Below are 115,343 nucleotides of genomic sequence, written 5' to 3' on the forward strand. Positions count from 1 at the left end.
CGCATCGGACGACACGCCAGGTGGTGCCGGCACCGCTGCGTTCTTCGTGGAGAGTTGCGCCAGTGCCTCGAACTCTAGTTTCAACTTCTCGCGCTGCTGAGGCGATAAGCCACCACTTTGTGGCTGCGGTGTGTCCTGTGACTTGGGCGGCAACGGAGTAGATGAGCCTTGGATATCGCGTTGTGATAAATCGTCCAGCTGCCCATATCTCCTGGCAAGCGCTATCGCGGAGTCCAAATGATGTGTTCGAATTAATTGATCGACTAAAGCCTTGACCTGTTCCGGACTTAGCCGACCACTAGCTGTACTAGCGGATGGCTTACTCCCGTATGAGCGAGCAGGTGGCGTGGCGGTGTCTGGACTGGCTGTCGACATGGGCTGAATATTAGGCGCGCCAGGGCATGGGCTGTCCTGAAAGGCTGGAGTCCCGTCCTTCTGAACGCATTTATAAATCGCTTGCCCGTGAGCCGTGAACGTCAACAGGCTCAGCATCACGCATAGATACCGGCGCATTCCCTCTCCCCCGAGTTCGATGTGACGTGACTTTACAGACGACCATATCCCACTGGCAACGTGCGGACCACAAAGGCACGAAGGACGCTGCGTAAAAGGACCGCCGCCGGATCCAAGTCCGGATCGCGGGCGGACATCATGCGATTGAGTGTTCTCGGCAGTTCTTTATGAGGCCATCCGCGGTGACGGATTGTCGCTCAATCCGGTAAAACCGTATTCCAATGTTCGTTGATGACAAAGGCGCACAAGCCATCATCCGTCCGCAACCTCTTGGGCGAACCAAAACGTGCACAAAAGACGGTTTCGGTTGCAGCGTCGCTTTCACGAATAATTTTAAGCAGTTGCAGGTCCGTGAAATCTTCGCGAACTATCCAATAGGTTTTCCCACCACTATCGATGTGCGAGGCAGACACCTTCGATGGAACCGCATCATCGCCAAGAGGCGCTTCACCCAAACTCTTTGTCACTTGATCTCGCTCAGTGAGATACCGCTTCAGCAATTGAGGATCAACCGTGCTGTGCGGATCTTGGCCTTGATAGACCGACTTCGTGATTCCGTTTACATACGCCTCGTAGCCGGCATCGTCCCCGGTAACCTCGCGCGCGGCCAACCCAGGGGATTGTTTCGTTCTGTCGATTCCTCGCGCCTCATACTGGCAATCCAATGGGTCGATGTATTTGGCTGAGAACATGCAATTGTAAAAACTGCGGTTGTAAAAGTTTTTCCCCTGCACGCAAGACGCTATAAAGGAAGCATCCATCGGCGAGCTCTCTGAGAACGGGAAATTGAAGAACTCGCGACGAACCAGCCGCACACACTCATCGTGCGTGAGCAGAGTTTGGGGATCACCTGCAGACACGGGGCTAAAGAGGCAAACGTTTGCAACCAGGCATTCGAAAAAAATGCACAAGACTAAAAGCGAACGACGCATTTTTCTTCCCTCCCTGTAATGCTATGCGGTTACTGCAAATAGCCGAATTTACTCTGCATTTCACCTGACCTGATGTCAGCCATGGATCTCCGGCAGAGTGGACATGGACATCTACCGTTCGCACGCCCGTGGAAGCTCCGACGAAGTCAGCTCCGGGTCAAGAGGCGACAACCACACACAAAATCTAATCCGAAGTCTTGCTGTGATGAAGTGCCTTGGCGACAAGTTTTTGCAACGCGAGGCATTCGTTATCGCTCAATCCGCCAAATGAATCGGCAAGGACATCCAGCACGACTTGCCTGCCTTCCTTAAGAAGCCGCTCGCCTTTGGGGGTGAGACTTAGCGCGAAGGCACGCCCTACTGTTGGTGTGCGGCGAACAAGTGACGCCCGCTCCATCCGTGTCACCAATGCTCCAAATGCTTGAGCGGAGTTGAACGTGAGCTCGGCCAATCTTAATTGGGAGCTTTCCGGGTGGCGCGCGATTTCGCGTAAGGCATGCCATTGCACCAGGCTGACACCAAGCGCCGTCAACCTGGTATCCAGGGTTCTGTGATGTTGATCCTGCAGGCGTTTAATCGATAAGCCCAAGTTTTCGAGGGGCGTCATGGCCACTGCGGATTCGGTTGGCTTGTTTGACATATAAATGTGTTTATATAAACATCGTTATATACTAACCCCTTCGGAGCCAAAAGTGGATATCTCCTCGCCCCAGCTGCTGTTCGCTGAAACGTTGGAACTCTCCTTTTTCGACCACGGCAGCGGTCGCCCCTACCTCTTGTTACACGGCGGAGCCGGCCCGCAGTCGATGAACGGTCTGGCTGCGGCCTTGCAAACGAGCCATCGCAGCATCGCTCCCACCCACCCCGGCTTCGACGGCAAACCGCGGCCCGACTGGTTCGGCCGTATCAACGATCTGGCGCTCGCCTACTTGGCTCTGTTGGAGCGCCTGGCCTTGCAAGACGTGGTGATCGTTGGCAATTCCATCGGTGGTTGGATCGCTGCCGAGATGGCTTTGCGCAATTCGCCACGTATCGCGGGAATCGTGTTGCTCAATGCGTGCGGCATTGATACCGGTTCTTCGGCCAAGCAAATCGTTGACCCGATGAAGCTCTCTCCGGCCGATCGCGCAGCGCTCGCTTTTCACGATCCGGCTCGTTACGCCATCGCTCCGACCTCTCCCGCGGCGTTGGCGCAGATGGCCGAGAATCAGGGCACCCTGCGCGTCTATTCCGGCGAACACTTTATGCACGACCCTTCCTTGTACGGCCGCCTGTCGCGCATGCCCGTTCCTTCGCTAGTGGCTTGGGGGGAGAGCGACGGTATTGTCGATGTCGCGTACGGGCAACGATTTGCAGGCGCCATGCCCTATTCGCGCTTGGAGCTTGTGCCGCAGGCAGGACATTTCCCCCATATCGAGCAGCTTGGCAAAGTCGTGGCATTGATCGAAGCCTTCGAAAATCGCGCGTAGCGCTCACCGCTACGCGCCTAGTTCGTAGATAGACGCCCAATTTACCGATCGGGCCAGTACCATGCCGGCTCATCCAGCTCGCGCAATCCTGCAATACGCGTTTGGCTGAGTTCTTTTTCCAGAGAAATGACGTTGCACAATGGAATGTCTTCGAGTGCCGCGATAAGGCGTGCAGCATGCGACACCACCCACACCTGGCTTCGCAAAGCCGCATGCGCGATCAATCGCGCCAAGGCCGGCAGAAGGTCGGGGTGCAGGCTGGTCTCGGGCTCATTCAGCACCATCAGCGGTGGTGGCCGCGGTGTATGCAAGGCAGCGATCCATAGCAGATAGCGCAGCGTTCCGTCCGAGAGTTCGGCGGCCGACAGCGAGCGCAACAGGCCATGCTGCGTGAACATCACGCTGAAGCGACCATCACTTACGGCCACATCGACGGACGCACCCGGAAAGGCATCCTGGACCGCGGCATCGAGCGCCTGGCGATCGCCAATCTCGCAAATGGTCTGCCAGGCTGCCGCGAGATCGCCGCCGTCATGATTGAGGACTGGCGTGCGCGTGCCAAGCTGCGTCAAGCGTGCCGGTGCCGCCGCATCTGAGCGGAAGTGGTCGTAGAAGCGCCAGGCGCGTATCGACTCGCGCATCGTCATCACTTCCGGCGCACGTTCCGGGTCCGCCATCTGCGTGAAGACGCTTTCGAACGCGTTGAGATGCTCGGCCACGACGCGCCAGCTTCGCCCGACCTTGATGCGGGCCATGGCGCCGCGGCGATCCACCAAAACATTGGACGCGCGCAGGAACGGACCGGACCAGATCGCTTCGCACTTGATCTCCGGATCGAGCGCGAAGGCGCCACCCGGGGGTGATGGAAACCCCAGATCGATCGCGTAACCAAAGTCTTCGCCGGCAAACCCCAGCTTGAGCGCCACCGGTTCTTGTCGCGGGCCGCCCTGTATCGGCACCTCGCCTTGCCGCATTCGCCGTGTGATGTGTTCCGGCCCGGCCCATAGCGTTGACGGCAAGCCCCCTTCGCGTGCCAGCGCATTCACCACGCCGCCATGTGCCGTTTCCGCCAGCAATCGCAGAGCGCGATAGAGGTTCGATTTACCGCTACCGTTGGCACCTGTAATCAGATTCAATTGACCCAGAGGAAGGGTGATGGATCTGAGTGAGCGGTAGTTGGCGATGGCTAGCGTATTGAGCATGTCCGGTGCTGCGATAGGCTGGGTGACTGACGATCAACTCAGCGCCATGATCTGATGCGCCACGTAGACGATGAGAAATAGCGCCATCGCGATCAGCGCGGCAGCCATCAGGCGCTCGAATAGCCTTCCGCCGTAGGCAAAGGTTTCATCACTGCTGATGAGCTTCCTGTTTCGATAGAACCGAAAGGTGGCGAACAAAACGATCAGGGCGCCAAAGAGCAGAAGCATCAGGCCTAGCCATTCGGATGCGCGGGTGTGCAGGTTGGAAATGGGCTGGCCGCCCGCACGACTGGCGTAGGAGAGGAAGATATCGAATCGCTCCAGCAGGAATCCAAACGCCATGACGGTGATGGCCGTACGAACCCAGGCCAGATAGGTGCGCTCATTCGCAGCGTGGTCAGTGAAACGCGGAATCATGGTGTGTATCTCATAACGCGCAGTTGAACAGCGTTTGACGGCGTTGCATCGTGACGTGCGTTCCTTGCGTGAGCTTAGTAAGCACGTAACGTCATGCGCACTGTATCCGCTCAGCAGTAGCCGCGACTTTCGTTACCTCAACTATCCATCACGACGCCGACCGCTTCCTTACCTTTTCTACCACTTCAGTAATGGCCTGCACGACCACATCCGGCTTCGCCAGCTGGAGATATTCGGTAGAGCTGTCGATCAAAATCTGCCGACCTTCGCTGGAACGCGCGGCTAGTTCCGCCTGATTGGCCAGCATGGCCTGGTTGACCTTGGTGCGCTCCGCCAGTGGCAGGCCTGATTGCTCGTTGGTACCGCTTAGTATCACGAATGGCTTGTCGCCAAAATCGAAATGCGTTGCCTGAAAGACCTTTTCCGCCGGAGACAGCGTGTTGTTGGCCGCTGGCGTGGTATCGACATCTTGCGTGTAAATGGCCGACTGCTCGGTTGGACGAGATAGTTGGGTATCGAGCAAGTGATGCAGTGCTGCATCGTGATGGGGCGGGTCATCCAGGCACGTTGCGTACTGCGACGGTTTGGCGATAAGCGCGCCACGCCGGGCCAGGGTAAGGCAGTCGCGTGCTTGCGCAATATCGCGCTGCTCATCGCTGCGCCATGTAGTCAACCAGGGTTGGTCGAGCACGCTCAGCGCTGATTGGTCCAAGCCGGGGCTGTCCGGATCGATCAACACCATGCCGCCGACTTGTTGGCCATAGGTGGCGGCATAAAAAGCCGCGTAGAGCCCGCCATCCGAATGTCCGACCAGCACGATCGGTCGGCCGATATGCGCGCGATCAAGCAGGCCGTGCAGGTCAGCGATCACATGCATGAGGGTCGTTGGATAAGGCGAAGGATCGCTAAAGCCCATGCCCGCCCGGTCGTAACTGCAAACACGGGTAACGTTGGCAACGCGCGCCTGCACCGCCTGAAAACTGAGGCTGTCATCACCCCCACCCGCCTCCATGACCACCGTTGGCGAGCCGCTGCCCAGGCAGAACAGGTTCAGGCGACGACCATCAGCAAGCGTCACCAAGGTCTGCGGATGCTCGTAGGCTGAGGTGGGCACCTCGCCTGGCGAAGCGGCGTGCGCATGACCCATGGCGGGGGCGCCCGCGAGAAAGCAACCCAGTACCAGGGCGTTTGCACGCTTCAAGCTTACGGACATAGTCCCCTTTCCTTTGGCGTGAAAAGTCCCGCCTGTCGGTATGACCATTATCTCCGCGCCGGGCTGCGGGCGTTCACCCGTGCTGTCGCTTCGACCCAGGTCCCAAGCCCAGGCCCCAAGGGCATCAAACTCCATTTCGCCCATGGAGCCTGCCTGCACTTAGTGAAGTGCCTGGCGCTGGCTGCCCCAGGTGGATATCCCGGCATTTCTGCAGGGCCCCAAAAACGGGTAACCGCCCTACCAACGCGTCCTGGAAAGCCGTACAGCGGTACGGATCGGCCGGATCGGACGACCGGATCGCTTCGGACCGGCATTCTGCGGCCATCTTTGTACTGGAGGTCGCCCTGTGAAGCTCGTTCGATACATCCTGTCTGGACTGTGTGTGCTCGCCCTCGCCGGTTGCGTTCTTGTGTGGCATTACCGAGAGGCCTTACATGTCGCGGCCGGCTCGGTCAGCCAGTCGTTGTGCGCGGCGGCATTCGTGTCACATGTCGATCCGGACCGCGTCTACGCGGAGGAACAACGGCCGCTTATGGGTGGCATCGCCTGGGCGGTGCGCTACACCGTAGACCGTTCCCACGATGAGGTGCGAAGCAGCGTGCTGGGCTTATTCGGTGGCCTATCAAGATACCGCGAAGGCTTGGGCTGTGTGCTCTTGCTGGGTGACGATCTGGCCGCACAAGCGGAAGAACTCACGCAGGACCCGACGCCGGATGCGTTTGGCCCGCGCGTGGTCGCGCCGGCTGATCCGGCCCTGGAGGCGGCGCTGACGCTCGCGTTTGCCGAACCGGATCCCTCCCATCCACGTTCGACCAAGGCGGTCGTGGTGCTGCACGATGGCCAGCTGATCGCCGAACGCTACGCGCCGGGTTACGGGCCGGAAACGCCGATCTGGGCGCATTCGATCACCAAGTCGATCACGCAAGCGCTCATTGGCATTCTCGTGCGTCAGGGCCGCTTGCAGGTGAATCAGCCAGCGCCGCTCGCGGCGTGGGCCTCGGCCGCCGACCCGCATCACGCGATTACGGTCGATCAACTGCTACGCATGGATAGCGGCCTGCCTTTTGACGAAACCGATGGGCCGGTGAACCTTGCCACGCATATGTGGTTTCTGGAGCCGGACACAGCCGCCTTTGCCTCACATGCGGCACTCACCCACGCACCGGGTACTGTATGGGGCTACAGCAATCTTAGCTATGCGTTGCTATCGAAATTGATTGGCGATGCCACGGGCCATACGGCGGCAGGCGCAGAGAACTTCGCGCGCAGAGAATTGTTCGCGCCAGTGGGGATGAATCACACCGTGATCGAAACGGATGCGCATGGAACGTTGCTCGGTTCGGGCTTTATGTATGCGTCCGCGCGTGATCTTGCCCGCTTCGGCCAGCTCTATCTGGATGAAGGTGTCGTGGACGGCAAGCGCATTCTTCCCGAAGGCTGGTCTGCATACGCCCATTCCCAGACATTGGACACCGGCTACGGCGCGGGCTTTTGGACCAATCTGGTCAATACGGGCAGCGTACCGATATGGAATGCGCCATGGGGTATACCGCAGTTACCCAAAGACATGTTCTACGCACGCGGTGCGTTCGGCCAATACATCATCATCGTGCCGTCCGAACATTTGGTCGTCGTGCGCATGGGGCTTAGCGTATACAACAAAGGTACCGGCATCGGCGATGCCACCGCTGCAATCATCGCCGCGCTGCATCACGAAGCACCGAGCGCTTTGGCCATCAGTCAATCGGCCCGGCACTAGCGTGATAGCGGCGGTAGTTGCTGGGCGTGTCGCCGACATGACGTTTGAATGCGGCATTGAAGGTTGACTTCGATGTAAAGCCGCACGCATAGGCAAGGTCGAGGATCGTGCGCGGTTCTGCTGCATCAGCCAGCCGTTCGCGCACGGCCTCGACGCGCAATCGATTGATGTAATCGCAGAAGCTGCCACCCAGGCGTCGATTGATCACCGTCGACACCAGATATTCCGGATAGCCACTGCTCTTGGCAACCCGGCCGATGGTCAGCGCCGGCTCACGATAAAGCGCCATGTCGCCGCTCATCAGTTGCGTCAGGCGAGCTTCCACGTCCTTATAACGCGTGGTGTCCGCTGTGGTATCCGTTTCAGCTTCCTCGCGCGCCGAACGCATCAATGGTTCTGCGGGCACGGGCGGTTGCTCCAGACTGAACCAGCCAACCATGCATACCCATGCTGCAACCAGCCCGAACAACAAGCCGTAGTTGAACACCGGCAGATAGGTCACGGCCTGCACGATGGCCACGCTCCAGATCGCTATCTGGAAACCGCCCATGGCATCGATCCAACGCAACGACAGGCGATCGGCATCCGATCGGCGCTCGCGCAACCGGTGTCGATATCCGCGCATCAGCCACAGTGCGGCGACAACGTAGGAAAGGCTGTAGAGGAACAATGGCACATCGAACCAGGCACCGATGGCGCGTTCACCGGCAATCCAACGTTGTGATAACGCTTGCACTTGCGCGTCAGTGGCGACAAAAACGTAGCCATTGAGTACAAGCATGACGATGAAGCCGGCCAGGTGAACGACATCGCGTGCGCGAAATCCCTGGCCCTCGACCATGGCTCGCACGTAGAGATAGAACAAGCTTCCATAAAGAAACGGAAACAACGCGACGAAACGGTATGCGCGAAACCATTCCGACGAAAGCAAATGCCAGTAAACCGCCTTCACCGCCAAATCCAGTCCCGTCAAACCCAACCAGACCGCCAACAGGCGATTGGCAGGGCGATTCGCCGGCCGCCGCCACAAAGTCATCGCCAATAAGGCAGCCTGAACGGCTCCGGCAATGTAAACGAATATCCAAAAGTTCATAGGGCACCGGCGAGCAAATACCTTCGTCTTATGACGCGCGCGGCTATCTTAGCCAAGTGCGATGCGAGACCGGTGCTTGTCATCTGCGCAAGGAATCCCCATGGGTACTTCGTATATGACCGGGAAGAGCCAACTGCGACCGCGTAAGTTATAGAGCTGTCACCTATGGAGTGACCGGTGCGATCTTCAACAAGGTACCGTTGCGGTCTTCGGTTACCAACACGCTGCCATCCTGCATTTCCGCCACTGCCACAGGCGCCCCCATCGGATGATCGCCCGGTGCATTGTTCCAGCCCCATACCAGATCCTGCGGTTCGCCGCGCGGGTGAAACTTCTCGTCGAGGTCCAGGCTAACTATACGGTGCCCTAGATCGCGATAGCCGTGGTAGCCGATGATCAGATGGTGATGCTGCCCCGGCAAGGCACGACCGCGGTAGATGAGCATGCCAAGCGGTGCAGCATGAGGCGGCAATAGGCGTGTTGGTGCCGTTTTCTTACTGCAATCGTATTGGGGGTTTTCGGGGCTAGGCCGATTGTTGTCGAAACAATAGGGCCAACCGTAATCGGCGCCGGCAACCAGATAGTCAAGCGTATCGTGTGGAAGATCGTCATCGGAAAGCTTGGGATCTATTGCATTGATCGCATCGCGTGCGTTGACGGCATCGATGACCTGATTGCCCGGACTCACCACCAGTGCCATGCTGTTTCGAAGGCCCCGCGCAAATACCGGCAGCTGCGTTGCATCAAGTGGCTTATCCGGTCCTAACTTGGCGCGAAGCACTGACCCGCGTGGCGGTGTTTCCTGCGTTTCGGGGCATATCGTTGGCCGCGATGGATGTCCGATGTCCTGGTCACAATTGTCGCTGGCACTTCCCACATTGATATATAGCGAACCGTCGAGCGCTAGCGCCATCGCGGGAAGCGGGTGGCGGCCGGTAGTGGGAAGGTTCACCACCACATCCCGCGACGTTGCAGCCGGGTCGTCTGCATTGGGGTCGACGCTGACAATGCTACCGGCCACGCCAATTAACAGCCGCTTGTTTGGCATCGCGATAATCGCGTTGGGCCGGTCGAGTCCGGTGAGTATTACCTGAGGACGCTGGTTACCACGTAACCTAAAAAGACGACCTTTGCCGGCCACCCAATCCCCATTGTCGACGACGTAAATATCGCTACCAAGCGTCGCCACGCCGCGTGGGAACCCGAGATGTTGCGCCACCAGGCCAACGCAGGTTCCCGGGGCGCTCTGAAGGTTCACGCGTGGATAGCCGCCGCACACGCCCGAAGTCTGATAATTCTCGTGCGCATGCGCGGGAGGCGCAGTACCAAGCGCGAAGGCAGCGCACGCAACAAGACCACCAAGAAAGTGACGCCAACCATCGATAGTATGACGATTCAAACCAACCCCCTGTCCACTCTAAAAATGTATTCATCGCTCACCGACAGTTTCGGGTCGGCAAGTTACCGTGACGCGTACTTCTTCCAGCCAAGACGCGCCGCACGCGGAAAATCCGGCTGAGGACAAATTTGCCCGAACTTGTTGGCCCATGGCACGTACGCGCCATGCTTGATATAGAGGCGATACGTATAGGCAAACGCCGCAGTGGGATCATGATCGTCGACCGCCGGCGCCTGATGCATCCAGTGAGCAGCGTGGCAGAGAATGGCGGCATAGGCTTGCGATCTGGGCGGAACGAGCTGTGACGCCTTGAGTGCTTCGTTATAAGCCGCGTACCAATGCCGATCGCGCAGATATTGCACATGGCTCAGTGCCGTCACGCGTGCAGCCTCCGCGGGCGACACGCCGGGAAACTGATACGTCGGTTCGCCTCGATGGGTCAGGTCCGGATCGCCGCCGAAAATGCCGTAGTAATGGACGCGCGTCAACAACGCAATCGTATACCACGCCTGCGCGCGTGCGACGCGCGAGGTGCTGTTCGCGATCTCGTCTTTCGCACTTACATACGCTTGCATTAACTGCAATTGGGTACGCGATTTTTCGGGACCGTCTTGCGAAAGGTCTTCCACGTAATCGCCACCTTTCGGGTTGGCATACCGAAGTGCCAAATGAATACGCCCTTCGCGAATAAGTCGTCTGGCTAACGTCGACCTTAAATCGTTGCCGTACGCGTCGTTGGTTTTGCCCGTGGCATGTGAATCGACAAAAGCAATCAACTCCGGCGTTGTCAAAATGCCATCGGCGATATAGTCGAGCTCGCCTTGGTTGTCTACGAAAAGACCTTGCCGTTCGCACGCAAGGATATTACTCATCGCCAACTCAAACTCGCCTCGCGCTCGTTCCAGTTGTGTCAGCTCCTTGCAAACACCTTCGACGTTGAACTCCGACAGCCCGCTGGGAGCAGCCTTCCAGGTGTCGGTGCCGGTCAGCTTGCGTGCGTTCACCAGCGCTTGTTCTGCGGACTCCAATTTGCCGTCAGCGAGATCAAGTTTTGCGCGGAGCCGCCAGGCCAATGCGCTCATTTGTCCGGCCAGCAGTTTACGCGCAAAAGCGAGATCGTTGACCCGATAAGCCAAGGCAGCCAGATGATCGGGAGCTGCGATCTCGTTGGCGGGCCAAGTCCTGGCGGTGTCCAGAATCGGCTTGATGCCCGATATGCTGTAGAGCGCTGGAGACGATGGCCGATTCGTAGCGGCGTCCGTGTAATTGGTATAGACCAGCTGACTGATGTCGCCGTTGTCATTGATGGCGAGTGCGTAGTCCACAAGGAGCTTCTGCACCAGGGGTTGATGCTCGGCATTGGACATGGAATTCGCTTCGCCGTAGAGCGCCTGTGCAACCCACTTCAGCGATGCCACGGCTTGCGTCGATCCGTGGCTCGCTTGTTCGGCATAAAGCTCGACAGCTCCTGGAACGTCGCCACGTGCCCGCACCAGACGAGCCTGCTCACCGAAACTCGACACGGCCAGCCCCTGCGGATCAGGCATGCCTTCTTTGGCCAAGGTACGCGTCAACACAAACGCGTCTTCCGCCTTGGCTTCGTCTCCAGTCGCCCCACGAAGCGCCAAAGACCTACCCAGCATATAGGCCGCATCGACGCCTCTAAAACGCTTCGGGTCGTCGGGCAACTTCAACAGGGCTTCAAAACGGGAGATAGCGCGATCGAGCGCCACCTTCTTTTCAGCAGGCGTGGCATCGCCGGCCGGAACCGACGAGCCGGGTACAGGGCCTTTATATGGATCGACCACATTGGGATGCGCGAGGCGAAAATCCATCGCACCGGCGATGTACGTACGAATCGCGATTGGCAAATCTTTTCCTGCCGCATACGCCGCATCCCCGTCTGGAGCAGATCGCATGGCTTGGACTTCCGAACGCAGGTTGGACGGAACGCCGTCGTAATCCGCTTCAGCCGTCTTTTTCTCAAAGTCGGGATAGGACACCCCAGGGAAAAATTGACTGGCATTCCTCATGTCGCCGTCTTGAAGTTCGACATCAACCAGCCCATCGCGGGGAGCTGGCAGAAGGTTTATCGCTTCAAAATCAAACCCATTGTAGGGCGGATATCGTAAAAAGCCTTCCGGCAGATACGGCTTTTTCGATGCCGCACACGCGCCGGAACACCAGGCCAAAAACAACAAAAGGACGGCACCACGCCACACGCTGCTCGTCCTTGAGGACACGTAACCGTTCAAAGTTTTCCCCTTGAGCGCTGCCCTCGCCGACAGCGCTACATCATGAAAATGATGTATGTCGCCAAATCCGAATATATGCCGCCATCCATTAGGCGCTTCAAATATAGCAATTTAAAGTCCCTGTCGAGGCATCTCGCAGGCCCGTTCGGATGCGGTATCTGCCACAGACCGAAAGCGATGTTCACTTTGGGTTGCGACTCCATGCGGTCGATGCAACACCTTGTTGAAGTCGTTCGGCTGAAGTCGCCGCCAAGAGCGGGCTCTCTACGTTTATAGACGCGTGCTTATCGCTCGATGACCCAATAGCGTCTACCCACCATTGCCACATGCCTTCTTGATTCCACCGTCACTCGTTCTCCTGGCATCAGTGGTTGCCCGATATCGACTGCGGAAGTGATTAAGAACATCGGTCGATACGTCCCTGATATCACTGGTGTCGACTTTCGATGGATTCCGGTCGCTTACTTGGGCTGTCGGATCAATTGTCCTGCTTCACAATATAGATGCGGCAGCGTTGAAGTCCGCGATGGCAAGGATCCATGAACGTGGGGTAGGGTGTCGCCGGCTGCTTCGGGAAGCTCGGTGCAAGTAGGCCGAGCCGAGTTGCGAGATCGGCATGGAGCGGTATGGTGGTGCCCGCCACTGCGCGAGGCAACTGCAGGCGCTAAATTATTGCGTGAAGCTGGTCGCGCTGCAGTTCGTGAAGCCCTAGGTAAAGAGCAACACAAACGACGCCATGTTTAGCTCGGCTTGACCCACGTCGATTCAATATCGTCCTTTACGGCTTCGTCAATGTCCGTCACGGGGATACCTTTAAGTTCGTCAATGCGGCCATGCCGCATCCCGTAGAAATGACCGCCGAGCCTGTAGGTGGCCGTCCATGTGACCCGATCGGGGTTTGCATGTTGGTAGTCGCCTTCATACGTAAACCCATTCTTTGTCTTCCCAGAAACGACGGCCATTGTGTTGCCCTCAGTTAGCTCACCAATCAGCTTATTCCTTTATCGAGACCAAAGGGATGCTGGCAAGCGATCTAAGGTTCGACTTGCATTGACGTGCGCAGTTCTTCCTAAAAATCACGCCATCACGTTACGCCGAGCTAACAACTGTAAGCGCATGCTGGCAAAGCGCCGGGAAAGTAGACCTTCTCCTTGGCAGGCGTCTCAGCCGAGCGGTTCTCTCCCCTAACGCCAACTGAGTGCTGCCCCGATTTCTACTTTGGGGCTGCGGTTTTGCGCGCTAAAAATCCGCCATGCGGATTACGTGTTGGACACGGTTCGGTAAACTTCAGTTTGAGACACTGGTCAACGTCGGCTGCCTCGGGGCCTCAAGCGGACTATTTTCGCAGGAGAGGTCATGATTACCCAGGTGAACAACCACAAATCGCATTACACCCTTGTTGATCTGATTGACTCAAGCGGCCCATTCACCATATTGAGAAGGGCGCTGGATATCGCAGGGCTTAGCGTAATGCTGAGTGCCTCCGGCCCCTACACATTATTTGCTCCGAACGACAGAGCATTCGCCAAGCTGCCAAAGGGAACCGTTGAGCATTGGCTAAGAGCGGAAAACAGGAGCGACTTACTTTCCGTACTCAAATATCACATCTTTCCCGGCCTCGCCTCTTCCGCGGACGTTGGCACCATGTCACACCCTAAAATGTTGCAGGGTCAAGCCACCTTCATCACCAAGGAAGGAGACAGGATCAGGATCGATGGTTCGAATCTGATCGGGGTGGATATGGTGTCCAGCAATGGCGTCATTCATATGATCGACACCGTCATGCAGCCCTGGCATGAGTGATCTGCGACTAACTAAAGAAATGGCCCTGCTCCACCATCTGGCAGGGAAGGCAGGCATCCCACGTTGCCCAAGGAAAAGTACGCTTCCCAAAGGCGATCATCCGGCAACGTCGGCGGAAATGTTCCGATAAATGCTGGGACAAATTGACGGGTCCGCTATCTGCGTCTGCGCAAAACAAGCACCGGAGAGTACCGCTACTGCAGCATTCGGCCACTGCCGTGCCAGGCCGCTTGATGTGCCCATGCCGATCTTCTATCGTGCCGTGCTGAACAGGGTGATGGCCGGGTGGAACCGTCGGCGATCGGATCATGTAACTCAGGCAGCAGCGGTGTATACCGCTGGCCGCCGTCGATGCATGCGCTACGGTTTTTCGCCGCCACCTCGGACGCATGGATAGCCGTCTAACTTCCCTCTCCAGATTACCTGCCGTGCGCTTTTTGGCTCGAACCGCGCGTCGTGCGTTGGGGGTCGACCGAAAATCGGCGTGCCGGCCGGTCATCATTTCTCGACGGATCCATCCACCGCAGTACCTGGCTTACGAATGGGCATCCGCATGACGATGTGTAACGGGCGGTAACCATTCAAGGCACCTTGGCGCTGTCTCTGTCGCGACCGTCGTTCGCGAATTTAAGGCCATGACGGCCAGCAGCCGATAACCCATCCAATCAAAGCCCTTGACGCGCAACTATGACCGGTGGACGAAACACGATTGTTCGCATTGAGATCCTGACGGGCTTCGTGCTGCTATTGATCGCCGGCGTGCTGGCGATCCTTGCCGCATTCAACAGTGCTCACGCCTTTGATCTTGCAAGCCAGTCGCTTAGAGCCCGCCACGACATCGACCAGCTCTTCGGCGAAATCAAAGATGCCGAGACGGGCCAGCGTGGTTATCTGCTGACCGGAAAATCGGATTACCTCGCTCCTTACCATGAGGCACGCAACGAACTGGACCAGACCCGTTCGGCACTGCGAACCTTGGTCTGGGCGGCCGCTCAACGTCGGCTGGTGAACCAGCTGGATACCGCCATCGACCAGAAGATGGCGGAGCTGGAACATACGATCCAGCTCTACGACACCTCCGGTCCCGCCAGTGCTCTGGCCATCGTCAATGACGATCGTGGCCTGACCCTGATGGGACAAATCCGCACGCTTACCCGTCAATTGGATAATGAACAGAGCGATCAGCAACAGGCTCGCTTGCATCAGTTCCGGCTTCAACAGCAAGTGCTGCTGGGAGCCATCATTGCCGCCACGCTGGTTGCATTCGTCCTGGCCCTGCTCGTACTGCGCCAGGGAGAACGGCAACAAACCGAGCTCGCCTTGAAGAACGCCGCGCTCAGAGAGCAAATGCACCAACAGGCAGGTACCGAAGCGCAGCTGCGGCATGTGCAGAAGATGGACACCCTCGGGCAACTGACGGGCGGCATAGCGCATGACTTCAACAACATGCTGGCGGTGATCGTCGGTAACCTGGAAATTGCGCAACTGCGCTTAGAACGAGGCAGCGGCGACGTGGAAAAGTTCATGCAGAACGCACTTCTGGGCGCAGGCAAGGCAAGCGGCCTGACCAAGCGCCTGCTCGCGTTTTCACGGCGGCAGGCACTTCGCCCGATTGCCGTCGACGTCAACGCGTGCGTGCATGAGATGTCGGCCATTCTCGCCCGTACCCTGGGCGAAAACATTGCCATCAGGCTCAGCCTTGATGATGCGCTTTGGCCTGCGTATGTCGATCGGCCTCAGCTTGAAAGCACGCTGCTCAATCTGGCGGTGAACAGTCGCGACGCCATGGAGAGCGGCGGTCAACTCACCATATTGACCGCCAACGCAAACTTCGATGAGCACCCTTGCGATCAAAACGAAGACACGCTGTCGGGCGACTACGTGATGATGGCGGTGTCCGATACAGGCCACGGCATGACGCCCGAGGTCATGCAACGCGCCTTCGAACCCTTCTTTACCACCAAGGCGGTCGGCCGCGGCACGGGCTTGGGATTGAGCCAAATCCACGGCTTCGTGCTGCAATCCAACGGTCACATCAAAATCGACAGTACCCCGGGCCTTGGTACCACCATCCGGCTCTATTTGCCGCGCGCACCACGGCTGAGCGCGCGCAACGAGCAACATCAAACCCAGGTATCGGCGCTCCCGCACGTCGTGCTCGTCGTGGAAGACGACCCGGATGTGCGCGAGTTGGCCAAGGGTGCGCTGGAAGAGCTGGGCTACACCGCTCTTCTGGCCGATGGTGCGGAAGCGGCCGAGGCGCTATTGAGCGAGCATCCGGAAATTTCGATCCTGCTGACCGATGTCGTGATGCCAGGTCCCAGCGGCGTATCGCTGGCCCGCGAAATGACTCGACGCTATCCGGAACTTCGCGCGCTTCTGATGAGCGGCTATCCGCGCGACATTGTCGATCGCGCACAACCCCATGACGATCGCACACGCCTATTGGCCAAACCATTCACGATGCGTGACCTGGCCGAGGCGCTGCGAGCGGCCTTGAACGATGAATGAGACATCGCGCGGCATCGAGTGACGCACGCGGCCGCTTGGCCATGCCTCGATGTTGAAGACCGCGTGCAGCGGGTACGGCCCACGGGTGAATGCCGCACGCAACATGCATGGCGCGATGACCTATGCCATGACGCGCGACAGCTCGCATATGAAAAATCCGCGTTAGACACCGGCCGATTGCTGCACCTGCGTCGGACTTATGCCGCCGCCGCGCACATCCGCGCGTGCCGCATGGAGAGATCGCGTGAGAACGGGTGATTTATACGCGAGACACGGCGATTTCGGTTGCGTGCCAAGCGCAGAGTCGACTCCTATATTTCGGAGCGGGCTGTAGGAGCGCACAGCCATGCATGTCACGGGGAGGAGACCTTTGGATCAAGGTCCCGGCGCTGCTTTCGGCGCGTGGCATTCGTTTGAACGCGGGGACTTCACATGTTGAATGACAAACATCGGCCGTGGCTTGCGGTCGCGGGTTTGGCCCTGGTCATCGGGGTGCCGGCCGCAGCAAGCGCAAGCAACTCGACCCAAAGCCCTGGTTACCTGCCGCCCATTACGCAAGATCAGGCGCGCATTCAAGGTTCCGTCGACGATAACCAGAAGGTCGCTCTTACCAACACACACTCCTCTTATGCCGTGGCCGCCTACGACAAAGGCGCGCTCCCCGCTACGCAAACGTTCTCGGATCTTTCGCTGGTGCTGAAGCGCAGTCCGACCAAGCAGCAAGAGTTCGACAACCTGCTCAACGCGCAGGCCAATCCGAGCTCGCCCTACTTCCATCATTGGTTGACTGCAGCACAAATCGGCCTGTTCGCGCCCAATCCATCGGACGTGGCCAAAGTGACGCAGTGGATGAAATCGCATGGACTGAAGGTCACGTACGTGAGCCCGGACGGCCTGATCATCCATTTCTCGGGCAACGCGGCCGAGTTGAACAGTGCGTTCAACGCGTCGATGCACAACTACCAGATCAATGGCGAAAAGCATTTCGCCAACGCGAACGCCGCGCAAATTCCAACCGCGTTGTCATCGATCGTCCAATATGTCCGCCTGCACAACTTCTTCCCCAAACCGCAGCACGTGGACGTGGGCGTGGTGAGCAAGGACAAGGCGAACGGTCACTGGAAAATGCTGGCAAAAGCCAGTGCGACGGCAAACGGCAAGCCTGTCGCACAATTCACCGTACCGGGCGGCAACGTGGATACGCAGACCACGTACGACGTCGCTCCCGCGGATTTCAACACGATCTACAACGTCACTCCGCTATGGAACGAGGGGACGCGCGGCGCCGGGCAGACCATCGTGGTGCTTGAACGCACCGACGTGAATCCGGCCGACATCCAGACCTTCCGCAAGGCCTTTTTGCCGGCCAATGCCAAGGGCACGATCACCTACGTACATCCCAACAACTGCACGGATCCGGGCATCAACGGCGATGAGAGCGAAGCGGCGCTCGATGCCGAATGGGCCGGTGCCGCTGCGCCCGATGCGAACATCGTATTTGCGTCGTGCGCGGACACCAGCAGCGACTTCGGCGCATTCCAGGCCGGCTTCGGCATGGCCGACAGCTCCGCCACCGCCTCGCCGGGCAATGTATGGAGCTTGAGCTACGGCGAATGCGAATCGGCCGCTGGCGGCGACACGACGGCATCACTGTTGTGGTCGGATGCGGAAGCCGAAGGCGTCACCGTGTTCGTGTCGACCGGCGATGCCGGTTCGGCCGCGTGCGATCAGAACGCCATTGGCGCGGCATCGGGTGGCGCGCAGGTCAACATCATGGCGTCCACACCTTATAACGTTGCCGTGGGCGGCACGGATTTCAACGACCTCAACAATTACGCCGCGTATTGGACCTCCACCAACCTGGCGTTGAACGGATCGGCCATCAGCTACGTGCCGGAACAAACCTGGAACGATTCCTGCGCCAGCAGCGAGCTCGATACATTGATGGGCTACAAGAACGGCCTCGATGCGTGCAATGACGGCACTGGCCCCGGCAGCAATTACTTGAACACCGCCGGCGGTGGCGGCGGCGCCAGCATCGTTTTCCCGCAACCGGCATGGCAGACGGGCGTCTACGGACAAACCAATTTCAGCTCGCGCACCTTGCCCGATGTGTCGCTGTTCGCCGCTAACGGCCTGTACGGCCATGCGCTGGTGTATTGCATGTCCGACGCCAACGAAAACGGCACGGCGTGCAACTACACCGACTCCGACGATGTGTACTACAACAGCGCCGGCGGTACCTCGTTCGCCGCACCGGCGATGGCCGGCGTGCAGGCGTTGATCAACCAAGCCACCGGCGATACCAGCGGAAACATCCTGCCGGCCCTGTACAACATCGGCACCAAGGAATACGGCACCAACGCATCGCCGAACAAAGCCACGGTAACCCGCTGCGATGCATCCAATGGCGCCTCGATCGGCAGCACCTGCGTGTTCAACAACATCACCGTCGGCAACATCGACGTGCCATGCTGGGCCGGTACGGCCAATTGCTATCTCGGCCCGAGCAACAATTCGCTGCAGTCGTTCGGGGTGGTGTATGCGACGCCGAGCCAAAGCTCGCTCACGCTCGTGCCTGCATGGTCGGCCGGCTCCGGCTACAACATGGCCACGGGTCTGGGTTCGGTCAACGTGACCAACCTCGTCAACGCGGTGGTCGACTTCGAGAAACCGTTCAATCGCACCAACAAGTATGCGGCGCCCTACGACTTCATGTCGTCGAACGTCACCAACACCGATTGGTTCAGCAATGACGGCTTCAGCGATATCGCCGTGGTCGATCCGGTCAAGGGCAGCATCACCACGCTCGCGATGAAAGGCAGCGTAATCCGCGGTCAAGTCACGCAGGCGTCCACCCCGGGTGAAACCGTCGCCAACGCGGCGGATTACTTCCCCGCGCTGGATGCCCTGGGCCTGGATTCGGCGCACCTGGCATGGACCGGTCCGGACGGCCAGCTTTACGTGTGGATCTCCGATGACATCGGCGATTTCTTCAAATACGACGTTGCGCCGTTTGCGGCCGGATGGAAGCTGCTGGGTTCGGAAGTGATCGACAGCAGCGGCGCGCCGCAACTGCTGTGGTACGACGCCAGCACGTCGCAATACGAGTGGTGGACGCTGGGTACGGACCCGAGCACGGCTGCGCCCACGCTGGCCTCCAACTCCGGTCCGCTCTCTGCAACGAACAAGGGCGATGTGCCGACCATGGCCGACCTCAACGGCGACGGTTACGGCGACCTGGTGTGGACCAACCCCGCCAACGACACCGTCACCGCCTGGATCAACAACCTGCAGGGCGGCTATGCCACGCACACCATCGCCAACCGTCCAGACGGCTATACGCTGGTGGGCGCGGGCGACTTCACCGGCAACGGCATTACCGATCTGGTGTGGATGAATACCGCCAAGCACGATCTGCAGATCTGGACGATGAATGGCTTCACCGTCACCAAGAAGACGACGGTCAGCTACAACGCGGGCTATACGCTGGCGGCGATTGCCGACTATGACGGCGACGGCCTGGCCGACCTGCTGTTCGTCAACGCCAAGGGTGCCGTGTTCGATTGGCAGAGCGACGGCAGCGGCGGCTTCCAGAAGCTGCAGGTCGCAACGCCTGACGGCACGCCGTTCAAGGTACCGGCCGGCTCGAGCATTCAGCCGAACTGGCTGCAGGGTTCAGCCACGGGCGGTGTCGCCAACCCGCCGGCGCTGGCCAGCCACTAAGGCGGCCCTTGTAACAAAACAATGGGTCACACCCTTGAAGCCGGGCAGCAATGCCCGGCTTTTTTATGCTGCATCACAGATTGGAGACCGGTTAATGCCTACCTTATGATGGTTTGCGTTGGCGCTCTAAGGCCGGCCGCGTGGTTTCACCGTAGCACTGGCGATACCGATACCCAAGTGAGTTCGCAATCTCCGCTCCATGTGCTGATTCTTGAGGACGACGATCTGCTGCGCGATCGCGTGCTCGTCCCGCACTTGCGGCAGTTTGGTTTTCATGTGGAAGCGATCGGCCGCGCGTCGGAGCTTGACGCCAGGCTGCATCAGCCACTGCCGGATATCGTGGTGCTGGACATCGGCCTGCCCGACCTGGATGGCTTCGAAGTCGCACGCATGTTGCGCGCGAAGGTCGCCGAAATCGGCATCGTCATGCTTACTGCGCGCGCCGAACCGCATTATCAGGTGCGCGGTTTGTCGGAAGGCGCCGATGCCTATCTGGCCAAGCCGGTGGATATCGATGTGCTGGCGGCAACGCTTTACAGTCTCGCCCGACGACTGCACCCGGCATCGCCCGCGTCCATCGATCACAGCTGGCGCCTGGGCGCCGAGGGCTGGTGTTTACTGTCTCCCGAAGGGCAACCGGTGGCGCTCAGCCAGCTCGAAAGCCGCCTGCTGGCGCCGTTGATCGAGAACCCCAATCGCGTCATCTCGCGTGAAGCATTGATCCAGGCGGTGACGACCAACATCCACGCGTACGATCCGCATCGCCTGGATACGCTGGTGCATCGCATCCGCAAGAAAGTGATGCGCGTGCTGGGCACGCCCTTTCCGCTGAACGCGGTGCCGGGCCAGGGTTATGTGCTGGTCTTTCACTGAAGCCGGATCGTCTCATCGCGCTGTCGTGCAGGATGGCGACGCGCGACCTGCTGCACACGGGTCAATAACGTTTCGGGTGCAAACGGTTTGGGCAATCTTTCATTGAGCGCGTGACTGCCCTCACCTGCATCCGCGTCTCGCTCCAGGTAAGCGGAAATCAAAATCGCCGGCACGGACGGATACCGCTCGCGGATACGCGCCAGCAACGTCGAACCGTCGATGTCCGGCATGCGGTGATCGCAGATCAGCACCTGCGGCGCCGATGACGATTCGGCCAAATGCCGCATCGCCTCAGCACCATTGGCCGCTTCGTCCACCACACAACCGCCTTGCGTCAACGCGGAACTCAGCAATGTGCGCAGATCGTCATCATCGTCAATCAACCATACACGCAGCGACGCGAGATCGGGTTCCGGTATGCGCGCCGACAGCGTATCCGTTCGGGGTAGGCGCATCCTGATCGCGGTGCCGATACCTGGCGTACTGTCGATTGCGACGGTTCCACCAGCACGATGGATGAGGTCATACACCACGCTCAACCCCAGCCCCGTGCCGAGGCCGACCGGCTTGGTGGTAAAGAACGGTTCGAACGCGTGCTGCACGGCCTCGGCGGACATACCGGCACCGGTATCGCGGATCGTGATGGCGATCTGCCCATCGCCGTCATCCGCCGCGCTGACCACGCATACGCCACCGTGTTCCTGCATCGCGTCGCGTGCGTTGGTGACCAGGTTGAGCAAGGCGAGCTCGAATTGGTTTCGATCAAAATGGATCAACAGCGGCAACGCCGGTGTGGCGATCTCCAGCTTGATGTCCGGCGGCAACAATTGCTGCAGCAGGGGACGCAGTTCGCGCAGTGCCTGAGCGACATCGAACGTCTCCGTCAGGGTGACGCTTCGACGGCTGAAGTTCAGCAGTTTCCTGCACACCGCCGCGCCACGGCGCGCGGCAAGCTCGGTACCTTCGAGCGCGTCCGCCAGCTCGCGGGCGACCGGTGCCATATCCTCGTGCGGCTCGTCCAACCGTTGCCGTGTGCGGGCAAAACCCAGCACGATGCCGAGCACGTTGTGAATATCGTGCGCGATGCCGCTGGCAAGCTTGCCCACGGCATCCATCTTCTGCGCATGCAGCAGCTGTTCCCTGGCGTGCTCTCGCTCGGTGATTTCCTGCTGCAGTTGCTGGTGCTGGCGATGGACCTGCTCGTAGCTTTTGCGCAACGACTGCACGCTCCGATCCAGCACGATCGCTACCGCAAGGTACGCCCACATCGTTCCCGGCAATCCGGCATACAAACCCACCAGGACTTGCGGCAGCGCTGGCGGAAAGAGCGTCTCCACCGTCATGCCGGCAAAGTAGGCAAGCAAGGTGCCCCCATACACGTACCACAGCGCGGACCTGCCCAGCATCAGGCCCGCAATGATCATGGCGACAAAGAAAATCGAATCGTCGCGCGTATCGGTAATGCCGGTCACCCCGAAAAAGACCACGGCCGAAACAATGATGACGCTGAGAAATTGTTTTACCGCCCGCCGAAACAAACCGCGACGAATGAGATAAACGCCGACCCATGCCGACGCGGACATGGCCACATCCGTCGCCAGGTCGACAATGAAGGGAATGCTCGTGCCTCGGAGCTCATGGCTGTGAGCGGTGATAAGCAGATGCAGATTCGCGTGCGAAAGAATGTACAGCTTGTTCAACGGCTGCATGCAGCCGTAAAACGCGAAAAAGAACTGCATGAAAAAGGCGTTGCTGCGATCGACCGGATCGTCGACCGGCACCTTCGCCAACCACGCCAACGCGCGCTTCAACAGACCGCGCCCCGCACCCACCACTGCGCTGTGTGACATCACTTATCGCCCCGACCCATCACCGGCATGAACAACCAACAGGTAATGCGGCCCCCTTCCGCCACGCCGGCATACTACTCCAGCATCACCATCAAGCGATGGCCATGGCTTGGCGCTGAGACGCAAGGCACGGAACGTGCCTGACGGGCAGAGCGAGACCAAAACGCGTCCCTATTTCGAATTTCCTTGTGCCGCAACGATTTAGACGTCTAAATGTGGCCGTGAGCGGATACGAGCCGCACCGCTACGCGTGCCATGACGCGTATGCACCCAGCGCTGCCGCGCGCGACGCTTGCAGATTGAGCATGGGCGGTAGATAACCGGTGCGCTGGGCGACAGACGCATCCTTCCAGGGTTCGTGCAGGAGATCGTTCGGCAGTTGCGCCAACTCCGGCAGCCAGCGGCGCAGATAGGTACCGTCCGGGTCGAACTTCTGCGCCTGGCTGACCGGATTGAAGATGCGAAAGTAAGGCGCGGCATCGGCGCCGCACCCGGCCACCCATTGCCACCCCAACGTATTGTTGGCCAGATCCGCATCCACCAAGGTATCCCAGAACCAGCGCGCGCCATGCAGCCAGTGCTGCCGCAGATTCTTGGTGAGCAGGCTCGCGACCACCATGCGCACCCGGTTGTGCATCCAACCCGTCTGCCAGAGCTCGCGCATGCCGGCATCCACCAGCGGAATGCCCGTGCGTCCTTGCTGCCATCGACGCAATAGCGCGTCATCATCGGGCGCCCAGGGGAAGTCGGCAAAGCGCGGGTTGAAGCTCTCCACGGGTGTGCGGGGGAAGTGATAGAGCAGATGGTAGGCAAACTCGCGCCATCCCAGCTCGCGCAAGTAGGGCTCGATGTCGGGACGTCGACGCGTATCGATGCGTTGCGCGTGACGATGCAGCGCATGAAAAATCTGCTGCGGTGAAATCTCTCCAAAATGCAGATGTGGAGATAGTCGGGACGTGCCATGCCGGGCGGGACGATCTCGCGCTGCCGCGTAATCGCGCAAGGCGTCGTCGCAGAACAGCTCCAGCATGTCCCAGGCGCCCCGTTCACCCGGACACCAGGATTCGCCGAAGGCTTTGTACCAAGGGATGCGCGGCAGAAGTTCGAAGGCTTCCAATGGCGCGCTTCCGGGAATGTCCGCCCATTCCACGCCCGTCGGTTCCGGCAAAGGCTCTACAACGCTGAGCGTGGGACGGACGCTGCGCCAATACGGCGTAAAGACCCGATAGGGTGCATCTTGTTTGGTTTGCACTTGCCAGGGTTCGCGCCACAGCGTGGCCGAATAGCTGTGCACCTCGATACCCTGCTCCCGCAGCGCTTGCTTGACATGCGTATCGCGCGCGATGGCGGCCGGTTCGTAACGGCGATTCCAGTAAACCGCCCTGGTACCGCTGTGCTCGATGACATCGCGCAAGGATGGCAGTGTGTTGCCCTTGCAAAGATGCAGTTGACCGCCGCGCTCGCGCAACTGCTCATGCAACGCGCGAAGAGAATGATGCAGCCACCATCGACTGGCACCGCCCAGTTGCCAGGGTGCATCCTCATTCTCCGTATGAATATACAAGGGCAGAACACGCGAATGGGATGCGTACGCTGCGGAAAGCGCGGGATTATCGTTCAACCGCAAATCGCGGCGAAACAACACGATTGCGGTAGTCATGCCGGACGTTATTCCATCAGGTGCGCCAGAGAACTACGAGGGCGGGATGACGCAGGCAACGTTGTAGCCCCACTTCTGCGATTTCTCAAACGAGCCGTGCCTCGTTCGCCGATCCGATGCCTGCAATCACGATAGCACTATCGTTTGTCGAACGCCGATGAGGGCCACCCCAAGGCAAGCGCGTTTTTCACCAACGCGCGCACTACCAATGCAGGTGTTGGCTCAACCAGGCGTCGAAGAGTTCAAAGCGCAAGGCCTTCACGTGATTGGACTGCGGTACCCACGCCGTTCCGATACCGCAGACATCGAGGATCGGCTTGAACGGTGTGCCTCTTACCGCAAACACGGGACCACCGCTCATGCCACGCGCACCGTCAGGAAGTGCCCATTGGGTCGGTTTCAGGTCAGAGGTATGCAATCTGTCCGGTTCGACCGGAAAGTACACAAAGGGACTCGCATCGTCTATTGATTCCAGCGAATGTTTCGCAAAGGTGGCTATCCGCTGGTGAGGGCGTATTTCGCGCCCCGTATAGGTCTTGTTTTTAGTCCATGGAAATCCGGTGAATGCATAGAGCCTGTCTTCCGGAAAATTCGGGCACACCTGCTTTTCATCGAAGAAAGTAACGTGCGCGTAGGTCTGCGAGGGTTGTTTCCACAGTGGCGCAACCGCGATATCCAACTCCTTTTGGTGGAAGAATTCCAATTTGGATAGATGGATCATCGCCTTGCGTCCACGCGTCAAAAGACCGGCACCACGACCCCGTTGAATGCTGTCAATGACATCCTCAAGCACATGCCCCGCCGTAACAAGGAACGGCCATCCGTGCCGGGAATAGAAGAAAGCCGTGCCAAAGCCCTCGATTCGCTGCCCTGGCATCACGCGCACGGCCATCGCCACGGAGCTACTACATGCGTCTATCGCCGCATCAATCTGCCGATACCATTGCTGGAGTAGCGCGTCTGCGCCCGCGGGCAAAGCCGATTCATCCGTCCCAATGCGCGTAAGCTTCATAAGTGGATCCCTCGTCACTGTGACTGGCTATGTCGAGGGTATTAACCTCGTTGCCGACATCTGCGATAGCTTTAAGATGCCACAGGAGGCGCTGGATGCGGTACGACGTACATGCGATTATTTCATGGCATGTATGACGGCGTAGCTGAAGTCTTCGCCTGCTGACCTCCACGTGAGCGAGGTCCACGGCTGAAGTGCCTGTGCAGCTGAGGGGTTCGAATCTCGTACTTTCTCTAGGCGCCGCTTTCTTTATCCATCGCTCACTTGAAAAGTCTTCGAGAACCTCTTGCGCGCACGGGCGTGAGCTATTCGCCGGAGACGCCCGTGAAAGCCATGAACGCGAGAGCACACACCGACATGTGCAAGGAGCTCGCAGAGAGTCGTCGGTGCCTGGAGATTCACCATTATGTATACACCGCGCTTCATTCGATGCTCGCCTTTGTGGAACGATGAGCAGGGCGCCAAGCTGTACACCATTTCAGTGATGAACGCGCCCGTCGACATGGGGCCGTTCCTCGACCGCCTGGTGGTCGTCAAGGCCGATCGCGACATTGATTGGGCTGGAACCGCTCATTTCGCAATCTTCCACCAGGGCATTGCGTTTCCTTACTGCGTGCTGTGTTGGTGGGGCAACGACAACGAGCTATTTACTTCCGTATCCGTGCGTGTCGGCAAGGGGTGGGTAGAGCGGCCCGAGCGCTATTCGTTCTGCTTATACGACATGGAGGTTTTTTGGGTCGAGCGAACCGTGTATATCGAAACCATGTATGGCGAGCATCCTGACCTGCTGGCCTATCGGCAGGCACTGAGGCAGGATTGGTTATCTCCATCTCAACCGGACAGCGTGCCCGGCAAGCACATGACCTGATCCTTTGCTCGCACCTGCATGCAGACGAAACAAATAAACAAAACCCTGCAACACGCCGAAGGGTTTTGTTTATTTGTGCCAGCCCGCGCCATCGCGGTTTCGGCTGGCCGTGGTCAATCGTGAATTTCGGCCGGAGAGGCCAAGGTGCTCAATCCGTCGGGCGTTACGTTGCTTGGCGCCTAATATTGGGTGTTCAAGTCGACTGTCGCGTGACTGCCGCATCGATCGTTGTCTGCTTCCCACCCAGAACGACTTTTAAACAAAGCGTAACGACTTCAGAGGTATTTGAATGTACGAGGACAAATGGCGCCGTTTACGGGCATGGACTTATGTATCGAGGGCAATCTTTATTCTCGGCATTCCAGTCGCCTTTCTCTTTAGTTCTCCTCTTCTTAAAGCATTCGACGGCTATTTTTTTCTGTGCTGGTTTGTAGCCTTCGCCGGCGCGAGCTCGGTCGCGGCATCATTCCGATGCCCTCGGTGCGGAAATCCTTTTTTTAAGCCCAACTTTCTCGCTTATAGCGGGTTTTCACGGAAATGCGTGCATTGCGGCTTGCCCCAATGGTCGGATGGCGGCCATGGTAGTGCCCGTGCTTGATCGATCTTAGAAGGTGTTTGAGCGATTTCGAACGGAATCGTCGACGCGAAGATAGGGAGTGAACGCGGCGGCCCTCTCAATGCTTCGATGAAACATCCGCACCCCTCTTGCTTCGACAAACCTCCTCCAGCACACCGCGAAGCTGGAAGCTCATCTCTCCAAAAAGCTGCCCTAGCAACACACGGCGGATAAGCAGCATGGCGCTGTCCTCGTCGACGGTTGGCGCGGTGCCGGCCAGTTGGGCCATCAGCAGAAGCTTGTCGCAGATGACGCAGAGGTCGTCGAAGTGGTCTTGGGATAGCGCGTAGGTTTTGGGGTTTAGCACGTCGTGCAGGGTGCTGGTCATGGGCGTACTCCATTGCGTTAAGTCACGCCACGTATTGCGCGTGGCGTGAAGGGTTTGCAGGAAAAATCCTGCATGTAGGCGCGGAAGGATCCGATTCCGTTTCTACGAAAACCCTGAGTGGCCCGACGCCGCGCAGCATGCAGGGCGGTGAAGTGGTGTAAATCTCGGCGTGGTGGGAGCACGCGGGTGCGTGCGTGCCGTATGATCGGGAGTAACCATTATCGACTGCTCTCTAGTTGGTTGTGGCCAGCGGGTCGTTTGAGTTGCTGCTCAGGCGATCCGCGCACTTCACTCATGTCGGGCGTGTCGGTGTCATCCACGCGGATGGACACGCCCGACTTTCGCACCATCGCACATTTGCGACATGCTTATCTGTCAGTGCAAGCAGACTGGTGTTGACGGTATCGCTGACGATGTTTGGTTGTTACGTGGAAGACACCGCCAACCGCGTGGCATCAATGCATGAATTTTTCGAGCGTGAGTTGCGCTGCCTGCTCAAATGATTGAGCGACGCGGTCCACATCCGGGCCGGCTTCGGCTGGCTCTTGAATCTCCAGGATGTGCGGAAGCAGTACGGCGATAAGGGTCACGTCGGTAAAGCGCCGCCGCATTTCCTGCGCCATGGCCTCTGACGATTCGCGCCCTTTGGGTCCTGGCGCGTTGACGATGTGGAGCATGGACACTGCATTGGGCGTGGCTTCCGGATGGCTTTCCGCGGCGAAGTCTTCAACATCTTTCATGGAGATGTGGCGCGCGTCGATGCTGAGATGGCGCAGGATGCGCACAAGTATTTCGGTGGCGACATCGTCGTAGCTGCTGCCGCTGCCCAGGCATAGCACGATGGAACCCGGAGCCACGGCGAGCGGCCCCTGCCAACGGCCGGCGGAGTGCTCGCGCTGCTGGCGCAGGTAACGGCCGAGGTTGTCTTCATCCAACACGGAGGTGGAACGGCGCCAGCGCGGTTGTGAGGATGATTCCCTGCCCAGCGTTTCGATCACGCGCACGACGGCGGTCCGTGCTTTAAGCAACTGTTGCGGGCCGATGGCTTTTTGCGCCAGATCCATCTGCGCCAGTTGCAACGCGGGCAGCAGTACGGCGTCGCAATAGCGGGCAAACGAGCGTTGTCTCAAAAAGATGCGGGCGGACGCGATGATTTCGTCGGCATCGCCGGACAATGCGCGTTGGTAGAAGCGCTGCGGCAGCGTCAATGCGGGTGCATCGCCGAGCAGAATGCCGAGCACGTTGAACGCTTTGACATGTCGCCCCATCACCACCAGGCAGAGTGTCAACGGCGTGGACAGCACCAGGCCCATCGGCCCCCACAGCCAGCTCCAGAAAATCGCCGCAATCACCACGGCAAGCGGTGACAGGCCGGTCGCGTGGCCATAGAGCTGCGGCTCCACCCATTGGCTCACCACCACTTCGACCACGGCGAAGAGTGCGAGCGTCATGAACAGCAGCGACCACCCCGGCGTCACGGCCGCCGCAAGCAAGCCGGCCAGCAGCGCGGCGAGCCACACGCCCACATACGGCACAAAGCGCAGCACCGCGGTGAGCGCGCCCCATAGCAAGGCGTTGGGAAGCCCAATGGCGGCCAGGCCCAGCCATATCAGCAAGCCCACGCCCACATTCACCGCAAACTGCGAGACGAAGAAGCGCGAAAGACGCTCGCCGCCGTCGTTGATCGCCACGGTGGTGGCGCGCAGATCCGCGCCGCCAATGACGCGGATAAAGCGATCGCGCAACGATTCGTATTCGAGCAGCACGAAGACCAGCACCACCAGCACGATGCCGGCGGTCTCCAGCGGGCTCCACAACGAGGACAGCACCCGCTTTACCGCGTCCCACGGGCTGGACAGCACCGGCGTGGAGGGGACATAGGCCGGCACGGCTGTCTCCTGCGCTTGCCCGGCGCTGCTTGCACTCAGCGCGTTGATCACTCTGCCCGCTTCCCCGCGCATCGCCTGCACGTGCGCCACGGTGACGTCATGCAAGAACTGCAGCTTGGCTTGTACGGTGCGTTCGTACTGGGGAAGGCTTTCGGCCAGATGCACGATCTGCGAGCCGATCACCGTCATGAGCCCGGCGGCGACGGTAGCCAGCAGCAGCACGGCAACGAGTACGGCGTAGGCATGCCCTATCCGCAATTTCTGCAGCAGGCGCACGAACGGCGCCATCAGCAGGCCCAGGATCAAGGCCAGGATGACCGGCACCAGCACGTCTTTGCCGAAATACAACAAGGCGAGCACCACGCCGATGGCGACCACGTTCAAGGCGCGCTGGCTTGTTGGTGTGACCGGCTGCGTATCTAACATGAGTGCCTTGGCCTTGAAGGTAGCTGACGTGGCAGATGGTAAAGCCGCGAACAAAGCTTCGCATGGCTTATCGCCTGAGCGCGGCAGCGTTTGGGTCGCTGCGCCGCATAAGCGCGCATGCGCTGGCACGGATTTTCGTGCACGCACGCATGGCACCAAGCTTGCTTATTTACCTCATTGGGATGCTCACGCGACGGAAAACCGTCGCCAGCCACGTCTTTTTGACGCGGTACCACCCGCCATGAGGAGTGCGATGATGTCATCGACCGCCATGCAACAACGTGCCCGCCGCATCGGTTTGGCCATGCCGGCCATGCTCGTGCCTGTGGACGGCCGCGCATGAACGCGATCAGCCGCATTCCGTTGCTGGTGGCGCAGCTGCCCGACACCGACGCGTTGCTGCCGTATCTGCGGGAGATCGACGCCAATCGCTGGTACACCAATTTTGGCCCACTGGTCACACGGCTGGAGCAGCGTTTTGCGGCCAGCTTTGCGCCGCCGCCCGGCGCGCCCTCCGCCATTACAGCCGCCAGCGGCACCGCCGGGCTGGAGCTGGTGCTCGGCGCGTTGGAACTGCCGACCGATGCGAAGGTGTTGCTGCCCGCACTGACTTTCGTCGCGACGGCCACGGCGGTGATCCGCTCGGGCTATCGCCCGTTGATCGGTGATGTGGATGCATCGAGCTGGTTACTCACGCCGGAGACCGCGCGCGAGTATGCCGCGCGCCATCGCGTGGATGCGGTGATGCCGGTGGCCACGTTCGGCAATCCGCAGGATGTGGAAGCGTGGGATGCGTTTGTCGCCGACACCGGCATACCGGTGGTGATCGACGCTGCAGGCGCCTACGGCAATCAACGCGTGGGGCGTCGCTGCCATGTGGTTTTCAGCCTCCACGCGACCAAGGCGCTGGCGGCCGGGGAAGGTGGCGTGGTGGTGAGTTATGACCATGCGCTGGCCAAGCGCGTGCGCCGGCTCAGCAATTTCGGCATCGACCTGGAACAAGGCAGCCAGGTGTTCGTGGCGGGCGAAAACGGCAAGCTCAGCGAATACCATGCGGCCGTTGCGCATGCCGCACTGGATCAATGGCCGGTGGTTGCCGCGCGGCGACGTGCGGTGCAGGCGCGCTATCAGCATCTGTTGAATCTGCACTGCCCCGATCTGCGTTTGCAGCGCCGGGCGGCGGATGGCATCTACCCGATTCTGGTGGTGCTGCTCCCAGAAGGTTTGCACGCACGCGATCTGCAACCGGAATTGCTTTGGCGCGGCATCGAAACACGCCAGTGGTACTGCCCTACGCTCGACCAGCACCCGGCGTTTTCCGCCTATGTCGGCGGTCCGTTGCCGGTGGCGCATGATCTGGCCGAACGCCTGCTCGGTTTGCCGTTTTTCGTGGATATCGATGAGCTGCAGATGCATCGCGTCTGCCAGGCGATGGCCGAACTCACCCATCAGGTGCACGCATGAGCCTGCTCGATGCGGGACAGCTCGGCTTTCGGCAGCGCGGCCGCAATGTGCGCATTTATGCCGGCGCCAGGATCATCGGTGCGGAATTCATCACGCTGGGCGACAACATCATCATCGATGATTTTGTTTTTATCTATGCAAGCGGGCCGACGGTCATCGGAAGCCACGTGCACATCGCCTCGTTTTGTTCGCTGGTCGGTGGCGGCGAATTACGCGTGGGTGATTTCTGTTCGTTGTCATCGGGCGTGCGCGTGCTCACCGGCTCGGATGATTTTCACGGCGGTGGTTTGACTAATTCGACCATTCCGGCTGAGTTTCGGCATGTGTCGCGCTCGTTCGTGCATATTGGCCGACACAGCATGGTCGGTACCAATACAGTAGTGCTACCCGGCACGCGCATCGGCGAGGGCGCAGCGATTGGCGCCGGCAGCCTGGTCAACCGCGATCTTGCACCATGGGGAATCTATATCGGCAGCCCGGCGCGGCGGATTCGCGAGCGGCCGAGCGAGCCGATCCTGGCGCAGGAAGCTTTATTGCAGGCTGCGCATCCCTTTCAGTGCGTGGCGTGAATGCTGTGCGTGGTGACGCTGATGTCTCCCTTGTTTGCGCACGCGTGCGCGGCGGTCCCTATGGACACGGAATACCGCAATGATTGACGACACGTCCATCGAAAAAAATCACGCCACCTTTCGGCAAATGGTCGCCGATGTGGAAGCGGCCATTGCGTGCGCTGACTGGAATCAAGCGATCTATCTGTCCGGCGTGGCCGCGCGATGGGCATGGCTCAACAGTTGCGGCATCTTCGCATCGCCGGAACTGGAAGCACTGCTGACACGCATTGGCAGCGCGCTGCCCGATCATGACGCGTGCCGTCGTGGCGAAGGCAAGCGCCATGTCGTCACGGTGATGAGCAGTGCGCATGATTCCGGTGGCCATACGCGTTTGGCAACGCGCTGGATGGCATTGGATAAAGCGTCACGTCATACGCTGGTGTTGATCCTGCAGGATGGGATTGAGCTGCCCTCCCTGGTGACCGATCTGGTCGCCGAGGGCACGGTCGAGCTGGTGGTGCTCGACGACGATTCCTACGTCGATCGCGTACTGCATCTGCGAAAACTGCTTGCGCAAAGCGACTACGCGGTGTTGCACATCCGCCCGAATGACGCGATTGCGGTCGCCGCGCTTGCGGGCATGGCGGAGCCGCCGCCGGTGCTTTTGGAGGATCACGCCAATCATTGTTTCTGGATCGGTGCAAGCGTCGCCAATGTCGTGGTCTCGCTACACGAATCCGGCATCCGGGTCGCCACCGATCGACGCGGCGTGCCGCGCGCGCATATCAACTGGGTGCCGATGCCGCTGGACTACGCCAAGCTGGATCGCGCCGGTTCGAATGATGTTCGCGCGCGTCGTGGCATCCCGCATGACGCCGTGCTGCTGATGTCCTCGGGCGCGCCCTATAAATTCATTCCCATCGACGACATATCGCTATCGGATCTGCTGGAACCTATCCTGACGGCGCGGCCAGACGTGCATCTTCTGGTGGTCGGTCCAGACGCCGATCCGGCCAACACGCATCTTGCCCAACGCTATCCGCAGCGCGTGCACATGGTCGGCTTTCTCAACGAAGCCGCGCTGACGGATTGCTATAACGCCTGCGACATTTATTTGGAGTCGGCACCCTTCCCCTCCGGCACTGCGTTGGCGGAAGCGGCAGCGGTGGGTCGACCCATCCTGAAGTTTTCTCCTGCCCAATGGCGTCGCTGCAGTTTTGCGGTGGATATCGATGCGGTACCCGCGCCTGCCTACATATGGTCGGACAAGGAGGGTTATCGCCAAGACCTGCTGTATCTGATCGATCATCCCGAGCAACGCGTGGTGCGCGGGCACTTCGCACGCGCATCGGTGCGCGCGTGCCACGGTGATGCGATGTTCCTGTCGACGCTCGAAGCGGCCTACGCATGCGCGACGCACTTGCCGCGCATCACGCTCGACGCCGCGGCCTGCGCGCAACGCACGGAACTGCTCGATACGCTTCTGCTCAAGATGGCGAAGAACGCCGAGGAGCCAAAAAACGAAGCATTGGCGTTATTTAGCACGATGCGCGCTTCGACACCGCAGGAGCGATACACCAATTGGCTGGCCATGCAGCGCCTGCACGCATCGCAAATCAAGCTGTTGCAGCCGACGCTACGCGAACACGATCGGGTGCACGTCGTTGTACTGGACCTCGACGACGATACAGCGGCGCTGGCCGAGACCTCGCGCAGTCTTGGCGAACAGTCGCTCGCAGCCTGCGATATACACGTGCTGAAGCGCGGTGATTGTGCGCCGGTGCACGAGGGCACCGAACCTGACTGGATTACACCTTTCAACGTGCTGGCAAGCGCCAGCCGCGCGGAGGTTCTGCTTACGTTGCGCGCAGGCGACACGTTGAGTGCTGATGCATTGCTGTTGCTGGCCATGCGGTTTATGGAGCAGCCTTCCATCGCGTGTTGCTACATGGATGAGGATGCTCACGTCGAGGATGGCCTCTTTCATCCGGTCTTCAAACCTGACCTCAACCTCGATCTGCTGCGCAGCTATCCGTACATCGGACGTGCACTGGCCGTTCGGGGCACGGCGCTGCTTTTGCTGGGCGGCCTAGCCACAGCGCACCCTGCGCTGAGTCATTACGATTTCGTCCTCCGTGTCATCGAGCAGTGTGGGCTTGAAGCGGTCGGGCATCTGGCGGAGGTAACGGTGCATGCGCGGCTTTCCTACGCCGCATGGCTGGGCAGCCCTGCCGTCACCGCGCATGCGGCCACGGTCGTGTCCGCACATCTTCAACGCCTTGGCATCGCCCACGCGATGCAGCCGGGTGTGTTGCCAGGCTTCAATCGCGTGCGCTATCTGCATCATCGAACGCCGCCGGTGTCGATCATCATACCGACGCGCGATCAACTGCCCCTTTTGAATGGCCTGATCGATAGCCTGTTGAACAAGACCGGCTATGCCAACTACGAACTGCTGATCGTCGATAACGACAGCCGCGATCCTGCGGCGCGCGCGTTCCTGGATGGCATTGAACGGCTCAATAGCCCGCAGTTGCGGGTGCTGCGCTATCCGCATCCGTTCAACTATTCGGCCATCAACAATTTCGCCGCTGCGCAGGCGCGCGGCGAATATTTGATCCTGCTCAACAACGATGCGGCGGTGCTGCACAGCGACTGGATCGATGCGTTGCTCAATCACGCGCAGCGGCCGGAAGTGGGCATCGTCGGGGCGAAACTGCATTTTCCCGATGGTCGCATTCAGCATGGCGGTGTTGTGCTGGGGCTGCGTGGCGCGGCCGATCACCCGTTCATCGGTCAGCCGATGGAAGCGCACGGCTACATGCAGCGACTCCAGGTGGATCAGAATTACAGTGCCGTCAGCGCGGCGTGCTTGATGATCCGCAAGTCGATCTACGACCAGGTCGGCGGGCTGGATGAGCACGACTTCAAGCTGGCTTACAACGACATTGACCTATGCCTGAAGGTACGCCAGGCGGGCTATCTCACGGTGTGGACGCCTTATGCGCGTCTCATGCATGTGGGGGGCGCCAGCCGGTCCCATGGCGATGCGCTTGAACAGCCGGGCCCGCAGGAAGCGATGTATCGCAAATGGCTGCCTTTGCTCGCGAATGATCCGGCGTATAACCACAACCTCGATCTGGATGATCAGGGCTTCGATCTCGATCGGCGCCGCATCGTCGCATGGCAGCCTTTTGCCAAGCCGATCAGCCCACGTATGTATTGCGTGGCGGCGGATGCCCATCATCGCGGGCACTATCGCGTGCGCCAACCGTTTCTTTCCATGCAGCGCGCGAGCATCGCCGAAGGCGCCATCGCGGATAAGCCACTCACACCGATCACGATGGAGCGGTTCGGTGCGGACACCATCGTGCTACAGCGACAACTGAGTGATGCGCAGCTCGATAGTATGCGCAGCTACACGGCGTTCAGTCGCGCCTTCAAGGTCTATGAGCTTGACGAATACGTCGCGCAGGCGCCGCTCGATGGCCTCGACGATGCCACGCCCGAAGACATGCGCAGGGCCTTGCACAAAGCCGTGGCACTGACCGATCGCCTGGTCGTTTCCACCGATCGGCTGGCCGAACAGTTCGGCGATCTGCACACCGACATTCGCGTGGTGCCTACGCGACTACCGGTGCATTGGTGGGAAGGTGTTCGCAGCGAGCGGCGCGTCGGTAAAAAGCCGCGTGTCGGCTGGAGCGGCGACGCAGGCGATCGACGCAACCTGGAAGTGATCGCCGATGTCGTGCGCGATCTTGCCGATGAGGTGGAGTGGGTGTTCCTCGGCGCCTGTCCCGACGCGCTTCGTCCGTATATCCACGAATTCCACGAAGGTGTTTCGGCTGCAAGCCATCCAAAGAAACTGGCCTCGCTCAACCTCGACCTTGCGCTCGCGCCACTGGACGAAACGCTATTCAACGAATGCAAGGGCAGCACGCCCCTGCTCGAATACGGCGCATGCGCGATTCCCGTCGTGTGCACCGACATCGTCAGCTACCAGGGACCGTTGCCCGTCACACGCGTCACCAACCGCGACAGCAACTGGCTGGAGGCCATTCGCATGCATCTGGATGATCCGGCTGCCTCCGGCAACGCGGGCGACGCACTGCGCGATGCCGTCGTGAAGGATTGGCTGCTGACGGACGATAAGGCGCTGGCATGGCGAGATGCCTGGTTGCCAGATTGATGATGCGACGTAAAAGCCCCGCCGCATGGGACGGGGCTTGATGCACTACGCAACGTAGAACGAATCAAAACACCTCAAAACGGTGGCGTTAAACCAGTGAAGTCGCCGATCTGCTTGGCATCGTACGGGCCGTTGAGCTGGTTGAAGCCATCGCCTGCCACGTTGAGCTCGCCTTGCTGGAAAACAATCTTCTTTGCTTTGGTGATCTGGATGACGCGATTGTTGAATTGATCGCTGATCAAGGTGTCGCCGTTGCGCAGGCGTACCGCGCGCGTCGGTGCCGGTGACGGATTGCTGCCTGGCTGCGTGTTGGTGGCGTACTGCCAGACGATATGGTCGTTGCCATTGACCTCTACGATGCGGTTGTTGTTGGCGTCGCTGATCAAGGTGTCGCCATTGGGAAGGCGGCTTGCAAAGGCCGCGCCGCTGATCGTTCCGCCAGCGGTAAATTGCTTGACGAGCTTGTGGTCCGTGGTGACCTCGATCACGCGGTTGTTGCTTTCATCGGCAATGAGAATGTGTCCGTTAGCGAGCACCTCCCCACTGTTGGGGCTGTTGAGCTGGTTCGGTCCGTTGCCACTCACGCCGGTGGTGCCATATTGCCAGTCGATGTGGTGATGGGCGCCCACCAGTATCACGCGCTGGTTGCCTTGGTCGGCAATCAGTACATGCGGCCCGGGATGGTGCGGAAAGCTGATGAGAAACAGCGCTTGCACGGGCGTATTCAATTGATTGGGGCCTGCCCCCGTCACGCCGGCCTGGCCGTATTGCCAGATGATGTTGCCGTGCGGGTCGACGATGAACACGCGGTTGTCCGGGCAACCGTTGACGGTATCGGAGCAGCCGGGAAAACCCGGCGGCGTGCCGGTGCCGGAAATCAGCGTGAACGGCCCGAAGCGTTCCGCATCATTGACGCCCACCACGCTGTGCGGGCCGGGCAGATCCGAGCCGTTGCCGAAATGCCAAATCACTTTGTGCGTGGCGCGATCCACTTCGATCACACGATTGTTGAATTGATCGGCGATCAGGATGTGACCGTTATCATCCTGCGCAATGGCTGCCTGCGCATATAAACTGCCGATCGCCGTGCCACCAACGGCCACGGCAACCGCCATGGCATGAACGAGCTTCCTCTTGAGCGGACTGTGTGTCATAGCAAATCCCTCCTTCAAGGGATGTAACGATGCAAGTCGAAGGCGCAAAGGCCTCCGCTCCCCACGAAGCTCATGGGAAGTGCGTGCCGCATGTGCAGCGCGTTCAGGTCAGCGAAACGTAAGCCTCATGGCATCGCCCATCGCCACGCATGCGGAATACTTCAGAACCTGGCATTGCGCGTGGCATTCGTATGCAGCCGGACAAACCCCTGCGGCGGCCAATGCGAATGTGTTCCCACTCCGCTCGAGGATGGACGCCTGCACAGCGATATCGGTGCCTGCCCAATCCGCTCGCTTCGTGCGCATGTCCTTCTTCCTCGCCTGGTACCTCTTTGTACGTACCATGCAAAGGCATTTGGGTTTACATCGTTGCGCAAAAGGCGATTGCCGCGGCGTGAGCGTTCTGTCAACGCCGCGACTGAAACGATGGCCTGGTGTGCGTATGCAGCCACACACACGTTGGCTTATCCTGATCTAACGGAATAGGCGGACGGCTTACTTGATGGCTTCATGCCCGTAACTGAAGATCCGGGTGATTTTCCAGCCATCGGCCGTTTGATGCCAGACAACTAAAAACTTCGCCTGCCCGAAGCATTTGCCGGATGTGAGATCGCAGAATGTGTGATGTCCCTCTTCCAGCGCGCCATATCCCTCGATCGGAAAAACCTCCAAGCTGCCCGCGGTAAGTACGCGGCGGAAGTGACCGCATACGTTTTCGCGCGTCTTGTCGATATAGTCTTTTCGCGTCCAGGTGACGCCGCCTTTGTCGTGGTAGAACTCGACGTTTGGATCCAAAAAGCTTGCATGCTTTTTGAGCTGGTCGGGCGCGCTGCAGTGATTGAATGCGTCGAAGAACGCATTATCCAGCTTTGTTATGGTGCTGACCAAGGCGTCATTCTGGGTGGACGGTTGCGGGTTGGTGGTTGCAGGTGTTGCAGCGCCCGCGTTCGATGCAAGCAGGGCAACGGCAAGGCTCGTTAACAAGCTAATCCCCTTCATTTCTATCTCCATGGTCTCGGCAAGCCGCTATCAGATGTTCTCACTGATACGCTCAGGCTGCTATCGGTTGCAGGTGATGTGCCTCAAACAGCGCTACAGCCGCTGGCACGATGCATGCGGGCCTTTTTCTGTCGAGGTGTTCAGCCAACCACTGGACGAATGAACCGTGCCGGATTGCCTCCGACGAGGCTATGGGGTGGAACATCCTTTGTGACCACTGCGCCGGCAGCGACAACGGCATTCTCTCCCACCGTCACGCCGCCTATGACGGTGGCACCAGCGGCAATCCAGACGTTTCGCTCGATGACGATGCGCTTTCCGATGGTGACGGATCGGCGCTGCGACGGATCCAGCGGGTGGCCCGAGGTGATGATGCTCACGTTCGGCCCGATCATCACATCGTCCGCTATATGCAGGCCGCCAAGATCATAGAAGGTGCAGTTCTGGTTGATGAAGACATTGCGCCCTACGCGGATTTCGTCGCCGCCGGAGGTATAGAACGGCGGGATCAGCATAAAGCTAGGGTCCACCGGTTGACCGATCAACGCGCTAAATAACGCGCGGATTTCATCCGCGTCGTTGAACGTCAAGCGATTGAGTGCAGCCATGATCGTGCCCGCGCGTTTGACATTGGCCACCATCTGCGCCGATTCGGGTGTTCTCCCGTGGATTATCTTGGTGCGATCGTCATTTGGCATTTTTTGTAGACACGCTGGCTGCAGGCTTGGACGGGTTTCATAGTGTCCGCTTCGAGCGCGGATATGCGGAACTCAGTTTTTCGCGCCTTCGGCAGCAAGCACATCGGCAATCTGCTCGGCCAGCAACCAGTGTTGCGACGGCCCTTCGTTGCTGGTCAGCGCCACCGCCGCACCGGTTTCCCAAACCATCTCCAGGTTTGCCGTGGTGCCTTCGATGCCGCCTTGATGGCCGCGGATGTGGCGGCCATGCGAGAGCCGTTCGTCGATGCCGGCTCCCATGGCACCAGGGCCGGCAGGCACTTCGCCACCGAACATCCTCGTCAGCGTTGCTGACTTGAGCAGCTTGCCTGCGTGCAAGGCGTTAGCGAATCGCAGCAGATCGGCATTGGTGGAATAACCGCCACCAGCGGGACTGCCCTTGTAGATGCCCTGCACCCAGTTTGCCTTCCACGTGCGGGAGAACACGCCGTCATCGTGGTAGTAGCCGACCGCAAGCCCGGGCACGATTTCGTCTTCGCTGTCGAAGCCGCTGGATGTCATCTGCGCGGGTTCGAAGACGTGATGCTGGATATAGTCGAAGTAGCTTTCGCCGGAGACGTTCTCGATGATGCGGCCGAGCAGAATGTAGCCGGCGTTGCTGTAGCTCGCCCCCTTACCCGGCTCGCCCACTTTGGGCTGGCGGGCGATCAGCTCCAGATAGTCCGCCGGGTTGACGTAGCGTTCGGCATGCTCGAAATAGTCGGGCACCATGAAATCACCCAGGCCCGCCGTGTGGTGCAGGAGTTCCCATACAGTGATCTTCTTCGCCATCGCCGGGTCGGGATAGTCTGGAACGAGCTTCGCCAGCGTGTCGTTCCACGACAGCTTGCCGGCCTCGACCAGTTGCGCGATGGCGACGGCGGTGAACATCTTGCCGACCGAGCCGACGTGGAATTTCGTCTGGTGATCGATCGGTACATTGAAGCTACGTTCGGCAAGGCCACGGCACTCGTCGAACACGGTTTCGCGGCCATCGAAAACGGTCACGCAACCGGAGAAGTCGGACAGGCTCACCAGTTTGTCCAGTACGGTGCGTATCCGTTTTCCCAGCTCTGCATGCGACACCGGCCCCGTGGGCCAGTCGGCATAAAGCGGATTGTCCATCCCGACCAGGTGCGCATCCGCGAGCTGGTTGGGATGCACCGGATCGGCAGCCAGCCAGAACAGGGCGGCTTGCGCGTTGCGTCGTCCCTTGACGGCGACTTCGAGCAGCCCCGGCTGGTGCGGGTCGGTACGCACGTCGAACACGTCCACGCCACCTTCGTCGCGCACGGCCGACATCAGGCTAGCCATGAAATCCGCCTTGTCGTCGGGGGCGATGGACGCCGCCATGATGGTAGGCACCCATTGCTGCATCCTTGTGGCGTCGTCCCTGTTGATATGGCGGATCAGCGCGCCAGCGATCCTGCCCACCGGTGTATCGGGTAGCTGCGAATGCATCGGTGCAGCGGCCATTGACCGCGATGCGATACAAAGCAGCGTGATGGCTGCACATAACGGGGCGAGCCGGCGCGTGTGAATCGTGGTCCTGACGATAGAGCTGCGGTTGATCATGGAGGATGCTCTCTGGGTCACCGGCCGAGATGGCGGTAGTGATCCCTTCGATGCAACAACTCCACGGATTGGATTCAGCGCGTTGCAGGGCGAACGTACGCCGGCTCTTTGGATCTGGCCGACGTGGACGTGCAACCGGTCAGCGTCACGTCCACGAACCAAAGCAGATTGCGATACGTCGACTCGCTCGACACACGGCCGCAGCAGCCGATTTGTATGGATGGGATAATTTCGCGCGAAACGTTGAGCGCTGTATCAGTGATCGTGCATGTCCATCGGCGTTCCGTCGGACCACGTGGGTGCCGGAATCAAGAACACGAGTATGGGTGGCAGTCCTTTGGTTTGGGATGGTGCCGTCGGCGAGAAGAACCAATAGGGACTGGACATAACCGGCGAGCCCGCAGCGCCAGAACCCCAATCTTTAGCGTCTGTGAGTTGCGTGTAGAACATGAGATGCGGCATGTCGTGGCTCCCCTGGTCGGTGAGGTACGACGATTTCGACATCATGTAATCCATGGCGCCGTTTTCGAGCTCGGGCAATTGTTTATGTTCGTACGCCGCTTTGAGTGCCGACACCATCTGTTCTTTGGAACGACCGGCCATCACCATCTTGGCGCGCAGTTCCATGATGGGTACCATCGCACGCGCCGCCTGGGGGTTCAGACAATCGGCGGCCCTCACCTTCGGGTTCCAGAATTCGGGCCAGTCAAACGGTCCCGACCAGCCTCTGGCCACGATGCAGACAAACCCGTTCTTGCCTTCGACCGCGGTCTCGTAGCCCTTGCGTCCCAACACCAGGACGGTCGCATCACTGGAAATGGAGGCCGGCGCCGCACTGCGCGCCAGGGCTATTTCCGCTGCGCGATCGGTCATGAGGTATTGGTCGACCGGTGCCATCCTCGGATACGGTGTCGGGGCATCCTGTGCTATTGCTTGTTGCGTTGTGCCGAGCCCGACAAGCCATACGAAGCTGGTGATGGCGATTGCGCCAATCGTGTTTTTACGCATGATCCTCTCCTGAAGCATCCGTCGTTTTACGCAAAACCGCCCAAGCGTGCGGTGCGCCTGTCGTCACTGTTCATGGTTTTTTTCGGGGCTGCCGCGGTGGCGTTGCGACAACGCCGTGATGCGGCATCCACTCGCTGTTGCCGTGTTGCTCAGTCTTCGGCAGGGGCCGGGTTGAAGAAAATCTCCCGCACCTCGACCACGCCCGGAAACACCTTGGCACCTTTGCGCACCCACGCCATCAGCTCATCCATATTCTCGGTTTCCAGTATCGAAAGACCACCCACATACTCTTTCGCTTCCTGATACGGCCCGTCGGTAACAACCAGCTCACCGTTAGGCTGCGCCCGCATCGTCACCGCCTTCGGGCTCAGGCCACACGCGAACTTCCTTACACCGGCAGCGACCAGTTCCCGATTGAGCGCGTGGATGGCTTCGACGGTCTCTTCGGTTACGAGCGACGGGTCGAAGTCCTCGGGAATGTAGGTCGAGATGAGATATTGCGGCATTGTCGCCTCCGGATAGGGTCATCAGCCGGGCCAGTTGCCCGCCATTACTTTAGCGACGAACGGCCCGATTGGAATTCGACAGCCTGCCCGAAAAAAGTTGGCGCTTTTTCGCATTGGGTATGGGTTGACCTAAGCGGCAATGACCAGCGCGAGCCTGCAAATGGCCAGGACATGTTGCCGTCGCGCGCTGCATGCAGACACCGGGCCGATCCATTTTAGGTTGGATGCGGACATTAGGTTCGACCACCCGACAATTGGACTTGATCCCGCTTCGGCGGACGACTTGACCGTTGTCTGTCGAATTCACCCCAATCCGAATTTGGTTGACTGCCCGAATTCGACCGAACACTAAGCCCCATCAAAACGCCTAGCAAAAAGATTCCTGGGAAAATCATTCCCGGTAGGCCGAGAGTTCTATGATAGCTTTGAGAATGATCGATTCAAAAAATGTCGTCGTTGAAGTTCAGCGCCGACATTTGTGGATGGTCAACTTCATAGGCGATTGGGACACGCTGATTTGTGCGGGCGTAAACGAGGTTGGGGTCATTTGGACGATCGCTTGTCCCGAGCTCAGCATAGCCATGTATAGGTTGCGATCCTCCCGCTTCAGACGTCGGCGTAAACGCATATTCCACGTTTATGCTGCAAGAGCGTTTCCCGCATGCCCCCGTATAAATGCGAACGACATCCGCCATCACTCGCTGACCATTGGTCTGGATTTTTGCCTCGGCATGTTCTTGGCTTCGTAGCCAAATTGCCGAGAGGAAAAAAAGTCCCACAAAATAGCGCAAAAAGTTTGACAAAAAAAGCAAATCGGGACGACGGATTATTAGCGCCGATATTCGCGCTTAAACGTCTCGCGACGACAACTATCCCCAAGAGCGCAAGAAGAACAATGCACGTCTTTACAGCGTCGCCGTGTAACAGAATTGCGAAGGCTGACGAGGGATTGCTGAGGATTGGGATACCCCAAACAAATAAGATTCCCAAAATGGCGCCAAATACCCAGCCATATTTAATATTTGGCTTCCCTGGCTTGTTGAACGCAAGGCCGCTTGGCTCCTGCTGGTAGGCAGGCCCTTCGTTCAATCTGTTACCTGACTCATAGGGGAAACTTGAAGTGACATCCGAAAGTAAACCGTGTGGATCATGCAAGGTCTTTACGTACGCTTTGCCACAAGAGGGGCATTCCCAATCGGGTGCTTGATCCGTTGGTTTTCTTTCGTAGCCACATGCGTGACAAACGGTCCCCATATCCACCCCTGTCGGGATTGAGCTGATTGTGAATGAATTTACTCGCTACCTAAAGCCGTCCGCTACGAGTCGAAAGCCGACGTGGGTCGGAAGCAGGCATTTCGGCATCGCCTCGTGACCACCACTCATCTTAGTCTGATCTATTCAATGAAGATAATTCGTTATTCAACCGTCCGGTGATGACCAGTCTTCAACTGGTATGAGTTACTCAGATTCAGATGTTTTTCAAACGCACTCCCAACAGGCGAATCCAAGAGTGAATAATGCTCAGATCGTAGTTGGCAATCGTGTTGACGTCATGAATCGCATGATTCTTCGGACCACTCTTCTCCTCACCATGTCCGAACCCAGATAGGAGCTTGATTAGCGCAGCTGGCGGTCGCTCTCAGGAATCCGGTAGCATTCAAAGCATAAGGGGAATCCGGGGCCGGGCAATGACAAGGGACGAATTGCGCCTCCGTTGGGGCGTACTGGGTGCACGCCTTAAAGCCGACTGGTGGGCATTCTTGATGCTAGGGGTGTTCGCTGCGTTGACGCCGCTCACGGGGCATGCCGCCGAATACACCATCGGCCCAGCTCCGGCCTGGGTCATTCCTATTACGCCCGGCGCCGCCAGTTCGGCCGCAGCCAGCCAGGACAGCTTTGGCGAAGTGTACTTGCTGGTGGATACGCAGGTTCTGGCCAGGGATCAGCAACACGTAACGTATCGTCGGCTGGTCATTAACGCAGTCAACGCCAGTGGCGTTAATTCGGTTGCGAATATTCAAATACGGTTCGACCCGTCCTATCAGTCTCTCGTGTTGCATTCGATCGACATCGTGCGCAATGGTCATATCATCCCCAAGCTGGCCACGGCTCGGATTCAGGTGCTGCAGCGAGAAGCCGAGCTGGAGGCGCAGATCTATGACGGCACCAAGACTGTCAACGTCTTTTTGGACGATGTGCGCGAAGGCGATACGGTTGACTACTCCTACAGTACGAGTGGGCGCAACCCGGTGTTCAAGGGCTTAGACTTTGGGGCGGCGCTTTTGCAGTTTTCCAGCCCTGTGGCACGCGTTTATTCACGGCTGCTTGTGTCCAGCAGCAAGCACATCAGTTTCGCCGCGCGAAATACGTCTCTAAAGCCCGCGATAAGCCACCACAACGGACTGCTCGACTACGTATGGGACGTGGTCAACCCGCCTGTGCTGAAGGTCGAGAACGATGCGCCCTTTTGGTATATGCCGTATGCAGAGGTTACGTGGAGCGAGTTTGCCGACTGGCAGACCGTGGCGCGTTGGGCTCAGCCGCTTTATCAGGTGCCAGAGGCCCTAAGTCCTGAGCTGCAAGCGCAGGTCGACCGCATCGCAAAGACCGAGCAGACATCCGTTGGACGCATGCTTGCGGCACTGCGGCTGGTCCAGGGCGACGTGCGCTACCTAGGCGTGGAGATCGGCCAGAACTCGCACGCACCTAATCCGCCGGCCTTGGTGTATGCGCGTCGCTTCGGCGACTGCAAGGACAAAACGCTGCTTCTGTTGACGTTGCTTGAACACCTTGGGATCGACGCGCACGCGGCGTTGGTCAATACCGTCTTGCAGCGCGGCTTGGCGGACGTACTACCCTCTCCAGGTGTGTTCGACCACGTGCTTGTCCAGGCGCAGATCGATGGCCGGGTGTGGTGGATCGATCCGGCACGGTACCTCCAGAAGGCGAATCTGGCGGACCTTTACCAGCCAGATTATGGCCTGGCACTCATCGTAGACCCGCATACACAAGGGCTGACCGCCATGCCACGGGCCGCCGCAGGGTCTTCAGCGCGCCATCTGGACGTTCTGTTCGATGCGCGTGCTGGTTTCGATAAGCCCGTTCGCTACACATTGGAGACCACAACAACAGGTATGTACGCTGAGGCGATACGCGCCAGGTTGTCGTCGACAAATATCACGGATGTCGAAAAGAGCTACTTGAACTTCCGCGCCACGCATTATGCCCATATCAAGTTGGCGGCACCGTTGCAGGTAAGAGATGACGAAGCGGCAAACCATATCATCACGAAGGAAACCTACACCATTCCCGATATGTTGCAGCCCTCGAGCGATGCTAAACAACGCGTGGCGGACTTCCTTCTGCCTGACATTTCGCAGGTACTGCGCGAGCCGCCGGATACGATACGTAAATCGCCGTTGCGGTTGATTTATCCGCACGACGTGAGCCAACGCACCGAAGTTCTGCTGCCGGCCAACTGGCCCCTCAAGCCGCGCTCCACCGTAATCGACGACCCTGCATTCCATTTCGAACAATCGACGATCATCGATGGCTCGCGCTTGGTCATACTCGATCATTTTCAAGCATTGACCGACGAGGTGTCCGCACAGGACATGTCCCGCTACGTAGGCAATCTGGCGCGGGCACGAGCTATCGTCGGTTATGAATTGGCATGGAGCAATCAGGCAGCGGCCAGCAGGGCCACCACTGTCGCGCCTTCCGGGTTCGACCGCATGAACTGGCCGCTGGTATTGCTGGCATTGGCATCATTTGGTTTCTGGACCTGGCTGGCCATCACCACCTACAGGTACGACCCCGCGCCGAGCAGTGACTGCGACAAACGCTGGGTCGGTATTGGTGGCTGGTTATTGCTGCCGACCTTGGCGTTTGCGCTCAGGCCGCTGTTGTACGGAAAAAATCTGGCAAATCTGGCCGTTATTATGGACATTGACCGTTGGTCTCAGCTGACCACCTATGGTCATCACGCCTATAACGCCATGTGGGCACCTTTGCTTTTGCTTGAGCTGATCAACGACTCGGCGCAATTTGTATTCTCCCTGTTGCTGCTTCTGCTGTTATTTAAGCACCGCAGCAATTTCCCCCGCATCGCCGTATGGATACTAATAAGCGGCGCGGCTGCATACATGGTGGTCTTGGGCTTAGAAGGCCTGATTCCTAACATCAAGGCCGATCCACAAGCGTCGACTCGAGCCGTGTCGAACTTGATCGGTTCGGCTCTCTGGTCAGTCTATCTGCTTCGATCTCAGCGCGTGAAAGCGACCTTTGTGAGGCGATATCACGCGAGCACGCCGCAGGCGCTATCGCGACCGGCACAGGAAGTTTCGTCGTAGCTGGAAAATCGGGGCTTTTCAGTGTGATCGATCCAAAAAATGCGTACTCACCCCGTTCCCGCTGGCATCGGCGTTTGGTTAGGTGTTCAGTTGCGTGTCTGGTGCTTTGCGGAGCGATTTTGGCCTAAAGCAAATACGGCCGAGCTTCACTAACGACAAGGCTCGCATTCGACCCGAAGGGACATATCGGCGCACGCTCTGCCATAGGCAGCGCAAAGATGCATCGTGTATGGTCATGACTTTTGTCCACTTGCCGCGGCGATAACGGCATGTATACAGTGTATACATGCCGTTATCCACCACCGCCGACAAAATCGCCTGCGCCGCCCGCGAGCTGCTGGAAAAGGAAGGTGCGGAGGCGGTAAGCATGCGTCGTGTGGCCGGCATGATCGGCATGACACCAATGGCGATCTATCGCCACTATCCCGACCGCGAAGCGCTATTGAACGCCGTGGCGAATACGGGTTTCGAAGAGTTGACCCGGTCGCTGAAGCGCCGGCGCTTCCGCGGCACGCTGGAAACACGCCTGGTTCATATGGCGAACGTATACCTCGACCACGCGCTGGAAAATCCACGGCTTTTTGAATTGATGTTTCTGCGAAAGCGCGAAGGCGCGCGCGTCTATCCGCAGGATTTCAAGTCACGCCTGTCGCCTACCGCCAATCAGATGGCCGACCTTGTCGAGGAAGGCATGGCGTGCGGTGAACTGCGTCAGGACGACCTGTGGGAAATCGTCTTCGAGATGGGCGCCATGTCGCATGGGCTCATCATGCTTTACCTTGGCGGCCGCGTGGCGCTGTCACCCGATCAATTCCGTGCTTTCTACCAACGATCGTTCCGGAGATATATCCATGGCATCCTCGCTTGACCTCAAGCGCGTTGGCACTAGCGCAACCGCTATCGTCCTCACGGCGCTGCTTCTCTGGTTTGGAACCGGCATGGAGCCGCTATGGCCGTTGATGTGGCTGGCGCCTTTGCCGGTGCTGCTGGTCGCCATGCGCGCGTCGGCATGGCGGTCTGCGATCGTGGCTTTCGCTGCATGGTTCATCGGCATGTGTAATCTCTTGAGTTACCTGCACGGGCTTATCGAACTACCCATCCCAGGTTTGCTGGTGAATTTCAGCATCATGGCGCTGGTGTTTGTCGTGGCCGTGCTGCTTTTCCGGGCCTTGTTGCGCCGTGGCGCCTATGCCAGTGCGCTGTTGGCATTGCCCGCGACATGGGTGTCGTTCGAATTCATCGTCAATCTGTCGAGTTCCTCGGGCACCGCCATCAGTCTTGCGTATTCCCAGCTGCGCTTTCTCTCTTTTCTGCAGTTGGCATCGCTGACCGGTCCCTGGGGCATGAGCTTTGTGCTGTTGCTGTTTCCGGCGCTGGTGGCGGTCGGCGTCTATCTGTATCGCGACGCGCCCAAGCAGGCGCTGCGCGTGCTGGCCCCGGGCGTCGTGGTGATTGCAGCCGTACTGATTTTTGGTGCCGTGCGCTTGATGCTGCCCATTGATGCCCCGTCGTTGAAAGTGGGATTAGTGGCGTCCGATGCGCCGGGTAACGATGATGTGGCGCACAAAGGCTTACCGACGCAGCACCTGCTGCAGGCGTATGCGGATGAAGCGGCCGCGCTCGCGGCACGCGGTGCCACGGTGGTGGTGATGCCGGAGAAGATCGGCAGCGTGGCAGATGGCGAATCACCCGCCTCGGATGCCGTGCTGCAGACCACCGCCGATCGCAGCAACGTGATAGTGGTTGCGGGCCTGGATCGCATGGCAACAAACGCCGAATACAACGCCGCTCGCGTGTACATCCCGCATGCGGCGCCGATGGAATACCACAAGGAGCACATGCTCCCGCCGTTCGAACTGAAGTTCACCTCCGGCAAGGCCATCACCGTGATGTCGCAGCCCACCGGGATATGGGGTGTGGCGATCTGCAAGGATATGGATTTCACCGGTTTGTCGCGCCGTTATGGCAAAGCGGGCGCGGGGCTCATGCTTGTACCGGCGTGGGATTTCAACGTGGACTGGTTGTTCCACGGTCATATCGCGCTGATGCGCGGCGTCGAGAATGGCTTCAGCATGGTTCGCGCTGCGAAAAACGGCAGCCTGTATGTGAGCGACAGCCGTGGGCGCATTCTCGCGGAAGTGCGCACCAACACAGCACCGTTCGTCACGCTCGTCGCGGAGGTGCCCGTCGCGCACGCGATGACGCTCTATCAGCTGCTCGGCAACTGGTTTGCGTGGATCACCTTGGCCGTATTGTTGTGGGTGATCGTGCAAGTGCTTCGACTGCGCAAGCCGCCGTTGGATATCACGCAACCGATACGGTGAGTCGGGCGACGCGTATCGCCGCGCGCCCAGGTAGCAAACCTGGGCGCCAGGGCTGACCGCGCATCGCCGATATTAGCGCCCGCGGCCCCCGCCACCGGACGAGATAGGGGTGCTGGTCGTCCCGCCGTTGATCATGTTGGAGCCAGCGTTGAAGGGCCGCATGGTGCTCAAATTGTCCTGGCTGGACAGCACCAACTGGCCGTTAGGGTCATGCGCCCAATACCACGAGCCGGCCGGAACCGGTCTGGCCGAGACATAGGCGAAATGAGCCGCGTACTCGCCCGAGGTGGTCTGCTCGGACTTCAAGGCCACTTCGATAATGAACTGACTGGGGATCGGCTTGCCCTGCTTGTCGGTCGCAGGCTTATGGATCATCTGGTCGAGATTCGCGCGCAGCACGCGCATGAGCGAGTGCGAAAGCGGATAGGCGGGTGAGACATCGGTAACCTTGCCCTGGGTATCCACGCGCACCAGCACCGGTTCGATATTGCCCTTGGTTTGGTCGGTAGTCGCCGGCTCGCCGGCCATGCCGCTGGTACTGCTCAGCAACGCAACGATCAGGGTGGAAAGCAGTACTGCTCGCATGCCCATCTCCTTGTGACAGTTCGGCAGTCAGCTTCTTACGCCTTGCGATTTGCCGAGTCAAGGAACGGGTCCGGGGCGGCCGCGTCGCGCTGGCCGCCCATTCGCCCAGGTAGCTGTCAGAGTTGCTCGGGGCCCTTTTTCAACCAGCGGTCGATGAGCAGTTTTTCGTAGCGCAGGCTGTCGATATCCCACTCGGAGGCAGCATCGGCGCGGAAGAACGGATCGCGCAGCTTGCGCGCACCCTCGCGGATGACCTGGCCATGGGTGTCGAGCAGACGGAAACGCAGGTCGATGTGCGGTGGATACATGCTCTTGATCACACGCACGTTGCGCAGTTCGGGCCCGCGCCACGGTTCGAAGGTACCGGCGCGCTCGACGTCGGTCACCACGATGTCCAGGTGATCACCCGCGGGCACGATCTTGCTGGCACGATCATCAATGTAGCGCTTGAGCGTTTGCAGGTAATCGTCGTGGGCGAGGCTGGGTGCCAAGGCGAGAACCTTGCGGGTCTCGGTGAATTGCTCCGGGTGGTCATAGCTGACCGAGACATTCGGCGGCGGTGCGGTCGTGGCCATGGCCGGCAGCTGGAGCAGGGCCAGGGTGGCGAGCAGGGCGTGCAGGACGATTCGTCGATTCATGACAGTCTTCCTCCGGGTTGGGGTGACATCATCCGATGGTCGGACGATAACAAGACAACGCGCCAGGACACCGAAGGTGGACCGCGCCGGTTCGCACGCGGCGATTTCGAACGTCGATGGTGACTGAAGCAATCAGGCTATCGGCGCAGCCATATAACGACGCTCGCGCCGCGCCCACCTCCTTCGCACAGGTTCGCGCAGTCGCAGGCATGGACGCTCCACCAGATAATGGAGCGCTGCGCCGGCAACGAGTACGGCCGCCATATAGATCCATACAGTCCAAAGGCCGCGCCCATCGACCCACGGCGCGAAACGCCCGTGCAGTTGTCCGTAAACCATCTTGTGAGTCAGATAGAAACTGTAGGAGCTGGCTGCAAGCCATGGCGCGCCCGGGATCGACATGCTGGCCAGAACACTGCGTTGACTCGCCGCTCCGGCCACGAGTGCGGTCATGGCCAAGGCGAGCACGGGATAACCGAATACGTTGGCGCTCAATGCAAAGCGTTGCTGTCCGTTGAACATCCACATGCACAGGCCCGTGAGCAACACACCCGCCACCCACGCCGCGTTGGCGTTGCGTTCGATCCAGGCCCAAGCTCGTGTGCGATAACTGCGTGCGGCGGCCAAGGCGACACCGCCGAGCAAATCGTCCAGCCGCGCATAGGTGGGGTAGTAAAGGCGCTCCAGGTACGTCGTATCCCCATCACCGCCGTTGGCCTCCATGGGTCCAACAACGTGGATCCAGAGCCACGCACGAAGCGCCATTCCGCCCACGACCAGCGCAGCAATAACGGCCACACCGCGCCCAAGCCGTCCTGTGCGTACCAACAGGAGCGCCAGTAGCGGAAATAGCAGGTAGAACTGTTCTTCCACACACAGCGACCATGCATGCGAAAAGGCGCCGCGGTTGGGATCGATGAACAGATTCAGCGTGTAGGTGAGGAACTGCCACAGCGGCATCATGCGTGGCTCTTCGCGCAGGGAAGGCCATGCGAGATAGACGGCCAAAACCACAACGTAGGCGGGTAAGGTTCTAAAGCTCCGCCGCAGATAAAAGTCGACAAAGTCCAGGCCACCGCGGGACGCGAGCGTATTGAAAACCTGCGAGCCGATCAGGAATCCGGACAAGGCAAAGAACAAATCCACACCCATCCAGCCGCTCCAGCGCAATACGCCGCCGCCCATGTATCCGGCGATATAGGAATGAAATGGCATCACCCACAGGATGGCAATCGCCCGCAGCAGGTCCAGCCCCGGCTTTCGTTCCATGATTTCCCCTGTTGAACAGACTGGTGGCCCGTGCATGCACCTGCGACACGCGTCCGACACGCTACCGTGCCAAGCGATCGCGGCCGCCTAATTTAGGTCACGTTTCTGGCTTTGTTCTGACGCAAAGAAAGCCGCGCAATGACTGCCAGGCCGGGCGATGCACGTTAGCGGCGCGCCTGGAACTTGCTGCGTTCACCGCAGGATCGACGAATTCCTCAATCCGCCTATTCAGCGGTAGCGGAAGCGGTGCCGGTCGCTCCTGCTGGCTTTCCCTTGGAGCCGCCTTCACGCGAAACCACCGTCGGGCTAGCACTACTATGTGATACATAACGCATGTAGGTAGGATGTCCCGGTGGCAGAGGGTGGCTGCCGCCGCCACCAGATGGGGTCATGGAGCGGGTGCCGTCGAACACAGTCGGGGCCGGGTCGGTCGACCTGCGGCTTCGGCGAGGGGAGCCGAGCGTGCTGCTGCGGATCAACCTGATACTGCTTGTCGCATTCGCGCTCGGCATGGTCGCGCTTTCCGTGGTCGTGACATCGACGCTGCAGCAGAACGCGACGCGCGAAGTGCTCGCCCAGGCCGGTTTGATGATGGACAGCGCCGCGGCGATCCGCTCCTACACCGAAACCGAGATCGGGCCGTTGCTCGAAGACAAGATGGCCAGCGCATTCCGCCCGCAAAGCGTGCCGTTCTATGCCGCGACGCAGAACTTTCTCACGCTGCATAAAGAGCATCCCGACTACGCCTATAAAGAAGCCACACTCAATCCAACCAATCCACGCGACCGCGCGACGGACTGGGAAGCGGACATCGTGCAGCGCTTTCGCAATGACAGCAGCGTCAAGGAAGTGAGTGGAACGCGCGACACCCCGATGGGCAGGACCCTTTACCTGGCACGCCCGATCCACGTCGATGCCGGCTGTTTGAGTTGTCACAGCCTGCCGTCGGCGGCACCCGCGACGATGCTCGCACGCTACGGCAGTGACAATGGATTTGGCTGGCAGCCCAACGAAGTCGTCGGTGCGCAAATTGTGTCGGTGCCCTTCTCCAGTGCCGAGGCAAGCGCCGGACGCGTGCGTCGCGACGTGCTGATCGCCATCGCCGCGGTGCTTGTCAGCGTATGGCTGGTGGTCAATGTCTCGCTCTATCTGCTGGTCATCCGACCGGTGCGCCGCATTGCGCGGATCGCCGACCAGGTCAGTCTGGGCAATACCGCCGCAGAGGCCTTCCCACATGGCGGAGGGCCGGAAGTTGCGGCGCTGTCGGCCGCCTTCAACCGCATGCGCAAGAGCTTGGACAAGGCGCTGCAGATGCTGGGCGGCTAAGTCATGGCACACGACCTGTTCGTCAGCTATTCGCAGCCGGACCGCGAGGCGGCGTTCGCGCTGGTGCGGCGCCTGGAGGCGCACGGCATCCGCGTATGGATCGCGCCGCGCGACGTATCGCCCGCCGCCGATTGGGCCGCCGAAATCATCGACGCGATTTCCCATGCGCGGCTCATGATTCTGGTGTTCTCCGCCAGCAGCAACGATTCGAGCCAGGTGCGGCGCGAAGTGGAACGGGCCGTGCACAAGCAGTTGCCGATTCTTCCGTTTCGGCTCGAGGATGTGCTGCCATCAAAGAGCCTGGAATATTTTCTCAGCGCGCAGCACTGGATGGATGCCTTTCCGCCACCGCTCGAAGCGCACATCGATCGCCTGTGCGACTACCTCGAGACAGCCCTCGGCGGGCATCCCGCAAACGATCTCCATACCGAGCACCGGCCATCGTGGAGCACTGCGCCGAGCGATGCGGTCCACACGACCGTCGCCGTCGATGCGGCGCACTTGCGCCTGCTGGAGGTGGAACTGGCCAGGCGCATCGGGCCGGTGGCCGGACACCTGGTGCGTCGAGCCGCGCAATGCGGCGGCGACCTGGATGCCCTTGCGCGGCGTCTTGCATCGGAGCTCGACGGCGAGCAGGAGCGGCGGCTTTTCCTCGAAGCCTGCTGGCGGATCGGCAAGAGCACATAGCGAGGCGATTGCGCACGCCTTGCATCACTCGTGAGACCCGCGAAGAGCATGCTGGATTGCTGCAGATCGTCACCGTCGCGTGAAATCCGCGTACCGTCCGCGTGACAAGCGCCGTCAGTGGGTTTCTTCAACCTCTTGCTCGCCGCTCCATACATCCGTAGCAGGCGTCCCTTTGAACCCATCGGGAAGCGCGATGATGAAGCTATAAAAGTCTGGCGTAATCGTATCGGTCACCACGATCCTTGTTTGTTCACCGAAGACAATGCGGAGCAACGGCGTAACGACAAATTTGAGAAACGAAGGCAGTGGCCTGGGATACCTTCGAATAATCGCAAAATCTTTGTATCCGAATTCCTTCAACAGCGACAAGACCGGCGATATGCCATTTTTGAAGTCATCGATGTGATGCTCGAACAGGATAATCGGCTTGTGTTGTTGAATGACCTTCTTTGCGCCCGATAACGCTTTATATTCATGCCCCTCAACGTCTATCTTTAATAACCTGACGTTTTCGAATTCGCCAAACGTATCGAGCCTTACCAGCTTGATGTCGACCGACTTAGGCCCTCTCGCGGTGCTTATGGTGGATTTGCCAAAATTGTTCGCAGGGCCGGACAAAATGGCGATCCCGTCCTCATCGGACAGGCCGACATTGTGGCAAATAACGTTATTGCTTAGCTCAGAGTTCAGGGAGAGAACTTTGAATGTCCGCGGATGCGGTTCAAAGCTTATGACGCGCTTGAAATAATCGGAAAAATAAAGACTGTGATTGCCGATATTCGCCCCGATATCAAGCGCCGTGGCGTCCTTGAAATCGATGCCGAGTGACGTGATCCACTCGAAAAATATATCCAGATCGTCCTTTTCGTATACACCATTAAGATTAATGTTATGCGCGATAAAATCGAAGGAGTACACCACAAGCTGCTTTCGTTGTTCGGAAATGTGCTTGGCCGATTGCCGGCGAAGCAGCTGGATCATCGTCCAGCGAAAGCATTCGTCAAGGAACGCCAACCGGCTGCGTCTCTTTTCAAACGTTGGCGCCGCTGCATTCGCCAGTGCCATGATCGAATCCCTCCGAAACTGATTCGGTTTGTCATCGAAGACTGAGTCGCTCAGAGACGGTAGCGCAAATTTTGATGAATGTCGCAGTCCTCCACGCACTTTGCGAATTTCTTATCCCTTTTTCCGTTCAGCCAGTCAGACCGGCGCACCGCGACGCCATCGCCAATCTTTACGGTGCCGCGACGGCGCGTGCTTGAGTTTCGATGCGTCGCTTTCGGTGCTTGCTTGGCGTTTCATCGCAGCGTGTAGCCGCTGACACGCCACACGTGATCGTTATCCAGGTGGAACGAGATCAGTTCGCGTACCGGCTGCTTTTCATTCGCAAAACGCGTGGCAAACACCACATTGGCGAAAATGCCGGGCGGAAGCGTTCTCCCGTCGGACTGGGTGTAGCTGAGGCCGGCCAGGTCGCGTGCCGTGGGCGTGCCCACGGTCTTGCGATCGGTGTCCACGCCGCGCACAAACGCATCGCGGCTGACGATCGGCTTGATCACACTGGAAGCGCCGTCCCATATCTGGGCGACCTGATGGCGGTCGACCATCTGCGCCACCTGCAAAGCGGCCTGCTCCATCTTGAGGTTCTGGCGCTGCTGTTCGGGTGTTGGCGTTGGCGCCGAGGGCGCGGGCGACTGCGCGCCGGCGGCACATGCGACAAGCAGGAGTGCAGCGAACGGGAGGTTTCTTTTCAACATGGTGTCACCTGTCGATCACGGGTTGCCGCGCAACGTCACGCGCACCACCACGCGCCGGTTGGGTGCGAGGCAGGCGATCAGTGCGTGGCGTGAGGAGCCGTCGGGGCATTGCACCACCGGGTCGGCGTTGCCGCGGCCTTCCGCATGGAGCAGATCCGATGGCACGTGCTTCGCTATCAGATAGGCCACCACCGTATCGGCGCGCCGCTGCGATAGCGTCTGGTTGTAGGCATCGCTGCCGAGTCGGTCGGTGTAACCGACCACCTGCACATGCACGATGCGCGGTTGTTCGGCGAGCAATGAAGCCGCCAGATGATCGAGCTGCGCATGGCCGCCATCGGTAATGTCCGCGCGCGCGTAGCGGTCGAACTTGAACAGCGCGTCGGTTGAAAGCGTGGTAATCTGATCGTGCGGCACAACGGCTGGCGTGTGCGCGGACTCGGGCGGCGTGACGAAACGCGCGCAGTCGTCGGGCTTCCAGTAGACGCTGCGCGCCAGCTTCTTGTCGTCGAACAGGATCTTGAACTGGCACACGGTGACCTGACCGGATCCGGCATCGCGGAAGTTGAAGACGTAGTTCCACTCACGCACGCCCCAAACACCTTCTTCGAAGTGCGGATAGCCGATCAGTTGCGCGATCTGCTGCTTGTTCATGCCGCCCTGCACGGCGCGCACGGCGGCAGGTGCCGGGAAGGTGCCGCCATGATGCATGGGCGTCACGGCATCGGGCGCTGGCCATACCAGTTGTTGCGCTCCGGAACCGTCCTTGGCCACGCCATGGCTGACATTGCCGCATCCGGCCAGCGATAGCAGGCCGGCGAGCAGGAGCATCCAGGGCAGCATGGCATGCCGGCACGGCACGGCAGGTTTGAAATGTTTGGTCATCATGGTTCGCTCCTTCCTCACCACATCACTGCCGCGCCGACTGCCACGCCCGCATCACCGCGCGTGTTGTCGCTGAAATTGAGTTTGTAGACCCAGCGCCCGCTTTCGGTCACCGTGGACAAACCCACGGCGATACCCGCCTGGCCGTGGAACGAACCGAGCGCGACCGCCGCACCGTTTTGATTGGGCTGATAGGCCTGGGGCAAGCCCGCCATCGCCATCGCCGAGGCCACGCCAGCGTTGGCGCGCGCGGCAACGGTGTTGAGGTTGCGGTTGATGCTGTTCAACTGCTGATCGGTGTAGTTCTGCGCCCAGTTCTCCGCGGTCTGCACACCGGCATCCACCTGCCCCACGTTCGCCGCATCGGTGGCGGCCGTGCCCGCCGCCACATTGGTGATCTGCCGCTGCTGCGTGGCCGAACCGACCGACACCACGTTCGATTGGCCGTCATCGGTGGACCCGGCACCCAAAGCTACGGAGTTGTTGCCGCTCGACGATGCGCCATTGCCGACCGCGACGCTGTTGTTGCCCGAGGCGGATGACGACGGGCCTTCCGATACGGCATTGGTGCCGGTGGCGGACGACGCGTTGCCGGATGAATCCACCGAGTAATACTTGCTGCTGGAACCGCTGGTGATATTGGTGACGGTGTTGTCCAGATTGCTGATCGCGCTGGTGTTGGCGTTCACCTGCTGGTTGGTGGCGTACAGCTCGGAGCCGTTCACCGCGTCCGTGCTGGTGGCGGTCACCTGGCCTGCCGCCACATTGGTAACGGTGCGTTCGCTACCTGCGGCGCCCACGCTCACCGTGCTGGTGGGTGCGGTGCCCGCTACGGCATAGGTGTTGCCACCCACCGTCACGCTGCGGGTCGCCACCACGGCCGATGTTTTCGAATTGGCGCCCAGTGCGACATCACCCGCTTGCGCGGCAGCGGTTGCGCCAGCGCCCAACGCCACGTTGGTGGGATCGGACGTCGTCGCGCCCGCACCGATCGAAACCGCTTGAATGCCATTGGCCGTGGCGTTCGTGCCCATGGCGATCGAGTCCTGCAGATTCGACGTGGCGTTCTCGCCGATGGCCACGCCGCCCGGCGCGTTTTGCGCCACCAGCGCGCCATTGCCCATGCCCACGCCGTTGTCGCCATTGACCACGGTGTTGGGGCCAACCGCAATGGCGTTGTTGCCGACCGCCAGCGAATCGGGATCGGTGGAGTTGGCGTGAAAATACTTGGTGGTCGTGGTGGCGAACGACGTCAGCGCACCGGTGAGCTGACGCACCGTGACCGCATCGTTCGACTGGGTGCCGTCGGCCACGTTGGTGATCTGCCGATACGTGGTTGCGCTGCCGACCGATACGGCGCCGAGCAGCGTGCGATCGGTCGTGTTGTAGGGAATGATCGTGCCGCCGATGGTGCCGCTGGCCGGCGTCAACGCGCGATTGGAGACTGACTGCGAACCCAGCGCCACGCTGTCGGTAACGCTGGCTTGCGAATTGAAGCCAATCGCGGTGGCATCGGTCGCCGTGGACGAGGCCGCCACGCCCGCGGCGAGCGCATCCGTCGCCGTCGCACCACTGTTGTTGTAGTTGGCTTGCTGCGTGCCACCGTCATTGCTGCTGTAGTAATGCGTCAATCCATTGCTGACGGCGGTGCTGAGGCTGTCGATCGCCTGGTTGGTCGCGTACAACTCCGAGCCGTTGATCGCATCCGTGCTGGTGGCGCCGATCTCGCCGGCCGCCACGTTGGTGATGGTGCGATCGTTGCCCGTACTGCCCACGCTCACCGTGCTGGTTGGATTGCTGCCGGCAAACGTGTAGTGGATGCCGGCGATGGTCGCGCCTGCGGTAGGCACGACGGTCGCGGTGACCGAGCCCGCACCCAGTGCCACATCGCCCGGGTTGGCACCCGCGCTGGCACCATTACCGATCGCTACAGCATTGCTGATGCTTGCCGCGGAAGCCGCGCCCAGCGCGACGCTGCCGGTACCGCTCGCGTTGGCGCCATCGCCCAATGCGGACGCATCGGTTTGCGACGCGTTGGCATCCACGCCCGCCGCCACCGCATTCGCACCGGTTGCACCGGCATTGCCGTAATTGGTGTCGGTACCGGTGGCGGTGCTGTTGACGCTGTAGTCGTGCGTGGTGGCAGCGGTGATATCGCCGGTCAGCGTATTGGCCACGCTGTACAGCTGCGAGCCGTTGATCGCATCGGTGCTGGTCGTGCTGATGCGGCCTGCCGCCACGTTGGTGAGCGTGCGTTCGCCACCCACCGTGCCCACGCTCACGGTGGACGTCGGCGTGGTGCCGGCAAAGCCCGCATAGGTGAGGCCATTGACGGTAGCGCTGGTGGTCGCCACCACCGTCGCCGTGGTCGAAGCTGCGCCGAGCGCAACATCACCCGCTTGCGCGCCTGCACTCGCGCCGGCACCTAGCGCAATGGCATTCGCCCGGCTGGCGGTGGCCGTGTCGCCCAATGCCAGCGCGCTGGCCGCGCTGGCTGTGGAGCCATTGCCGAGCGCCACCGCGCCTTGTCCGGTCGCGCTGTTGGTGTCGCCGATGGCCACCGCACCTTGACCGTTCGCCGTATTGTCCGCGCCCATCGCGACGGCGCCGTTGCCGGTGGCCGAATTGGGATCGCCGATCGCTACAGCACCGTTGCCATTTGCGATTTGTTGCTGACCCAGCGCTACGGCACCGGTACCGCCGAGCACTTTCGAACTGTCGCCAGCGGCAATCGAACCGGTTCCTGCCGCCGCCGCTACCGAGCTGCTGTCGCCCAAGGCAATGGTCGACGCGGCAAGCGCGCTCGCATTCGCACCGATCGCCACGGCATTGGTCTGCGACGCACTGGCGTTATTGGCAATGGCCACGGCGCTGGCACCCGCAGCATTCGCATTGACGCCCATCGCCAACGCGTTGGCGCCGCTGGCAAAGGTGTTGTTGCCCAGCGCGATGGCATTGGTGCTGGAGGCGCCGGAAATGTCGCCCAGCACGATGGCACCCGCGCCGGTGGCATTGGCTTGCGGGCCGATGGCAATGGAGCTGCCGCCGCTTGCACTGGCTTGCGTACCGACAGCGATGTCATTGACGGTCTGCGCGCTCGCGCTGTTGCCCAGTCCGATCGAATCGGAGCCGGCCGCCGCCGCACCGGTGCCGACGGCCAAGGCACTTTCATCGGTGGCGCTGGAGCGAGCGCCGAACGCGATCGCTTCGGTACCCGATGCACTGGCGTCTCCGGTGGAGTCGCCGCCGATCGCAATGGAACCGGCGCCCGTGGCCTGCGTGGTGTAACCGATGGCGATCGCTTGTGACTGACTCGCATTGGCCTGCAAGCCCATGCCAATGGCATAGGTGCCTGACGATTGCACATCCGTGCCGATGGCAATGGCCGATTGCGCCGAAGCACCCGTGCCGACGGAGCGCGGCCCCAGGTAAATCGCGTTGAGCGCAGTGGCATACGCCTGCCAGCCAATCGCTGTCGTGTGTGTGTTCGTGGCTTGGGCCGAAAGCCCCGCCGCCACCGCACCGTTGCCGTTGGCGATCGTCTGCGCGCCCAAGGCGGTGGCACCGATCGTGGCCTGTCCCTGCAGGCCCAGAACCACCGCTTCATTACCGCTGGCCGTGCTCTGCCCACCGATGGCGATGGCCGAAGTGCCCGACACCGTTACATCGGTGCCGATGCCGATCGCGTTGTCGGCCAGGGTGCCCGAGCCGGGCGCGGAACGCGCGCCCAGGTAGATGGAATTGGCGCCCGTCACGTACGCCTGAAAACCGACGGCGACCGAATTTTCATTCTGGCTGCTGGCGGCGTAACCCACTGCAAGCGCACCCAGCACCGGCGCCGTGGCCGTCGCGCCGATGGCGGTAGCACCCGTGCCACTGGCATTGGACCCATAGCCCATGCATGAGGCGGTGCTGTTGTAGGCGTTATAGGGCGCCGCGGTGCAATTCACCGATTGGGCCCGCGCGACGCCGGTCCATCCGCATGCCATCAGTACGGCAAGGATGCCTGCGCTGAGGCGTTCTGCCGGCAGAACGCGTGCCGCACGGTGTGCTTGCGCGCCGCCGCGACGGCGTGTGGCCAGTTCGGAGACCGCCACCAGCTGCTTCAACGATGCATTCCAGACTTTGCTGTAAATCCTGTTCATGGTTTTCTCCGAAGCCTGACCGGCCCGGTGGCGGAAGACGGTGGTTGATCCCTGCGCTGGCCCGGCAGCGACGAATGCGATGACTTACGAGTACACGCCGCGCAGGCGCGGGCGCTCTATCCCCATGCGGTGCGTGATCGCATCGACGCTGGCCACGCATGCATGCCGTTGCTCGCCCTGACGCGTGAGAGCGATGCCGGCGCCAGGACACGCAACCTGCGCACCCGCACGGGCGTCGACACGATGGATATCGCTCATGATGGCCTCTTCTTTCCCTGTGCCTGCGCGGTGACAACGCTTCGCGAAGCTTGTCCGGCATGTGTTGGCATTGAAGCGGATGTGCGCGCGGCGTAATGCGCGAATTCGGCAAGCAAGCCATGCGAACTTGGCAATGGCTATGCAAATTCGGCAAAGTGAGATGCAGCGCACATCGCGGTTCAGTGGGCTGGTGCGGGTTGCGCGTGCGCCTGCTTCGCCGGCATGTGTTTCGCCGCTGTGGCCAACCAATCTTTGTGCAATGACGAAGAGGGACGCGCTTAGCGCATCAGTTGGCGACGCTGCATGCGCGCGACAGCGTGTCGCTGGGATGCTCGCCGAAGGCGCGCCGATAGTTGGCGGCGAAGCGCGAGAGATCCCACCAGCCGCAGCTCATCGCCACCGACTTCACCGAAACGCGGCCCGCGCCTGCGGCAGAAAGCCTGCGGCTGGCTTCATGCAACCGAAGCAAGGCGAGGTAACGCGTGGGCGATACGCCGAGCAAGTCGGCGAACGCATAGCGCAGGCCACGGTCGCTGACCCTGGCGGCACGCGCCAATTCATCCAGGTAGATATCGCGATGCAAATGGGTGCGCATGAAATCGACCGCGCGCCGGAACGGAGCGTACTGCACCTGATAGCCTTGCGGATAAGGCGGCTGACCATGCTGGAGCGCGACCAGGTCTTCCAGCAGACGCGGATCGAGCAGGGCCGCGAACACGTCGTCCTCGAGCGTCATGCTTTGCGGTTCGCGCGTGCCGACCAGCGCGTGAAAGGCCGATTCGCAGCGAAACCGCCATGCCGTGCCGTCAAGATATTCCGATTCGAACAAGACGAACTTGCGCGCCGCCAGGCCAAACGACGCGGGGCTTCGTTCCAGCGTCCGCGCGACGCTGTCGTACAGCGGGGCCATCAGCACGCTGACTTGCGAATGCGGACCCAGCATCATCTCGCAGGCATTGCCGCGCAACATGATCAAGCTTGTGCCCGAGCGCAGCGGCATGCCCGCGCACCAGCTTCCCGCTCCGGCCTGATGGATGTGACACAGCAGATAGTGACCGTTGGGCACCGGAAAGCGCCCATGACAGGGAAAATCGAAGACGAAACCGCACAGCGTTGCCTCGGCCTGCGCGCGGCTGCCGAACCGGCCACGCAGGCCCCCTTCCCGGAGGGCAACAGCCTCCAATTTGCAGGCATCGAATAACTGATTCATGGCACCCAGGCCGGGCCATGGCATGAACGATCCGTTCGGCTTCGAAAACATGGGGCGTGCTTTGGTCATTCCGTGGCGCTGCACACGACAGCGCGATGCAAGGTTTGCGTCGCGTGCGTGGATGGTGCTGCCGGAGGCAGCCAGGTGCGTTCGGTGCGAAATCGCAATCCGCGCCTTACGCAAAATGAAGCGTTTAGCGGATCTTTTGCCGGGCGTCTGCCAGGCCCGCACACACGCCGCGACGATGAGTTGGACGACTGCTGCTCACACGTTTTCCCCCTGCATTGGAAACATCCGCCACGAACGAGTGGGCGTGGCGGATGAAGCGCAAATCCGATGACGCATTTCGGGGCGAGCGTATTGAGAAGGGGGAGCGGGCTGAATAAGAATCTTCTTAATGTTCGTCAAGGAAATGTATAGAACCCCTCTGGGCTATGACAGCCCGCTGGTGCGCACGTAGTCGAACAGCTGTTGATCATTGGCAATGCCCAGTTTCGCCATCGCGCTGTGTTTTTGCAGGCTGATGGTCTTGACGCTGCGATGGGTGGTGCGCGCCACTTCGGAAACGGTCAGGCCCTGCGCCAGCAGGCGCATGACCTCCACTTCGCGCCCGGACAGCGTTTGCACCGGTTTGCGCTCGGCCCGCGATGCGTCGCTGGCGGACATGCTGGGCGGCATCAGCTGCTCGCGAATCTGCTTGCTCACATAAGTGCGTCCGGCGCGGACGGTGCGCAGCGCGAACAGCAGTTCCTGTACCGCGGCGACTTTTTCCACCACGGCATCCGCGCCTTCCTGGTACATCGCTCGCAGAAAGGCGGCATTGCGCAGCACCGTCAGCACGACCACGCGCAAGCGCGGATGACGCCGGCGCACTTCGCGCAGCAGCACCATGCCATCCAGGCCGGCCGTATCCTCAGGCATTTGAAAGTCCACGATCGCGGCATCGCAAGGAATATAGGCGAGCACCGCCAGCAGTTCGCTTCCATTGGATGCCTCGCCAACCACCTCGTAGCTTTCACCGTCGCGCTGCAAGACCGAACGCAAACCGATGCGTACCACTTCGTGATTATCCGCGATGACGACGCGCACTACGTTTTCCACTTGCCATAAAGCGTGTCTTTGTTTTTCCGATTGCACATGCAACGAGGTGTGCTCACCGCGGTAAGCACCGTTTGTTTGGTCCGACTATATGACAATGCAATCGGGAACGCCTGTTTGCGAAGCAGCCGACACTGTTGAAGTGTGATGTGTAAACAATTGCCGTTTTCGTGGCGGCGGCAACTATGTTGGATGCTTCATTGCGCGGTGACGCACGTGGTATTGCAGTTTGAGTCGGCGTGCTGCTCGTCGATCGAAGGGCGAAAGGCATGACGCGCAGCGTCAGCCCATGCGTGCTCCAGCCGCGTGAAATCGCGTAATGCCCGGGCGACGCGCGCCGACACGGAGGCGGTTGTCTCTTCCAGGAACGTCTCGCTGTCATCTCTTTCGTAGCTATCTGGCCACGCCGCGGCGCACCTGATGTCCAGGCGCCAATACGCTATCCTGATCCGGCCGCATCCACACCCGCCCGCTCGGCCCGCGTAGGCATGCGTTGAAACCGAGCGGATTATGCGACACCGGTCGGACCGTGGTTGACAGTCATCCGGGATTCCCATGACCCGCATCACGCACTTCGTTCGCAATGTCTACGAGAAGTGGAAGCGCGAGACGCTCAGTCAGAGCGATTTTCGCCCCAGCGTCAGCATCCTGAAACTTTCCCTGATGGCGGTGTTCGTCGGCATCGCCGCGGCGCTGGTGGCGTTCGTGCTGTATCGCATGATCGGCCTGGTGACCAACCTGGCGTTTCTGCAACGGTTTTCGTTCGACTTCATATCGCCTTCACTCAGCCATTCGACCTGGGCGATCCTGATCGCGCCCATCGTGGGTGGTCTGATCGTCGGGCTGATGGCGCGTTTCGGTTCCGATCGCATCCGTGGCCACGGGATTCCTGAGGCGCTGGAAGCGATTCTGTTTCGCAAGAGCAAGATGATGCTGAAGGTGGCAATCCTGAAGCCGTTGTCGGCGGCGATCGCAATCGGCACCGGTGGGCCGTTCGGTGCCGAGGGGCCGATCATCATGACCGGCGGCGCGGTCGGTTCGTTGTTCGGCCAGATGTTCTATCTCACCTCGATCGAACGACGCACGTTGCTGGTCGCCGGCGCCTGCGCCGGCATGGCCGCCACGTTCAGCACGCCGATTGCCGCCACCTTGCTGGCGGTGGAGCTGCTACTGTTCGAATGGCGCCCGCGCAGCATCATTCCGGTGGCGATCGCCTGCTTCGTGGCGGACGCGCTGCGACCCTTTTTGCTGGGTGCCGGTCCGCTGTTCCCGTTGCCGGTGGAATTTCATCTGCAACTGACGGATTTATGTCTGGCCGTGGTGTGCGGGTTTCTCGCCGGCCTGCTGGCGACGGCACTCACCGCGGCCATCTACCGGGTCGAGGATGGTTTCACCAAATTGCCGATGCATTGGATGTGGTGGCCGGCCATGGGCGCCGTCGCGGTAAGTATCGGCGGCTTGATCGAGCCGCAGGCATTGGGCGTGGGCTACGGCGTGATCGACCAGTTGTTGACCGGCAAGCTTGTCGGCAGCGCCATTGTGCTGTTCATGATCGTCAAATCGCTGATGTGGGTGATCTATCTGGGCTCCGGCACGTCCGGCGGTGTATTGGCGCCCTTGTTGGCGCTGGGCGCAGGCCTGGGTGCACTGGAATCGTTCGTCTTTCCCGGCCACCAGCCGTTGCTGTGGCCGCTGCTGGGCATGGGCGCGATGCTGGCCGGCGTGATGCGCCTGCCGTTTACGTCGATCCTGTTCGCATTGGAGCTCACGCGCAACGCCAGCGCGTTGCCGGCGCTGCTGGTGGCATGCACGACGGCGTATGGCGTGAGCGTGTTCCTGATGAAGCGCTCCATTCTCACCGAGAAAGTCGCGCGCCGCGGCTACGATATTTTTCGCGAATACACGGTGGACCGGCTCGAACACATGGCGGTGAAGGACGTGATGAGCACGGACGTCATGACCATTCCGGGCGACATCAGCGTGCGCGAAGCGACGCAGACCTATTTCGGCGCCGATCAGAAATACCGTGCCTATCCGGTGGTCGATACGGAAGGCCGGTTGCTCAATGTCATCAACCGCAGCGAGCTGGCGCGTTTGTGGCAGGAGGATCCGGAAGGTAACTGCCGACTGGCCGACATACTCGGCAAGGACCCGGTCGTTTCCTATCCCGACGAGAGCTGCAAGAGCGTGGCGATCCGCGCGGCGGTGGAAAAGCTCGATCGCATGCCGGTGGTCAGCGCCGATCGGCAATTGCTATTGGGCATGGTGACTCGCTACGACCTGCTGAAGCCCTATACCCATCATCACGAGGAAGAAGGGATTCGCGAGCGCTTCTTCCGCAACGTGAAATAGCACCGCCGCATGCCTGTCGACCTGTTCTCGTAAGCTTGATGAGCGACACTATGGCCTGTCTGCCATGGGAGGGAACCTGGCAGACGCACACCAACACTGGGGAGCAAAGCAATGAAGACGCGTTTGGTTGGAACGACCTTGCCGGTTCTGGAGATCGGCCTGGAACAGGGCGACCGGATTATCTCAGAGCCGGGCCGGTTTTCCTGGATGACACGCAATATCACGCTGCAGACGACGGCGCGCACGGCGGGTGTATCGAGCTTCCTGGGCGTCATCGGGCGCGCGCTTTCCGGCGGCGGCATATTCATGAACGAGTACCAGACCTCAGGCCCGCAGGGCATGGTCGCATTCGCGGCAAAAGTGCCGGGGTCGATCGTCGAAGTCCAAGTAAACGCGGGACAGACGTACTTCATTCATCGCCACGGTTTTCTGTGCGGCACCGAAGGCGTCGAGCTGACCATCGGCTTTCAGCGTTCTCTGGGCGCGGGCATTTTTGGCGGCGATGGCTTTGTGCTGGAAAAGCTCAGCGGCAATGCGCGTGCCTGGGTGGAACTGGGGGGCGAAGTCGTCACCTACACGCTGGCTCCCGGCGAAACGCTGCAGGTGCATCCCGGGCACATCGGCATGTTCGAAGGCACGGTGAACTTCGACATCGCATTGCTTCCCGGCTTGAAGAACAAACTTTTCGGCGGCGATGGCCTGTTCGTGGCGAACCTCACCGGTCCGGGCCAGGTATGGCTGCAAACCCTCACCATGCCGAACCTGGCGCACGCGCTGGAGCCGTATCTTGCGCGTGAGGGTGGCAACACGTCAGTCATCAGCGGCGATTCCGGCGCGGGTATCGGCGGGGCGATTGCCGGCGGTGTGATCGGTTCAGTGCTCGGCGGCCTTTTCGGCAAAAACGATTAAGCGACTGGCCTTTCCGGGCCGCTCATCGGCGCGGATCGTTTGGACGGCTAAATCCGGGCGGTCCGCGCTGTCTCGCCATGCGTGGCATCGCCACGTTTTTCCAGCCACACAACGAGCCGATGCAGGCGTGCTGCTAGCGCGGCTTTCGAAAGAGCAAACGTGCCACGACTGCAGGGATCATCACAGCTGCGAAGGCGCCGTAGCCATACAGCGCGGGCATGACCTGCTTCCAGATGCCGCCGCTTTCGCGCCCTACGTCGCTGACCGTTTGGATGGCGACGTCGTCATAGGCCATCAGGGAAAGCGCGCCTGCGGCAGCCAGGGCAATGAGGATGATCGCGACGTCATACACCTTGTACCGCCAGCTTATGCGCGAGCGCTTCCACACCGACCAATAGACCCAGGCCAGAAGCACCAGCCACGGGCCAAGCAACAGAAGAGACAGGTAACGCATCGGAGTCCGCAAACGGTTGCTGCGTGAGTTCATAGGATCGGCCATGCACGCCCTGTCGAGCAAGCATGCCCGGCCTATGGTTGCACCAGTCGAGCGTGCTGGTCTCACCTTGAGCCGGTAGCGCGCGACACCCTTTTTCGCGTGGCAGGCCGGCGCGTGAACCGACCCGATGATGAAATAAGGCCACCCTAGGGAATCACGGGCAGCTCATCAAGGCGGCTTATACCGTCCGCGGGCGTTGCAATTGGCGCGCAGTCGCTTTACAACATATATGAAATGATTGTTTGCCAATGAAACGGCCTCGGCGAGATCCGCCCGGTCGTACGACGCAGAAAAGGGGCGGTTTATATGGGGTTTGGAACAGATTGCGTGCAAAAAACGGCTTCTTCCGAAGCGCCTCTGCGCGTCACCGCGTATTCGCCCGCCGCGTACCGCGCCCGTCGCTGGCTGGCGATGCTGTGCGCACTGTGTTGTACGGCTGCATGGGCAAAGGACCCGCCGCAGGGTTTTACGCCACCGAACGCGGCCACGATCGAGCAGCAGTGGGTGGCAGCGAATCATCCTTTTGATGGCGCACGCCAGGCCATTCTTGCGCAGACACAGAAAGTGGCCTGGCAAGGTCCGATGTCGCCGGACTGGAAGACGCTTGCCGCTTATCGCACGCCGGAGTGGTATCGCGATGCGAAGTTCGGCATCTTCATTCACTGGGGCGTGTATTCGGTCGCCGCGTACAAGGGCGAGTGGTATCCGCGCCATATGTATGAGCGCACGGGCGAGTACGCCAATTACTACCAGCATCAGGTCGCCACGTATGGGCCGATGCCGAAAGTCGGCTACAAAGATCTGATCCCGCTGTTCAAGGCCGAGCATTTCGATCCGCAAGCGTGGGCAACGCTGTTCCGTGAAGCGGGCGCGCGTTACGTGGTGCCGGTGGCCGAGCACCATGATGGCTTCGCCATGTACAACTCCAGGCTGTCCGATTGGACGGCGGTGAAAATGGGGCCGCATCGCGACGTGATTGGCGAGCTCGCAAAGGCGATCCGTGCGCAAGGGATGAAGCTGGGCTTGTCGTCCCATCGTGCAGAGCACGACTGGTTCTACGAATACGGGCGCACGTTCGATTCCGACGTGAACGATCCGCGCTATGCCGCGCTGTATGGGCCAGCGCATCCGTCCGAATCGGCCAAGGGCGAGGATGGCAAAGAGGTGGACTGGACCTTCGTGTCGGATGCGTATCTCAACGATTGGCTCGCGCGATCGTCCGAAATCGTCCAGGACTATCACCCCGATCTGATGTATTTCGATTGGTGGGTGGGCCAGCCACGTTTTCGCGGCGTGCTGGCCGACTTTGCCGCCTTTTACTACAACCAGGCAGCCGCGCGGGATCAGGGCGTCGTGCTCAATTACAAGCTCGACGACATGATGCCGGGCACCGGCACGATGAACATTGAGCGCGGACAGGCGGCCGATATCCGTGCACAGCCGTGGCAGACCGAAACGTCGGTGAGCCCCGATTCGTGGGGTTACGCCGAAGGCGACACGTACAAATCGCCCGATGACATCGTGCATTTGCTCGTCGACGTGGTCAGCAAGAATGGCAACCTGCTGTTGAACATCGGCCCCAAGGCCGATGGCACCATTCCCGATCAAGCCAAAGACATCCTGCTGGCGATGGGCCAATGGCTGAAGACCAATGGCGAAGCCATTTATGGCTCACGGCCCTGGCAGCGTTTCGGTGAAGGTCCTACCCAGGTGGTTGCCGGCACCATGCAGGACACCAAAACAAAACCGTATCAGCCCGAAGATTTTCGCTTTACCACAAACCGCGGCCATCTTTATGCGATCGACATGGAGTGGCCTGCCAGCGGTCAGGTGCTGATTCATTCCATCACACCAGCCATGGATGTTCGCCACGTAACGCTGCTTGCCACGGGCAAACCGGTCACCTTCCAGCAGGCGGCAGATGGTTTGCATCTGACGTTGCCCGCTCGTCCTGCGGGCTTGCATGCCTATGTCTATCGCATCGATGTCGGCAGCAAAGGGCTGAGCGAAAGCCATTGACATCAACCCACGGCGAGATCATCCACCGTTTTGTCGATCCATAAGGGCCTGCCAGACACGGTCCAGGCCCGCATCGACGGTTTTCCAGGCACCCTCTTCACCCATCACCTGACAAAAAAGTTCATTGATGCCACCGGGCGTGGCGTGCTCGTGCATCAACTCCTGGAAATCAGGATCACGTCCTTTGAGTGATGAAGCGAGCTCCGCAAACATCGCTGCAACATAGTGTTGTGCCTGGGTGTGCGCGATCCCATGCGCGGCCAGCCAGTTGCTTATCTGATGCATGTACAGGAAATGCGCGGCGAGGGTTGCTGTTGCCGCCGAATAGCGGTCGAACACCGTTTCATCCGCCACCTCGATCACACGACCGAGCCGGTTGAACAGGCTGCGTGCGGGCTCCGTCGCCGGATACAGCGGCGTGATGCCGCGCCGCGCCGAAACGGCTGGCAGCGGGATCGCTCGAACAATGTCCCGCACGGGTGGTGCGAGTTCCCGCAACGCTTTGATGGGAACACCGGCCAGCACGCTTATCAGGCTTTGATCCCTGAACGTGAGATCGGACATGACACGTCGCGCATCGACGGGCCGCACGCACAAAAGCACGACATCGGATTGGTCCACGAGCGCCTGATTGCTATCGGCGACGCGAACGTTTGGATACGTGGCATCAAGTTCCGCCACCGTTTTCGCGTTACGGGGCGAAAGCAGGATGGCCGGCGCGTCGCACCCTTCACTCAAGCCAGCAACGATGGCGGCACCGATCGCCCCGACTCCGATAACACCAAGCATGGCGTGGGTTTCCTTGGGAAGTCATCAAACTTCACATGTCCCGGCGGTGGTGATCGCCTTGATACGCCGGCCCGATCGACTACGTGCGATAGTTGCTCACATCAAAGAGCGTACAAAATTCACGAAGGACGTTTCCTGAAAACGTTCCGCAATCAGAAAGACCACCCCCACGGCAACCAGGACAAACAGCACAGCCTTACCAGCCCATCTGACCATTCTGCCGACTGTGATTTTCATCGTCCTGGCCGCCTTCCGATGAACTCTGCGCTGGGGTGACTGTTGACGATGAAGGATAGCGCAGGTTCGCCGCTTCGCACTGACGGTTCTATGGGCCTGCCGCTGCGCATGGCGAACCATCCAGCGTTTTCGCCATTTCGGTGGTGCCGCTCCAGCACAGTCCCTGATACAGCGGCGTGCCTTTCTGGGTGGCATGCAAGACGGCGTAGTGAACACCGCGCCTGACAAACTCCGCTTCCGCCAGCTTCATCAGCTCGCGCGCCAATCCGCGGTTTCTGTACTCCGGCTCGACAAAGACATTCAGAACGTATCCACGTTTATCCTGCGTCGGATGCTCTGGATGCGGCGGCCAGTCGATCAGCATCAGCCCGATCCCCGCCACCGGTACGCTATCGTCCATCAGCACGAAACCAAAATAGGAACCATCCACCAGACGGGGCTCGACCCATGCGCGGAAATGCGCGGTCATGGGTAGCAACACCTCATCACTTCTGCCCGCATCCCGAAACATTTCTTCGCGGTGCCTGCAGACAAGATCCAGATCAGTGGGATGGAGCGTTCGAATGTCCATGGTGATTCCGAGGTGACGAGGTACCGATACACGTAGCTTGACGACCTACCCCATGCTTTGTGAAGCACGGAATGGGTTCGGCAGGTGTCATACGTGGATGGTTCGTCACCAGCTACGCATCCATGGCACTCACGACATGGGTGTTCTGGCGAACCACGCCTTCGTCGACTGACATATTTCCAGGGCGCGCCGATAGCCTTCGCGCGCGCTGGTGCGGGCGATATACGCGCGCTCCGCCTCACCGAGCGGGACACGGCCGCCTCTTCGCGCCAACTCCAGCGCGTAGGTCACCGAGATGTCCGCGGCTGTGAAGGTCTCACCGGCAAGATAGGGCGTGCGTGCAAGCTGCCGGGTTACCAGGGTCAGGCGGCTTTCGAAAACGCTTAGCGCCTGGCCCGCACTCCAATTCTCCCGCTCGGACTCCGGCGCAAAATTGCGGGCACCAACGACGAAATAAACCGAAGCCGCGAGGCCCGCTTCACCCAGGTGCAGGAACTGCTGGTAGGCGGGGAAAGCCCGATCCTGCGGGTCGGGCGCGAGCGGCGTCGGGCCATAACGCGCCATCAGGTATTCCATGATCGCAATGGACTCGACCATCGTGACGTCGCCATCCTGAATCACCGGAATGAAACCGGCGGGATTGATCGCCAGGAATTCCGGGTCGTTCTCGACGCCAGCCAGAAGATCCACCGGCCTCAGCCGGTATGCCAGCCCCATTTCCTCCAACAGCCAGACAACCCGGAAACCTCTTCCTTCGCCAAAGACGGTCATCATCGTTCGTCATCCTTCTTTGCTTCGGCCTTATCGACCCCCAATCGGAGAGACGAACGGGAGTTTCGAAAATCGACATGGCCAGGAGGACCCTCATTCCCGTGCCTTGCTCAACCACGCGACCTTTTATCACGCCCGCCCTCATGCCATCCGCCCGGCAGGCGATCGATCAACTATTTCCATAGTTGACAAGCGGAAAGTTTCGAGTATCTACTATATCCATAGTTGATGAGCGGGTGGCCCATGAAGATTTCCCTCACCGATCGCGAAGCGGATGTCATGCAGGCGCTGTGGGATCACGGACCCTCGCTGGTCGCCGAAGTGCGCGAACAACTGAGCGACCCGCTCGCCTATACGACGGTGCTCACCGTGCTGCGCACGCTCGAAGGCAAAGGATATGTAGGACACGAAGAAGAGGGCCGCGGACATCGCTACTTTGCCAGCGTCAAGCAGCAGGCGGCGCGGAAGAACGCGGTGCAACACCTGACCGACAAGCTGTTCAAGGGATCGACGGAGTTGCTTTTTTCACACCTGGTGTCCGAGCAAAAGCTCAGCCCCGAGCAGATCCGCCGCATGCGGCAACTGCTGGCCGAACGTTCCGACAAGAAGGAGCCGCGATGATTGCCTGGATGATGTATGTCGTTCTGGTCACGCTTACGCTGAGCGCTGCAGCGCTTGCGGCCGAGCGTGCGGCGAAAGTGCGTCGTGCGACGACACGCTGGGTGTGGGTGGCCGCGTTGGCGGGCTCGTTGGTGCTGCCGACGGTGATTCCCACCGCGTCGATTCCACTCCCGGCTGCGCTCACGTCCAGAGCGACGTCGACGTCGATCGTTCTGCGCGACGCGACATCGATACCGATGCCGCTGGCGCTGCTGGATTTTGAAATTACCCAGCCCTATGCGACATCCGCCCGGATCGATACGCTGGTGCGCGATATGTGGCTGGCGGCATCGGTGCTGATGTCGCTGGTCCTCCTGCTGGGCGCCACGCTGCTGCATCGACGCAAGCGCGGCTGGCGCCAGGGACAACTATGCGGCGAGCGTGTCCTGGTCGCGCCCGACGCGGGTCCGGCCGTGGTCGGCCTAGTGCGCTCGCGCATCGTTGTACCTGTGTGGTTGCTGCAGGCGGGCGAGGAGCAGCAACAATGCACGATCGCCCATGAGCGCTCGCATTTGCATGCACGCGACCCGCAGCTTGTTGCGCTTGCTTTGCTGCTGCTGGCGCTGATGCCCTGGAACGCGCCGCTGTGGTGGCAGTTTCGCCGCCTGCGTCGCGCGATCGAGGTGGATTGCGATGCCCGCGTTCTGCGCAGCGGGCGTGATATCGGCGCGTATTGCGAAACGCTGATCCAGGTGGGCCAGCGCCAGTCCCATCATATCGGTGTGGTACCGGCGATGTCCGATTCGGCATCGTTTCTGGAATGGCGCATCCGGCACATGCTGCGCAAGCCGAAAAAGTGGGCGCGCGCATCGGCAGCAGCACTGATATGCGTTTCGCTGGGCATCGCGGCCTTTGCGGCACAGGTAACGCCACCCGGCGCCGGCCAGCAGAACGCTGGCGCCACGGTCGTGCTGAGCGACGTCACGCTCGATCGCTACACGGGCTTCTACCAGATCAGCCCTATTTCTCTCATCACCGTGACGCGTGCCGGCAACGGTCTTACCGTCAGCATCAGCGGGCAGATCGCGGCGCCGCAGCCGCTGCATATCGTTCCCCTCGATAAGACCCGGTTCGCCATCGAGGGAATGAGTACCGCCACCGTGCACTTCATCACGGACGCCCATGGCAACGCCTCGCGACTGATCGCCACCCAGAACGGACGCGATGTGCTGGACCAACCGCGCGTCGACGAGGCCGCTGCCGACCGAATCAATGCTGCGCTCGCAGCCCGCATCAAAGCGCAGAAACCGTTCCCGGGCAGCGAGCAGGCGTTGCGACTATTGCTTAGCGATCCGGTGAGCGGCGCCGGCATGAGTGACGACCTGGCCCGGATACGTACTGAACAAAGGGCGTCGAGGGAGAAATATCTCGCCGACCTGGGACAGGTCGAGTCTTATACGTTCATCGGCGTCAGCAAATTCGGCTCGGATACCTATCTCGTCAAGCGCCAGCACGGTACGGAAACGGTGCTGCTGGTGCTCGACGATAAAGGAACCTTGGTAAGCGCGTTCCGGCACCGCTGAATCACGTCACTGCCGGTCTGCAGCGATGGCTTCCTTGGTCATGCTGACTGCGTTGCACGCATCCGATTCACTTGCCGCGATTTCCGGATCGCCGCAACAGGGATCCTGCGCCTGTTTTCCTTACGAGGATTGATGACATGAAACGTACCGCGGCACGCTACGCAACCTTCGCGCTGCTTGGCTGTCTGGCATGGGCAGCATGCATCGGCTCGCGGCCGGCGTGCGCGGCCGAGCTCACGCCCGGCACTCACGCCGGTACGCTGCAGGGCGCGCTCTATCGCATCGATGTCCCCGCGCACTGGAACGGCGACCTGGTGATGCTGATGCATGGCTATCAGCCTGTGGGCGCGCGCATCACCACGCCGATGACGGCCGCCGATACCACGTCCGATTTTCTCAAGCTGGGCTATGCCGTCGCGCAAAGCCAATATGCGTCGCAAGGCTGGGCGGTAGGCGATGCCATCGCCGACAATGAACGGCTGCGGCAGTATTTCATTCACACGTACGGCCGCCCTGCCCACACCTACCTCTACGGCTTCTCGCTGGGCAGCCTGGAGACGCTGGCAAGCATCGAGCGCTATCCGCATGCCTACACCGGCGCGTTGGCCAAGTGCGCCGTCGCCGTCTCGACACCCGAGTTCATCGCGCGCGCCGTCGTCACCCCACTGGTGGCCTTCGATGCGCTGATTCCCGGCGTGCTGCCGGATCTGGCGGCGCCGGACTCGCCACCATTCATTCCGCCGAAGGTGTTCGCCAAGGCCTTGCAAGTGCACCCGCAGGAGGCTGCTCTACTGGAAAAGCGCCTGCAGGAACCAGGCACGCTACCGCTGTCGCTCTATTACATGGCGCTGCGCGAGCTGGAGCGGCGCGCAGGTGGCATGCCGGTCGATAACCGCAACACCGTCTATCACGGATTCGGCGACGACGTGGCCTTCAACCGCCGCGTGCATCGCTATGCCGGCTCGCCCGTCGCCATGGCCTATGTCCGGCGCAACGGCACCTTGACCGGCCGCATCGACGTGCCGCTGGTCATGCAGTGGAATAACTCCGATCCAACCATCCCCGAGCGATTTCATTCCATCTATCCCGAGCAGGTGCGTGCGGCCGGTCGTGGCAAATGGCTGACGGTGCTCCCACCGGTCGGTAGCGGACACTGCAACTTCACCGACGTGCAGACCATTGCGGCGTTCAACACGCTCGTGAGCAAGGCGAGCAATGGGAAGCACTGATGCAAGCGGATCGCACGGCGGTCCATGGCGTCGCGCAATAATCCTGCAAACCTGGCCTGCTCTACTCGTCGCCGGTTTGTCGTTGCGCGTTCAACGTATACGCGCCAGCACGCTCCAGGAACGCGATCGTCTCTTCGAATATCTGTGGTACCGAGGACGGTAGATCAGCTTGCCGTTTGAAGGCCTCGAAGTCGCCTTTGGCGCCAAGCAGGAGATCGTCAATCAGGCCCGGTTCTTTCTGATCCATGCGCTGCAAAAGGCTCAGCAGGATGTATGAACAGGCGTACGCCTTGGCATCGGTCTTGGTGAAATCCTTTGACATCGGTACATCCCCAGTGAGTGACGCGGGGACGGTACGATGCGGGCTATCTCATTTCAATGCTGTGGCTTGCGACAGAAACCAACCAGCACCGATCGAGTTCAAGACGAACGCGAAGCTACGTTCGCGCGGTGCGCCCCTTCAGGGCAGCGTAGAGCACGGGCATCACCAGCAGGACCAGCGGCACCTGCACCAGCATCCCCGCAATGATCGCGACCGCGAGCGGTTGCTGCATCTGGGAGCCTGCACCCAAGGCCAAGGCCAGCGGAAGCAAGGTCAAAATGGCCGCCAGCGTGGACATCAAGATCGGGCGAGTCCGGTGCTGAGCCGCTGCAAGCAGCGCTTCATGCAACGGCACTTCGGAGGCGACATTTTCCACTTCCGAGAAATAGAAAATCGCCACTTCGGTGACGATGCCGACGATCATCGTCATGCCCATCATGGCGGAAATGTTGAGCTCGATACCGGTGACCCACAAGCCGACAAATACCGCGCCAATGGCCAGCATGGGCATGACCAGGATCGATGCGGCAACACGGAAGCTCTCGTACAAGAACAACAGTAACGTGAACACCAGCGCGATGGCGGCGAGCAGCACGATGGTGAGGCCACGAAAGGCTTCCTGCTGCTGCTGATACAAACCGCCCAACTGGTAATACATGCCCCGGGGCAACAAGCCCGGTTCGGCCAGCATGGTTTTGACGTCCGCCACCGTCGCGCCCATGCTCCGCCCAGCGATACGCCCGGTGACCGCCACCATGCGCTTGAGATTGTTGCGCGTGATTTCCGGCTGGCCCTGCACGACGTGCAACGTGGCGATCTGCGACAGCGGGAACAGATGGCCATCCGCTGCGCGGATGGACAACGCCGACACCTGTTCCAGATGGCGATAAGCCGTGACCGGCAAACGCACTCGCACACCCACCACTTTGCCTGCAGCGGGCAATTGGGCCGCAACCGTGCCATCGATCGCGGCCGCGACCTGATCGGTGACAGCCTGTGGATCAAGACCCTCTAGCGCAGCCTTGGCCGGGTCCACCGTCATGGTCAGCGCGTCGCCCGCGGGATTGATGCCATTGAGCACACCGTTCACGCCCTTGATCTTGCCCAGCGCGTCGGCGACACGTGCGGCGGTGTCGTTGAGTTCGTTGGCATTGTCGCTATAAAGCTGGATTTCGATGGGTTCGGGCACGGCGATCAGGTCGCCGATCATGTCTTCCATCAGCTGCGCCACGTCGACGTCCAGACCCGGCACGTTTTCCTCGACCTGCGTGCGAATGCCATTCATCACCGTGTCGGTCGACGGACGCGACCCCTGTTTGAGGCGAACGAAAATGTCGCCCGTGTTCGCTTCCGTCAACCAATCGCCCAACTGCAACCCGGTACGGCGGGAATAGGTATCCACATAGGGATTGGCGCGGATGATGCTCTCGACCTGATTGAGAAGGCGCCCGGTTTCTTCGAGCGATGTGCCAGGTTTGGAGACGTAATCCAGGGTAAAGCCGCCCTCGTCCATGGCGGGCATGAAACCGGTGCCCACGCGGCTGTAGGCCAGCGCGCCCAAACCAAGCAGTGGCAACACCAGCACAAGCACCCAGAGCGGACGTTTCAGCCAGCGCTGCAAGACCTTTTCATAAGCATGGATGAGTCGCTGCGACGCGCGACTTGGCGCGTGATCGGCGATGTGTTTGCGGTCGAGCCATTGCTCCGACAGCAACGGCACGACAATCCATGTCAGCAGATACGAGATGACCAGCGCGCTGGCCATGGTGAGCGACAAGGCTTTGAAGAACGCGCCAGTAATCCCGGTGAGAAACGCCAAGGGCAGGAAGATCACCACCGTGGCAGCGCTGGAACCGCTGAGTGGCCGTGTGAATTCCCAGGCGGCGTGCGCAATGCGTTCGCGCACCTCGCCCGAGGTATCGCGCAGGCGTCGCATGATGTGCTCGAGCATGACGATCACGTCATCGATGATCAGACCCACCGCAGCGGCCATGCCACCCAAGGTCATCATGTTGAAGCTCATCCCGAGCATGCGCAGCAGCAGCACCGTGATGGTCAGGACAGCCGGCACCACGAGCATGGCGACGAAAATCACCCGCGTATTGCGTAGAAAAACGAACAGCACCACGCCGGCCAGAGCGATGCCGATCAGAATGGCATCGCGCACGCTGGCCGCCGCGCCGGTCACCAGTTGCGACTGGTCGTACCAGTTGGCGATCTGGACGCCCGTCGGCATTTGCGGCGCGTAATCGTGCAAGCGCTGCTTCACGTCGCGCGCGATCTGCACGCTGTTGCCGTCGGCCTGCTGGAAGATCTGCAGCAACACCGCATCCTGGCCATCGGCCGTAACACGAATCCATTGCGGGACGTGACTGAGCGTAACGTCCGCAATGTCGCCCAGGCGTACGATGCCATGGTTATCCGCACGTACGACGATGTCGCGCAAGGCGGCTACGGTGCCGGGCTGATTGTCGGCGAGCAGCAGATATAACTTGTAGTGATCGGAGACGTGACCCATCGCCTGGATGGTCGCCGCGCGGGTGACGGCGGTCGCAACGTCGGGCAGGCTGAGATCCAGCGCGCGCAACTTCTCCGGATCCACATCCGCGTGGAACTCCGCCACCTCGCCACCCTGCACGCTTACATGCGCAACGCCTTGCACACTGCTGAGCAGCGGGCGCAATTGGTACTGCGCGATGTCGTAAAGCGCGCTCGGCGACACCGTGTGGGAACGCAGGCTATAGGCCAGCATTGGAAATGCCGTGGGGTCCATGCGCCGACTAGTAAGTAGCGTGCCCGCCGGCAATTCGGGCAGCACTTGGCTGGCGGCTCCATTCACGTCGCTCAAGGCGCGACTCATGTCCGTGCCCCAGTCGAAGGTCACCGCAATGTCGGCGCTGCCACGGCTGGTGGTCGAACGCACATCACGTACGCCCGGCACACGTCGCAAGGCATCCTCAATCGGCGTCGTGACCTCGATCGCCATCTGGTCCGCAGGGCGATCGCCCGCATCGAGCGAAAGTTGCACGCGGGGGAACGCCACGTTTGGAAACAGCGCGACCGGCATGTACACCGCGCTGGCGATACCACCGATCGCCAACATCAGCACCAGGAAGAACAACGAGCGCCGATGGCGTTGCATCCATGCGGCGATGCTCACTTGGGTGAACCCTGTTGTTCGCGCACGGCGTCGCCATCGTTCAACTCGTAGTTGCCCGATACGATGATGCGTGTCTTGGCATCCAACGGCCCTTGCACACCGACGGTATCGCCCTGGGGATGCTTCAAGGCGACGTTGATGCGCTTGGCCTTGTCGTGCTCCACGGCGAACACGTAGGCGCCCTGATCGTCTTGCAGCACCGCATTGCGTGGAAGAGCCCACGCCGTGTAACCCAGCGTATCGATGGTCGCGCGCACGGCGGCACCGGCTACCAGCGTGGCACTTGCTTCAGATGGCAAGGTCACTTGCACCGGCACCAGATGTGTCTGGGTATCGACCGATTGACCGACCATGCTGACCTGCCCTTTCAGCCCGCTCGCCGCACCGAACGCCGCTTGCACTTGTGCGGGCATGCCCGGCTTCAGGCGCAGCACTTCGTCCGGCTGCACGCCGAGTCGTGCGATCAACCCCTGCGCGGGCGCGACTGACAACAGCGGCGCACCGGCCTGGAAGCGGTCGCCGAGATTGACGTTGAGCGCAGTCACCATACCGTCGGCCGGTGCGCTGACGATCTCTTCGGCAACCCCGCCGCCGAGCGCGCGCTGCGCGTCAAGCCCCGCCTGCGCATCGTCCAGCGCCTTGTGCGCAGCAGCGAGCTGTGATTGTGTCGCCAGATGCTGCGTCACCATCTGCTCGGTGCGTTTCAATTCACCACTCGCCAAAGCCAGGGTGCTCTGTGCCTGTCGATAAGCATTGCGTGCGGCAGGATCAGGCGCGACACGTAACATCGCCTCGCCGCCATGCACGTGTTCCCCGGCGATCACGTTCAGCGCCGTGACCAGGCCACCATGCCCGAGGCTCATCACACTGGCGTGATGAGGGTCGGCAACCGCATTGCCCCATGCATCCATGGTGTCGTGGAAGGTCTGGCTCACCGGCACGGTGGTCGTTACCAGTACCTGGCCCGCTACGTCGGCGTCATCGCCATCCGCAGCGTCGCCGCCCTTGCAACCACCAAGCAACATAAGTATCGCCGTCAGCGCGGCAAGCGTAAGGAAAAGTCGCTTCATGATTTGGGCGAAGATGAGGAAGACGGTTGTAAGTCGGTATCGCCCAGCAGCGCTTCCAGCGCGATCGCTTGCTGCGACTGCTGATCGCGCACAGCGATGTAATCCATGTCGGCACTCAGTGCATTGGCACGAATGGACAGATACGTTGGCCAGTCGAGCAGCCCTTTTTGCCACGCTGCCTGTGCAGCACGCCGAGCCTCATCCAACCGCGCACAGTGCAGCTGCAATTGCTCGCGTTGCCCGTTCAGCGTTTTCAGGTCGGCCGTCAGCTGTGCAATATCGTTGCGCGTGGTGAGCACGCGACCTTCGTAGTCATCCTTGAGCTGTTGCCTCGTGGCGGTTTCGATGCGGATAGCACCGCGATTGCGGTCGAACACGGGCAGCGTGATGCCGATATTGATGCCATGAGACAACACGCCGCTGTTGTCGCTCTGACGATCGACGCCAAAGGTCAGTGCCGGAAACTGTGCACGGATCGCACCACGCAAGGTGGCTTGCTGTGCCTCGTAACCGGCCTGCAGGGCCAGCAGATCCGGGCGTCTTCGTGGCAGGTCGGCCAGTGCGGTCTGCACCTGTTCGGCCGAGGGCGATGCGTCAAAGGGCTTACCGATCAGATCGAGCGGAGCGCTCGGCGCAAGGCCGAGCAACAGGCGCAGATCGTGCTCGGCCTGATGCAATTGCAGCGTGCAATCGGACAACCGCTTGCTGGCGTCCGCATAGGCGTTGATGGCGGGGCTGGCGGTATCGTGAGTCAAATTGCCGTCCGTGAGTGCCTTGCGCACATAGGCATCGATGGGAGCCAGTGCCGCTTGCTCACCCGCAAGCTGCTGCTGCTGCGCGCGCAAGGACACCACTAGATCGAACGCGATTCGCGCTTGGGCAATCGTCTGCCACTCGCTCCACAGCAATTGCAGATTGACCTGATCGGCTTGGCTATGGGCGGCGGCTTTGCGCGTAGAGCGCAACAACAGGCTGGTAATGTCTTCGCTGATGCCATAGGCGTACGAGGTGGTGTACCCGGGTACGACGTGATCGAGGTATTCCTGGTTGATGGAAATTTGCGGGTCTGGCAACAGCCCCGCCTGAAATGCCTGAGCACGCGCTATACCCAGCTGATCGCGCAAGAGACGCAAATCCGGATTGTTGGCGACGGCGAGCATGGCCACATCCGTCACGTCCAGGCCATGAGCAGGATCGAATGCATGAGTGCGCAATACGGGCAGAGGCATTTCAGCAACATTTACCGTGAGATGTGCGACATCCTTGATGCCCTCACCGTCGCCCAGCGGTAACGGGGAATACGTCGCGCAGCTGGCCAGCGCCAACACGCCTGCTAAAAAAGCTGCCCGCGCCACACGCGAAACGCGTATTGCTTTTTCATGTGACTCAACCATCAACAACCGCACCCAAATGCCTCCGGCCTTGTGCCTGATGCCCAGGCAAGGCTAGCGGCCTTTGCTTAGTATTTACTTTGTGACAATTGGATGTTGGACACTTCCTGGCTTTCCGCCCTCGTCGACCCACTCCGCGCAAACGTTGCGCGCATCCGCACGAAGCACCGGTGCGATGGCCGACTCGATGGCGGGGTTACCCGAAATTACCTCATCTGCCCGCTTTATCCCGTTGGTGAGCGGAGCTAACGGGGATGAAACGATTCGTTTGCCTGGGCTTAAACGGGTGGCTATAGACTGGCCGTTCGATCATTCAACGAGTCTGTATTCGCAGAAGCCATCGACACGGTCTTTCAATGAAGTGAGCGATGGGGGCGACACACCACACGTCAAACGCGCCGGCATCGCGCAATCCCGCCCGCTGGCGGACGAAACCTCATTCGCCATCAGCGCACATCACGAACTGGATGCAGACTGTATTCCTGCGTTCTGGCGCGATAAATATGCTTCAATGCACTTCAGTTGATACGTGGCGTAACGAATCATGCGGCACCAATTTGACGATGTGCTGCTTGGGAGCATCGAACTCTTTTACCTGGCCGGCGAGCCCGGCAGTTTCACCGCGGCGGCCACGGCAGCCGGCGTGACGCCCGCGGCGGTCAGCCGTTCGGTAGCGCGCCTGGAGGAACGCATGGGCGTTCGCCTGTTCGCTCGAATCACACGGCACATCCGTCTGACCGACGTCGGCCGCACCTATTTCGAGGAGTGCCTACACTCGATTTATGCACGGCATAGCAGTAACTACGATGACGCCGCCAGTCATAGCGGTTCGCCGATGACACCATGATCGATCTCTACACCTGGAAAACACCCAACGGGCGAAAGCCCGCCATCGCGCTGGAAGAAATGCACGTGGACTACGTGGTGCATCCGGTGGATATCGGCCGCGACGAGCAGTTTCTGCCGAACTTCGTGGCGCTCTCGCCCAACAGCAAGATCCCGGCCATCGTTGACCAGGAAAACAACATGACGCTGTTCGAGAGCGGCGCCATTCTTCAATACCTGGCGGACAAAACGGGAAGATTGCTGCCCACCGCCGGCGCAGCGCGCTACACCACGCTGCAGTGGCTGAATTGGCAAATAGGTGGCGTGGGCCCGATGTTCGGGCAACTGGGGTTTTTCGCGAACCGCGCCAAGGAGCACATCCCACTCGCCGTGAATCGATATCTCACCGAATCCAACCGCCTTCTCGATGTACTGGAACAGCGCCTGTCGCAATCCGCCTACGCCGGCAGCGATGACTACAGCATTGCCGATATAGCCATCTATCCCTGGGTCGTTGCCGCGATCGCCAGCAATCGGACCTTGCTTGGCGACGCGCGCGCCAGACGTCCCGCGATGGACCGATGGATGACGAAACTTGGCGAGCGCCCCAGCGTCATCAAGGGGATGAATGTTCTTGAGACGCCAGCATCAGCTAAATCTTGATGAACGGGTGGATGCGTCTGTCACCAAAACAGGCTAATCAGGCCGTCCCGTCCCCATGAGATTTGGATCCCAACCCGCACATGCCGCACCCGCTGCATAGGTGGACTGGAAAAACGACAGCAGATCACCATCAGGGTCTTTCGACTTACGCAGGTCGTCATAATCAAACACGAACTCCCTCATGGTCGCGCTCCATTGCGCCTTTGCGGGCCTGATCGGCGCGTTTTCGATTGCCGCAGGTTGCGGATGCGTGAAGGAATAAAACGCGGCCCTGGGATAATCCGCGGTGCCCGACCACCAGCCCATTTCGATGAGCTCCGCATTCATCGCATTACGCCGGATGTAGTCGGCGTTGGCGCCGGGCGAGGCGGACTTGCCGTTATAGAGCGCACTGCGGATGTCCAGCGTCCCCCACATCAGGCCAATCGGCTGCGTTTTACCGCAGAATCGTCCTTGAAAGACGTGCAACACGCGTTGCGTGCTCAGCAGGATTCGCCACCAATGGTTGGCCAATGTCGGCGCGTAGTCGCGTCGCGCTTTGTCCTCATTAAAAGGAATGGGATGGGATACCTCTTGCGGGTTCTGATTGATCGACACATTGACGCCACCGGCGCGGAGCAGATCAAAAAGCGACTCCACGAACGCCGCGACCGACATCGATGCCAGCCCGAAGCGCTTCGAGAAACCCGCACTGGTGACGCATTCCACCTCGTGTGCGATCAGGTCGACACGAACTTCATAAGCACCGCCGGCATACGCGATGGGACCGGTGGTAAGGCCTTGCGCGCTGATCCACAGAAGCACCCCGGACCATTGCGGCTGAAAGGCCTCTTTCAGCTTTAACTTGCCAAGCGCTTGCAGGCTCATCTGGAGCAGATATTGCGTGGCCGCAAAGTCCGGATAGGCAAGCGGCGGCCACGGGTCGGAAAAGAGATTGCGTGAAATTGGCATGACAGCATCCTCGTCGAAAGGGTGTAAGGCCAATTGAAAGTCCACGGCTAAAATCGCCTGCCACAGCACCAGGCGCGATTTACCCGATGCGCAACGATGCTACTTTACGGCGACCTTCCTAGCGCTTGCCAGGTCTTGAACTTCGCACACACGCCTAAGCGCTTTGCAGGTCGCGCCTGAAGGCTCGCTCATTGGGATACCACCCGATCTGCTGATAGCGACGCACGTGCGGCGCGGCCTGCATGATCGTCGATGCCCCCTCGACCGCGACCGATCGCACACTGCGTTTTACTGCCAACCGCCTCCCAGCGCGAGGAAGATGGTGATCTGGTCGCGATTGAGGGTGGATTGTCCAACGGCGATTGCCTGTTCGGCGGTCCAGCGATCCCGTTCGGCAGCCAGCCTTGCCATGCGGTCGATGCGGCCGCCCCGCTGCAGTTCTTCGGCCTGCTCGGCGCGGTGCGCGGCGCTGTCGCGGGCGGCTTGCCATTGCAGCTGCCGGTCAAGGTCCGCCGCATAGGTAGTGAGCGACGTCTCCACCTCGCGCAGCGCATTGAGTACCGTGCCATCGAACGCCGCCAGGCTCGCATAGCTTTGCGCATTGGCCTGTTCGATACGCGCGCGCACCGCGTTGCGATTCAGATTCCAAGTCACCAGCGGCCCGATGGCGAAACGATTGGTGTACCCCGTCAATGCATCGACCGCTTTACCGGTCGATCCCACGGAAGCACCGAATTTGATATCCGGATACAGCGCGGCGGTGGCCATGCCGATGCGGGCCGTTGCCGCGGCCAGACGCCGTTCGGCCGCGCGCACATCCGGACGGCGCCTGAGCAGGTCGCGGCCGTCACCGGTCGGAAGCGGTTGCTCGAGATGCAACGGTGTGTTGCAGGCGAGCAGCGTGCGATCGAAGTTCGCCGGTGGCTGTCCGGCGAGTGTGGCCAGACGGAACAAGGCATTGCGTTGCGCCGCCTGCAACGGTGGCAACTGTGCCTTGATGGTCGCCAGTGCATCTTGCTGCCGCGTGCCATCCAGCGGCGATGCGCGTCCGTGTGACACCAGCAGTTCCGTCATCTGCGCATCGTCTTGCTCGATGCCGATGCGCTTTTGCGCCAGTGCAATCTCGTGCCCCGCGTTGCAGGCATCGGCGTACGCGAGCACGGTTTGCGCAACGACATTGATGCGCACCAGATCGCGCGCCGCTGCCGCGGCTTCGTCGTCGTCACGGGCCGCTTCCACGCCACGGCGAATGGCGCCGAACAAGTCCAGGTCGTAGCTGACCGACACGCCGCCGTTGTAGTTCTGGTAAGGCGTTACACCGACACGTTTGAGCACCGCTTCTTCGGAAGGATGCGTCCAGGCCGTGGCCGCATCCACGCTGCCGGCGAACCGTTGCGAATCGGCGTCGGCAAGCAATGCATCGCTGTGTTCGAGATTGGCCTCGGCAAAACGCAAGTGCGTATTCGCTGCCAGGGTTTGCGCGATAAGGCGATCCAATACGGGATCGTCGTACAGCTTCCACCATGTGTCCGGCAATACCATCGTGCGGGTTACCGCGGAGCCGGAGACAAAGTCGCCTTGAGCTGCCGGCGCGTTCACCGCAGCCTGCGCCGGCACGCGATAGTCGGGCCCGACTTCGGCACAGCCGATCAAGGCAGCACAGGCCAACGCTGCCAGAACAATGCGCGGTCTCACCATGGCAGCAGGCCCGGCGACTTATCGGGTGAGTGCACGACCACCGTGGCGGTCTGGCCTGGAACCAGGCGAGTGCCCTTGGGCACGTCATCGATCGCGATGCGCACCGGTATGCGCTGCGCCAGTCTCACCCAGGTGAAGGCGGGATTGACGTCGGCGGGCTTGGACATGTCGCCGCTACGTTCGCGATCCTCGATCGCCGACGCAATGCTATCGACGTGACCGCGAATCTCGCCGGGCACACCCATCAAGTGAACGCTGACGCGGTCGCCCACATGGATGCGCTGCAGCTTGGTCTCTTCGAAATAGCCTTCCACGCGCAACGAGGGCGTATCCACCAGCGCGAGGGCCGGCTTGCCCACCGTAAGATAGATGCCGGGCTGCAAGGTGACATTGGTGACCTCGCCGCTTACCGGCGCCTTGACCTGGGTGCGATCCAGATTGAGCTGCGCCAGATCGCGCGCCGCCACCGCTTGCGCCACCGCCATGCGCAGTTGCTCGACCTTGGTCTGTCCCTGTTCGATCACTTCGCTGGCCACGACATTGGCCATCGAGCGGTTGCGCCGATCTTCGCGCATGGCTTCGCCGAGCGCGGCGCGTTGACTGCCAAGGCTCGCCTGCGCCTGTTGCAGCGCCAGCGTGTAGCGCGACGGGTCGATCACCAGCAACACCTGGCCCTGGCGCACCATCTGGTTGTCATGCACGCGCACGTCGGTGATCAGCCCGGCGACATCGGGCGCAATCGGCACGATATCGGCAAGGACTTTGCCATCGCGCGTGACTGGCTCCACTTGATAGCGAATCCACAGCGCACGCACCGCAAGCAGCAGCAAGGCAATCGCCAGTAGCGTGCACAGCGCACGCAGAATTTTCATGCTCCAGATTTTTAGCAAGGCCTTATCCATAGTGAAAATAGCCGTCGGCAAAGGTGGTCATGCCCCACCACAACAGCGCGAACAGGGTGAGCTCCCATACACCCGCATGCCCGAGTGCAGCGGACCACGACACGCGCTGCCACAAGCCGCGCAGCAGGTGCGCGAGGATGCCGGCGAGCACCGCCCACGCCAGTGCGGCAGGTAGATACACGCCCCATACATGCAGCTCTTCAAGCATCGCAGACCATCCTTGGAACCGCTGCGGTGGGAAACAGGTTGCAGCGCATGCCGACCAGCGCGAGCAAGGCTGGATGCGCAGACGCGCCGTGAGCGCGGACGCATAGGGTGGCAATGGCCATGTCGATGCTCGCGAGCAAGGACGAGGGAGGCGGCAGCAGTTCGCCTTTGCGCCCGCGCGCTTGGAACAGCGCCGCGATACCTTCCAAGACCTCGCGCAGCGAAACCTGGATCGGCCCGGACAAGGTCGGCAACGCGCGCCGGATCGCAATCACGTTGCGCCCGATGCGCAAATCGGCCAATCCATCGGCCGCATGCAGCGCGTCGCTGCCTTCGGCCACGGCCATGCGCGCAGCGATCTGGCCGAGGCGATCCACCGCCTTGCCGGTCCAGTGCACGGGCCGGAAGGGGCGTGCGGTCGAAGCCATCTGGCCGATCTCGCTCCAGTTGTCGCGGAGCATGCGTTTGGCCGTCCATCTCACGCTGACCGAGCGAAACAACTTGGCGACGGCGATCGTCGCAATGATGCCGCCGACCTGCGCGAGACCGACATTGATGAAGGTCGCGAAGTCGGCGATGAAGCGATCGAGGAAACCCAGTGCAACGATCAGGCACGAAAACATCGGCAGTGCTCGCGCCGACAACGACGGCGTGGCCTGGATATAACCGATCGCCAGCAGCGCCGGCGCCAGAGTCACGATCAACATGGCGCAACCGTCGACGCGCGGCAGCACGGCAAACAGATAGAACGCGGCGAGCGGAAAGGTCAGCAGGGTTGCGCCGAGGTAACGGCCAAGCACCGGCGCCGGGTCGTCCTGCATGGCGAAGGAGCAGGTGATCAGCGCCGCAAAGGCCGCCGTGGCCGAACCGCTGGGCCACGCCAGCAGGATCCACACCGCGCAATACAGCATGATGGCCGTCGCCGTTGCCAAACCGGCCAACATCGCCAGGCCGTGGTCGCGCGCCAGCGGAAACGATCTGTCGCGCTCGTGCGTGGGTTCCCTCTTCTCTTGCGACTGCGGTGCGCCATCGAGTTGTTGCGCCAGCCGGCACGCCTCGACCTGCGCTTCGATGAATTCGGCCATGCGCACACACAGGCTCGCGCGCAGCAGAGTGCGCCATGACAGCGACTGTTCGGCGCGCTCGGCCAGCGCACGGCAGCGCATCGCCAGCTCGGGGCCGGTCGTGAACTGCAGCGGTGCCGGCGTGGCCAGCCAGGCGCGCGTGTCTTCGACCAAGCGCGCCAGTTGCGCATCGAGCGGCGCCAGCGCGCTGAGCATGTCCAGACGATTGGCCGCCGCCGACGCCAACGGCAGTACGGTGGCCAACTGTTTCTGCACGCCCAGCACCGTGCGGCGGCCGGCGGTGGTCGGCAGATGGATGGCCATCATGCCGAGCTCGGCGACATCCGCGGCCAACATGCGCCGGTGCTCGTATTCAAGACGCGTGTGACGCTGACCGAGCGCCTCGCGTGTCCAACGCGACGCATGCGCGAGAAACGCGCTGGCGCGGCCATGAATGATCGGCCTCGCACTCCACGGTTGGAGCAAGCTGTGCACGAGCGTGACACTGACGATCGCCACCGCCATCTCTTCCACGCGGGAAATGGTGGTGGTGAAAACATCGGCCGGATCATCCAGATAGGGAAAGCTGATCACTGCCGAGCTGAATGCCGCCATCTGGAACAAGAAGGCGCGTGGTGTCCGATCCAGCACGGCAAGATAAATGCATACGCCGGTCCAGGCGGCCATGCACAGCACCAGCAGTTCCGGCGCGTGCTGCAAATTGGGCACCACCAGAATGGAAACCAGCGCACCGGTCAGGATGCCGCCCAGGCGGTAGAGCACCTTCGGTCGAAACGCGCCGGCCATCGGCTGCGCCGTCACGTAGACAGTGAGCAGGGCCCACCACGGACGCGGCAGACTGAACTCGAAGGCGATGGTCAGCGTGATCGCGGCGGCAATGAAACTGCTCAGCGAAAACAGCAGTTTCTGCGGTTCGAACAGCAGCAAAGACCACGGCAGGGGTGCCGACTGGACGGTAGTGGACATGGGATGGGCAAAACGAAAACGCGAGGACAAACCGTCGCCACCGCAAAAGTGGGGAGAGCGCTGGCGCGGTGGGCGCGTGCATTCTGCCTCATAAACGGAGCAAAGCTGAGATCAAAATATTGCTGGATATCAGCAATAAAACTGCGCTTAAGCGCGCGCCACGCCTGTCCATATGCCGCCTGAGCATGTAGCGGAGCTCACAAAAATATTAGAATTGTGCGGTCGTTCAATAACAAAATTTTGCTGGATGGACATCAACGCTGCACGCACGTTCCTGGAAATCGTCAAGACCGGCAGTTTTATCAGCGCTGCGACCAACCTCAATCTGACGCAGACGGCCGTCAGTGCCCGAATCCGCGTATTGGAAGAGCAGCTGGATCGCCCTTTGTTCGTGCGCAACAAAGCCGGCGCACGGCTGACTGCGGCCGGCGAACAATTCCTGCGCTTCGCCACCACCATGGTCCAGGTATGGGAGCGCGCGCGTAAGGCCGTCGCGCTGCCGCCCGGACGCGAGATGGTGGTAACGGTCGGCGCCGAACTCAGTCTGTGGGATCCCTTGCTGCGCGATTGGCTTTTCTGGGTCCGCCAGGCATGCCCCGAATTCGCCGTGAGCGCGCAGATCGATGACGCCGACCGCTTGGTGGACCGCGTGCAAGCCGGTCTGCTGGACGTCGCGATCGTCTACGCGGCGCCCCAGCGTCCAGGCGTCATCGCCGAACTCCTGTTCGAAGAAAAATTGGTGATGGTCAGCACCAAGCCGACTCACCGCAAACATCCGGAACGAGCGGAAGATCACGTGCGCATCGACTGGGGCGATGCGTTCGCCGCCGGCTATCAGGCGGCTTTTCCCGATCATCCCAATCCGGTGGTGTCGATCAGCTACGGGCCACTGGCGCTCGACTACATCCTCGCCATGGGTGGCAGCGGCTATTTCCGCAAAGGCTTCGTGCGCCGCTATCTGGACGACGGACGCCTTAGCCTGGTGCCGGACAGCCCCGAATTTTCCTACTCGGCATACGCCGTGCACTCGGCCAAGGCCGATAAAGGCGTCATGGAGCGCATCCGTGTCGGCCTGCGTGAAGTGGCTGCACGGATCGCGTCGGACAACCAATCGACCAAGCAGCGATCGAAGGCGCGCAAACGGACGCGGTGACGTTGCTGGCGGCCATCACCGCCGGATCAGGCAGCGCCGCGCGCACCCTTTCCGCGTTTTGAAGTTCCCTCAGGGCCATCCGCACTCGCAAGTCCGGCAATCAGGATATCGATGAGCCGATACGCGCGCGGCATCCAATCGGCGGGGTCGTTGCTGGTGGAAAATCCGAACACGGCGTAGAGCAGGTCCATCGGGCGGACGTCTTGGTGCACGTCGCCGTGCTCGATGGCGCGGGTGATCAGGCGCTCGGCCGCCGCTCTGATCTGCGTCGCGGAATAGTCGAACAGCGCCGAGTTGTCGCTCGTGGCCGCGTTGAGCACCGGCAGAATGATTTTTTTCGTGCCGAGGTAATCGACGAACAGGCGCAGCCACGCGCGCAGCGCATCGAGTGGCTTCATCCTCTCCAGCAGGGCATCGGCAGCGCCGGCGAGTTGTTCCACTTCGTGGCGATAGACCGCCTGAAGCATCGCATCGCGCGTGGGGAAGTGCCGGTACAAGGTGCCGATGCCCACACCTGCACGCTTGGCAATTTCGTCCAACGTGACATCGGCGCCGCGTTCGGCGAACGCCTTTTTCGCCACATCCGTCAGATGGAGACGATTGCGTTCGGCGTCCGCGCGCGGCTTGCGCGGCGCGGTCGACTTTTTTTTCGCAGTGGCCACGGGTACCCCTTGTAAAACGGAGGATGCCTCCATATAACTAAACGGAGCTAACCTCCGGTTAGTCGCCATCATAGCGAACGCTGAGCCCCCAAGGGCATCGGCGACGACTTTTTCCCTGCGATTTTTGACGTACAGCGAGGCGTTTATGAACAAGCCATTCGGAGCGACATCCACGACGGACGAGGTGCTGGCCGGCATCGACCTCAGCGGCAAACGCATTCTGGTAACGGGTGTTTCGGCCGGCCTGGGTGTGGAAACGGCCCGGGCGTTGGCCGCCCGTGGCGCGCATGTGATTGGCGCGGCGCGCGATCTGGTCAAAGCCCAAACCGCGACAGAAAGCGTGCGCGCCGATACTCGCGGGCAAGGCGGTCTGGAGCTGATCGAGCTGGATCTGGCCTCCCTGGCCAGTGTGCGCCGCTGCGCCGATCGGCTGCTGGCGCGCGGCGAGCACCTGGATGCGGTGATCGCCAATGCCGGCGTCATGGCCTGCCCGTTCGGCCTGACCGAGGACGGTTTCGAAACACAATTTGGCACCAATCACCTGGGCCATTTCGTGTTCGTCAATCGCATTGCATCGCTCATCCAGGACGGCGGCCGATTGATAAACCTCACCTCGACCGGGCATCGCTATGCGGATGTGAATCTGGACGATCCCAATTTCGAGCATACCGAGTATGCGGAGTTCGTCGCCTACGGCCGCTCCAAGACCGCCAATATCCTGTTCGCCGTGGAATTCGACCGACGCCATAAACACCGCGGCGTGCGTGCCGCCGCTGTGCATCCGGGCGGCATCAGGACCGAGCTGGGGCGTCATATCTATCCCGACGACGCGTTGCTGCAACAACGCATCGAGGAGATCAACGAGCTGCACAAGGCTGCGGGCAAGCCACCCTTCAGGATGAAGTCGGTACCGCAAGGTGCGGCGACCTCGGTGTGGGCGGCGGTGGTCGCCGATGCAAACGACGTCGGCGGCACATACTGCGAAGATTGTCATGTCGGCGAAGTCGTCACCAACCCTGAACTTGTCGCGGTGAGCGAAGGCGTTCGCCCTTATGCGCTCGATGCGGGACGCGCCAAGGCGCTTTGGGCCAAGAGCGAAGCCATGGTGGGCGAAACGTTTTGAGTGATTGACCTCGGCACACCCGCCCCCAATCGCATGGCAAACGCAGCTCCGGGCGGGCAAGCTCGTGCAGCCTACGCAGTCATCAACGCAGCGACACGCCAGATCAAATCGGCAGCGCGATGGAACGTAATCGGGTTCTGACCAGTGTTGCCATCGCTTTGCCACAAATAACCGGCAGTGTCTTCTCGCGTCGGCCAGAGGACACGTCCATGCCTGCCAAACCACCTTCCAGCACACATCCCGGTGGCGATGCACCCCTGTGGCAATGGGATGGCGCCATGCCGATCATCATGTCTCTCGTGGTGCTGCTGATGGTCGCTGTCGAGCTTTGCAAGCAAGGTCTGCATGCACCACATCATGATGAAGGCACCGCCGATCACATCGCCATCATGCTCATGTTTGGACAGGTGCCGATCATGTTCTGGTTTGTGCTGTCGCGGCGGCACCATGTTTCTCGCATGCTGCCCACGCTGGCCATTCAATTGATGCTCTGGTCGATTACGTTTGCATTGGCGGTCAGCCTGACGTAGCTTTTTTTGTGAAAGATGGCGAGCGCAGCCAAACCCAACTGATCGTCCTGCGCTAGACCGATTTCACCTCGCCACCATCCATGCGCAGCGTGGCGCCCGTCATCCAGCGTGCGCCGGGTGAAACCAGAAACGCCATTAACTCGGCGATTTCCTCAGGTTTGCCGTAACGGGCAATGCCGGCTTCGCGCGGAAAGTGCTCAGTCGCTTCGGCGACACTCATGTTATGCAACGGCGCCCAATGCTCCAGATACGAGCGACGGCGACCGGTCATCACCGGGCCCGGCAGCACACTGTTGACCTGCACGCCGTCAGTAATGCCGCGATCGGAAAAGGCTTTGGCGAGCGCTGCGATCGCCGCGTTGATGGTGCCGACGGCGGCGTAAGGTGCCTTGGGGAAGATCGCCGAGTTGCCTGACGTAAACACCACCGAGCCATTGGCTGCTTTGAGCGCCGGCCACGCTTCGATGGTCAAGCGCCGCGCGCCATGCAGCTTCAACGCCATGCCGTTGTCCCACTGCTCATCGGTCATCTCGAACAGATCGATCTGCGGCACGGCGCCGGCGATATTGACGAGCGCGTCGATGCGGCCAAACGTTGCAAGCGTCTTCTCCACGACGGTTTTTGCCGCGGCTTTGTCCGCCAGGTCCAGGTCCAGAATCAGCGCCTTCGCGCCCTGGGCCTCAACCTCCTGTGCCGTTTCCGTCAGATGCTCACGGTTTCTTGCTACCAACACCAGCGCGCCGAAATCCTTGGCCAAGCGAATCGCCGTGGCTTTCCCGATACCTTGGCTTGCGCCGGTCACTATCGCCGTTGCATTAGACATGAGCGTCTCCGCGTTCGATTGAAAGGGTTTCAGGCCGCGAAATGCTCGCGGATGGCTTGGGCAATGTCCTTGGCATGGGTTTCCACGGCGAAATGTCCGGTCTCCAGGAACTGCACCCGCGCATCGGGCATATCACGCTTGAAAGCTTCGGCACCCGGCGGCAGAAAGAACGGATCGTGCTTGCCCCAGATCGCCAGGAAGCGCGGCTGATGGGTACGGAAATACGCCTGGAAAGCGGGGTAAAGCGCAACGTTGCTCTGATAGCTGAGAAACAGATCCAACTGCACGTCGTCCGCACCCTTGCGCGCAAGGTAATAGTTGTCCAGCGCGATGCCGTCGGGCGAGATCAGCGATTCATCCGACACGCCGTGCGTATATTGCCAGCGCGTGGTTTGCGGCGCCAAGAACTGACGCAACGCCTCGCGGTTTTTCTCCACCGGGTTTTGCCAATAGGTGCGAATCGGGTCCCAGCCATCGCTCAATCCTTCCACGTACGCGTTACCGTTTTGGGAAACGATGCCCGCGATGCGTTCCGGATGCTTTACGGCGAGACGAAAACCGGTCGGCGCACCGTAGTCGAAAACGTAGACGATAAAACGGTCGAAACCCACCACTTCGGTGAAACGGTCGATGATGTTGGCGAGGTTGTCGAACGTGTACGTGAACGCATCGCGCGCTGGCATGTCCGACAGGCCGAACCCCGGCAGATCGGGTGCCACGATATGGAAGTGATCGCTCAGGAGCGGAATCAAATCGCGGAACATGTGACTGGACGTCGGAAAACCATGCAACAGCAGCAACTTGGGTTTGTCAGGCGAACCTGCCTGGCGGTAGAAGATGTTGAAGCCGTCGACGTCGGCATGACGGTAGTGAATGGCGCTCATGACACGTTCTCCTGTTGGAAGAGATAAAGGATGGAATCGCGTTTCATCGCAGGCGGGCTTACGCCACCTGCTCACGCTTTGCTGTGCTCAATGGCCTCGACGATGATGGCTTCGACGCGCTCGGGCGCGGTCACACTTGGCAGGTGATCCATCGGATACGCGCTGATGTGTGCGTGCATACGCTCGGCCATGAAGCGCTGTGTTTTCTCGGGAATCATATGATCGTGCTCGGCCACCAGATACCAAGCGGGCAGGCTCTTCCACAGCGGTTGTTCTACGGCAACCGTGATGCAGGCAGGTGAAATCGGCAGTTGCGCAGCGGCTAGCGCCTGCTGCTCTGCATGGGTGGCGTGTTGCGCGAAGGCGATGCCAAACGCTTCGGTCGGCAACCAGATCCAGCCATCGGCGTCCGGCGCCAGTTTCGGCGCCTTGTCGTCGTGCTCGTTGCGGTAAAACACATCGGCCACCGTTTCGCCCTGATCAGGCGCCAGTGCGGTGACGTACACCAATGCTTTCACCTTCGGGCTTTGGACCGTGGCGATCACCGCGCCCGCATAGGCATGCCCCACCAGCACGATGGGTCCTTCGATCGGCTCCAGCGCCCTGTTCAGGGTGGCCGTATCGTCAGCCAGCGATGAAAGCGGCAAGCGCGGCGTAACTGTCTTAATGCCCCTGGCATGGAGCAGACGGACGACCTTGTCCCAGCTCGCCTCGTCCGCCCATGCGCCGTGTACCAGGACTGCGGTTGCGGTGTGCGTCGTCATTGAAGCGCTCTCCCATGCGATTTGGATGGTGTATCGGTTCGCGGGCGACGCTTGTGCGAAGCCGTAACCGCCTTAATGTTGCTAAGGAGGTTAGTGTGGCCATAGTAACTTGTCAACTGCCTTTTAGGAGGTTACTTTGAACGAAGGAGATAAATCATGACCCAGCCCGTTCCCGCCCTCTTCCTGGCCGACTCGCCCGGATTGGATTTCCTCAATTCGGTGGCCACTCCCGTGGATACGCCTGTCGATTGGCTCGACGACGGCGAAGGCCTGCTGAGCTGGCTTCAGCAGGCGCAGCTGGTACCGGACGACACGATCCGTTCCATCCGTACGCACGCCCTCCCGGGCGAAATCGATCGCCTTGCCGATCAGGCACGCACGCTCAGGGAATGGTTTCGTGGCTTTGTGCGCGCACGCATGGGACATCCGCTGCACGCTGCGGATCTGAGCGAGCTCGGTCCGCTCAATCAGCTGTTGAAGCGCGATGAGGGTTACAGCGAAATCGTCGCTGACAACGCCGAGGAGCCGCCCACGCTGCGCCTGGTGCGCATGCGGCGCTGGAATTCGCCGGAGGCGTTGTTGCTCCCGATTGCCGAATCACTCGCGCAGGTGATCACCCAGGAAGACTTCTCGTTTGTGAAAGCGTGCGAAGGACCCGCCTGCACTTTGCTGTTCGCCGACCACACGCGCGGACACGCCCGCAAGTGGTGCAGCATGTCGCTATGCGGCAACCGCGCAAAGCAGGCGGCGCATCGAAAGCGGATGGCCGGCCATTGATGCGATGGCAACCAGTCTCAATCGCGCGTTGAGCGATGCATTGGTCGCGCCCCGATGCGGCGCGTGCGGCAGATACCTAGGAATTCCGCGAAGCGATCAATCTATGTCGATCGCATCGACACGATCCGGATAAAAGGCTAAGTAGTCTTTGATCTCGATCATCGCGTCGTGCGGATGTTCATAGGTCCACACGGCGTTCTTTGCGCGCTCGCCCGCTGAGGGAATGCTGTAATAGGAGCAATCGCCTTTGTACGGGCAGTAGGTCGCATGGTCCGTGCGTTCCAGCAACGACATATCGGCATCGGCACGTGGAATGTAGTGGACGGGCGGATAGTTGGCCTCTTGCAGCGTGAGCGCATGTCGCGTGTCGGCGACCACGCGTCCACCGGCTCTCACCACGATATGGCTGCTATTGCGCGTAATGCTGATGGGATGATCCGGGCCTGGTTGCCTGACGGGACGCGCAGCGGCTGACGAGGACGGTGTCATGGTCGTGTCTCCTCACGATGGATTCAACCAAGCCATATGGGCGCATGGGCCGGTATCCAAGTGCATCTTAAGATGTAATGGTTTCGTGAGGTGGCACGCCTGACGAACTACTCATAAAGTGTTTCTATGTTGGATACCCTCCCGCCGATAATGGTTATGACGATGGTCTTTCCATCCTGCGCGTATTGCCATTGCTCACCCGCCGCCAGTTGATTCGTTGGCATGCGGCCGGTTTGCGGGCTCGTAAAAGCGCGCACGGCGGGGTTGCCCATTACTTGCTGTACCCGCACCGCACTGTCGCCAACCGACAGCACTTTATTACCGACGCGCAATGTCGTTGCCGCGTACAAAGTAGTGCTGACAAGCATCAGGGCGAAGATCAGAAAGCCTGCCGTGGATGTTCGTGGCAGTGAAGTAAGGCCAAATAATGAATGGGTACGCATGGCTGTGAGCCTCCTCGTCTGGTTGACGGTCTATGCGCCCTATGACGATTACACGGTAACAAAGCGGTGTGCTCGGCCGTAGGGAGGTCGCTCCCGAGAGCGTGTAGGAGATATCTATCGCGTCGTGGACGCATCTGGGGGCTTGCAGAAGCAGCATGCTCGCAGCGTTTGCTCGCTGTTATGCAATGCGCTTTGGTGCAGATCCGAACGGCAAATGTCAGTGGCGGCAATGCGCACCAAAAAAACACTCACACCATCGCCGGAATCCGAATACACGCAACAAACCCGCCGGATACCCCGTTGCGCCAACTCAGCGTCCCACGATGCAGCTCTGCCGCCCGCGCCACGATGCTCAAGCCAAGCCCTGTCCCCCCACCGCCCCGCGCCGGATCACCGCGTTCAAACGGCCGCCCCAACGCTTTGAGCTGTTCGCTCGGAACGCCCGGTCCGTGGTCGATGATGCTGACCGACCAACCCGTCTCGTCGGTATCGAGTACCACTTCAAAAGGCGCAGCACCATAGCGCTCGGCGTTATCCATCAAATTGCCGATGGCGCGACGAAGAAGGCTCGGCCGCACTCTGGCCGAAAACATCGCCGGACCACGCAGATGCCAGTCATCGGGTTGCGCGCGCAGCGCCAGCAGCTGGCCCATGAGTGTGATCAGATCGATTTCGCGCTGCGCTTCATCGCGTCCATCGCGAACAAACGCCAGACACTGCCCGATGGCGCTGTCGAGTTCTTCCAGGTCGGTGACCATGGCCTGGCGGCGCTGTACATCGTTGGCGTCGCCCAATTCCAAGGCCAGTCGCAGCCGCGCCAGCGGTGTGCGAAGGTCGTGCGAGATACCGGCAAGCATCAGCTCGCGTTCGCGCGCCGCGGAGCGCAGGCGTTCGCCGGCCTGGCCGACTGCCAGCGCGAGCTGCTGCACTTCCTTGGGGCTTCCCGTCAGCTGGGTCTGTGCGACCGGTTCGCCGGCCAGTAGCGCCTGCGCGTGGGCGGCAAGGCGCTCGAGCGGTTGCGTAAGGATGCGTGCAGCGAATGCGGCCACCAGCATGGCGATCACACCGGCCATGAGCGTAACGAGAAAGGTGGAGACAACCACTTGCCGGCGATAACTCAACGCGCGCAGCACGATCCAGCGTTGTGGGTCGTGGGCGCTGCGTATCCATATCTGTGGATCGGGGGTTTGCGTGACGGCCACGCGCGATGGATCGCCCAGAATGTTCGCCACTTTGCTGCGGATGTCCCTGAGCATCGGCGATAGGCGCACCGTTGCCGGTGGTGGCGATGTGCGGGAGAAGCGCAGCCCGACGCCGCTTAGTTCGCCGAGTGTCGCGGAAGCATCCACATCTTTGTGCGTCGCCAACTCATCGGCAGCGAGTGCGGCAACCACGGCGAGATGGCCATACGTGTCGCTGCCTGCTTTCAGCGTGATGCGCGTGGAAAGCATCGACGCAAGCGAAAGCGCCAGCAACAACGCCAGCATCAGCAAGCCGAGAATCAACGAAAACGTGGTCGGGTTTCGCTTCATGCCTGCGCTCCCTGCAGCACGAACACGTAGCCCTCGCCCCATACGGTCTGCAGCCAACGCGGCTGGCGGGGATCGTCTTCGATGTAGCGGCGCAGGCGCGAGACCATGACGTCGATGCTGCGATCGAAAGCCTCGTGATCGCGACCGCGTGCGATGGCGATCAATCGTTCGCGGCTCAAGGTCTGAAACGGGTGCGTGACCAGCGCGGCGAGCACGGCGAATTCTCCACTGGTGAGTTTGATCGTCGCGCCGTCGTCCAATAGCTGGCGCGTGGCAAGATCGAACGTGAAGCGTCCAAACGTGATCGGTGCCTGCTCGCGTAGCGGGGCGCCGACCGACACATGCGGCCGACGGCGCAACACGGCCCGGATGCGCGCCACCAGTTCGCGCGGGTTGCAGGGTTTGCCCAGGTAATCGTCGGCACCGATTTCCAGGCCCACGATGCGATCGACGTCGTCGCCCTTGGCCGTCAGCATGATGATGGGAATATCCACGCCTTCGGCGCGCAGGGTTCGGCATAACTGCAAACCATCCGCATCGGGCAGCATCAAGTCGAGCACGATCAGGTCGACATGATGCGCGGCCAGCTCCCTGCGCATCGCTGCCGCGTGCGGCGCACCATGCACCTGAAAACCCTGCTGGGTGAGATAGCGCTCGAGCAGGTCGCGCAGGCGCAGGTCGTCGTCGACGACAAGAATGTGGATGGTTTCCATGGGCGGACTATCTACCGGGCGCCGGGGCCGGGACAAGCGCCCCTTTTGGCGATGTGTAAGCAAATGTTTCTGTCCCACGGCCTGGTAACAAACGCTCACATTTACCCGCACACGGAAACACCTCGCCGCACAGGCGCGTGGACGATGGCCCCACGCAGCCACCCGGCCTGCGATCCATGCCAGCCATCTTTCGGGAGCGCATCATGTCCATCTCGTCGACGTTACGCCGTGCCTCGCTCGCTCTGGTCTGCCTGCCTGCTCTGTGCATGGTGGGTACGGCAAGCGCCCAGACCCGTTTCCACATGCATGCCGGCAGCGGCCCGCGCGGCACCGCCGTGGGTGGCGGCTACACCACCGCCAGCGGCGGCACCATCACGCATCAAGGCGCGCATTACGCCCGGGGCGCCAACGGCGCGAGCTACACCGGTCACAACCGCTTTACGCGCAATGCCAACGGTTCGGCGTCGAGCAGCCACACCTTCAATGGCACCACCGCCGCAGGCGGTAGTTTCGGCAGTAGCGGCGCCTATTCGCGCAGTGCCAGCGGCAGCGTGACCGGCAGCTCGCAAACCACCGCAAGCGGTCCGCGCGGTTCCTACGATGCCAGCACCCAAACGGCCAATGGCGTCACCACGCATGCCACGACCGCGACCAATGCCGCCACCGGTATCACGTATAACGGTCAGACGACCTACACCAAGGGCCAGGGCATCACGCATAGCGGTTCGTGCACCAATGCGAGCGGCGCCACGGTTTCCTGTGGTCAATGACAAACCCAGATACCCTTTTCAGCAGCGTAGCGAGGCCGGGGAGACGCTTGATGAAACGCATCATTACGCTCGTAGCGAGCAGCGCACTCGTTGTGTTGGTGGCGGCAAGCGCGCCGGCACAAACGGCGCGCGTTGGGTTATGGGCACGGCGCATGCAGGCGCAAACGCAAACCGCAGTACCGGCAGGCACGCGTGTCATCAGCAATATGCGTTATGGCGACGATCCACGTCAGCGCCTGGACGTCTACGCGCCGCCGCAGGCGCATGCTGCGCCGGTGATTTTCATGGTGCACGGCGGCGCGTGGGCCTTCGGCACCAAGACTGCGCGCGGCGTGGTGGAGAACAAAGTGGCGCGATGGGTACCGCGTGGATTCATGCTGATTTCCGTGGACTATCGCATGCTGCCTGATGCAGCGCCGCGTGCGCAGGCCGAGGATGTCGCACGTGCCTTGGCATTCGCACAGCATCACGCCAGCGAGTGGGGCGGGGATCCGGCGCAGTTCATTCTGATGGGACACTCCGCCGGCGCCCACCTGGTGTCGCTGATCACCGCTAACCCTGCTATCGCACGACAAGCGGGCGCGCAGGCCTGGTTGGGCACGGTGTCGCTGGATAGTGCCGCGCTGGATGTCGTCGCGCTCATGCAGCGGCGTCACTTGCCGCTGTACGACCGCGCCTTCGGCAGCGACACCGCCAACTGGATGGCTGCCTCGCCCTTGCAGCAAATGCACGATCGCATCGTGCCGTTCCTGGCGGTGTGTTCCACCCGGCGCAATCAGTCCTGTTCGCAGGCGCAGCGCTTTGTCGACAAGGCGGTGTCGCTGGGCTCATCGGCGAAGGTGCTGCCGGAAGATCTCACGCACGAACAGATCAACGAGCAGGTTGGCACGGCCGGTGGTTACACCGCCCATATCGAAGCCTTCATGCGCACCCTCAGCCCGGGCGTGGCTAGTCGACTGTCGAACTGATCGTGGCGCTGGATTTCGGCGGACACTGCTTTTGTCGCGTCCCCTGTGCGAGACCGATCAATGGTCGTCCGATGGTCTAAAGCCGTCGGGTGCAGGCGGGCCGCCAATGCGGCGGCCGCACGCCGGGTACGTCGTCGTGCCATCTGCGTGATCGATATAGGGTACAAACGCAAGTTCTTTATCGGGCTGATGCATCACGCAGAACGCCCCGACGTAATTCAGCCGTCCGCGTATGCCAGGCTCGTCGATGCGTTCTACAACCAAGACATAAGTTTGCCCTAGGACCCATTGCGTACCGCCGTGCCGTTCGTATTCATAACCCTTCAACGGCCTGCCAAACACGACACAGTTCCCAGGACGCAAGCGGACAGGCATTGCATCCTGTTCACGCTCCAGGGACCAACGGAAGTCCGTCCCTTTTCCCACCGGTATCTGCGGCACGATGTAGGCACGATCAAGCTTGATTACGTCGCCGTAGTCTTTCGGCAGGCAACCAGCCGGAAGCCCGTCGATCTGTCGAAGATCAAGACGATTGGGAAGCGAAGAGGCGGCATTGGCTCCGCCGTAAAGACAGATGAGCAGGCATGACGGGATCGCAACCAAGGAGCAGCGCATAACGGGGGAGCCCAGCTAACCGGGAAGATGGATTTTATCGCGAGGATTTTTCAAGAAAGGCTCCATGACTTTTCGGAGCAAACCCGGGTCTTTGCCAGGGTTGAGTGCATTGAAGTTATCTTTCCTTACACAGATCATGTAGTAATCCGAGATAAGGTCGCCTTGTTGTTCCATATTGAAATCCCTCAGCTGACTATCCGGCGTCAGCCGATATTATGTAGGCCGACTCACCTTTACTCGTAACCGTGAGTCCGTGACGCTTGACGGCATAACCCATTTGGTACTGCCACACATGAACCATTTCATGCATGAAGAGTGCAATCCATTTTGGACTTATCGTGGACGATGAATAATCGTTCTTATAGATCGCATCGGGAAAGTACATTTCTCCATTCGGCGTCACCGCCGTGTTGGGATCTTGCTTTCCCATGAACAACCACCAGCCGCCATGATGCACTTTCGCCGTCGCGTAATTTATACCGGAACCAAAAACAGTCTGCGCTTCCTCGACTTCGCCTCGCGTAAGCGAGCGTTTACCGCCTTCTGATACATAAACTGTTTTAACTGACGAGCCAACATCCCTGTCATTCGTTAAGCCGATTGAGTTGCCGCTTGCTTGAATTACCACGCGCTCGCGCTCGATGTCGTGATCACGCGCGCCACAGCATGCCCAACCTCGCGCTGCGCCTGCTGGCGTAAGCTCCACACGACTAATGGTCCATGGCTCGTCCGTGCCCATCCGCTGGGTACGACCATTTGCATCCGTGATGCCTACAAATATTTCTCCGGTTTCGAGGCGAACCTGATAGGGAACATGGCAGGCCGGCGTGCCTTTGTAGTCCGCAAGGCATAACTGCTCGTCAAAGGGGTGTGTCTTTGGTGGCTGTGCTGCTGGGGGTGTCGCGCACCCCTCGGGATAACAGATAGGACACTTTGAATTGCCGCAGCCCATTGCATGCCTCGAACTTACGCGTATGTCTCAACACGTATAGCAAAGCGGGCGGTCCGCCAAAGTCGGATTTACCTCACGGTTGATTAGGGGCGTACTTTTGGCTGCCTTCCCGTTCGCCTTGCGCGAGTGACAGGGTGTACCTGATGGCGTCGATTCTCCAGGGCTGGAGACGCGGATAGTCAGCGAGTTGGACTTTTCCAAAAAAAAAAAGCGGCGACAGTAGCCTTCCTTTCACGAGAAGCGACAGAGCGGCTCGCACCCGCAGATCAGCAAGCCTGCCTCAGGACTGCCGCGCCAGCGCCTGCTCTTCCTCGACCGCCTGCGCCACGCGTTCGCTGTCCAGCCACTGCAGCCATTCGCTCAGCACCACCAGGGTCCAGATCGCGCGCGCGTGATCGCTCACGCGCGCCTGGTGTTCGGCGAACAAGGCCTGCGCCGCGCGCGTGTCGATGCCTGCAGCGGCCAGTTCGCCACTGGCGAGATGCGCGTGAGCCCAGTCACGCAGCGGTCCGCGCAGCCATGACGCCAGCGGCACCGACAAACCGCGCTTGCGTCGCGTAACCACCGCCTTGGGCAAGTAATCCAACGCGTAGCGTTTCAGAAACACCTTGGTGGTGAGGCCGCGCACGCGCGCTTCGCGCGGCAAGGTGGCGGCAAATTCGATCACGGATTGATCGAGAAACGGCGCGCGGATTTCCACGCCATGCAGCATGGCGCCGCGATCGGCTTTGGCCATCAACGCATCCGGCAGCGAGTGTCCGAAGTCGTACTGTTGGATGGTGTCGATCAGCCGCGACGCGTCGTGCTGCGTATCGTCCGTGGGCGGCTCCAGCCCCAACCGCCGCTGCCAGGCGGGTTGCACATTGGCCGTCCACAAAAGATGGCGTGCCAGGCCATCCAGCTCGTGGCCGAGAATGAAGCGCTTGAGCAGGAACGACAACGTGACTTTTTTATCACTGGTGGGCAGTGCATCGATCGTCCGTTGCGCCAGTGCTTTGATCGGTGGCGGCAGGTTGGCGTAATGACTGGCCCAGCGCGCGCCAAGATAGGTGGGATAACCGCCGAACAGTTCATCCGCACCTTCGCCGGCCAACAACAGACGCACATCCTGCGATGCACGGCGCGTGACCAGCGAAAGCGGAATCCAGGCAGGGTCGGCCAGCGGCTCACCGGTCGCGCGCACCAGTTCGCGCAGCATGCGCGGCACGTCTTGCGCACCAACGTTCACCGGCACGAAGTTGCAGCCCAGGTCGCGCGCAAGCTGCGCGGCGTGATGGCCTTCGTCGAACGATGATTCCGAAAAACGGATGCAGTACGCGTTGATGTTTTTCTCAGGGCGCACGCTGCGCGCCACCGCGGTCATCAAGGCCGAATCGATGCCGCCGCTCAGCAGTACGCCGTAATCCACGTCGATATCGCTTTGCCGGCGCACGGCCTCGCGAAAGATCGGATCGAACGCACGCGGCGACGGCGCGCTGGTGGCCTTTTGCGCGGGAAAATCCCAGTAGCGCAGATGACGCACGCCAGTGGGTTCGATCACCACCATCTCGCCCGGTTTCACTTTGTGAATGTGCTTGAGCGGGCTGGATGGCGCAGGGCAATAACCGGAGCGCACATACTGCGCGAGGCCCGTTGCATCGATCTGCAGCTCCGGCTTGCACGCTTTGACCAGCGCAGCCAGTTCGGAGGCGTAATACACCGTCTGGCCGAACACCGCGTAATACAGGTGCCGTTCGCCCGCGCGATCGCGCGCCAGGATCAGCCGCTGATGGCGGTTGTCCCACAGTGCCAGCGCAAAAACGCCATGCACGTGCTCCAGGAACGAAAGCCCTTTTTCCAGGTATAACGGCGCCAGCACGGCCACGTCGGTGCTGAGCGTGACGGCATGCCCGGCATCGGCCAGCGTCTGGCGCAGTTCGCGGTGATTATCGATTTCGCCATTGCAGGCAACGATCACCCCACCTTCGTATTCGAGCAGCGGCGGCTGGTGCTGATCCACGCCACGGATGGCCAGGCGATTGGTCGCCATGGCAAGGTTGGCGCGTGACACGAACGCATCGCCATGCGGACCACGGTGCGCAAGCGCTGCAAGCATCGCGCGCGCTTTTTGTTCAAGGTGTGGGCGCGGATGGCCTGCATCCCGACTCACGATTCCGCAAATTCCACACATGGACGAAGGCTCTGTTCGATACGCGGGGCGTTACCGGCCCCAATCGGCGGATTGTAATGGATGGGGGATCAGCGAGCCGGCAGCGACACCCGTCGCCGTCGCCCTTTCCATCCCATTGCGTGGCGCACCGCAGATGACTTGCCATGCTGAACGTGAACGTGGTGTTCGCGACGCCGGTTGTTCAGCCGATCGCAGCGGCCGAGCCCACGCGCGAGGCCTCACAGCTCCACCAGCGCCAGCGCATTGCGCCGCCACGTGCCCAGCGGCGTGACATGGGCGGGACACTGCGCCAGCACCGGCCCCAGTGCGCCGGGCCCCAGGTCGGGATTGATCACCACCAGGGCCTTGCCGGCGTTGTGCAGCGCGTGGCACAGCGTCTGCGCGCCATCGGGGGCGTGATAGGCAATGCCATACACCGGCTTTTCCATATACAGGCGAAGCCCCCATGGGGTTTGTTCTTCGATGTCGTAGCCCAGGGTGGTGTTCTCGACCACGATCACCGCGTTGTAGTGGCTGGTCGCTGTCATGGCACTGAGCTCCTGGGCGGCCTTGCGGTTATCCAGCGAGGAATGCCAGCCGTAAGCGACCGTGGCCTTCACCGCCAGCAGCACCACGATCCATGCACCCAGCAGCAGTTTCTGGCGGGTTTGGCGCAGATCGATGCGATCGCGCAAGGCCAGTGCCAGCAACAAGGCCAGGGGCGCGAACAACGGCAACACATACAGTGGCAAGCGCGACTGCACCAGGCAGAACACCAGGAACGGCAGGAAAAACCACAGCACCACGAACATTTCCGCCGTGGGTTTGCCGCTCCAGCGCTTGGCGCTGAACCAACGCCGTGCCTCGCGGATGGTGGCGGGCCACCATGGCAGCATGCCTAGCACCAGCACCGGCACATAGACCTTGATCCAGCCGAACCAGCCGGCATTGCGGCGATGCGCGGCCGTGAATACGCGGTTGTAGACCTCCTGGCGCAGGAAGTAGTCCAGCAAGCCGGCATGACGCACCACCACCACCACGTACCAGGACAAGCCGATCACCAGAAACAACACGATGCCGGCGAGCGGGAAGAACCGCCCGAGCCCGCGCCAGCCGTCGCGGCGTGCGATGAACGGAATCACCGCCAGCAGCGGCAACAACCCCGGCGGCCCTTTGGTGAGAAAGGCCAGGCCCCACCCCAGCCACATCAGCAATACGTAACGCTTGCGCCCGCGCTCGTTTTCATCGAACGCCGCGTGGAGAAAACCCACCATGGCCAGTGTTTCGCACAACGTCAAAAACGCATCCGTGCTGACGATGTTGCTCATCAGGGATGGCGCCGCCGCGCAGGCGTACACCAGTCCAGGCAACCAGGGTTTTTCAGAAATCAGTACACGTCCGGCGGCAAGCATCAGCCACACCGTGCACAAAAAGGCCAACGCGTACGGCACGCGCACCGCCCAGGTGTTGCGGCCGAATACCTTCATCGATGCGGCAATCACCCAATAGGTGGTGGGTGGCTTGGAGAAATTGATTTCGTCCGGGCTATAGGCTGGCGCCAGGTAATTGCCGGTGTCGAGCATCTGCAGCGCGGCGACCGTGTAGCGTCCCTCGTCCGGGCTCCACAGGCCACGGGTACCCTGGAACGCAAACCCCAACAGCAGCGCCAGGCAGGTCAGGGCGATCATGGACCACCGCATGGCCGGCGCCGGGTTGCGTGGCAGGCGAGGTTCCATCATGGCGTCGTTCGGCATCGGTTTTTCCGTGGAAAAGCGTCGCGCCATCCACGCGTACACGCAGTGTCGGACAGCGATATGCAATCGTTATGTACCTGCGCCTGGCGATGCCAGCGCACGCTCCAACCGTCCATTGTAAGCGCCAGACACCGCTCGCTACCTTTCGTGAACCTTAGTAGCCTGAACCGGTGCGCCGACGGACAATGCACAGAAGCGCCACCCGGACACCGCCGATGACCGATCTCCAACGCCACTGGGACCAGGTCTACGCAAGCAAAGCCGTGGACGCGGTGAGCTGGTACCAGCCGCATCCTGAGACATCGCTCGCCTTGATCGCCGACAGCCGGCTCGATGCTGATGCACCGCTGATCGATATCGGCGCAGGCGCGTCGACCCTGGTCGATCATCTGCTCGACGCGGGCTATCGCGATGTCACCGTTTTGGACATTGCCGCACAGGCATTGACGCATGCGCAAACCCGGCTGGGGCCGGCGAAGGCGCGGCAGGTGCGATGGATCACGGCCGATGTCACGCAGTTTGCGCCCTCCCGCACCTATGCGCTTTGGCACGATCGCGCGGTGTTTCACTTCCTCACGCACGCGACGGCGCGCGATGCCTATCTAGCCACCTTGCGGCGCAGCCTCGTTGCCGGTGGCACCGCCATCATCGCGACCTTCGCTGCGGATGGACCTATGCGGTGCAGCGGGCTGGACGTTGCCCGCTACGATGCCGATGCACTGTTCGCGTGCGTCGGCGATGGGTTCGAACCGTTGGCGACCGCGCGCGATATGCATGTGACGCCGTGGGGCGCGCGGCAGGCATTCACGTATGTACGCATGCGTCGGTCGATGTAGACCGCCATCCGCACGCCCTTTCCATGAGGAGCGGGAAAGGGCGGTAAGTTATATCAGTTCAGTGACCTGACGAGGAACCGCTGCCCGTGTTGGTTGTACTGTTCGCGCGGAGCGTGGTCGTCCGCCCGCGTCCATTGCTGTAGGTACCGATACTGTTGGTGTTGCCAGTGTCACCGCCGGACAGGGTGCCATTGGACATGGTATGGCCGCTTTGTGGCGTTGCTTGTTGCGAGGTGCCTTGTTGTCGTTGCGAGCCAGGTTGCGTGGTCTGCGCCGACGCGCGCGGTGCGATACCGGCCGGCACACCGCTGATTTGTGGCGTTATCGCCGTACCGGTGCTTCCAGTAGCCTGCGCAAGCGCCGTTCCGCTTGCAAGCGCGCTGCAAAATGCGAACGCCGATATAAGCATGTACATGCGCATGAGGTCATCTCCTAAACATGCTGGTGCAATGACACTAGCGGCAGCGATGTGAGTCATGCGGCAACATTCGATCACGCCGCGGTACACCACCAAAAACAAAGAGGGCGCCATGCGCCCTCTTTTCGGCTCCATCCGGGAAGTCGCCTCGACTTCATTCGTCGCTCCGTTGAATGGCTCAATGGTCTTTATGTTGTTGCTTGCGCACTTCGTCGTTGGCCTTGCCAACTTCCTTCTGGATCTTGCCGGCATTTTTTTCGATGTTGCCCGACAGCTCGCGCGCATGATTGCCGGTGACCTTGCCGGCCGCCTCTTTCGTAGCACCTTTGACTTCGTGCTTCGTACCTTCAATGCGATTTTTATCCATGACGTGATTTGCCTCCTGACCTGTTTGATTGCGGTGGAGACATCATGCGCAAGCCAGCGGCACGGTTCGGTGCAAAGCGGGTGAAGAGCGTAACGATATTGCTGAGTACGCCATGAAGTGCCGTTGTGCAGTTCACTGATGACAGTGACTGAACGTTTCGACGATGCCATTCTCACGATAAATGCCGCTGTCGGCGATCACGCTACGTGTGAAACAGAACGGCAAGCCCGCGCAAGCGTTGAACAAAAAACATCAGGCACGCTGCAGATGGGGCGCCTCATCGTCATCGAACCCGTGAACCACGAAACGATAGGTATCCCTGCCCGCCTCTTTGGCCATATACAAAGCATCGTCGGCGTGCTTCATCAGCGTGTCAGCCGAGGATTCATGCTTGCACAACGCCGCGCCGATGCTCATTTTTACGTTCACGGGCGTGCCGCCGGCATCGATGGTCATGTGCAGGCGCTCCCATAGCGAATGGATGAACGCCTTCGCCTGCTTGGCGTTGTCGATGTCGTTGCACAGCACCACGAATTCGTCGCCGCCGATGCGCGCGACGACCTCGCCTTCGCGCACCAGCCGTTGCAGGCAATGCCCGGCTTCGGCCAGTACGGCATCGCCAATGGCGTGACCGTAAGTGTCGTTGATGGTTTTGAAGTGATCAATGTCCACCACCGCCAGCAGGACAGGCATATTGCGTTGCTGCGCATGCTTGAGCACGATCGGCATGCGTTCGCTGAAATAACGGCGGTTGGCCAGATCCGTCAACGCGTCCTGATGCGCCAGGCGCAGCAGCTCGCGCTCCGTATGCTTGATGTGCGTGATGTCGGTGGTGAGCGCGTAGATGCCATTGATGCGGCCTTCGGCGCCGCGGTCCGGCACATAGTGCGCCTGGAAGTGCAGCAGTTTTCCGCCATAGGTCGCCTCGTATTCGAATAGTACCGATTCGCCGGCGTAGGCGCGTTCCAGATACTGCTTCAGGTGTTCGTAGAGTGCGGCGCCGCGCACTTCGCGCATCGTTTTGCCGATCATCGCCGCGGGATCTTCGCCGGAGACCTGTTCGACGAAACGATTGATGTAGGTATAGCGCTCCGACAAATCGATACGCGCGATCACCGCCGGTACGTTGTCGGTCACCGTGCGCAATTGCGCCTGGCTTTCCAACAAGGCCTGTTCGAAGTGTACGCGTTCGGTCACGTCACGGCCGGTGTAGATGATGTCCATCGTGCCGTCGTTATCGGGGCTGGGGACCAGTCGCGCAAACGCTTCGATCCACAGATAGTGGCCATCCTTGTGACGCAGGCGATACGTGGTGGTGGTACCGCCGTGGCTGCGCAGTTTCACCACTTCGGCGGCGATACGATCACGATCGTCGGGGTGGATGAGGTCAGGGCGCGGGTCCTGGAAATCATCCACTTCCCAGCCGAGCAGCTCCTTGACCGATGGCGATACGTACATGCGGTGGCCGTCGACGCGAATGCGCATGACCAGATCGCCGCTGTGATCGGCCAGCATGCGATAGCGCAGTTCGCTTTCGCGGATACGATTACGCAGGCGATCTTGTTCGGACAGCGCCAGCGCCACCGGCAGCGCCACGAAACACGACACCCCGATGAACACCTGCGCCATCGCCACGCGAAAAGCCGGCGTAACGCCGGCGACGAGATTGAACGGACCGATGCTCAAGGTGGTAACGAGCGTGATCACCAGCGCGACGATCGCCATACCGATCACCATGCCCACGAAGCGATGACGAAAGACCAGCCATAGCAGCGGCGGATAGATCATGAACGCGATCGGTACGCGCGCCTCCACGAAGGCGCCTACCGTCACGATGGTGAGCAGCGACAGATCGCGCACCAGCGGCCAGCGCTGGTAGGGGGTGATCTGGCGGAACGTGCGGTTCACCAGCAACAGCGACGTGCTGCCCGCGATCACCATGCCCACCAGGTGCGCGCGGAAGACCGTGTTGAGGCCCATCAGCAGACCCGGCTGCGACCACCTCTGCAGGATGGTCATGAGGATGAGCGTGCACAGCGCGCTACTGGCCAATGCCGCGACGATCCCCACGCGCCCCAGGTCGATGAAGCGGGTGCGCGCGGACAGTTGTGGAAAGCGCCGGCGGATCGATTCACTGACGATCACTGTCTCCAGCGCGTGGCATGGGCCGGCCAGCAAGGTGGGAACAAGCGGTTCAGCCAGGCATAGCTTGGCCAGGAAGTAACCGAGGAAGCCCGCCACCAGCACCGGCCAGGTCTCACGCAACGGACGCTGCACCATCCAACCGATCAGCGCGCCATTGGCCAGCCACAACACCGGGGTGTGATTGGTGTGCGCCAGCGCAAGCGCATACAGCGTAAGGCCGCCCGAGCAGGCGAACGCTGCAAAAAGTGGCCATAGGCCTTGCGGGAAGCGCTGGGCGAGCACCATTTATTGCCTGGGTCCTACACGGTTGCGGGTATAAACCCCCATGGCCGTGAGAAGCAAGACGCTTGCCAAACTGTGAAGAACACGCCACCCGCCCGGCGTCCCGTCGCCTCGGCGAACGCGGAAAGGGCACCTGGCTGTGCCCGATTTTGAGGGGCCAGGACCACCCGGCCCAGCATGCATGGCAACGCCATCGGGCCGCGGCAATCGCGGCCGGCCGCCAGAATTCGGCGCTATGTGGCGCCGGTTTGAAAGGACGCTAACCCTGCCCCTGTCCGGTCCCTTCATTGATATAGATAGGATTGCCCACCAACAGCAGCTCCCCGCCGGCCCCCCGCACATTGGCCCGGATCCAGTGACGCTTGCCGTCGCTGGGCCAGTCGAACGATTGTTTCAGCGGGCCGTGTACGACCAGATCGGCCTTCGGCTGCCAGCTTTTGCCATCGACGATCACCTCGGCATGGGCGCCCGCCGGTGCGATGGCCTGCAGGCTGAAGTGCACGATCTCACCCCGCGGCGCGCTCAGCGCATCGCCCATCTGCGCGTTCTGGCTGCCGGCCGTGGCGGTGAGATCGAGGAAGCGGTCCGGCGTACCTTCCGTATCAATGAAAACGTGCCCGGCACGAATGCCGTCAAGAATTGCCGGCATGGACAGCGCACTGGCATGCACCACGGTCGTCGGTGTACCGACCCGCACGCCGCCTGGAAGCGTGAGCGACTTTTCCGCATCGTGATTGTCGCTGCCGCCTACGCCCGTAAGCCGATACCCCTGATCCAACAGCTTCTGCCAGAACGGCACGCCTGAATCGGGCAGCATCGCATCCATTCCGTTGACCGCTTCGATCGCCTGCACTTCATGCATGTCGACCGGATTGGACGGCGCCCAACCGCAACCCATGCAGGTTTCGTCATCGGGACGAATCGGATGATTGATGGAAATCAGCGCATGCAGCCTGCCGACCTCGTGCAGCAGTGCGTTCCAATCCGGCACCGCGGCGCTGCCCACGCGAAAATCGATCGGTTCGTCCGTACCGAACACATTCGCGTGGCCGGTGAAGGTGGTGATTTCGCGCGCGGGTATCAACAGCAGGTTATCGAAATACGGTTGCAGTTCGCGCAGATCGTTCGCTTGCGACACCGTGTTGTGATCGCTGAGCGCAATGAAATCGAGTCCGCGATGCAGCGCCGCTTCAATCGTCAGAAACAGCGGGCACGGAACGCGTTGGCGCCCACTCTGGCTGACGCAACTGCCGTCGCTATGCGCACCGTGCATATGCAAGTCGCCGCGATACCACCCCGCTTCACTGCGCAACGGTGGATTGAGCACTTCGGGCAACCACGCCGGATCGCCCGGATGGCCAAACCAGATCCTGGCGGTGTACTGCGCCGTCACTCCAGAGCGGATGTTGGGCACGCCAAGCAGCAGCGTCCAGCGGCCGGCGCGAATCGGCCCAGGCAGGAAGGATGGCGTCGCATCGGTCTGGCCGATGGTGAAGATCTTCTTGCTGCCGCCACTCCAGCCGCGAAAACCATCCTGACCATGAAAACCATCCGGACCAAGCACACCCAGATCAACGGTGGTGTGTTGATCGCGCCCGGTGTAATCGAACTGCACGGTGATGCGATTCACGTTGGCCGGTACGGTGAACGGTACGGAGCGATAGGTGTGGTTGTCCGCACCGCTGAGCTGGCCTTTGAGAACGAGGTCCGGTGCGTTGCCGTCTGCATGCACGCTGAAGCAGAGGCATAGCAGCCATGCCATCACCCACGCGTACGACCTACCGCGCGATGGTTTTTGCCGCGCCCGATTCGACTGAAGCATAGCCAAGCTTGAAGTAGTCATGACATCACATATTCCGAACGAGTCATCGTGCCTGAATGTGCCCCTCCCCGGCGCGCAGGGGAGGGGACACTACGTCGCGTGGCTGAAAACATAGCGCTATCGAACCGGCCACGACGTTGAAGCGGGTCAAAACCGATACATCACCGAGGCGCGGAACGAGCGCCCCAGCAACGGCCGCGCAATGAACACCGTCGCGCCCGCGTCGCTGCTCTTGAGCTCGCCCGAACGCGGATTGCCTTCGGTCAGGCCCAGCGAGTTGGTGATGTTGTCGGCGTACACAAACACCGACAGATCCGGCGTCAGCTGGTAGCGCGCGCTGAAGCTGATGGTGTTGTACTGCGGCAGCACCACCGAATTGGCGGTATCGGAAAAGCGCTTGCCCTCGTACTCGTAGGCCATCTGCAGGCGCAGCTTGTTGTTCAGCAGATTCACGCCGGGCACCACACGAAAGCTCTTGCGCGGCACGCGGATGAGCTGGTCGTCATCGTAATCGAGCAACACCGGCGCGCCGGACACCACCGTGGTGTAGTTGAGGCCTTTGTAGCGCGGGTCCTGCAGCGTGGCGTCGTACTGCACATCGAAAACCGAGGAAGGATAGACCGTACCTTCCAGCTCCAGCCCGTAGGTTTCGGTATCCGCGTAACCGGTCTCCGGGGTAGACACGCCCGTGTTCGCGTTGAACACGTAGTTGCTGAAGCTGACGTCGTTGTACTTGGTGTAGAAGAACGTTTCGTACATCTCGATGTAGCGGTTGGCGAACTTGTAGCCCACTTCCGGCAGCACCATCGTTTGCATCAGCGGCAGCGCCGTCGGCGTGGTGATGTACGTGCTCAAGTTGGGCAAGCGGAAGGTGGAGGTGTAGCGCGCGAAGACACCCTGGTGATCGGTGAACTGATAGTTCGCACCCACCGTCCAGCCCAGCTTGTGGAAAGCGTGATCGTAACCGGCGTATTGTCCGCTGCCGGTGAGGATGTCCGAACTCCACGGCGTACCCAGATTCACCGTGGCGGGGAGTTCCGTCCAGCCGCTGGTTTCCACGCGTTCCCAGCGCGCACCGCCGTCGATGCGCAGCTTGTCGGTCACCTGCCACTCGTCGGAGAAGTAGAACGCGTCGGTGTCGGAGGTGCCGTGCGCATGCGCCCATTCGTAACCGTTGGCGTAGATGCCATTGTTGGTAAGCATGCCGATCGGTTGTCCGGCCGCGTTGACGGCCACCAGGTTCAGCAGCTTGGCATTGTCCGACGTATCCAGCAGCACGGTGGACGAATAGCGGTCGAAACTCTGATTGAAATAGGCGTGGTAATAGCCGAGCGTCACATCGTGCGTCTGGTCGCCGAACTCGAACTTGCGCATCAGGCGCGTGTTGGAGGTGAGCTCGGTCATCGGCATGGTGATGCCGCGCAGACCACCCAGTATCACCAGGCCGTTGCCGTTCTGATTGGCGTTGTTGAACACCGCGCCGGTATCGGCATAGCGCAGCTGCATGCCGGCCGCATTGGGGTAGTACTGCGCCAGGCGCGATTCGGCCGAGGCATAGAACGCCGAGGACGTTTCGATCGCATTCGGATAAACGCCATTGCGGATCGTGTCGGTATCGCTGTAGCGCAGGTCTTCGGCGAGCTTCCAGTTGTCCCACAGGTTGTAATCGAACTTCAGCGTGAGCTGCGTGCGCTGCACATCCGTACCGAGGGAATTGTCGAAGTTGTAGTTACTGCCGTTGCCCTGCTGCAGCGCCACGTGCTCGGTATCGGGACCGGCCACGGTGCCGTAGTTGCCGTTGAAGCCGGGCACGGAGACGAGATCGCCATCCGGATTGCGGTACATCGGGATGCCGAGATCGAAATAGACGCGGTCATCCAGACGCTTCACGTCGAAACTCAAGTCGCCATTCTCGAACTGCTTGGACAAGGTGGCGCGCAGCTGCCCGCCATTGTCGCCATTGAAACCGGGGTCGCGGATATTGTGATCGACACGGAAAAAACCACCGGTACTGAACTTCCAACCGTCGCCCAGTGGCGTGCCGAACCAGAAATCCAGCCGGCCCAGGCCGTAGTTGCCGGCGGTGTATTTGATCAAGCCTTCCGGCATGTCGTCGACCTGGCGCGGGATGAAGTTGATGGCACCGGCCGGCGCGTTCGAATAGAAGATCGACGAAGGTCCACCGCGCACCACTTCGACGCGTTCGATGGTTTCATCCAGGCGAAACGCCTGGTCGGCGTTGAGATAGCCCAGCGCCGGATCGTGTTGCACGGGAATGCCGTCTTCGAGCAGGTTCACCGAGCCGAAGCCATCGACCGGAATACCGCGCGCGCGAATGTTGCCGCTCGCCTCGCCGCCGGAATCTTCCACCCAGAAACCCGGCACGGATTTCACCGCGTCGGCGACGCTGGTCGGAGCCTGCATGCGCAGGCGATCTTCGTCGATGGTGGTGATGGAGTAGCTGGTCTGCGCGCGCGTGCGCACATCCACACCCGAACGCGCCGTCACCACCACGCTATCCAGATCCTTGGTGCTCTTGTCGACATTCGACGAAGCCGCCGTTGACGCATTCGAACCTGCACTACCGGCCGTCACTACCGCAGCGGAGGCCGGATTGCCCGCATTGGCTGCCACGTTTCCCGGGACAATCGTCACCGTGTTCGGCGTTACGAAGCGGTAGGTGAGACCCGTGCCCGCCAACAACTGCCGCAACTGCTGCTCCGGCGTGAGGCCCGCGGCAGCACCCGGGCTGCGAACGCTGTCGGCGATCTCTGAGCCGTAGACGATCTGCAGGCCAGCTTCGTGAGAGAAGTTTTCCAACGCCTTGGCCAGCGACATCGGCGCGATGGCGGTCGTGTGCAATGCCTGCGTATTTGCTTGCGCGAACGCCACCAACGGCAGACTGGTGCCCAGCACCAGGGCGATATGAAGTGCTAAACCATTGCGCATGTGGGAAGAGACCTTGAGAGGATGATCGTGTCGCGGACGCTTATCGCATTACGCGTTTTGCGTCTGCCCATATCTTTCAAGAGTCTCGCGGCGCGCCATCGGGTACCGCTCGTTCGATGAATTTTTTCTTACAGGTGTCCGGCTTTTGTGTCGGCCTGCGCCGCGGACGCCACGATGCGAATGCAATCGGTGTCATTGATCACCGTCACACCGGGCAATGTCGCCAGATACGCCACAAAGGCCTGCGGGTTGTTCGCGTGGAAAATGCCGCTGATGCGCTTGTCCCCGATGGACGCGCTTTGGATCAGCAGCGGCTTGCTAGTGTAGGCATTGAAACGGCGCGCGACGTCGCTGACGGTTTCACGCTGAAAGCGGATATCGGCAGGCAGCCATGCGGTCGCCCGGGCGATCTTCACCGCGTGCACGGCACTGGCACCGGCCGCATTCAGCTCGATCTGTTGCCCGGCGGTGAGATCGGCCACCGCATCCTTGGCCAGCACCACGTCGCCCGCGTTGACCGATGGATCGGGCGCCTTCAGAACCCGCACGCGGCCACTGATAACGGTGAGCGTATCGCCCTGTGCATCGCGCTTGACGTCGAAGACGGTGCCGATGTCCTGCAGCACATGGCCACCCACGTTCACCAGCATGGGCCGTGCGGGGTCCTTGCCGATATCGAACAGCACATTGCCGCGAACCACGTTGATGCGCCGGTAGTGTTGATCGAAGTGCACGTCGATGACGCTGTTGCGATCCAGTTGCACCAGCGTCCCGTCGGCGAGTTTCATCGTATGCACGGCAGCGTCGTTGCCGACGGCGCCGTGCATCGTCGCCTGTACGGTTTTCTCGCTATGTCCCGGCAAGCGCACGACACCCAGACCGATCGCGGCGAGCACGACGGCCGTCGCGGCCCATGCGGCCAGCGCGCGCCTGCGGCGCGGCGGATGCGCGCCACGCTCACGCGGCAAGACGTTTTCCATGTGCGGAAACAACACCACCGGATTGTCGCGACGTGCGCGCTCCGTCAACGCAGCGACGGACTGCGTCTGCAGTGCGGCGGCGGCTTTCAGGTCGCCATGCATCTGCGCAATCGCGAAATACTCGGCCACATGCTGCGGCGAGGCGCGCAGCCATTCCAGAAAGGCCACGCGCTGGCGCTCGGTCAGCGGCTCCTGCTGTTCGAGATACCAGGCCGCCGCCTGCTCGGTGATGCGCCGCGCCTGACGCGCTGCGTCGAAATGGGTCGCTTCACTCATAATCGGCCATCCTTTGCCGGCACGCCGCCAGGCCCTTCACGATGTATTTTTTGACCATGTGCGTGGAAATGGACATGCGCTCGGCGATTTCGCGATACGACATCTCATCGCGATAATGCATGATCAGCACGGCCTTGCATTTGGGCGACAGCCGATCGATCAGCGCGCCCAGCCGTTGCTGGCGCGACTGACTGTCCATGTCCGCTTCGAGGTTGGTCGGCGCCACCAGCTGTTCGACTACCTGGTCCAGTTCGTCGCTGCCCAGCGGTTGCTGTTGGCGCAGCACCGCGTGTTCCTTGACCAGATTGGCCGCCACCGTGAACAAATACGCCTCGGGGCTGCGGATATTGGCCGCATCGGCAGGCTCGATGCGCAGCAGTCGCAGGTAGACCTCCTGCACCAGGTCCTGCGCATCCCAGCGATGCGCCACGCGCCGCAGAAAATAATTGCTCAGCATCGCGCTTTTTTCCGCGAACAACGCCGACCATGCCCCATGCTTTTCACGCACCAAAGCCCCTCCGACCCCATTCGCCGAAGCAGGCTACGGCATTCAGACGGCTAAACAGCCTAGGTTGTCGCCATGACGGTTTTATGAAATGTCCGCGGTGGATGTAGCTCAAGGACGCAACGCGTTGAACGGAATACAGATACGCGGCGTATCGTTGTCGTGCGGCTCCACGTAGTGTTCCAGCCAGTGCGGAAACAGCACCAGCAGGCCCGCCGAAGGTCGCAGCTGCACATCTTTATAGGCATTGGAGCCATTGCCTTTGGCGTAGGCATTGAGCACGCCCGGGCGCGGATCCTTGAACACGAGCGCGCCCGACCCTTCCGGCACCTGCAGGTAGAACGTGCCGCAGAGCA

95 protein-coding genes and 1 pseudogene (2 of these 96 cut by a window edge) are annotated in these 115,343 nt (G+C 60.7%); 32 read left to right on the forward strand and 64 right to left on the reverse strand.

The window, feature by feature from the left end; genetic code table 11:
• The 4 genes and pseudogenes from DWU98_RS22300 to DWU98_RS16475 form a co-directional block, all read right to left on the reverse strand.
• Positions 1-84: the 5' portion of a hypothetical protein gene (locus tag DWU98_RS22300; protein WP_230474878.1), read on the reverse strand. Its footprint begins 216 nt before the window's first position; only the first 84 of its 300 coding nucleotides appear in the window; the start codon lies at positions 82-84; its stop codon lies off the left edge, out of view.
• Between the two features lie 261 nt (positions 85-345).
• Positions 346-513 (reverse strand): annotated as a pseudogene (locus tag DWU98_RS22580) (DUF4124 domain-containing protein); the annotation flags it as partial.
• Between the two features lie 197 nt (positions 514-710).
• Positions 711-1,445, reverse strand: coding sequence for a hypothetical protein (locus DWU98_RS16470; RefSeq protein WP_115496659.1), 735 nt, complete (start codon positions 1,443-1,445; stop codon positions 711-713).
• 184 nt (positions 1,446-1,629) lie between these two features.
• Positions 1,630-2,052, reverse strand: a complete 423-nt coding sequence (locus tag DWU98_RS16475; RefSeq protein ID WP_147293350.1) for a MarR family winged helix-turn-helix transcriptional regulator — start codon at positions 2,050-2,052, stop codon at positions 1,630-1,632.
• An 85-nt stretch (positions 2,053-2,137) separates the two neighbouring features.
• Here DWU98_RS16475 and DWU98_RS16480 point away from each other — a divergent pair, with 85 nt between their 5' ends.
• Positions 2,138-2,914 (forward strand): alpha/beta fold hydrolase, encoded by a 777-nt coding sequence (locus tag DWU98_RS16480; RefSeq protein ID WP_230474879.1) that lies wholly within the window; start codon positions 2,138-2,140, stop codon positions 2,912-2,914.
• Between the two features lie 41 nt (positions 2,915-2,955).
• Here DWU98_RS16480 and DWU98_RS16485 read toward each other — a convergent pair whose 3' ends face one another.
• The 3 genes from DWU98_RS16485 to DWU98_RS16495 form a co-directional block, all read right to left on the reverse strand.
• On the reverse strand, positions 2,956-4,116 hold the full coding sequence (locus tag DWU98_RS16485; protein WP_115496662.1) for an AAA family ATPase: 1,161 nt from the start codon (positions 4,114-4,116) through the stop codon (positions 2,956-2,958).
• 33 nt (positions 4,117-4,149) lie between these two features.
• A complete protein-coding gene (locus DWU98_RS16490; RefSeq protein WP_115496663.1) occupies positions 4,150-4,533 on the reverse strand; it encodes a YidH family protein in 384 nt (127 codons plus the stop codon).
• A 148-nt stretch (positions 4,534-4,681) separates the two neighbouring features.
• Positions 4,682-5,746: an alpha/beta fold hydrolase gene (locus tag DWU98_RS16495; protein ID WP_158545092.1), complete on the reverse strand. Its 1,065-nt coding sequence runs from the start codon at positions 5,744-5,746 to the stop codon at positions 4,682-4,684.
• A 346-nt stretch (positions 5,747-6,092) separates the two neighbouring features.
• Between DWU98_RS16495 and DWU98_RS16500 the strand changes: the two genes are divergently transcribed.
• Positions 6,093-7,505 carry a serine hydrolase domain-containing protein gene (locus tag DWU98_RS16500; protein ID WP_115496665.1) on the forward strand — a complete coding sequence of 471 codons (1,413 nt, stop codon included), beginning with the start codon at positions 6,093-6,095 and terminating at the stop codon, positions 7,503-7,505.
• On the opposite strand, the gene DWU98_RS16505 is transcribed toward DWU98_RS16500, so the two are convergent.
• The 3 genes from DWU98_RS16505 to DWU98_RS16515 all read right to left on the reverse strand — a co-directional run bounded on the left by DWU98_RS16505 (position 7,483) and on the right by DWU98_RS16515 (position 12,219).
• A complete protein-coding gene (locus tag DWU98_RS16505) occupies positions 7,483-8,598 on the reverse strand; it encodes a helix-turn-helix domain-containing protein (protein WP_115496666.1) in 1,116 nt (371 codons plus the stop codon). The genes DWU98_RS16500 and DWU98_RS16505 overlap by 23 nt on opposite strands.
• A 163-nt stretch (positions 8,599-8,761) precedes the next feature.
• Positions 8,762-9,997, reverse strand: a complete 1,236-nt coding sequence (locus tag DWU98_RS16510) for a PQQ-dependent sugar dehydrogenase (RefSeq protein ID WP_230474880.1) — start codon at positions 9,995-9,997, stop codon at positions 8,762-8,764.
• A 62-nt stretch (positions 9,998-10,059) separates the two neighbouring features.
• A complete protein-coding gene (locus tag DWU98_RS16515; protein ID WP_115496667.1) occupies positions 10,060-12,219 on the reverse strand; it encodes a hypothetical protein in 2,160 nt (719 codons plus the stop codon).
• A 1,389-nt stretch (positions 12,220-13,608) separates the two neighbouring features.
• On the opposite strand from DWU98_RS16515, the gene DWU98_RS16525 reads away from it, so the two are divergent.
• The 4 genes from DWU98_RS16525 (at position 13,609) to DWU98_RS16540 (ending at position 21,165) form a co-directional block, all read left to right on the forward strand.
• Positions 13,609-14,055 (forward strand): fasciclin domain-containing protein, encoded by a 447-nt coding sequence (locus DWU98_RS16525; RefSeq protein WP_115496669.1) that lies wholly within the window; start codon positions 13,609-13,611, stop codon positions 14,053-14,055.
• Between the two features lie 687 nt (positions 14,056-14,742).
• The gene (locus tag DWU98_RS16530; protein ID WP_115496670.1) at positions 14,743-16,566 is read left to right on the forward strand and encodes a CHASE3 domain-containing protein; all 1,824 of its coding nucleotides are present in this window, start codon (positions 14,743-14,745) and stop codon (positions 16,564-16,566) included.
• Positions 16,567-16,998: 432 nt separating this feature from the next.
• A complete protein-coding gene (locus DWU98_RS16535) occupies positions 16,999-20,292 on the forward strand; it encodes a protease pro-enzyme activation domain-containing protein (protein WP_115496671.1) in 3,294 nt (1,097 codons plus the stop codon).
• A 177-nt stretch (positions 20,293-20,469) separates the two neighbouring features.
• On the forward strand, positions 20,470-21,165 hold the full coding sequence (locus DWU98_RS16540) for a response regulator transcription factor (protein ID WP_230474881.1): 696 nt from the start codon (positions 20,470-20,472) through the stop codon (positions 21,163-21,165).
• Here DWU98_RS16540 and DWU98_RS16545 read toward each other — a convergent pair.
• The 3 genes from DWU98_RS16545 to DWU98_RS16555 form a co-directional block, all read right to left on the reverse strand.
• Entirely contained in the window at positions 21,159-23,015 is a 1,857-nt protein-coding gene (locus DWU98_RS16545) for a hybrid sensor histidine kinase/response regulator (RefSeq protein ID WP_115496672.1), read from the reverse strand. The two genes, DWU98_RS16540 and DWU98_RS16545, sit on opposite strands and share 7 nt — an antisense overlap.
• Before the next feature lie 244 nt (positions 23,016-23,259).
• Positions 23,260-24,675: a cryptochrome/photolyase family protein gene (locus tag DWU98_RS16550; RefSeq protein WP_115496673.1), complete on the reverse strand. Its 1,416-nt coding sequence runs from the start codon at positions 24,673-24,675 to the stop codon at positions 23,260-23,262.
• Positions 24,676-24,877: 202 nt separating this feature from the next.
• Positions 24,878-25,687, reverse strand: coding sequence for a trypsin-like peptidase domain-containing protein (locus DWU98_RS16555; protein ID WP_115496674.1), 810 nt, complete (start codon positions 25,685-25,687; stop codon positions 24,878-24,880).
• Between the two features lie 406 nt (positions 25,688-26,093).
• On the opposite strand from DWU98_RS16555, the gene DWU98_RS16560 reads away from it, so the two are divergent.
• Entirely contained in the window at positions 26,094-26,555 is a 462-nt protein-coding gene (locus DWU98_RS16560; protein WP_230474882.1) for a hypothetical protein, read from the forward strand.
• 674 nt (positions 26,556-27,229) lie between these two features.
• On the opposite strand, the gene DWU98_RS16565 is transcribed toward DWU98_RS16560, so the two are convergent.
• Positions 27,230-27,499 (reverse strand): XAC0095 family protein, encoded by a 270-nt coding sequence (locus DWU98_RS16565; protein WP_115496675.1) that lies wholly within the window; start codon positions 27,497-27,499, stop codon positions 27,230-27,232.
• A gap of 455 nt (positions 27,500-27,954) precedes the next feature.
• On the reverse strand, positions 27,955-29,814 hold the full coding sequence (locus DWU98_RS16570; RefSeq protein WP_115496676.1) for an AI-2E family transporter: 1,860 nt from the start codon (positions 29,812-29,814) through the stop codon (positions 27,955-27,957).
• A 339-nt stretch (positions 29,815-30,153) separates the two neighbouring features.
• Between DWU98_RS16570 and DWU98_RS16580 the strand changes: the two genes are divergently transcribed.
• From DWU98_RS16580 to DWU98_RS16590, 3 genes are all read left to right on the forward strand, one after another.
• Complete coding sequence (locus DWU98_RS16580; protein WP_115496678.1) at positions 30,154-31,278, forward strand: DegT/DnrJ/EryC1/StrS family aminotransferase; 1,125 nt, start codon at positions 30,154-30,156, stop codon at positions 31,276-31,278.
• Positions 31,275-31,847: an acyltransferase gene (locus tag DWU98_RS16585; RefSeq protein ID WP_115496679.1), complete on the forward strand. Its 573-nt coding sequence runs from the start codon at positions 31,275-31,277 to the stop codon at positions 31,845-31,847. Before DWU98_RS16580 ends, DWU98_RS16585 begins: the two co-directional genes overlap by 4 nt.
• 79 nt (positions 31,848-31,926) lie before the next feature.
• Positions 31,927-36,018 (forward strand): glycosyltransferase, encoded by a 4,092-nt coding sequence (locus DWU98_RS16590; RefSeq protein WP_115496680.1) that lies wholly within the window; start codon positions 31,927-31,929, stop codon positions 36,016-36,018.
• Between the two features lie 74 nt (positions 36,019-36,092).
• Here the strand turns inward: DWU98_RS16590 and DWU98_RS16595 are convergent, their stop codons facing one another.
• The 7 genes from DWU98_RS16595 to DWU98_RS21755 all read right to left on the reverse strand — a co-directional run bounded on the left by DWU98_RS16595 (position 36,093) and on the right by DWU98_RS21755 (position 42,779).
• Complete coding sequence (locus DWU98_RS16595) at positions 36,093-37,172, reverse strand: NHL repeat-containing protein (RefSeq protein ID WP_115496681.1); 1,080 nt, start codon at positions 37,170-37,172, stop codon at positions 36,093-36,095.
• Positions 37,173-37,667: 495 nt separating this feature from the next.
• Positions 37,668-38,183 (reverse strand): nuclear transport factor 2 family protein, encoded by a 516-nt coding sequence (locus DWU98_RS16605; RefSeq protein WP_230474883.1) that lies wholly within the window; start codon positions 38,181-38,183, stop codon positions 37,668-37,670.
• Between the two features lie 128 nt (positions 38,184-38,311).
• Positions 38,312-38,761 carry a DapH/DapD/GlmU-related protein gene (locus tag DWU98_RS16610; RefSeq protein ID WP_230474884.1) on the reverse strand — a complete coding sequence of 150 codons (450 nt, stop codon included), beginning with the start codon at positions 38,759-38,761 and terminating at the stop codon, positions 38,312-38,314.
• A gap of 180 nt (positions 38,762-38,941) precedes the next feature.
• Positions 38,942-40,363, reverse strand: a complete 1,422-nt coding sequence (locus DWU98_RS16615; protein ID WP_115496685.1) for a serine hydrolase domain-containing protein — start codon at positions 40,361-40,363, stop codon at positions 38,942-38,944.
• Between the two features lie 354 nt (positions 40,364-40,717).
• A complete protein-coding gene (locus tag DWU98_RS16620; protein WP_115496757.1) occupies positions 40,718-41,470 on the reverse strand; it encodes a hypothetical protein in 753 nt (250 codons plus the stop codon).
• Between the two features lie 149 nt (positions 41,471-41,619).
• A complete protein-coding gene (locus DWU98_RS16625; RefSeq protein ID WP_115496686.1) occupies positions 41,620-41,976 on the reverse strand; it encodes a YciI family protein in 357 nt (118 codons plus the stop codon).
• Positions 41,977-42,416: 440 nt separating this feature from the next.
• Positions 42,417-42,779, reverse strand: coding sequence for a hypothetical protein (locus DWU98_RS21755; RefSeq protein WP_147293351.1), 363 nt, complete (start codon positions 42,777-42,779; stop codon positions 42,417-42,419).
• Between the two features lie 1,113 nt (positions 42,780-43,892).
• On the opposite strand from DWU98_RS21755, the gene DWU98_RS16640 reads away from it, so the two are divergent.
• The 3 genes from DWU98_RS16640 (at position 43,893) to DWU98_RS16650 (ending at position 48,652) form a co-directional block, all read left to right on the forward strand.
• On the forward strand, positions 43,893-46,328 hold the full coding sequence (locus DWU98_RS16640; RefSeq protein ID WP_230474890.1) for a DUF3857 domain-containing protein: 2,436 nt from the start codon (positions 43,893-43,895) through the stop codon (positions 46,326-46,328).
• Positions 46,329-46,614: 286 nt separating this feature from the next.
• Entirely contained in the window at positions 46,615-47,196 is a 582-nt protein-coding gene (locus DWU98_RS16645) for a TetR/AcrR family transcriptional regulator (RefSeq protein ID WP_115496689.1), read from the forward strand.
• Positions 47,180-48,652 (forward strand): nitrilase-related carbon-nitrogen hydrolase, encoded by a 1,473-nt coding sequence (locus DWU98_RS16650; protein WP_115496690.1) that lies wholly within the window; start codon positions 47,180-47,182, stop codon positions 48,650-48,652. Before DWU98_RS16645 ends, DWU98_RS16650 begins: the two co-directional genes overlap by 17 nt.
• 72 nt (positions 48,653-48,724) lie before the next feature.
• Here the strand turns inward: DWU98_RS16650 and DWU98_RS16655 are convergent, their stop codons facing one another.
• The 3 genes from DWU98_RS16655 to DWU98_RS16665 form a co-directional block, all read right to left on the reverse strand.
• Positions 48,725-49,237: a hypothetical protein gene (locus DWU98_RS16655; protein WP_115496691.1), complete on the reverse strand. Its 513-nt coding sequence runs from the start codon at positions 49,235-49,237 to the stop codon at positions 48,725-48,727.
• Positions 49,238-49,353: 116 nt separating this feature from the next.
• The gene (locus DWU98_RS16660; protein WP_115496692.1) at positions 49,354-49,875 is read right to left on the reverse strand and encodes a DUF3016 domain-containing protein; all 522 of its coding nucleotides are present in this window, start codon (positions 49,873-49,875) and stop codon (positions 49,354-49,356) included.
• Between the two features lie 132 nt (positions 49,876-50,007).
• The gene (locus tag DWU98_RS16665) at positions 50,008-51,144 is read right to left on the reverse strand and encodes an acyltransferase family protein (RefSeq protein ID WP_115496693.1); all 1,137 of its coding nucleotides are present in this window, start codon (positions 51,142-51,144) and stop codon (positions 50,008-50,010) included.
• Positions 51,145-51,606: 462 nt separating this feature from the next.
• Between DWU98_RS16665 and DWU98_RS16670 the strand changes: the two genes are divergently transcribed.
• Both DWU98_RS16670 and DWU98_RS16675 read left to right on the forward strand, forming a co-directional pair.
• Positions 51,607-52,470, forward strand: coding sequence for a Tll0287-like domain-containing protein (locus DWU98_RS16670; protein WP_230474885.1), 864 nt, complete (start codon positions 51,607-51,609; stop codon positions 52,468-52,470).
• A gap of 3 nt (positions 52,471-52,473) precedes the next feature.
• Entirely contained in the window at positions 52,474-53,157 is a 684-nt protein-coding gene (locus DWU98_RS16675; RefSeq protein WP_115496695.1) for a toll/interleukin-1 receptor domain-containing protein, read from the forward strand.
• Between the two features lie 114 nt (positions 53,158-53,271).
• Here DWU98_RS16675 and DWU98_RS16680 read toward each other — a convergent pair whose 3' ends face one another.
• From DWU98_RS16680 to DWU98_RS16710, 7 genes are all read right to left on the reverse strand, one after another.
• Positions 53,272-54,222 carry an FkbM family methyltransferase gene (locus tag DWU98_RS16680; RefSeq protein WP_115496696.1) on the reverse strand — a complete coding sequence of 317 codons (951 nt, stop codon included), beginning with the start codon at positions 54,220-54,222 and terminating at the stop codon, positions 53,272-53,274.
• Positions 54,223-54,455: 233 nt separating this feature from the next.
• Positions 54,456-54,914, reverse strand: coding sequence for a DUF4019 domain-containing protein (locus DWU98_RS16685; RefSeq protein WP_115496697.1), 459 nt, complete (start codon positions 54,912-54,914; stop codon positions 54,456-54,458).
• A gap of 15 nt (positions 54,915-54,929) precedes the next feature.
• Positions 54,930-55,802 carry an OmpA family protein gene (locus tag DWU98_RS16690; RefSeq protein ID WP_115496698.1) on the reverse strand — a complete coding sequence of 291 codons (873 nt, stop codon included), beginning with the start codon at positions 55,800-55,802 and terminating at the stop codon, positions 54,930-54,932.
• A 14-nt stretch (positions 55,803-55,816) separates the two neighbouring features.
• The gene (locus DWU98_RS16695; protein WP_115496699.1) at positions 55,817-59,944 is read right to left on the reverse strand and encodes an ESPR-type extended signal peptide-containing protein; all 4,128 of its coding nucleotides are present in this window, start codon (positions 59,942-59,944) and stop codon (positions 55,817-55,819) included.
• Positions 59,945-60,028: 84 nt separating this feature from the next.
• Positions 60,029-60,202, reverse strand: coding sequence for a hypothetical protein (locus DWU98_RS22000; RefSeq protein ID WP_158545094.1), 174 nt, complete (start codon positions 60,200-60,202; stop codon positions 60,029-60,031).
• A gap of 286 nt (positions 60,203-60,488) precedes the next feature.
• Positions 60,489-61,463, reverse strand: coding sequence for a helix-turn-helix domain-containing protein (locus DWU98_RS16705; protein ID WP_158545095.1), 975 nt, complete (start codon positions 61,461-61,463; stop codon positions 60,489-60,491).
• Positions 61,464-61,844: 381 nt separating this feature from the next.
• Positions 61,845-62,501, reverse strand: a complete 657-nt coding sequence (locus tag DWU98_RS16710) for a response regulator (RefSeq protein WP_115496758.1) — start codon at positions 62,499-62,501, stop codon at positions 61,845-61,847.
• A gap of 564 nt (positions 62,502-63,065) precedes the next feature.
• On the opposite strand from DWU98_RS16710, the gene DWU98_RS16720 reads away from it, so the two are divergent.
• The gene (locus DWU98_RS16720) at positions 63,066-64,862 is read left to right on the forward strand and encodes a chloride channel protein (protein ID WP_115496703.1); all 1,797 of its coding nucleotides are present in this window, start codon (positions 63,066-63,068) and stop codon (positions 64,860-64,862) included.
• A gap of 111 nt (positions 64,863-64,973) precedes the next feature.
• Positions 64,974-65,771, forward strand: coding sequence for an AIM24 family protein (locus tag DWU98_RS16725; RefSeq protein WP_115496704.1), 798 nt, complete (start codon positions 64,974-64,976; stop codon positions 65,769-65,771).
• A 133-nt stretch (positions 65,772-65,904) separates the two neighbouring features.
• On the opposite strand, the gene DWU98_RS16730 is transcribed toward DWU98_RS16725, so the two are convergent.
• Positions 65,905-66,225, reverse strand: coding sequence for a hypothetical protein (locus tag DWU98_RS16730; RefSeq protein WP_115496759.1), 321 nt, complete (start codon positions 66,223-66,225; stop codon positions 65,905-65,907).
• A gap of 453 nt (positions 66,226-66,678) precedes the next feature.
• Between DWU98_RS16730 and DWU98_RS16735 the strand changes: the two genes are divergently transcribed.
• A complete protein-coding gene (locus DWU98_RS16735) occupies positions 66,679-68,286 on the forward strand; it encodes an alpha-L-fucosidase (protein WP_115496760.1) in 1,608 nt (535 codons plus the stop codon).
• An 18-nt stretch (positions 68,287-68,304) separates the two neighbouring features.
• Here the strand turns inward: DWU98_RS16735 and DWU98_RS16740 are convergent, their stop codons facing one another.
• The 3 genes from DWU98_RS16740 to DWU98_RS16750 form a co-directional block, all read right to left on the reverse strand.
• The gene (locus DWU98_RS16740; RefSeq protein ID WP_115496705.1) at positions 68,305-69,075 is read right to left on the reverse strand and encodes an NAD(P)-binding domain-containing protein; all 771 of its coding nucleotides are present in this window, start codon (positions 69,073-69,075) and stop codon (positions 68,305-68,307) included.
• A 325-nt stretch (positions 69,076-69,400) separates the two neighbouring features.
• On the reverse strand, positions 69,401-69,883 hold the full coding sequence (locus tag DWU98_RS16745; RefSeq protein WP_115496706.1) for a GNAT family N-acetyltransferase: 483 nt from the start codon (positions 69,881-69,883) through the stop codon (positions 69,401-69,403).
• A 129-nt stretch (positions 69,884-70,012) separates the two neighbouring features.
• A complete protein-coding gene (locus DWU98_RS16750) occupies positions 70,013-70,657 on the reverse strand; it encodes a glutathione S-transferase family protein (protein WP_115496707.1) in 645 nt (214 codons plus the stop codon).
• A gap of 240 nt (positions 70,658-70,897) precedes the next feature.
• Here DWU98_RS16750 and DWU98_RS16755 point away from each other — a divergent pair, with 240 nt between their 5' ends.
• From DWU98_RS16755 to DWU98_RS16765, 3 genes are all read left to right on the forward strand, one after another.
• Complete coding sequence (locus DWU98_RS16755; protein ID WP_115496708.1) at positions 70,898-71,275, forward strand: BlaI/MecI/CopY family transcriptional regulator; 378 nt, start codon at positions 70,898-70,900, stop codon at positions 71,273-71,275.
• Positions 71,272-72,837 carry a M56 family metallopeptidase gene (locus DWU98_RS16760; RefSeq protein WP_115496709.1) on the forward strand — a complete coding sequence of 522 codons (1,566 nt, stop codon included), beginning with the start codon at positions 71,272-71,274 and terminating at the stop codon, positions 72,835-72,837. Before DWU98_RS16755 ends, DWU98_RS16760 begins: the two co-directional genes overlap by 4 nt.
• A gap of 137 nt (positions 72,838-72,974) precedes the next feature.
• On the forward strand, positions 72,975-74,066 hold the full coding sequence (locus DWU98_RS16765; RefSeq protein ID WP_115496710.1) for a DUF6351 family protein: 1,092 nt from the start codon (positions 72,975-72,977) through the stop codon (positions 74,064-74,066).
• 61 nt (positions 74,067-74,127) lie between these two features.
• Here DWU98_RS16765 and DWU98_RS16770 read toward each other — a convergent pair whose 3' ends face one another.
• The 4 genes from DWU98_RS16770 to DWU98_RS16785 form a co-directional block, all read right to left on the reverse strand.
• Positions 74,128-74,388, reverse strand: a complete 261-nt coding sequence (locus DWU98_RS16770) for a hypothetical protein (protein ID WP_115496711.1) — start codon at positions 74,386-74,388, stop codon at positions 74,128-74,130.
• A gap of 115 nt (positions 74,389-74,503) precedes the next feature.
• Positions 74,504-77,548, reverse strand: a complete 3,045-nt coding sequence (locus tag DWU98_RS16775; RefSeq protein WP_115496712.1) for an efflux RND transporter permease subunit — start codon at positions 77,546-77,548, stop codon at positions 74,504-74,506.
• On the reverse strand, positions 77,545-78,618 hold the full coding sequence (locus DWU98_RS16780) for an efflux RND transporter periplasmic adaptor subunit (RefSeq protein ID WP_230474886.1): 1,074 nt from the start codon (positions 78,616-78,618) through the stop codon (positions 77,545-77,547). Before DWU98_RS16780 ends, DWU98_RS16775 begins: the two co-directional genes overlap by 4 nt.
• Complete coding sequence (locus DWU98_RS16785) at positions 78,615-79,946, reverse strand: TolC family protein (protein ID WP_230474887.1); 1,332 nt, start codon at positions 79,944-79,946, stop codon at positions 78,615-78,617. The genes DWU98_RS16780 and DWU98_RS16785 overlap by 4 nt, the downstream gene beginning before the upstream one ends.
• Before the next feature lie 238 nt (positions 79,947-80,184).
• Here DWU98_RS16785 and DWU98_RS21760 point away from each other — a divergent pair, with 238 nt between their 5' ends.
• Genes DWU98_RS21760 through DWU98_RS16795 form a run of 3 tightly spaced genes read left to right on the forward strand, consistent with a single transcriptional unit; the run spans position 80,185 to position 81,497 of the window.
• Positions 80,185-80,535, forward strand: a complete 351-nt coding sequence (locus tag DWU98_RS21760) for a hypothetical protein (RefSeq protein WP_147293353.1) — start codon at positions 80,185-80,187, stop codon at positions 80,533-80,535.
• Between the two features lie 18 nt (positions 80,536-80,553).
• Entirely contained in the window at positions 80,554-80,856 is a 303-nt protein-coding gene (locus DWU98_RS16790; RefSeq protein ID WP_115496714.1) for a LysR family transcriptional regulator, read from the forward strand.
• The gene (locus tag DWU98_RS16795; protein ID WP_115496715.1) at positions 80,853-81,497 is read left to right on the forward strand and encodes a glutathione S-transferase N-terminal domain-containing protein; all 645 of its coding nucleotides are present in this window, start codon (positions 80,853-80,855) and stop codon (positions 81,495-81,497) included. The genes DWU98_RS16790 and DWU98_RS16795 overlap by 4 nt, the downstream gene beginning before the upstream one ends.
• 33 nt (positions 81,498-81,530) lie before the next feature.
• Here the strand turns inward: DWU98_RS16795 and DWU98_RS16800 are convergent, their stop codons facing one another.
• The 5 genes from DWU98_RS16800 to DWU98_RS16820 all read right to left on the reverse strand — a co-directional run bounded on the left by DWU98_RS16800 (position 81,531) and on the right by DWU98_RS16820 (position 87,306).
• Entirely contained in the window at positions 81,531-82,448 is a 918-nt protein-coding gene (locus DWU98_RS16800; RefSeq protein ID WP_147293354.1) for a DUF5996 family protein, read from the reverse strand.
• A 288-nt stretch (positions 82,449-82,736) separates the two neighbouring features.
• A complete protein-coding gene (locus DWU98_RS16805; protein WP_115496717.1) occupies positions 82,737-84,146 on the reverse strand; it encodes an efflux transporter outer membrane subunit in 1,410 nt (469 codons plus the stop codon).
• The gene (locus tag DWU98_RS16810; RefSeq protein ID WP_115496762.1) at positions 84,140-85,018 is read right to left on the reverse strand and encodes an efflux RND transporter periplasmic adaptor subunit; all 879 of its coding nucleotides are present in this window, start codon (positions 85,016-85,018) and stop codon (positions 84,140-84,142) included. Before DWU98_RS16810 ends, DWU98_RS16805 begins: the two co-directional genes overlap by 7 nt.
• A gap of 22 nt (positions 85,019-85,040) precedes the next feature.
• Positions 85,041-85,256: a DUF1656 domain-containing protein gene (locus DWU98_RS16815; protein WP_115496718.1), complete on the reverse strand. Its 216-nt coding sequence runs from the start codon at positions 85,254-85,256 to the stop codon at positions 85,041-85,043.
• The gene (locus DWU98_RS16820; RefSeq protein ID WP_115496719.1) at positions 85,249-87,306 is read right to left on the reverse strand and encodes an FUSC family protein; all 2,058 of its coding nucleotides are present in this window, start codon (positions 87,304-87,306) and stop codon (positions 85,249-85,251) included. Before DWU98_RS16820 ends, DWU98_RS16815 begins: the two co-directional genes overlap by 8 nt.
• A 247-nt stretch (positions 87,307-87,553) precedes the next feature.
• On the opposite strand from DWU98_RS16820, the gene DWU98_RS16825 reads away from it, so the two are divergent.
• Complete coding sequence (locus DWU98_RS16825; protein ID WP_115496720.1) at positions 87,554-88,459, forward strand: LysR family transcriptional regulator; 906 nt, start codon at positions 87,554-87,556, stop codon at positions 88,457-88,459.
• A 26-nt stretch (positions 88,460-88,485) separates the two neighbouring features.
• Here DWU98_RS16825 and DWU98_RS16830 read toward each other — a convergent pair whose 3' ends face one another.
• Entirely contained in the window at positions 88,486-89,121 is a 636-nt protein-coding gene (locus tag DWU98_RS16830) for a TetR/AcrR family transcriptional regulator (protein ID WP_230474888.1), read from the reverse strand.
• 145 nt (positions 89,122-89,266) lie between these two features.
• On the opposite strand from DWU98_RS16830, the gene DWU98_RS16835 reads away from it, so the two are divergent.
• Both DWU98_RS16835 and DWU98_RS16840 read left to right on the forward strand, forming a co-directional pair.
• Complete coding sequence (locus tag DWU98_RS16835; RefSeq protein ID WP_115496722.1) at positions 89,267-90,244, forward strand: SDR family NAD(P)-dependent oxidoreductase; 978 nt, start codon at positions 89,267-89,269, stop codon at positions 90,242-90,244.
• 209 nt (positions 90,245-90,453) lie between these two features.
• Positions 90,454-90,774 carry a hypothetical protein gene (locus DWU98_RS16840; RefSeq protein WP_115496723.1) on the forward strand — a complete coding sequence of 107 codons (321 nt, stop codon included), beginning with the start codon at positions 90,454-90,456 and terminating at the stop codon, positions 90,772-90,774.
• Between the two features lie 52 nt (positions 90,775-90,826).
• Here the strand turns inward: DWU98_RS16840 and DWU98_RS16845 are convergent, their stop codons facing one another.
• The 3 genes from DWU98_RS16845 to DWU98_RS16855 all read right to left on the reverse strand — a co-directional run bounded on the left by DWU98_RS16845 (position 90,827) and on the right by DWU98_RS16855 (position 93,245).
• Positions 90,827-91,597, reverse strand: a complete 771-nt coding sequence (locus DWU98_RS16845) for an SDR family oxidoreductase (protein ID WP_115496724.1) — start codon at positions 91,595-91,597, stop codon at positions 90,827-90,829.
• A gap of 29 nt (positions 91,598-91,626) precedes the next feature.
• Entirely contained in the window at positions 91,627-92,481 is an 855-nt protein-coding gene (locus DWU98_RS16850; RefSeq protein WP_115496725.1) for an alpha/beta fold hydrolase, read from the reverse strand.
• Between the two features lie 71 nt (positions 92,482-92,552).
• Positions 92,553-93,245: an alpha/beta hydrolase gene (locus tag DWU98_RS16855; RefSeq protein WP_115496726.1), complete on the reverse strand. Its 693-nt coding sequence runs from the start codon at positions 93,243-93,245 to the stop codon at positions 92,553-92,555.
• 156 nt (positions 93,246-93,401) lie between these two features.
• Here DWU98_RS16855 and DWU98_RS16860 point away from each other — a divergent pair, with 156 nt between their 5' ends.
• Positions 93,402-94,022: a CGNR zinc finger domain-containing protein gene (locus DWU98_RS16860; RefSeq protein ID WP_115496727.1), complete on the forward strand. Its 621-nt coding sequence runs from the start codon at positions 93,402-93,404 to the stop codon at positions 94,020-94,022.
• A 96-nt stretch (positions 94,023-94,118) separates the two neighbouring features.
• Here DWU98_RS16860 and DWU98_RS16865 read toward each other — a convergent pair whose 3' ends face one another.
• The 4 genes from DWU98_RS16865 to ompR all read right to left on the reverse strand — a co-directional run bounded on the left by DWU98_RS16865 (position 94,119) and on the right by ompR (position 97,199).
• A complete protein-coding gene (locus tag DWU98_RS16865; protein ID WP_115496728.1) occupies positions 94,119-94,511 on the reverse strand; it encodes a DUF427 domain-containing protein in 393 nt (130 codons plus the stop codon).
• 107 nt (positions 94,512-94,618) lie between these two features.
• Positions 94,619-94,954: a DUF2845 domain-containing protein gene (locus tag DWU98_RS16870; RefSeq protein ID WP_115496729.1), complete on the reverse strand. Its 336-nt coding sequence runs from the start codon at positions 94,952-94,954 to the stop codon at positions 94,619-94,621.
• A 248-nt stretch (positions 94,955-95,202) separates the two neighbouring features.
• Entirely contained in the window at positions 95,203-96,486 is a 1,284-nt protein-coding gene (locus DWU98_RS16875; protein ID WP_158545096.1) for an ATP-binding protein, read from the reverse strand.
• Complete coding sequence (gene ompR / locus DWU98_RS16880; RefSeq protein ID WP_115496731.1) at positions 96,483-97,199, reverse strand: osmolarity response regulator transcription factor OmpR; 717 nt, start codon at positions 97,197-97,199, stop codon at positions 96,483-96,485. Before ompR ends, DWU98_RS16875 begins: the two co-directional genes overlap by 4 nt.
• 203 nt (positions 97,200-97,402) lie before the next feature.
• On the opposite strand from ompR, the gene DWU98_RS16885 reads away from it, so the two are divergent.
• Positions 97,403-97,969 carry a hypothetical protein gene (locus tag DWU98_RS16885; protein WP_147293355.1) on the forward strand — a complete coding sequence of 189 codons (567 nt, stop codon included), beginning with the start codon at positions 97,403-97,405 and terminating at the stop codon, positions 97,967-97,969.
• Positions 97,970-98,019: 50 nt separating this feature from the next.
• Positions 98,020-98,937, forward strand: coding sequence for an alpha/beta hydrolase family protein (locus DWU98_RS16890; RefSeq protein ID WP_115496733.1), 918 nt, complete (start codon positions 98,020-98,022; stop codon positions 98,935-98,937).
• Between the two features lie 57 nt (positions 98,938-98,994).
• Here the strand turns inward: DWU98_RS16890 and DWU98_RS16895 are convergent, their stop codons facing one another.
• The 4 genes from DWU98_RS16895 to DWU98_RS16910 all read right to left on the reverse strand — a co-directional run bounded on the left by DWU98_RS16895 (position 98,995) and on the right by DWU98_RS16910 (position 104,407).
• Positions 98,995-99,552: a hypothetical protein gene (locus DWU98_RS16895; RefSeq protein WP_115496734.1), complete on the reverse strand. Its 558-nt coding sequence runs from the start codon at positions 99,550-99,552 to the stop codon at positions 98,995-98,997.
• Between the two features lie 193 nt (positions 99,553-99,745).
• Positions 99,746-100,504, reverse strand: a complete 759-nt coding sequence (locus DWU98_RS16900) for a hypothetical protein (RefSeq protein WP_147293356.1) — start codon at positions 100,502-100,504, stop codon at positions 99,746-99,748.
• A 280-nt stretch (positions 100,505-100,784) separates the two neighbouring features.
• Positions 100,785-102,674: an asparagine synthase (glutamine-hydrolyzing) gene (gene asnB, locus DWU98_RS16905; protein WP_115496736.1), complete on the reverse strand. Its 1,890-nt coding sequence runs from the start codon at positions 102,672-102,674 to the stop codon at positions 100,785-100,787.
• Between the two features lie 218 nt (positions 102,675-102,892).
• Complete coding sequence (locus DWU98_RS16910) at positions 102,893-104,407, reverse strand: ArnT family glycosyltransferase (protein ID WP_158545098.1); 1,515 nt, start codon at positions 104,405-104,407, stop codon at positions 102,893-102,895.
• Positions 104,408-104,622: 215 nt separating this feature from the next.
• On the opposite strand from DWU98_RS16910, the gene DWU98_RS16915 reads away from it, so the two are divergent.
• Positions 104,623-105,243 carry a class I SAM-dependent methyltransferase gene (locus DWU98_RS16915; RefSeq protein WP_115496738.1) on the forward strand — a complete coding sequence of 207 codons (621 nt, stop codon included), beginning with the start codon at positions 104,623-104,625 and terminating at the stop codon, positions 105,241-105,243.
• Positions 105,244-105,301: 58 nt separating this feature from the next.
• On the opposite strand, the gene DWU98_RS16920 is transcribed toward DWU98_RS16915, so the two are convergent.
• Positions 105,302-105,664, reverse strand: coding sequence for a hypothetical protein (locus DWU98_RS16920; RefSeq protein ID WP_115496739.1), 363 nt, complete (start codon positions 105,662-105,664; stop codon positions 105,302-105,304).
• Positions 105,665-105,719: 55 nt separating this feature from the next.
• Between DWU98_RS16920 and DWU98_RS22585 the strand changes: the two genes are divergently transcribed.
• The gene (locus DWU98_RS22585; protein WP_425480242.1) at positions 105,720-106,112 is read left to right on the forward strand and encodes a hypothetical protein; all 393 of its coding nucleotides are present in this window, start codon (positions 105,720-105,722) and stop codon (positions 106,110-106,112) included.
• A gap of 168 nt (positions 106,113-106,280) precedes the next feature.
• On the opposite strand, the gene DWU98_RS16930 is transcribed toward DWU98_RS22585, so the two are convergent.
• The 6 genes from DWU98_RS16930 to DWU98_RS16955 form a co-directional block, all read right to left on the reverse strand.
• The gene (locus DWU98_RS16930; protein WP_115496741.1) at positions 106,281-108,458 is read right to left on the reverse strand and encodes a sensor domain-containing diguanylate cyclase; all 2,178 of its coding nucleotides are present in this window, start codon (positions 108,456-108,458) and stop codon (positions 106,281-106,283) included.
• A gap of 256 nt (positions 108,459-108,714) precedes the next feature.
• Positions 108,715-110,217, reverse strand: coding sequence for a CehA/McbA family metallohydrolase (locus DWU98_RS16935; protein ID WP_115496742.1), 1,503 nt, complete (start codon positions 110,215-110,217; stop codon positions 108,715-108,717).
• Positions 110,218-110,424: 207 nt separating this feature from the next.
• Positions 110,425-113,226: a TonB-dependent receptor gene (locus DWU98_RS16940; RefSeq protein WP_115496743.1), complete on the reverse strand. Its 2,802-nt coding sequence runs from the start codon at positions 113,224-113,226 to the stop codon at positions 110,425-110,427.
• Positions 113,227-113,354: 128 nt separating this feature from the next.
• Positions 113,355-114,482, reverse strand: coding sequence for a FecR family protein (locus DWU98_RS16945; protein WP_115496744.1), 1,128 nt, complete (start codon positions 114,480-114,482; stop codon positions 113,355-113,357).
• Positions 114,475-114,990, reverse strand: a complete 516-nt coding sequence (locus DWU98_RS16950; protein ID WP_115496763.1) for an RNA polymerase sigma factor — start codon at positions 114,988-114,990, stop codon at positions 114,475-114,477. The genes DWU98_RS16945 and DWU98_RS16950 overlap by 8 nt, the downstream gene beginning before the upstream one ends.
• Before the next feature lie 108 nt (positions 114,991-115,098).
• On the reverse strand, positions 115,099-115,343 hold the 3' portion of the coding sequence (locus tag DWU98_RS16955; RefSeq protein ID WP_115496745.1) for a TIGR02466 family protein. The gene runs 385 nt beyond the window's last position; the window shows 245 of its 630 coding nt (coding positions 386-630); its start codon lies beyond the right edge, outside the window; its stop codon occupies positions 115,099-115,101.

Source organism: Dyella monticola (assembly GCF_003363155.1).
GTDB classification, from domain to species: Bacteria; Pseudomonadota; Gammaproteobacteria; order Xanthomonadales; family Rhodanobacteraceae; genus Dyella_B; species Dyella_B monticola.

What these genes read in the sequence shown, in the direction of transcription:
- DWU98_RS16765 (WP_115496710.1), top strand. Translation starts at nt 72,975, where the DNA reads ATGAAACGTACCGCGGCACGCTACGCAACCTTCGCGCTGCTTGGCTGT.
- DWU98_RS16495 (WP_158545092.1), bottom strand. Translation starts at nt 5,746, where the DNA reads ATGTCCGTAAGCTTGAAGCGTGCAAACGCCCTGGTACTGGGTTGCTTT.
- DWU98_RS16890 (WP_115496733.1), top strand. Translation starts at nt 98,020, where the DNA reads ATGAAACGCATCATTACGCTCGTAGCGAGCAGCGCACTCGTTGTGTTG.
- DWU98_RS16770 (WP_115496711.1), bottom strand. Translation starts at nt 74,388, where the DNA reads ATGTCAAAGGATTTCACCAAGACCGATGCCAAGGCGTACGCCTGTTCA.
- DWU98_RS16535 (WP_115496671.1), top strand. Translation starts at nt 16,999, where the DNA reads ATGTTGAATGACAAACATCGGCCGTGGCTTGCGGTCGCGGGTTTGGCC.
- DWU98_RS16735 (WP_115496760.1), top strand. Translation starts at nt 66,679, where the DNA reads ATGCTGTGCGCACTGTGTTGTACGGCTGCATGGGCAAAGGACCCGCCG.
- DWU98_RS16660 (WP_115496692.1), bottom strand. Translation starts at nt 49,875, where the DNA reads ATGAATCGACGAATCGTCCTGCACGCCCTGCTCGCCACCCTGGCCCTG.
- asnB (WP_115496736.1), bottom strand. Translation starts at nt 102,674, where the DNA reads ATGTGTGGAATTTGCGGAATCGTGAGTCGGGATGCAGGCCATCCGCGC.
- DWU98_RS16625 (WP_115496686.1), bottom strand. Translation starts at nt 41,976, where the DNA reads ATGCCGCAATATCTCATCTCGACCTACATTCCCGAGGACTTCGACCCG.
- DWU98_RS16490 (WP_115496663.1), bottom strand. Translation starts at nt 4,533, where the DNA reads ATGATTCCGCGTTTCACTGACCACGCTGCGAATGAGCGCACCTATCTG.
- DWU98_RS16595 (WP_115496681.1), bottom strand. Translation starts at nt 37,172, where the DNA reads ATGACACACAGTCCGCTCAAGAGGAAGCTCGTTCATGCCATGGCGGTT.
- DWU98_RS16680 (WP_115496696.1), bottom strand. Translation starts at nt 54,222, where the DNA reads ATGGCACTGGCGAATGCAGCGGCGCCAACGTTTGAAAAGAGACGCAGC.
- DWU98_RS16895 (WP_115496734.1), bottom strand. Translation starts at nt 99,552, where the DNA reads ATGCGCTGCTCCTTGGTTGCGATCCCGTCATGCCTGCTCATCTGTCTT.
- DWU98_RS16740 (WP_115496705.1), bottom strand. Translation starts at nt 69,075, where the DNA reads ATGCTTGGTGTTATCGGAGTCGGGGCGATCGGTGCCGCCATCGTTGCT.
- DWU98_RS16840 (WP_115496723.1), top strand. Translation starts at nt 90,454, where the DNA reads ATGCCTGCCAAACCACCTTCCAGCACACATCCCGGTGGCGATGCACCC.
- DWU98_RS16835 (WP_115496722.1), top strand. Translation starts at nt 89,267, where the DNA reads ATGAACAAGCCATTCGGAGCGACATCCACGACGGACGAGGTGCTGGCC.
- DWU98_RS16555 (WP_115496674.1), bottom strand. Translation starts at nt 25,687, where the DNA reads ATGAAGCTTACGCGCATTGGGACGGATGAATCGGCTTTGCCCGCGGGC.
- DWU98_RS16855 (WP_115496726.1), bottom strand. Translation starts at nt 93,245, where the DNA reads ATGACGACGCACACCGCAACCGCAGTCCTGGTACACGGCGCATGGGCG.
- DWU98_RS16935 (WP_115496742.1), bottom strand. Translation starts at nt 110,217, where the DNA reads ATGGCATGGCTGCTATGCCTCTGCTTCAGCGTGCATGCAGACGGCAAC.
- DWU98_RS16580 (WP_115496678.1), top strand. Translation starts at nt 30,154, where the DNA reads ATGAACGCGATCAGCCGCATTCCGTTGCTGGTGGCGCAGCTGCCCGAC.
- DWU98_RS16620 (WP_115496757.1), bottom strand. Translation starts at nt 41,470, where the DNA reads ATGCGTAAAAACACGATTGGCGCAATCGCCATCACCAGCTTCGTATGG.
- DWU98_RS22585 (WP_425480242.1), top strand. Translation starts at nt 105,720, where the DNA reads ATGCGGCAACATTCGATCACGCCGCGGTACACCACCAAAAACAAAGAG.
- DWU98_RS16545 (WP_115496672.1), bottom strand. Translation starts at nt 23,015, where the DNA reads ATGTCACACAGCGCAGTGGTGGGTGCGGGGCGCGGTCTGTTGAAGCGC.
- DWU98_RS16750 (WP_115496707.1), bottom strand. Translation starts at nt 70,657, where the DNA reads ATGATGACCGTCTTTGGCGAAGGAAGAGGTTTCCGGGTTGTCTGGCTG.
- DWU98_RS16915 (WP_115496738.1), top strand. Translation starts at nt 104,623, where the DNA reads ATGACCGATCTCCAACGCCACTGGGACCAGGTCTACGCAAGCAAAGCC.
- DWU98_RS16605 (WP_230474883.1), bottom strand. Translation starts at nt 38,183, where the DNA reads ATGGAGATAGAAATGAAGGGGATTAGCTTGTTAACGAGCCTTGCCGTT.
- DWU98_RS16470 (WP_115496659.1), bottom strand. Translation starts at nt 1,445, where the DNA reads ATGCGTCGTTCGCTTTTAGTCTTGTGCATTTTTTTCGAATGCCTGGTT.
- DWU98_RS21760 (WP_147293353.1), top strand. Translation starts at nt 80,185, where the DNA reads ATGGCCGACTCGATGGCGGGGTTACCCGAAATTACCTCATCTGCCCGC.
- DWU98_RS16780 (WP_230474886.1), bottom strand. Translation starts at nt 78,618, where the DNA reads ATGAAGCGACTTTTCCTTACGCTTGCCGCGCTGACGGCGATACTTATG.
- DWU98_RS16920 (WP_115496739.1), bottom strand. Translation starts at nt 105,664, where the DNA reads ATGCGCATGTACATGCTTATATCGGCGTTCGCATTTTGCAGCGCGCTT.
- DWU98_RS16825 (WP_115496720.1), top strand. Translation starts at nt 87,554, where the DNA reads ATGGACATCAACGCTGCACGCACGTTCCTGGAAATCGTCAAGACCGGC.
- DWU98_RS16570 (WP_115496676.1), bottom strand. Translation starts at nt 29,814, where the DNA reads ATGTTAGATACGCAGCCGGTCACACCAACAAGCCAGCGCGCCTTGAAC.
- DWU98_RS16655 (WP_115496691.1), bottom strand. Translation starts at nt 49,237, where the DNA reads ATGCGAGCAGTACTGCTTTCCACCCTGATCGTTGCGTTGCTGAGCAGT.
- DWU98_RS16805 (WP_115496717.1), bottom strand. Translation starts at nt 84,146, where the DNA reads ATGGTGAGACCGCGCATTGTTCTGGCAGCGTTGGCCTGTGCTGCCTTG.
- DWU98_RS16650 (WP_115496690.1), top strand. Translation starts at nt 47,180, where the DNA reads ATGGCATCCTCGCTTGACCTCAAGCGCGTTGGCACTAGCGCAACCGCT.
- DWU98_RS16615 (WP_115496685.1), bottom strand. Translation starts at nt 40,363, where the DNA reads ATGGCCGCTGCACCGATGCATTCGCAGCTACCCGATACACCGGTGGGC.
- DWU98_RS16755 (WP_115496708.1), top strand. Translation starts at nt 70,898, where the DNA reads ATGAAGATTTCCCTCACCGATCGCGAAGCGGATGTCATGCAGGCGCTG.
- DWU98_RS16795 (WP_115496715.1), top strand. Translation starts at nt 80,853, where the DNA reads ATGATCGATCTCTACACCTGGAAAACACCCAACGGGCGAAAGCCCGCC.
- DWU98_RS16820 (WP_115496719.1), bottom strand. Translation starts at nt 87,306, where the DNA reads ATGTCCACTACCGTCCAGTCGGCACCCCTGCCGTGGTCTTTGCTGCTG.
- DWU98_RS16875 (WP_158545096.1), bottom strand. Translation starts at nt 96,486, where the DNA reads ATGAAGCGAAACCCGACCACGTTTTCGTTGATTCTCGGCTTGCTGATG.
- DWU98_RS16865 (WP_115496728.1), bottom strand. Translation starts at nt 94,511, where the DNA reads ATGACACCGTCCTCGTCAGCCGCTGCGCGTCCCGTCAGGCAACCAGGC.
- DWU98_RS16705 (WP_158545095.1), bottom strand. Translation starts at nt 61,463, where the DNA reads ATGTTTTCGAAGCCGAACGGATCGTTCATGCCATGGCCCGGCCTGGGT.
- DWU98_RS16590 (WP_115496680.1), top strand. Translation starts at nt 31,927, where the DNA reads ATGATTGACGACACGTCCATCGAAAAAAATCACGCCACCTTTCGGCAA.
- DWU98_RS16685 (WP_115496697.1), bottom strand. Translation starts at nt 54,914, where the DNA reads ATGTTGAAAAGAAACCTCCCGTTCGCTGCACTCCTGCTTGTCGCATGT.
- DWU98_RS16505 (WP_115496666.1), bottom strand. Translation starts at nt 8,598, where the DNA reads ATGAACTTTTGGATATTCGTTTACATTGCCGGAGCCGTTCAGGCTGCC.
- DWU98_RS16725 (WP_115496704.1), top strand. Translation starts at nt 64,974, where the DNA reads ATGAAGACGCGTTTGGTTGGAACGACCTTGCCGGTTCTGGAGATCGGC.
- DWU98_RS16675 (WP_115496695.1), top strand. Translation starts at nt 52,474, where the DNA reads ATGGCACACGACCTGTTCGTCAGCTATTCGCAGCCGGACCGCGAGGCG.
- DWU98_RS16485 (WP_115496662.1), bottom strand. Translation starts at nt 4,116, where the DNA reads ATGCTCAATACGCTAGCCATCGCCAACTACCGCTCACTCAGATCCATC.
- ompR (WP_115496731.1), bottom strand. Translation starts at nt 97,199, where the DNA reads ATGGAAACCATCCACATTCTTGTCGTCGACGACGACCTGCGCCTGCGC.
- DWU98_RS16565 (WP_115496675.1), bottom strand. Translation starts at nt 27,499, where the DNA reads ATGACCAGCACCCTGCACGACGTGCTAAACCCCAAAACCTACGCGCTA.
- DWU98_RS16850 (WP_115496725.1), bottom strand. Translation starts at nt 92,481, where the DNA reads ATGAGCGCCATTCACTACCGTCATGCCGACGTCGACGGCTTCAACATC.
- DWU98_RS16910 (WP_158545098.1), bottom strand. Translation starts at nt 104,407, where the DNA reads ATGCCGAACGACGCCATGATGGAACCTCGCCTGCCACGCAACCCGGCG.
- DWU98_RS16695 (WP_115496699.1), bottom strand. Translation starts at nt 59,944, where the DNA reads ATGAACAGGATTTACAGCAAAGTCTGGAATGCATCGTTGAAGCAGCTG.
- DWU98_RS16760 (WP_115496709.1), top strand. Translation starts at nt 71,272, where the DNA reads ATGATTGCCTGGATGATGTATGTCGTTCTGGTCACGCTTACGCTGAGC.
- DWU98_RS16800 (WP_147293354.1), bottom strand. Translation starts at nt 82,448, where the DNA reads ATGCCAATTTCACGCAATCTCTTTTCCGACCCGTGGCCGCCGCTTGCC.
- DWU98_RS16945 (WP_115496744.1), bottom strand. Translation starts at nt 114,482, where the DNA reads ATGAGTGAAGCGACCCATTTCGACGCAGCGCGTCAGGCGCGGCGCATC.
- DWU98_RS16900 (WP_147293356.1), bottom strand. Translation starts at nt 100,504, where the DNA reads ATGGGCTGCGGCAATTCAAAGTGTCCTATCTGTTATCCCGAGGGGTGC.
- DWU98_RS16860 (WP_115496727.1), top strand. Translation starts at nt 93,402, where the DNA reads ATGACCCAGCCCGTTCCCGCCCTCTTCCTGGCCGACTCGCCCGGATTG.
- DWU98_RS16720 (WP_115496703.1), top strand. Translation starts at nt 63,066, where the DNA reads ATGACCCGCATCACGCACTTCGTTCGCAATGTCTACGAGAAGTGGAAG.
- DWU98_RS16815 (WP_115496718.1), bottom strand. Translation starts at nt 85,256, where the DNA reads ATGCTTGAAGAGCTGCATGTATGGGGCGTGTATCTACCTGCCGCACTG.
- DWU98_RS16560 (WP_230474882.1), top strand. Translation starts at nt 26,094, where the DNA reads ATGTATACACCGCGCTTCATTCGATGCTCGCCTTTGTGGAACGATGAG.
- DWU98_RS22000 (WP_158545094.1), bottom strand. Translation starts at nt 60,202, where the DNA reads ATGAGCGATATCCATCGTGTCGACGCCCGTGCGGGTGCGCAGGTTGCG.
- DWU98_RS16530 (WP_115496670.1), top strand. Translation starts at nt 14,743, where the DNA reads ATGACCGGTGGACGAAACACGATTGTTCGCATTGAGATCCTGACGGGC.
- DWU98_RS16475 (WP_147293350.1), bottom strand. Translation starts at nt 2,052, where the DNA reads ATGACGCCCCTCGAAAACTTGGGCTTATCGATTAAACGCCTGCAGGAT.
- DWU98_RS16810 (WP_115496762.1), bottom strand. Translation starts at nt 85,018, where the DNA reads ATGAAAATTCTGCGTGCGCTGTGCACGCTACTGGCGATTGCCTTGCTG.
- DWU98_RS16550 (WP_115496673.1), bottom strand. Translation starts at nt 24,675, where the DNA reads ATGACTACCGCAATCGTGTTGTTTCGCCGCGATTTGCGGTTGAACGAT.
- DWU98_RS16885 (WP_147293355.1), top strand. Translation starts at nt 97,403, where the DNA reads ATGTCCATCTCGTCGACGTTACGCCGTGCCTCGCTCGCTCTGGTCTGC.
- DWU98_RS16790 (WP_115496714.1), top strand. Translation starts at nt 80,554, where the DNA reads ATGCGGCACCAATTTGACGATGTGCTGCTTGGGAGCATCGAACTCTTT.
- DWU98_RS16730 (WP_115496759.1), bottom strand. Translation starts at nt 66,225, where the DNA reads ATGCGTTACCTGTCTCTTCTGTTGCTTGGCCCGTGGCTGGTGCTTCTG.
- DWU98_RS16690 (WP_115496698.1), bottom strand. Translation starts at nt 55,802, where the DNA reads ATGATGACCAAACATTTCAAACCTGCCGTGCCGTGCCGGCATGCCATG.
- DWU98_RS16665 (WP_115496693.1), bottom strand. Translation starts at nt 51,144, where the DNA reads ATGGAACGAAAGCCGGGGCTGGACCTGCTGCGGGCGATTGCCATCCTG.
- DWU98_RS16930 (WP_115496741.1), bottom strand. Translation starts at nt 108,458, where the DNA reads ATGGTGCTCGCCCAGCGCTTCCCGCAAGGCCTATGGCCACTTTTTGCA.
- DWU98_RS16585 (WP_115496679.1), top strand. Translation starts at nt 31,275, where the DNA reads ATGAGCCTGCTCGATGCGGGACAGCTCGGCTTTCGGCAGCGCGGCCGC.
- DWU98_RS16870 (WP_115496729.1), bottom strand. Translation starts at nt 94,954, where the DNA reads ATGCGTACCCATTCATTATTTGGCCTTACTTCACTGCCACGAACATCC.
- DWU98_RS16745 (WP_115496706.1), bottom strand. Translation starts at nt 69,883, where the DNA reads ATGGACATTCGAACGCTCCATCCCACTGATCTGGATCTTGTCTGCAGG.
- DWU98_RS16645 (WP_115496689.1), top strand. Translation starts at nt 46,615, where the DNA reads ATGCCGTTATCCACCACCGCCGACAAAATCGCCTGCGCCGCCCGCGAG.
- DWU98_RS16940 (WP_115496743.1), bottom strand. Translation starts at nt 113,226, where the DNA reads ATGCGCAATGGTTTAGCACTTCATATCGCCCTGGTGCTGGGCACCAGT.
- DWU98_RS16525 (WP_115496669.1), top strand. Translation starts at nt 13,609, where the DNA reads ATGATTACCCAGGTGAACAACCACAAATCGCATTACACCCTTGTTGAT.
- DWU98_RS16845 (WP_115496724.1), bottom strand. Translation starts at nt 91,597, where the DNA reads ATGTCTAATGCAACGGCGATAGTGACCGGCGCAAGCCAAGGTATCGGG.